The sequence below is a fragment of the Seonamhaeicola sp. ABD4_340 genome (assembly GCF_056312135.1).
Map to the genome: position 1 here is coordinate 2,191,519 of NZ_CM149981.1, position 115,343 is coordinate 2,306,861.

Consider the following 115,343-nt stretch of genomic DNA (forward strand, 5'->3'; position numbering starts at 1 on the left):
CTTCATTTCGTGCAATTAATGTTATGCGTACACCTTCATTAGCAAGCGCTATAGCAGTTGCTTTACCTATACCTTGTGTGCTGCCGCAAACAAGAGCGTGTTTGTTATTTATATTTAAGTTCATTGTGGTTTTATGTTAAGCCTGCAATTTTATCTTCGTTTAAAATATTTTGAGTTTCGTGTTCTACTTTTTCTAAAACAGATTTTAAATTGTCTTGAGGTGAAATAGATTTGTTTGAGAGTAAATTTAAAATAGCTTTGTCTTGCGCGCGCCCTTTTTGCATTGCTTCATTGTAACCAATGGTTTCATTAAATGTTACCAAGCTATATTTTGAAGCATAAGCTTGTGGAAATGTTTTTTCTAAAGCCATTTCTATTTTACGTTTATCTTTAAAAATAGGATTAGCTACGTGGTCTCGCATTTCATAAAAATTATCAATAGCTAAATCTGCTATGGCATCGGTATCTTTTTTTCGCGCTTTTTCATAGGCTTTAAACGTGGCTTCCCAATTGCCTAAATTCTTATCTAAAATACTATCAAAAACAACAACATCTTCAAAACTAGCATTCATGCCTTGCCCGTAAAAAGGTACAATAGCATGTGCAGCATCTCCCATTAATAGGGTGTTGCCTTTGTAATGCCAAGGTGAGCATTTTATGGTGCCAAGGGCTGCGGTTGGGTTGTTATTAAAATCATTTAACAAATTAGGCATATGTTTGAGTGCATCTGGGAATTCTTTTTTAAAAAATTCTAATACTTTTTCATCAGTATTTAAGTTGTTGAAATTATATGTGCCTTCAGCATAACTTAAAAACAGTGTTACTGTAAAACTGCCATCTAAATTAGGCAATGCAATAAGCATAAAACTACCACGAGGCCAAATATGTAATGCGTTTTTATTTAGTTTATATTTGCCATTGGCTTCTGGTAAAATGCTCAATTCTTTATAACCATGAGTTAAATATTCTTGTGAGAAACTAAAAAGAAACTTTTTACCTAAATAGTAGCTTTTTCGTAATGAAGAACCAGCGCCATCTGTACCAATTATAACATCGGCATCTTCAATAAATTCAGCTTTAGTTTTGTAATCTTTAAATAGGGCAGTGGTTTTTTCAAAATTTACCGAAAGACATTTTTTATTGAAATGTATAGTAACGTTTTTATGTTTTTCGGCTTCATTTAATAATAAAGCATTTAAATCTCCGCGTGAAATAGAATTGATGTATTCATGGGTTCTACCACTGTAGTTAGACTGGAAAGTGTTGCCCTTATTATCATGTATCATTCTACCATGCATGGGTATGCAAAGTTGTTTTACTTTTTCTTCTAAGCCTACTAATTTCATGGCTTTGTTACCACGGTTAGAAAAGGCTAAGTTTATGGAACGACCTGCACTGATATCTACTTTGCGTAAATCGGGTCTTTTTTCAAAAACGGTTACATTATAACCTCTTTGAGCAAGACGAAGTGCTAGTAAAGAACCGCAAAGGCCTGCGCCAATTATAAGTATATTTTGTTGCTTTTCTTTCATGTTTTTTACGCTGAATTAACTTAAAATGGCTTTTAGTTTTTCTACTAATTTGTAAACATCTTGAAATGAATTATACAGAGGTACTGGTGCACAGCGTATAACATCAGGTTCTCTCCAATCACTAATTACACCTGCTTGTGTTAGTTTTTTATGTAATGATTTATCAGCATTTTTTACTTGAATTGAAAGTTGACAACCCCGTTCATTTGGGTTTTTAGGGGTTATAATGCGTATAACATCTTCACCTAAATTTTTAAGTAAAAACTCAAAATAAGCGGTTAGTTTTTGTGATTTTTCTAATAGCTTATCAAAACCAACATTTTGAAACATATCTAATGATGCTTTTATAGCTGCCATTGATAAAATTGGCGGATTACTAAGTTGCCAACCCTCGGCACCTGGTAGTTGGTCAAACTCATCGCGCATGGTAAAACGGGTTTGTTTATTATGGCTCCACCAACCTGTAAATCGGTTTAAGTTTTTATTGTGTGCATGCCTTTCATGAACAAAACAACCAGCTAAACTTCCGGGGCCAGAATTTAAGTATTTGTAGGTGCACCAAACGGCAAAATCTGCACCAGAATCGTGCAAGTTTAAAGCAACATTTCCGGCGCCGTGAGCGCAATCAAAACCTACATTACAGCCATATTTGTGACCAAGTTTTGTAATGCGTTTTAAATCAAAGTATTGGCCGGTGTAATAGTTAACGCTACCAATCATTATTAGGGCAATTTCATCACCTTGTTCTGCTAAAATGGCCTCTAAATCTTCGTAACGTAGTAATTCTTCATTTTGTCTGGGTTTCCAAAGTATAAGGCCTTCTTTGTGATTAAAACCATGATGACGTAATTGCGATTCTACAGCATATTTATCAGATGGGAAAGCATCACTTTCAATTAAAATTTTATAACGTTTTTTTGTAGGTTGGTAAAATGATACCATCATTAAATGTAGGTTGGTGGTTAAAGTATTCATTACTACTACTTCAATAGGTTTAGCACCAACTATATTAGCCATACTTTTTGTTAAAAACTCATGGTATGGCAGCCATGGGTTTTTTGCTTCAAAATGGCCTTCAACACCTAATGTGGCCCAATCTTTTAGCTCCTGGTTTATGTATGCTTGCGTGGTTTTAGGTTGCAAACCTAATGAGTTTCCTGTCATGTAAATAAGTGGGTTTCCGTTGGTATCTTCAGGAATATGAAACTTATTTCTATAAGGCGCTAAGGCATCGTTTTTATCTAATTCTAAAGCAAAATTTAATCTTAGTTTGAATGCAGACAATTTGAAGAATTTTATGGGTTTCTAACAAAAATAAGAATTAAATGAGGTTTTTAGAAACAATTATTTTAATCATTTTAATTACTAATTTTAAGTAAAAAGAAATTATAAAAAAGGAAAAGCGCTTCAACCATTGATTGAAGCGCTTTTAATATATATAGACGCAAATGCGGAAAATTATTTATACTTAAATTACGTATTTAGTCTGTGTTTAGATGTTTTCCTTACAAGTAAATGTTATTTTTTTTTTAGTTGTAAGTAATATTTATTTCTGAAAGTTTTACAATAGGTGTTCCATCAATTTTTGTGTGATCTGTAGCTATTTTTATGCCGTTAAAATCTTGAAGGTTTTCAAATGTATTGGTTAGTGACGGTTCAGGCGCATTTCCTTTTCTAAAAACCCATTCTTTAATAATAAAATTTTTGTCATAAAAAATATCATAGGCATCACCAGGTGTGTAGCCACCTTCATTTGAATATGTAATTGTTATTTTATTCATGGCAACCTTACTAATTGGAGCAGTAGTTTCAATAGGTTTTGAAATGGTAGCAGATGTATCCCAAACTAATTGAAACGGTATTAACAACCAAAATTTGTCATTTATAAAAGCGCGGTCTGCTTTTTTAGCAATACTGTCCATAGATTTTCGGTTGTAATTAATGGTATCAGTATTTGTGGTTAGTTTAACATCATCAGTTTTAGGGTTCCAATTCCAAAGACGATTTTTACCAAATTTAAATTGAATTTCTTTTACAGCATCCCATTTTTCAAAACCATGAGCGTGAGCAATTTTTTCAGCAGTAGATAATGTGTTTGTTTCAACAGTTTTGTTTTCCTTTTGTTTGCAGGCAACAAAAAGAGTGATTATGCTTAAAATGAATATACTTTTTTTCATATTTTTAAAGTTTTGGCAAAGATAAGGTTTAGTTATGAGTATAAATCAAGATTATTTTAATACAAACAAAAACACATGGAATGAAAAGGTTAAAGTGCATTCTAAAAGTGATATGTATAATTTGGAAGCTTTTATAAACGGAAAATCTTCATTAATGCCTTATGAATTGAAAGCTTTAGGAAATGTAAAAGGAAAAACACTACTTCATTTACAATGTCATTTTGGGCAAGATACTTTAAGTTGGAGCAGGTTAGGAGCCAAATGTACAGGCATTGATTTAAGTGATGAAGGCATAAAACTTGCTAAAAAATTAAATGATGAATTACAGCTTAACGCAAAATTTGTGTGCTGTAATGTTTTAGAAACTTCGGCATTTGTAAAAGATACTTTTGATGTTGTTTTTACAAGCTATGGTGTTATTGGGTGGTTACCAAATTTAAATCCTTGGGCGCAAATGATTGCCGAAAAATTAAATAAAGGCGGTGTGTTTTATATGGTTGAATTTCATCCCATAGTTTGGATGTTTGATTATTTAAAAGATAAGCCAATTATGAAATACGGTTATATGCAAAATGAGGTTATTTATGAAGAATACCAAGGCACTTATGCTAATGAAAATTCAAAAATGATTAGCAAAGAATATTGTTGGAATCATGGTTTAGGCCAGGTAATTACAGCATTAACCAATGTAGGTTTACATATTAACTATTTAAATGAACATTATGAAAGCCCGTATAACATATTACCAAATTTAAAAGAAACCAACTCTGGTATGTTTGAGGCTGAACACAAACTTTATCCGCTTATTTTTGAACTAAAAGCAACAAAAGTATAGCATTAGTATATGTATTTAATATTTCAAAAAACATTTATGCTACAATAGTGTTTATTAGTATCCTTAATACCTTAAAAAAAATAAGAAATTGCATTAAAATTTAAAGTTAAATGTTACTTGAGTTTAAGAGTGACAATGTTTTTTTATGAAATTGATTGATTTATTAAATAGCGTTTTAAAAATAGCGTTTTACAGTGTAGCAATAGTTTTATTGGCATATTCATGCAAACCAAAAACGTTTGATGAACCCAAAATATCTCTTGATAATTATAAAATTGAAAACGGATTTAAATTACAAGCAGTAGCCACAGAACCATTTATTGAAGCGCCCGTAGCTATGGATTTTGATAATAAAGGCCGTATGTGGGTTGTAGAAATGAAAGGCTACATGCAAAACCTTAACGGCACAGGTGATGAGCTGCCAAACGGAACCATTTCTATTTTAGAAGATTTAGATAATGATGGTGTTACAGACCACGCTAAAGTTTTTTTAGATAGCTTAGTTTTACCAAGAGCTATTGCGCATGTTTATGGCGGACTTTTATATGCTGAACCACCAAACTTATGGTTTGTTGATATTGAAAATGATACCCCTAAAAATAGAGTTTTAGTAGATTCTCTGTATTCTGATGGCGGAAATGTAGAGCACCAACCCAACGGTTTATTATTGCATGTTGATAATTGGATTTACAACGCAAAATCACATTTTAAATACCAACGCAAAAATAACAAATGGATAAAAAAACCAACAGCCTTTAGAGGGCAATGGGGTATTTCAAAAGATAATTTTGGTAGGCTGTATTATAACACAAATTCTGTTCAACTTTTAGGTGATTATGTGTTGCCAAACACATTAACAGAAAATATATATTACAAACCTCAAGCAGGTTTAAACAATACGTTAACACCAACACAAAGAGTTTATCCGCTGCATCCTACTGCTGTAAACCGTGGCTATGTTAAAGGTGTTTTAAATGCAGATAGTTTATTGTTAAACGTAACATCTGCCTGTGGCCCATTAATTTATAGAGGCAATCAATTTTCTAATGAATATCAACAAAATGCCTTTGTATGCGCTCCCGAAGCTAATATTGTTAAGCGCAATATTTTAACTTTTGAAGCAGATAAAGTTATAGCAAAACAAGCTATAGAAGGTGAAGATTTTTTAGCATCTACCGATGAAGGTTTTAGGCCAGTAAATCTCAATAATGGGCCCGATGGCAATTTGTATATTGTAGATATGCACCGTGGTATTATACAAGATAAAGCTTTTATGACGCCTTATTTAAAACAATTACTTGCAAAAAAGCAATTAGATACTATTATTGGAATGGGGCGTATTTTAAAGGTGTCAACAGAAAATACAAGCAATAAACTAGCTGTTAATTTAAATGATTTAAATACTAAAGCATTGGTTGATTTATTAAGCAGTAATAATGGTTGGTTAAGAGACAGAGCGCAACATATTTTAATTTATAAGCACGATAAAACCGCAATACCGTTGTTAAAAACCTTATTAAAAAACAGTAAAAATGAAACAACAAACATTCATATATTGCATACTTTAAATGGTTTAAACGCCTTGAATTTTAATTATTTAAATAGTATTTTGAAAACTAGTGGTGTACAAACCACTTGTCATGCATTGGTTTTACTAAAAGAATTTTATTCTGAAGAATATATGTCAGAGTATATAGAAACACTTCAAAATTTAATATCAAAAAATAATCCTGAAATTGATTTATATGTGTTAAGTTCTTTAAAAAATTGGATGCAACTAAAACCCGAGATATTCTTTCCTTTAGTTAATAGTTTAGCTTCAAAATATAAAAGCAATACAGTATACCACGAAGCTTTAATAAACGGGTTAAGTGGTGCTGAAGTAGAATATTTAGCCTATAAACGTAATAAAGAAACTGCGCCAGTTTTAAACGATATGTTAAATAAAGTGGTTGGAAATAGGGCAAAGAAAAAACAAAATGCTATTTATACCAGAAGAAAAACCTTTACAGATTCTAGAACAGAGGGTTATACCATTTACAAAAACATATGCGCAACTTGTCATGGTATTGATGGTGATGGCATTGAAAGTTTAGCACCGCCATTAATGAATTCAGATTATATAACCGAAGCTTCAGAAAAACGATTGGCTTTGGTGTTACTTCATGGTTTAACAGGACCTGTACATGTAAATGGTAAGCTATATGATTTAAATATTACCATGCCAGGTTTGGCAAATAATCCTGATTTTTCTGATGCAGATATTTTAAATCTCATTAAATATTTAAAAAGTGCCTTTGCGGGTGCATATGAAAAAATAACAATAGATGATTTAAAAAGTTTACGTAAGCTAATACCAAAAGATGGTGTTTACACAGAAAAAGAGTTGGCAGATTTAATCAAAAACTAGTTTGAAGATACTTCTTATTTTGCAACAAAATTTTAATGAGCTTCTTCTTTTAATAATTCTTTCGGAAATTTAGCCTTAAACTTATTCAATCTTGGAATTGAAACGTTTTTGATATAAGGATGGTTAGGGTGTAAGCGTTCATAGTTTTGATGATAATCTTCAGCAATCCAAAATTTTTGAAACGGATACACTTCGGCTGCAATTTTGGTATTTAACTTTTTGGCTAAAGCTTCCTTTTTCTTTAAAATAATTTGTTTTTGTTCCTCATTTTGATAAAAAATAATAGAACGGTATTGCGAACCTTTATCAGGGCCTTGTCCGTTTACTTGCGTTACGTTTTGTGAAGCAAAATATACATCAACTAAGGTTTCAAAGCTTACTATATTTGGGTTGTAAATTATTTCAACAGCTTCGGCGTGTCCTGTACGTCCTGTATTACTTGCTTCATAGGTTGGGTTTTTTGTGTGTCCGCCAGAATACCCAGAAATAGATTCTTCAACGCCCTTTACACTTTCATAAACGACCTCTACGCACCAAAAACAGCCACTTGCAAAATAGGCTTTAGCCAAACCATTTTTTAAAGGTACTTCAATGGGTTTTGCATTAGTGATGTTTTCTTGTTGCTTTTTTGTTTGTGCAGTATTTTGACAACTAAATAGTAGCGATAAAATTAAAAGTGTTATTATATTTTTCATAGAAATTTTATTTATTAAGACGTATAAAAATACAAAACCTTAATATTAATTTTGGTAAAAATAAAAAGCCTCCACTGTAAGTGAAGGCCTTTTTAATTATATTTTTAAAATGGATTATAGTTTAGCAAATAACTTTTCCATTTTTTCTTTTTGCTCTTCGGCTAAAACAGCATCCACTAAAATTCTACCACTGTGTTCATCTGTAATTACTTTTTTTCTTGAAGCAATTTCAACCTGTACTTGTGGTGGAATTGTAAAGAAAGACCCGCCAGAGGCACCTCTTTCAATTGGTACAACAGCTAACCCGTTTTTTACACTGCCTCTAATTCTATCATAAGCAGCTACTAAACGCTCATCAATTTGCTCTTTGTAATTAGCAGATTTTTCAATTAAAGCTTGCTCTTCTTTTTCAGTTTCAGCTAAAATATCATTTAATTCACCTTTTTTGTGTTTTAAATGAGATTCACGTTCTTTTAAACGCTCTTTAGTTTCAGAAATAACTTCTTTTTTCTGCTCAATTTGCGCTTTAAATTCTTTTATGTGTTTTTCAGCTAACTGAATTTCTAATTCTTGAAATTCAACTTCTTTGGTTAAAGAGTTGTATTCTCTGTTATTTCTAACATTTTTTTGTTGCTCTGAGTACTTTTTAATTAAAGCTTTAGATTCTTCAATTAAATTCTTTTTTGAGGTAATATCATTATCTATTACTTCTAAACTAGCAACAAGTTTCTCTAATCTTATGTTTAGGCCAGCTACTTCATCTTCCAAATCACGAACTTCTAACGGAAGTTCACCTCGTACATTTCTAATTTCGTCAATACGAGAATCAATTAATTGTAAATCGTATAAAGCTCTTAAACGCTCTTCTACAGTTACTTCTTTCTTTTTAGCCATACTTTAAAAATACTTAACAGGATTGGTATTGGTGTTTGATAAAACGACTGCAAAATTAGTAATTTTTTTTGTAAGATACGTTACTAAAAGGTTTTTTGTGAACTGTTCGCTTTCATAATGTCCAATATCGGCTAATAAAATGCTATTTTCGGCAGTAAAAAAGTCGTGATACTTTAAATCTGCAGTTACAAAAACATCTGCACCCTGAGCTTTTGCAGCGTTAATTGCAAAACTACCCGAACCACCTAAAACCGCAACTTTTTTTATAGGTTTATTTAAAAATTGTGAATGCCTTATAAAGCCGGTGTTCATGGTTTTTTTTAGGTGCTTAAAAAATGCTTCTTCAGGCATTGGTGTTTTAAACTCTCCAATCATACCCATACCTATATGTTGGTTTTTGTTTTCAATTGTTATAATTTCATAGGCTATTTCTTCATAGCTATGTGCGCTTTTAAGAGCTTTTACAACTTGATTTTCTTGGTGTTTAGCAAAAATTACAGATATTTTAGTTTCGTTTTCAGTATGTGTTTTACCAATTGTACCAATGGTTGGGTTTGCGTTTTCATTGGCTTTGTAAGTGCCATAACCTTCTGTATTAAAACTACAATTGCTGTAATTACCAATACTACCAGCACCAGCACTAAATAAGGCATTTCTTAAAGTGTTGGCTTCATTTTTAGGCACATAAGTAGTTAGTTTTTTTATGGTTTGAGGTTGTGGAATAAGTATTTTTTTATTAATTAAACCAATTTTGTTACATATTGCATCATTAACGCCATGCAAGGCATTATCAAGAGCAGTGTGTATTGCGTAAATGGCTATATTACTTTGTATGGCTTTTAAAACAACACGTTCTACGTATGTTTTACCGGTTATTTTTTTTAGTCCTTTAAAAATAATTGGGTGAAAGCTAACTATTAAGTTGCAATTTTTTGCAATGGCTTCATCAACAACGGTTTCTAAAGTATCTAACGTTACTAAAACTCCTGTTAGTTTTTCATTTTTATTGCCAACTAACAGGCCTACGTTATCAAAATCTTCAGCGTAAGTTAGTGGAGCAAGTGCTTCTAAATGGTTAATTACATCTTGAATAATCATAATATTTGCATGATTTCATTTTTAAACAAATATAAAATATTTACTTTGCCTTTATAAAGCAATTCGCCAAAGTTAACAGCCTTGTTATGTTGCAAAGCACAATTATTTTAATATTGAATACCGTTACATGAAAATAGTGAGATACATTTTATTACCCATTGTGCCTGTTTACTATGTAATTACTTGGCTTAGAAATAAGCTTTATGATTTTGGTGTAAAAACATCAACTGCATATACTAATCCTATTATTTGCGTTGGAAATTTAAGTGTTGGTGGCACTGGTAAAACCCCAATGATAGAGTATTTAATTTCTATTTTGAAAAACCATTATACAGTAGCCACATTGAGCAGAGGTTACAAACGAAAAACAAAAGGTTTTGTTTTGGCAGACTGTACAAGTAATGCCGAAACTATTGGAGATGAACCTTTTCAGTTTTACCATAAATACAAAGACGATGTTTTGGTGGCGGTTGATGCTAACCGAAATAATGGTATTAAAAATTTATTACTTCATAAAAATAAGCCTGAAGTTATTTTGCTAGATGATGCTTTTCAGCATAGAAAAGTTAAAGCGGGTTTTAATATTTTGTTAACCACCTATGCTAATCCGTATTTTAATGACATTGTTTTACCAACGGGTAATTTACGCGAGCCTAAAAGTGGTGCTAAAAGGGCAAATATTATTATTGTAACTAAAAGCCCAGAAAATTTAACAGAAGCAAATAAAAGGCAGTATTTAAATAAAATAAAGCCCAAACCTTACCAAAGCGTATTTTTTAGTAGTATTGACTATGCCAATTCAGTATACACTGCGAAAACTAGTAAATATCTTGACAGTTTTGAGCAGTTTACTTTGGTTACAGGTATAGCAAACGCTACACCTTTAGTGAGTTTTTTAAATAAGAAGGGATTGAAATTTAAGCACTTAAACTTTAAAGATCATTATGATTTTACAAAAAGTGATGTTGAAAATTTAAATAAAGAAACCGTAATTATTACTACAGAAAAAGATTTTATGCGTTTAAAACAATATGAAATTTTAAAAGATAAATTGTTTTATTTACCAATTACAATAACTTTAAATGATGCTAATACGTTTAATAATTTAGTTGAAAATTATATTAAGAAGCAGTAGCCGAGGTGTTTTCTTGTTTAGCAGCTAAAGCATTAAATAGTTTTTTCTCAAACTCTTCTTGCTTAAATGGTTTAGGAATTATATCTGTAAAGCCTGCATCTTCAAATTCTTGCATTTTATCTTCAATAGTAACCGCTGTAAGGGCAAATATGGTAAGTTCTTTATCAAATGTGCGTACTATTTTTGTAGCCTCAATACCGCTAATTCCTGGCATGTGTATATCCATTAAAATTATGTTGTAATTGTTGGCTTTAATCATGTCTACAGCATCTTCGCCATTATCAACAATATCACAATTTAAAGACATTTTGGTAAGTATTTTTTTAGTGATCATTTGGTTTATTTTGTTGTCTTCAACCACTAAAATTTTAACCTTTGTAAGGTCTAATTTTTCTTTTTTCTTTTCAAAGAATGATTGTTTTTCTTCCTCTTCTTCTTTAACTTCAGTGTATTCTAAAGGAATATCAAAGAAAAATGTTGTGCCTTCACCTAACTCACTTTTCACATGAATTTCACCTTTTAAAATATCAATTAAACCTTTAACAATAGATAAGCCTAAGCCTGTACCACCATATTTACGGTTTATTTGAATAGAGCCTTGGTTAAAGCTTTCAAACATATTGTCTTGTTTTTCTTGGCTAATACCAATACCATTATCTTCAACTTCAAACCTAAGAGTGTACATTTTGTCTTTTACTTCCATTTGGTAAACCCTTATCCAAATATCACCATCTTTAGTGAATTTTATTGAGTTACCAATAAGGTTAATAAGTATTTGCGATATTTTAATTTGGTCTGCAATAAAGTTTTCAGGTAAGTTTTTATCAAACTCAAAGTGCACTTGTACGTTATTATCCTCGGCCGAATTGTTAAGTGCTAAAATAATATTGTTTATTTTTTTCTTTAGGTTGAAAGGCTCTGTTTCAAGCTCTACTTTATTGGCTTCAATTTTATTAATTTGAAGAATATCATTAATGAAAGTTAACAGATAATCTCCTGAAAATTTTAACGATTTTAAATGCTGAATTTGCTCTGGCTTTGGGTTTTCTTCTAAAAGCATGTTACTTAAACCAGTTACAGCATAGAGTGGTGTACGTAACTCATGTGTAACTGTTGATAGGAAATTAGCTTTGGTTCTTGATGCTAATTCAGCTCTTTCTTTAGCAATAATAAGTTCTCCATTTTTTTTATGAAGCATATTATTTGTTTTTAACCTTATGTTATTGTTTTTGTATAAAGACAAGGTTAAAAGTGATAAAATAGTAATTAATGCAACACTTAAAATAGATATTAGAGTTCTAACACCATCATCTTCTTCTTCTTCAATTGCTTGCGCCTCTAGTTCTTTAATTCTATCATTTTTTTCATTCAAAAGAAACTGGGCTTCTTGTACTTTTGTTGAGCTTAAGCGTGTTAAATTTCTAATAGAATCTGAAAGTACAAGGTGGTTATTTAAATAGTTTCTACTTAATTTATAATTACCAACAGTATTGTGTAAATTACTTAATGTTAAATATGCATCATTTAAAATTGAAGTGTAATTGTAGTGTTTTGCAATTTGCAAACCTTCGTTTGCTAACTGTAATGCTTTTTGGTTATCGCCTAATTTACTGTAAACAATAGCGTGATTTACAAGACCTTCACTTAAGATTTTAGGTGTATTTGTTTTTTTTGCAATAGCTGTAGACTGCTCAATTAAAGCACGGGCTTTACTGTAATTTTTTAAAGTAATATAGGTTTTGCCTTCTAAGAGTAAAGTTTGGGCAACGCCAATTTCATCATCTTCTTGTTCAAATAAATTTTTAGCAGATTTGAAATAATCTGTAGCTTGGTTATAATCATTTTTACTAATGTAAACTTCGGCAAGTGCTTGGTAGGCTTCAGCTAAATTGGCATCATCTTTATTTTCTCTATGTACTCTTATAGCTTCTGTTAAAGATTTTATGGCATTATCTTGTTCTTCTATAATTAATTGTAGTTTGCCAATTATGGTATAAATAACCCCAATACTTTTTTTGTTCTTGTGTTTTTCAGCAAGATTAAGGGCTTCATCTAAATTTTTTTGTGCCTCGCGATAATTGAACGTTTCTAAATGGTTATTAGCTTGTTCAATATGGTGATTAATGCTATTTTGTGCAAGTTCTGGGTCTTCATCAATACTTATTTGAGACCACCCGAAAACACTTGTTAACATTAATAATACGAGAGTATAATGCTTAAGTTGGGACATTTCATTTCATTATATAATGACAAATATAATTATTTTATCGATAAAGAACACATTTTTTCCGATAAATTGCAAATTAAATCTATAATTCTTTTAGAATAGCCACTTTCATTGTCATACCAACCTATTATTTTTACCATATTACCTATTACTGATGTCATTTGAGCATCAAAAATACAAGAATGGGTATTGCCAATAATATCTATGGAAACTATTGGGTCTTCGGTATATTCTAAAATTTCTTTATAGTTTGTGTTAGCGGCTTCTTTAAAGGCATTATTTATGTCGTTTATAGTAACGGTTCTTTTTACATTAAACGTAATATCTGTTAATGAGCCATTAATAACAGGTACGCGTATGCCACAACCGCCAATAACGCTAGATAGCGTTGGGAAAATTTTTGTTAAAGCTTTGGCTGCACCCGTTGTTGTAGGCACTATTGATTGAGCAGCAGCACGTGAGCGCCTTAAATCACGGTGTGGTTGGTCATGCAAACTTTGGTCTGTTGTGTATGAATGTACTGTAGTTATGTAGGCTTGGTCAATGCCACATAAATTATTTACAATATCAATCATAGGTGCAGCATTGTTTGTGGTGCATGATGCGTTTGATACTATGGTTTCGCTACCATCAATTGATTGATCATTTACGCCTAAAACAATGGTTTTAATATCGTCTTCTAGCGGCGGAACACTTAATATAACTTTTTTTGCACCGTTAGAGATATGATGTTGTAAATCTAATTTTGTTTTAAATTTACCAGTAGATTCAATTACAAAATCTACATTGTACGGTAGCCAATTTATGTTTTTTGGATGTTTTTCAGATAAAAGCGGAATATGCGTGTTATTTACAATTATTCCATTTTCATCATAAGTAATTGTGCCATTAAAAATACCATGAATACTATCGTATTTTAATAAATGACTAAGCGTTTTAGCATCGGCCAAATCATTTATAGCAACAACTTTTATAGTGTTATGGTTTTGAAGAAGTCTAAAAACACGCCTGCCAATTCTACCAAAACCATTAATTGCAACAGTAATCATTCTATTTTAATTAATATGTTTTTGTGCTCTATAAGAAGAACGCACAAGTGCACTACTTTCAACATGGCGAAACCCTAAGCTCAATCCAATTTCTTCGTATTCTTTAAATTGATCTGGGTTTATAAACTGTTTAACAGGTAAATGTTTTTTACTTGGTTGTAGGTATTGGCCAATTGTAACAACATCAACATCATTTTCTTTTAAATCGTGTAGTGTTTCAATAACTTCTTCTCTAGTTTCACCCAAACCAAGCATAATACCAGATTTTGTACGTCTTTGTCCGGCTTTTTTTAGGTATTTAAGCACACCCATACTTCGGTCATATTGCGCTTGTATACGTACTTCGCGTGTTAAACGTCTTACTGTTTCAATATTATGCGAAACTACTTCAGGAGCTACATCAACAATTCTATCAATATGTTGTTCAATACCTTGAAAATCTGGGATTAAAGTTTCCATTGTTGTTTCAGGGTTCATGCGTCTTACAGCTTTAACAGTTTCGGCCCACATAATGCTTCCCATATCTTTTAAATCATCTCTATCAACACTTGTTAAAACTGCGTGTTTAATTTTCATTAATTTAATAGAGCGTGCCACTTTTTCGGGTTCATCCCAATCAACGGTTTCTGGTCTGCCTGTTTTAACACCACAAAAACCGCAAGAGCGTGTACAAATGTTGCCTAAAATCATGAAGGTAGCGGTACCTTCACCCCAACACTCGCCCATATTAGGGCAACTGCCTGATGTGCAAATGGTATTAAGTTTATATTTATCTACAAGGCCTCTTAACTCTGTGTATTTTTTTCCAGTTGGAAGTTTAACACGTAACCATTTTGGTTTAGGTTGTCTTTCGGGTAATATATTAGATAATGTTTCTTTTTGCATAGTAAAAAAATGAAAAAACAAAGATACGAAGTATTCTTTACAAAAAGCTATAATGTGGTGAGATACCAAATGCTAAAACCTATTAAAAATATAATACCACACCAGCTTAAAATACGTAAGCTTTTATTTGGGTGCCATTGTTTTGGTGTGTGCTTGCTAGTTATTAATTTATAATTAATTATGGCATAAAAAGGAGCGGTTATAAATGATAATACGGTGGCTATTTTTATAAGCAAACCCATTTCTGAAGCTAAGAATAAAAAAATGAAAATAGTGCCAATAAAAAGTAGTATAATCCAGAAATTATAGTTTTTTAAGGTTTTGTTTGTGAAAAGAAGTTGACTGGTTTTAGCCATGGTTCTGGGTGATGCATCTAAAGTAGTTAGGGTGGTGCTAAACATGGTTGTAAATGCAGCAATGGCAATTATAATATATGCCCAATTACCTAAAGTATTTGCATACATATTTATTAATTGGTTAGCAAATTTACTAGCAGAATTACTAAAAGTTTCGCCACTATTAAACATAACTAACGCGCCTAAAAGTAAAAAACCAAAGCCTAAAATTAGTGTACATATGTAGCCAATATTAAAATCGAATAATGCCAATTTTACGTTAACCTTACCAACTTCTCGTTGTTTTTCTACAGCCCAAAGAGATTGCCATACAGATACATCTAAGGGGGCAGGCATCCACCCCATAAAAGCAATTAAAAACGTAATTTCAATAGTGTTTTTTGGTAAAACCTGATTGAAAGATATTGGTGCGTTTGTTGTGTTTAAAGCAATACTAACAGCAGCAATAGTACTTATTGTTAGGGTAATTATAATTATTTTCATTAGTCGGTCTAATAATTTGTATTTACCTACAATGAGTAAAAAGAAACAAACTATTAAAACTATAATGGTCCAAGTTTCAATACTACTAACAGTTTTATTTCCAATGCTAAAAGCGCTAAAATTTCCAAACAAATTTGAAGCTAAACCAGCAGTTACAATGGTTACGGCTGTTTGAATGGTAAACATAGTAGCCATATTTAATGTGTAGTAAGTTATTAAAACGCCTTTGCCTAATTGTTTATAACCATCAAGTAAACTTTTGCCAGTTGCAGCTACATAACGAGGGCCAAATTGAAAAAACGGATACTTAAAAATATTTACAAGCGCCAAAGCCCAAAGTAAGCCCAATCCAAAATTTGCACCAGCTCTGGTTGATTGTACCAAATGAGAAACACCTATAGCGGCACCGGCAAATAAAATTCCCGGACCTAAGTTTTTAAGTTTAAAAATCATGGTGTTTTTTTAATAACCTCGGCAAGTAACTTTTTTGCACGTAACAATTTTACTTTTACGTTGTTAATAGGTTCTTTAAGCTCTTCGGAAATTTCTTTGTAACTAAGCTCTTGAAAATAACGCAGGTTAATAACCTTTTGGTAATGCGGTTTTAGTTTTTTTATATCCTTTAGAAGTTTTGATAAGTTTTGTTCTGTAATGAGTTTATCTTCAGCAGAAGGAGATTCATCTAAAATTTGATAAACAGATTTATCATCATTTGAAATAACTTGCGAAATTGATGTTTTTTTCTTTCTAATTAAATCAATATGAATGTTTTTTGAAATGGTAATTAGCCAAGTTTTAAACGTGTAATTTTCATCAAAAGTTTCAATTCTATCAAATGCTCTAGAAAATGTTCTAATAGCAATATCTTCGGCATCATTTTCATTTTGAATGCGTTTTAGCTGAAATCCATAAACATCATCCCAGAAGGTATCAAGTAGAAAATTAAACGCTTTTTGGTCGTTAGCTTTAGCGCGTTTAATAGCTTCGTTTATTTCCAATGGTTAGGTTTTGAAATAATATTGTTTATAAATATAGTTAATTGCATTGTAACTAAAAAAACTTCTAAAACCGGAAGTAAAATGATAAGATCTTTTTCTAGTAATTTTTTTGCTGAAGCGCCATAAACAAAATACATAATTATAAATCTAATTAAAAAGAGCGTTAAAACTATTTGCCAATTATAAGTAATTGCTAATAAAATTGTGGATAAAACCCAAAATAGTAGGGTAGTAGAGTATATTAAAGCAAGTAGTATTTTATGAATTGTTTTATAATGCTTAGCGGTTGATATGTGTCTCCTTTTCTGTTTAAACCAAGTTTTAAAGCTAGTTTTAGGTACAGATTTGGTGAAACTTTCTTTGGTAAAACAAATGGCTGTGTTTTTTTTTGTAGCTACTTGGTTAACAAACAAGTCATCATCACCAGAGCGCACTTTTATGTGGTTTATAAAACCATTGGCTTTAAAAAAAGCAGCTTTGGTATATGCTAAATTACGGCCAACACCCATGTATGGCAAGCCTATTTTTGCAAATGAAAAGTATTGAATAGCTGTTACTAAAGTTTCAAACCTAATGAGCTTATTTAAAAATGATTTTTTTATCCTTTTGTAAGCACCGTAACCCAAAACTATTTGTGTGCTTTCATTAAAATGAGCTGTCATTTCTTGTATCCAGTTGTTTGTAACTGGTTTGCAATCGGCATCAGTAAACAATAAATAATCATGTTTTGATGCTTTTATGCCTAATGTAAGCGCATATTTTTTGTTGCCCCAAAAGGCTTCAACATTTTTTACGTTTACAATTTTTATGTTGTTATGTTGGCTTGCAAAATGCTCAATAACATCTAAAGTATCATCTTTTGAAGCATCATTTATGAGTACTATTTCAAAATCTGGATAATTTTGATGTATTACAGAAGGAAGAAATTGCTTTAAATTTTCAGCTTCGTTTTTTGCACAAATTATTACTGAAACCGGAAAGGTTTTATGCGTATTGTTTTGAGTTTTTAAATATGAAAAGCGGCTAAAAATTAGCGTATAAAAAATAACTTGAATAGAAACTATAGCAATAAATGCATAGTAAATAACATCAAGTATTATCATATAAATTATGAGTGTTGAGGTTCGCTACAGTCTGCGAATTGATCTGGTGTTTTTCCGCAAAAACCACAAGCTTCACCGTCTTTATTTAGCATAGGGTTTTGGCTTGCACAAGTTCCAGCAAATTTGCCATCTTTTTTGGCCCATATTTTTATGGCTATACCTGCTACAGCTAAAGCCAAAATACCAGTTGTAATTAAAAAAAGTTTCATGCTTAAATTTTGTACAAAGATACATATAGAAAACAAACTATTCTAACTTTTTTTTGTTTTGATTTTGTGACTTTATTAAAAAAAAGTGTCAGATAATATGTATAAATATTACTAACCAATAAATAAAATTATCATGGAACAAATTTCAGAATCTTTACAAAGTTTTTTCTCATCTATATCTTCAGGTTTAGGTGATTGGGGTTTAAAATTAATAGGTGCTATAGCAGCATTAATAATAGGGCTTTACGTTATTAGAATAGCAATGAAGGCGCTATCAAAATTGTTTGATGTAAAAAAGATTGATGGAACATTACAACCTTTTTTACTAACCACCATTGGGTTTATTTTAAAATTATTACTAATAATATCTATAGCAGGTATTGTTGGTGTGCCAATTGCATCATTTGCTGCTATTTTAGCTGGTGTTGGTGTTGCCATTGGAGCTGCATTTAATGGCTCATTGGGCCATATAGCTTCTGGTATTATGTTATTAATTTTTAGACCTTTTAGAGTGGGCGATTTAATAAAAACCAATGGTGCGTTTGGTTTTGTTAAAGAAATATCAGTATTTGTTACGGTTATTGAAACATTTCAAAATGAAACTGAAATTATACCAAACTCTTCAATTACAGCTAACAAAATTACTAATTTAACTAAGGTAGGTAATTTACGTGTAGATATGCCTTTTGCTATTAGATACGGGGCCGATATTAATAAAGCTAAACAAATAGTTTTAGATGTACTAAATAATGATGAAAATGTGCTAAAAGATGAAAAATTAAAAGCTAGAGTTGCCGTAAATAACTTAGGCGAAAATAGTGTAGAGCTTTTAGCATTGCCTTATGTTAACTGTGAAAACTATTGGGATGTTTATTGGGATACGCGCCAAAATATAGTTGAAGCTTTAGGTAAAGCTAATTATGAAGCACCATTGCCACAACGCGTTGTTACAATGGTTAACAAATAAATAATAATTATTAAGCATAAAAAAAGGTTGTTTTTTAATAAAACAACCTTTTTTTATTTACTGAAATTTTTAAAACTCTATTGCAAACTAATTTCGGCAACTTTGTTTTCTAACGATGCTATTTTATTACCACCTTTATGTTCAATAGTTATTTTTAGTGCTAAAGCATCTTCGGCGTAAGGTATAGACATTAATTTTCTATCGGCTTCATTTAAAATACCTAGGCTTACCATTTTATCTTGTACTTCGGCCCAAATTTGGTAACATTGCTCTTCTGGTAATTCTGGTAAAGATACCACATCAATCATTGATGTTTTTTCTTTTGGGTTTATGTAAGCAACTGTTTTTAAATCTTTAGCACGATCATTACCATTAATAATGTATTTTGCAGTTTCAGGATTGTTAAGTTTTAACAATTGGCGCATTACATCATCTAAAGCTTTGCGGTTTTTTTCAATATCGCCTCTTAAATCAAAAATTTCTTCATCTACAACAACGGTATCTTGTCGTAATTTTTGTGTCTGATCATAAAAGTAAATAGATGTACCAGCAAAAATAAAGGCAGCTATACTAGCGGCTACACTAAATTTATACCATTTTTTATATTTGCTAGTGCTGTTTAATTTAACAACAGGAGCATCATCTAATTCATCTAAAATATTATTTAAAATATGTTTAGGAGCCTCTACAGCATTGGTTTTAGCAATTATTTCTAAGTTTTGCTGTAAGGTGTTGTAAGCATTCTGTACTTCTGGATATTTTTCAATATAAGTTTCAACCATTTCAGTGTTAGCTGAAGTGGTTTCACCTATTAGATATTTTTCTAAAAGGCCAGAATTTAAGAATGTTGAAATCTTTTCATTCATGACTTTCTTTAGTTAAGGGTTATAAATTTTTTTTAGTTCTCGTAATCCTATTTTTAATCTGGATTTTATAGTACCCAGCGGAATATTTAATTCTTCACTGGCTTCTTGCTGCGTCATACCCTCAAAAAACAGGGCGTTTATTACAATTTGATATTTTTCTTCAAGAGTGCCTAGGTGTTTTTTTAAATCTAAAACATCTTGATTTATGCTATCGGCTGTATATGTATATACGACAGATGTATCAATTTGGACTTCATTACCGCTTTTGTTTTTTTGCGATCTTACTTTATCAATTGCGGTATTGTAAGCAATTCTATATAACCAAGTAAAAAGTTTGGCTTTACTGGCGTCATATTTCTTGGCATAACGCCAAATTTTAACAAAACTTTCCTGAAGCACATCTTGTGCTGTTTCATCATCTGATATTATCTTTTTAATAACACCAAACAGCGCATCGGCATAGTTTTCATAAAGCAAAGAAATAGCTTTTTTATTGCCTGCTTTTAGTAGAGACACTATTTCTTTTTCAATAGGAGATGTCAATGTATATAATGTTTGTTAAAATTAATATTCCAAAGGTAACATTTACTTTTTAAATTATAATATGTTTACTTCGGCTTCAATTGAAATATTAAATAATCGTTTTACTGTTTCTTGTATTGTTTTTGATAACTTTAAAATATCACTACCCTTAGCATTGCCATAATTAACAAGTACTAAGGCTTGCTTATTGTGTACACCATAATTGCCAAAGCGTTTGCCTTTAAAGCCTGCTTGCTCAATTAACCAACCCGCAGGTACTTTTACTTGTGTACTAGAAATTGGGTAACTTGGTATGTTTTCAAAATTGCTTTTTAGTGTGTTAAAATGTGTTGCTGAAATAACGGGGTTTTTAAAAAAACTACCGCTATTACCAATTATTTTAGGGTTTGGTAATTTACTTTCGCGAATAGAAATTACTGCTTTTGAAACATCTTGTATGGTTGGGTTTTTAATACCCATATTTTCAAGTTCTGAAGTTATTGCACCATAATTTATGTGTAAAGTGTGGTGTTTTTTTGTGAGTTTAAAGGTAACATTAGTAATTACATAGTTGCCTTTTTCTTCTTGTTTAAAAACCGAATTGCGGTAACCAAAATTACAAGCCTCTTTACTAAAAGTTTTAGTGGTTTGGTTTTTAATTGAAATAGCTTCGCATGAAACAAAAACATCTTTTAATTCAACACCGTAAGCGCCAATATTTTGTATAGGTGCTGTGCCAACATTACCTGGTATTAATGATAGGTTTTCAATACCGCCATAATTATTGTTTAAGCACCAAAGCACAAACGTATGCCAGTTAGTACCAGCATTTGCTTTTATGGTTACAAAATTGTCGTCTTCAGTAACAACTTCAATACCTTTAATATTTACATGAATTACTAAACCATCAAAATTTTTGGTTAGTAGCATATTACTACCGCCACCAAGTAATAATTTGTTTGGGTAGTTTTCTAGTTTTAAAACATCAATAAGCGCTTTAGTACTTGTAACAGATGTAAAGTATTTTGCATTTACATCTATACCAAATGTGTTGTAATGTTTTAAAGATATGTTTTGTTGTATGTGCACTAGTTGTTGTAAACTTTTAAAGCTTCTTTTATAATATTTACAGCTTTTACTAAACTTCTTCTGTTAAGTACGTAAGCAATTCTTATTTGGTTTTTTCCAAGACCTGCTGATGAGTAAAAACCACTTGCAGGAGCTACCATAACCGTTTCGTTATCTACATCAAAATGTTCTAAAAGCCATTGGGCAAAATGATCTGAATCTTTTACAGGTAATTCTGCAATACAATAAAAAGCACCTTTTGGTGTAGATACTCTTATGCCTTCAATTTTATGCAATTCTTCAATAAGTGTGTTGCGCCTTTTAATATATTTATTTTTTACATCTTCAAAATAACTTTGTGGTGTGCCTAATGCGGCTTCACTTGCTATTTGTGCGTAAGTTGGTGGGCTCAACCTTGCTTGGGCAAATTTTAAAACGGTATGCCTAACGGTTTCATTGCGTGTAACTAAACAACCAACTCTGGCACCACACATACTGTAACGTTTAGATACTGAATCTATCATTATAGTATGTTCATTTAAACCTTCTAATTCTAAAATAGAGTAGTGTGAATTTCCATCATAAGTAAATTCACGATATACTTCATCTGAAATTAAAAATAAATCATGGCGCTTAACAATATCGGCTAATTGCTTAATTTCTTTTTCAGAATATAAACAACCTGTAGGGTTTCCTGGGTTGCAAATCATTATAGCCTTTGTTTTAGGCGTAATTAATTTTTCAAATTCTTCAATAGCAGGAAGCGCAAAATTATCATCAATATTAGAAACAATTGGCACAACTTTTACACTTGCCGAAGTTGCAAAGGCAATGTAGTTTGCATAAAAAGGTTCGCAGATAATGACTTCGTCATCAACATCCATAATACTGCCAAAAATAAAAGCAATGGCTTCACTGGCTCCTGTGGTAACAACAATGTCTTGGTTGGTAACCTTTATATTGTGTTGGCTGTAATAATTGGCTAGTTTATTTCTATAAGTTTCTGAGCCTTCAGAACGTGAATATGATAAAATTTCAACATCGTTTTCTTTTACAGCCTTTAAGGCAACTTCAGGTGTTTTAATATCTGGTTGCCCAATATTTAGGTGATATATATGTTTACCGTTTTTTATAGCTTTTTCAGCAAACGGTACAAGTTTTCTAATTGGTGATTCTGGCATTAACTGCCCTTTTTTAGATATTTTTGGCATCTAATTTTAAATTTAGTGTGCAAATTTGAGAAATTTTTATTAAAAAGAAGAGTGAAAGTACTAGACTATTTAAAAGATTTGTAAATTGATAGTATGATTGTTAGGTACTTTTTAAATAAAAAATGCTTGCTTTTTTTCTGTTTAATTAATGTTTTTGCTGTTGGTTTGTTTGCACAAAGTAAATTTATTATTCAAAATAAAAAGCAATCTGATAAAATACGTTTCAAATTAATACACAATTTAATTGTTGTACCTGTTGAAGTTAACGGTGTAGAATTATCGTTTATTTTAGATACCGGTGTTAGTAAACCTATAATTTTTAATTTTTTAAACGGAGCCGATACTTTAAAAGTTAAAAATACCGAAACACTTTTTTTACGTGGTTTAGGTGATGGAGCTCCGGTTGAGGCCTTAAAATCTTCAAATAATATTTTCAAAATTGGTGAAGCCATTAATATAGACCAGAATTTGTTTGCCATTTTTGGATTAGAAATAAATTTTGCATCAAGATTGGGCATACCAATTCATGGTATTATTGGGTTAGATCTGTTTAAAGATTTTATTGTTGAAATTAATTACAGAGCTAAACACATTAGGTTATTTGAGCCTAATACTTATAACTATAAAACATGCAAAAAATGCGAACGTTTTAATTTAGAATTTTATAATGATAAGCCATACATAAATGCCCATGTAAATATTCAAAATAAAAAAATACCCGTTAAACTTTTAATAGATTCTGGTGGAAGTGATAGTTTATGGTTGTTTGAAGATGATACTATGGGAATACAATCTGGTAACGCATTTTTTAGAGATTTTTTAGGGCATGGGTTAAGTGGTAGTGTTTATGGAAAACGTACTAAGGTTGATACTTTTTATTTAAAAAATTTTAAATTGAAAAATGCTAATGTAGCCTATCCTGATGCTACTTCAATAGCTTTTGCTAAACGCGTAAAAGAAAGAAATGGTAGTATTGCTGGAAATATTTTAAAGCGTTTTAATGTTATTGTAGATTATAAAAACTCATTGCTAACGCTTAAAAAAAATGCCAATTTTAAAGATGAGTTTAGATATAATAAAAGCGGTATAGAGTTGGCACACAGCGGTGTTAGGTTTGTTAAAGAATATGATAATACCTCTTTTAAATACAAAGAAAATAGAGGATTAAGTAAAGCTAGCGATGGCGTTAATGTTGTTTTAAATAAAACTTACCGTATGGCGCTAAAACCAGCTTATGCTATTGTTGAGCTTCGGGAAAATTCACCAGCAAAAAAAGTAGGATTACAAAAAGGCGATGTTATTTTAGCAATAAATGGTAAAACTACGCATCAATTAAAACTACAACAAATAATGCATTTGTTTTATGGCAATACAGGGAAACTCATAAAATTAAAAGTTGAAAGAGGTAATACAGTTTTAAGTTTTAATTTTAGGTTAGAAAAGCCTTATTAATAAAAAAGGCCTAAACCATAAGTTTAAGCCTTTAACTTATAATGTATTGTACAATTAATTTTGAACAATACTTTTATTTGTTTTCTGTAATACGCTAGCCTTATTAGTCTTAGAGTCTACAACTAAACCTTTAATTTTTAAAGCAACAGTTGGTGTATCAGCATTAGAAATTACAGTAATAGTTTTTCTAATAGGGTTTACTCTGTTAGTATCATACTTTACTTTAATTTCTCCTGTTTTACCCGGCATAATAGGGTCTTTTGGTTTAGATGGAATGGTACATCCGCAAGATGATTTAACATCGGTAATAATTAAAGGTGCATCACCTGTATTTGTAAATTCAAATATACGCACACCATCAGATCCTTTTTCTATAGTGCCATAATCAATAGTATCAGTTTTAAACTTAATTTTAGCTACTTTGTCTTGGGCATTAACAGAAAAACTGATTAACCCGATAAATAAAATTGTAATTAATTGTTTCATTACGTTACGTTTTTAATTCTTTGGTAAACATAGTTACTTTCTCCATAACAAGCAAAATTATTAGACGAAATACAACTATATTAACATATTTAACTTCATTGAATGTACGTATTACTTTTCTGGTTTTGGTTATTACAATGTTAAAAATATAAGTTCTTTCAAATAGAACATAATAGTTTTCACAGAAAAAGAAATATAAGTACTTTTGCCAATTATTATTCAAAAACTATTCCAAACATGAGTATTCCATCAAAATACGATGCAAAACAGGTAGAAAATAAGTGGTACAGCTACTGGATGAAACATAATTATTTTCATTCTACACCAGACCAAAGAGAGCCGTACACTATTGTAATTCCACCACCAAACGTCACAGGAGTACTGCACATGGGGCATATGTTGAATAATACTATTCAAGATGTGTTAATTCGTCGTGCCCGTTTACAAGGTAAAAATGCGTGTTGGGTACCAGGTACAGATCACGCATCTATTGCTACAGAAGCCAAAGTTGTTGCCAAATTAAAGGAACAAGGCATAGATAAAAACGATTTAACACGCGATGAATTTTTAAAACACGCTTGGGATTGGACACACGAATATGGTGGTGTAATCCTTGAGCAGCTTAAAAAATTAGGGTGTTCTTGTGATTGGGATCGTACCAAGTTTACTATGGATGACGATATGAGCGAAGCCGTAATAAAAGTGTTTGTTGATTTATATAACAAAGGACTTATCTATCGCGGTTACCGTATGGTAAATTGGGATCCAGAAGCAAAAACAACACTGTCGGATGAAGAAGTTGAATACGTAGACAAGCAAGGAAAATTATACCATATAAAATATCAAATTGAAGGTAGCAACGAGACACTAACCATTGCTACAACGCGTCCTGAAACTATTTTGGGTGATTCGGCAATTTGTATTAATCCTGAAGACGAGCGTCATTTTAACCTAAAAGGAAAAAAAGCCATTGTGCCAATTTGTAATCGTGTAATTCCTATTATAGAAGACGATTATGTAGATGTTGAATTTGGAACAGGTTGTTTAAAAGTAACGCCTGCACATGATGAAAATGATAAGGTTTTAGGCGATAAGCACAACCTTGAAGTAATCGATATATTTAACGAAGATGCTACGTTAAACAGTTATGGTTTACATTACCAGGGAAAAGATCGATTTGAAGTTAGAAAAGAAATTGTAAAAGAGCTTGAAAGTTTAGGTCTAATTGAAAAAATTGAAGACCATAATAACCGTGTTGGAATTTCAGAGCGTACAAAAGCCATTATCGAACCACGATTAAGCGACCAATGGTTCTTAAAAATGGAAGAATTGGTAAAACCAGCAATAGAAGCAGTTTTAGGTGAAAATGCCGATATAAAATTATTTCCAAAAAAGTTTGAAAATACCTATCGTCACTGGATGGAAAACATTCGCGATTGGAATATTTCGCGCCAATTACTTTGGGGACAACAAATTCCCGCGTTCTATTATGGCGACGGAAAAGAAGATTTTGTAGTAGCAGAAAACATCAATGATGCAGTAAAACTTGCTCAAGATAAAACAGGAAATTCTGCACTTAAAGCTGAAGATTTACGTCAAGAAACCGATGCATTAGACACATGGTTCTCATCATGGTTGTGGCCAATGTCGGTGTTTGATGGTATTCGCAATCCAGAAAATGAAGAAATTAAATACTATTACCCAACAAACGACTTAGTAACTGGTCCAGATATTTTATTCTTTTGGGTAGCACGTATGATTATTGCAGGTTACGAGTATAAAGATGAAAAGCCTTTCCAGAATGTATATTTAACAGGATTAGTACGCGATAAGCAACGTCGTAAAATGAGTAAATCTTTAGGGAACTCACCAGACGCCTTAAAACTTATTGAAGAATACAGCGCCGATGGTGTTCGTGTTGGGTTACTATTAAGTAGCGCAGCAGGAAACGATTTATTGTTTGACGAATCGTTATGCCAACAAGGAAAAGGTTTTGGTAACAAAATCTGGAATGCCTACCGTTTGGTTGATGGTTGGGAAGTTTCAGAAAGCATTGAGCAACCAGAAGCAAGTAAGATTGCAATTGAATGGTACGAATCTAAATTTCAAAACGCATTAATAGAGATTGAAGATCACTTTAGTAAATACCGTTTAAGCGATGCGTTAATGGCTATTTATAAGTTAATTTACGACGATTTTTGCGGTTGGTTACTAGAAATGGTAAAACCAGCATACCAACAACCAATAGATGCTAAAACTTATAATGCAATTATCTCAATTTTTGAAGATAACTTAAAAATTGTACATCCGTTTATGCCATTTTTAACTGAAGATTTATGGCATTACATAAAAGATCGCACGCCAGAAGACGCTTTAATTGTAGCGAGTTGGCCTACAACAAAACCAATTAACGAAACCTTGATTTCAGAATTTGATTTTGCTTCGGAAGTGATTTCAGGTATTCGTACCATTAGAAAGGAAAAGAACATTGCGTTTAAAGATGCGATTGGATTTTCGGTAATTAACAACGAAAAATCATCAACTACCTTTGATGCGATTATACAAAAAATGGGTAATCTTGAAACTATTCAGTATGTAGATGAAGCGGTTGAAGGTGCTTTAACCTTTAGAGTAAAATCTAACGAGTATTTTGTGCCAATGGTTGGCGCTATAGACGTTGAAGCTGAAATTAAAAAGTTAACTGAAGAGTTAAATTACACCGAAGGTTTCTTAAAATCGGTACAGAAAAAACTATCTAACGAACGTTTTGTAAATAACGCACCAGAACAAGTTGTAGCTTCAGAAAAGAAAAAAGAAGCAGATGCTTTAGCAAAAATTGAAACACTTAAAGCAAGTTTAGCTAGTTTAAAGTAAAACGTAAATACTTGTTCTTTTTCTTTCATTAAAAAGAACAAGTATTTTGTGTTTTTCACAAAGACGTTAAAACTTGGCGTCATTCAAATCAAAACCTAGTAATTTTTTACTAAGTTCATGTAATGTGTTTTTTGGAGCATGAAAATGATAAACACGTTGCCAATGTGTTGTTGTTTCATTAGGTTTTAAAACTTTTAAAGGCGCATTACTTTCTAGCTCAAAAAAATCAGTGCTATTATTGTAAATGGGTATAGCTTCACCGTTATAAGGAGTGTCTTGAATGCTTACAAGTGAGTTAGAATATAAGCTATCAGCTTCTTTTTTATATTGAATAATAGTTAGCTTGTTTTTTAGTTTTGAATAACAACCATAAACAGTTGGTGCAAATTGTGGTGGTATACCAATTTTACTTCTGTATTGTCCATCTGTTTTAAATAAAATAGTATTGTTTTTTATAGTTAAACGTGTACTATCAATTGTGGCTAAGTAGGTTAAAACATCGTGTTTTGTACCTTGGTTTTTTAGCGGAATAATAACTACAGAATCATCACCAGGATACATGCCTGCACTCCATAAACCAGCTAAACCTGTGTGCTTTTTCCATGTAACAGTATCAATGTTTTTTAGTTTGTGATAAGTTTCAAAAGCTACAAATTTGGTGTTTTTATCAACTTCAATATTTAAATTATTATTAATGTTTTCTTTTGAAAGAATACTTATTTCTCTGTTAATTTCAATCTTAAATTGTGTGCCAATATTATTAGTAAGTTGCATGGTTTTAAATAATTTAACCTTACTATTACTTTTGCTAATAACGCTGTATGGTTCAGCATCTATGGTTGCAGGTACTTTCCAATTATCATCATGTAGTGGTTGTATTTGCTGGAAATAAAAAGAAAACTGAGACCCAAGTGGCGCTATCCAAAGGCGTTCTTCACCACCAATACTTTTATTTGCATCTGTTAGTGCTGTTTCGTTTATCCAGCCGTTACTTAAGCCTTGGGTATTATTATAAGTACTGGTTAAAATTCTGCCTTGGTAAAAAGGTGATATTAAAATTCTAGAATTTCCATTGTTATTGGTTAGTTCAAAAGCTGTTTTATTATCAAAAAGATTTTGGTAATATTGGTAATTTTTTACGGGAATTTTTTTGCTACAGCTAACAATAATAATACTTAATAATAGAAAAAAGTATAGCTGTTTCATAATGGCTTTATTATGTTATTCTCTATATAAAAAATACTTATTTACCAATTCTACGTAAGCTTCTTTGGCTTCGTTTTCTGAAATGCTTTTGGCTTGAAATAAAGCATTGGTTTTAAAGGCATTAATTAAGGCTTCTCTACTTCGTGGTTTACCATAATCGTTAGTGGCTTTTTTGTAATAGGCATATAATTTTAACAGCGTATCTGCCGGAAAAGGGTCTTTATGGGCATTAACTCTGGCTACTGCTTCTTCAAATGCTTTATCTAATTCTTCGTTCGTCATTTATGCTTCTGCTATAACTGTTTCGCCGCCTTTAACTTTTTGGTTTAATTGTACTTTTATGTTGGTGTTTAATGGTAAAAACAAATCTACTCTAGAGCCAAATTTTATAAAACCAGCATCTGCACCTTGCACAGCTTGATCTTCAACTTTTGCATAATTTACAATGCGCTTAGCTAGTGCACCAGCAATTTGCCTGTATAAAACTTTACCGTAGCCAGGGTTTTCAACAACAATAGTGGTACGTTCATTTTCTTCACTGGCTTTAGGGTGCCATGCAACTAAATATTTGCCTGGGTGATATTTACTAAAAAGTACCTTACCGCCAATAGGGTAGCGCGTTACGTGTACGTTTATGGGTGACATAAATACACTTACTTGTAGGCGTTTTTCTTTAAAATATTCTTTTTCAAATACTTCTTCTATAACTACCACTTTTCCATCAACAGGTGATATTACCTGCGCTTCATTTTGAATTGTGTTACGTTTAGGGTTTCTAAAAAATTGTAAAATAAGTATTAAAAACACAAGTAAAGCAACAAGTATTAAGGTGCGCAGCCATGTTATTGAAATAAAACTATCAACTAATAAAAATAACGCAACAACAATAACCAAAGTTATTATTATAATTTTATGACCTTCTTTATGAAACATAGTTTAAAATACTTAGAAATGAATAAATAAATGGTGCTGCAAATATGATACTATCTAACCTATCAAACAAGCCACCGTGACCTGGCATAATAGAGCCACTATCTTTAACACCAGCTTGTCTTTTAAATTTAGACTCTATTAAATCTCCTAAAGTGCCAAAAACACTAACTATAACACTTAAAATTAGCCAATTAGTAAAATTTAATGTTTGTGTAAAGTTAGCAATAAAATAGCTAGCAATACAAGCAAAAAATAAACCGCCTAAAAAACCTTCAACTGTTTTTTTGGGTGAAATTTTTGAAAAAAGTTTTTGTTTTCCAAAGTTTTTACCAACTAAATATGCAAAAGAATCGTTTACCCAAATGAGTATAAAAGCTCCCAAAAGTATGTTGGCATTATAGTTTTTTTGGTAATTAGCTATTAAGTTTAAGAATATAAACGCACTTGTTATATAAAAAGTGGTTAATATAAAACGTTTTGTTGAAAATAACGGAATGGTTTTTTCTGAAAACAAATCTTTAATTAAAAATAACTGAACAAAAATAGTTAAAACGGTAAGTATTTGTGTGGCTTCTTCTAAACCAAAACGTGTATTTAGTATTAGTTTCCAGTAAACAAAAACAAAATACATAATTATAAAAATAAAATAAGGTATAATGTTTTTTAGCTGAATTAACTTTTTAAACTCGGCAAGTGTTACAAGACCAAATGCAAAAAATAGAATTATTAATGCGTGCTTATTTTGCATGCAGCCAATAAGTAAACCAATGTATACAAGGCCTGATAGCCCTCTAGTAAGCATTTCTTTCATTTATAAATCTTCTAAAAGTAGTAGGTATAAATTTTTTGCGCTACTGCCGTAACTTAAAAAGTCTTTTTCTTCGCTAGATTTAAAATGTTTGATGGTTGTAATGTTTGTTGGAATTTTTTGACGGTTTTTTGATTTTATACCTCGTAAGCCTTCGCCTATGTTTTCAACAATTTGGCTTGTTGTAGCAAAAACTACAAAGTTAAAAGGTAGCTCGGGTAGTTTTTTTTCAAATATTTGTTTTGATGATATAAGCAAAGAACCATCATTAGCAATTAGGTTTTCACAAGTGGTTAGAAAAAAATCAGATTCACTAACAAGCCTTGAAGCTTTAATGTTTGTACTTTTAAATTTATCAGTTAATTGTTCGTCTAACAATAAAACCTTTTTTTCTTGCCATTTATTTTCTTCAATAATAAGATCTAAATTTTCATAAACTTCATTTAAATCTTCACAATACAAGAACTTGCCACCATTAGCTTTAAAATTTATTGTAAACCTTTCGTCTATTGGTAGCTTTACTTCTGGCATGTATTTGCCTCTTTCATCAGATTTTAGTTCTTCTGATTGTTTTTCAGATTTAGAACCAAAAAGTTTTCTAAAAAGACTCATTTAGTAGTAGCTATTAACCTAATCTTATTGTTGAATATCAAATATAAAAAAACTTAAAATAACCTTAAGGTTATTTTAAGTTTTTTAGTAAAAGCATAACAAAAATACTAAAATTTAGCTGCTTTTTACGAATTTTCTTTTGTTTCAGAACTGTTTTGGGTATTTTCAGGTGTTTCGGTGTTCTGTTTTTCTTCTTTTACAATAGCCTCTTCTTTTTCAAAAGCACGCTTGCCAAAAATGCGTTCTAGGTTATCTTTAAAAATAACTTCTTTAGTTAAAAGTTCTTCGGCAAGTTCAGTAAGTTTATCTTTATTTTCTTCAAGTAATTTAACAGCGCGTTCATATTGTTTTTCAATAATATCTGATATTTCTTTATCAATTAATTCGGCTGTTTGCTCACTATAAGGCTTAGAAAAGCCGTATTCACTTTGACCGCTAGAATCATAATATGTTAAGTTACCAATTTTATCACTTAAGCCATAAATGGTAACCATGGCACGGGCTTGTTTGGTTACTTTTTCTAAATCACTTAATGCTCCTGTAGATATTTTGTTAAAAATAACTTTTTCGGCAGCTCTACCACCTAGTGCAGCACACATTTCATCTAACATTTGTTCTGGGCGAACAATTAAACGTTCTTCAGGTAAATACCATGCGGCACCTAATGAGCGTCCTCTTGGTACAATAGTTACTTTTATTAATGGAGCCGCGTGTTCGAGCATCCAGCTTACAACGGCATGACCAGCTTCATGGAACGCAACGGCGCGTTTTTCACTAGGTGTAATTATTTTGTTTTTCTTTTCTAAACCGCCAATAATTCTATCTACAGCATCAAGAAAATCTTGTTTATCAACTTCTTTTTTACCATTTCTGGCAGCAATTAAAGCAGCTTCGTTACAAACGTTTGCAATATCGGCACCCGAAAAACCAGGTGTTTGTTTAGATAAAAAGTCAGTATCTAAATCTTTTGATTTTTTTAGCGGGCGCAAATGCACTTCAAAAATTTCTTTACGCTCACGTACATCTGGTAAATCAACAAAAATTTGTCTGTCAAACCTTCCGGCACGCATTAATGCTTTATCTAAAATATCGGCTCTATTGGTTGCAGCAAGTACAATTACATTGGTGTTTGTGCCAAAACCATCCATTTCAGTTAATAACTGGTTTAGGGTGTTTTCGCGTTCATCATTACTTCCAGACATGGCGTTTTTGCCTCTAGCTCGACCAATGGCATCAATTTCATCAATAAATATAATTGAAGGCGATTTTTCTTTGGCTTGTTTAAACAAATCACGTACGCGCGATGCACCTACACCAACAAACATTTCAACAAAATCTGAACCTGAAAGTGAGAAGAAAGGTACTTTAGCTTCACCAGCTACAGCTTTTGCTAATAATGTTTTACCTGTACCTGGAGGGCCAACTAGTAATGCGCCTTTTGGTATTTTACCACCTAAAGTGGTGTATTTTTCAGGGTATTTTAAGAAATCTACAATTTCTTGAACTTCTTCTTTTGCACCTTCTAAACCAGCTACATCTTTAAAGGTTGTTTTAACCTCGGTGTTTTGGTCAAAAAGTTTTGCTCTAGATTTTCCTATATTGAAAATTTGACCGCCAGCGCCACCACCAGCGCCGCCAGACATTCTTCGCATTATAAAAATCCAAACACCAATAAGTAATAAAAATGGTAATAAACCAATTAACAAGTTGCCTATAGTGTCAGTTTCAGTATCAAACTCAATAATAGGTTTGGTGTCTAGTTCTTTAATGGTGTTGTTAAGTTTGTTTTCAAAGTTTTGAAGATCGCCAAACTCAAATTTATAATTAGGTATTCTGGTAACCGATGGAATAAACGGCTGTTGTTTAGAATTTTTGTGTATGTCTTTAGCTTCGGCATCTTTGGTTAAATATACGCGAGCCACTCGGGTATTTTTAACAATGTCTATTTTTTCAACATCGCCATTGGCTAAATATTTAAAAAAATCTGAAGTTGTGGTTTTAGATCCGCCACTGCTTGAGGTGTTTCCAAAAAATTGAAACCCTAAAAATAGGGCTAGTAAAATACCGTAAATCCAATACGGGCTAAACTTTGGCTTTTTATCTTTGTTGTTCTTTTTATCGTTTGCCATGTGTTTTTTAATAACTTGTTTCTATTACTGTTGTTTTTGCGTCTCCCCAAAGGCTCTCAATGTCATAATATTCTCTAACATGTTTTTGGAAAACATGCACAACAACATTAACATAGTCTATTAAAACCCATTCGGCATTGTCTTCACCTTCAACATGCCAGGGTTTGTCTTTAAGTTCTTTGCTTACCTTTTTTTGAACGGCGTTTACTATGGCGTTTACTTGTGTGTTAGAAGTACCTTCACAAATTATAAAGTAATCACAAACAGTGTTTTCAATTTCTCTTAAGTCTAAAATATTTATTTCTTTACCTTTAACATCTTCAATTCCGCTTAAAATTACAGATATTAATTGGTCTGCGCTTATTTTTTCTTTCGCCATTAAATTTATTTAATTTGTACAAAGTTATTATTTTTTAGTTTTTAAAGCTCTAAAAAAATCATAAGATTTGCTAGTATATTTATTACATTTTTATGCATATAATCAAACTTAGTGCCACCAATTCTACAAATAGCTATTTACGTAGCCTAATTGCAGATGAAAATTTAAACGATTTTACGGCTGTTATTACCCAAAAGCAAACTAGCGGACGCGGGCAAATGGGTACAGTTTGGAATGCTAAGGCTGGAAAAAACCTTACGTTTAGTGTGTTTAAAGATGTTAGTGGTTTTTATTTAGAGCATCCTTTTTACATAAGCATGGTAACTGCTTTGGCTTTAATTAAAACCTTAAACTTTTTTGGAATACCCAAAATTAGTGTAAAATGGCCAAACGACATTTTGTCAGAAAACAAAAAAATATGTGGTGTTTTAATAGAAAATGTCATAAAAAATAATAAAATGACGGCTTCAATTTTAGGTATGGGTTTAAATGTAAACCAAACTGAGTTTGAAAATTTGCCCAAAGCATCATCATTAAAAATAATTACCGGACGTGTTTTTAATATTGATGAGGTTGCTATTACAATAATTAATAATTTGAAGTTTTATTTTGAATTTTTGCAGGCAGGCAACATTACAATTATAAAAAATGAATATGTTAATTATTTATTCAGAAAAAATAAACCTTCAACATTTTTAGATGCTGAAGGTTGTATGTTTTCTGGTTTTATTAAAGGTGTTACCAATACCGGCAACTTAAAAGTTTTGGTTGAAGATGGTATTGTAAAAACCTTTGATTTAAAAGAAATTCAATTGTTGTATTAAATTGCCTTTGGTATGCTTGTAGCAAGGGTTTCAATAAATTTGCTTATTGGCCCTTTTATCATCATTGCCATCATGGGGTTAAAGTTACCTGCAAACTGTAATTGTACTTCACTAGCACTATCAGCCGTTTGAACAATATGGCCTGTTAACGAAAAATCTATTTTTCCGCCAGCAGCGCCTAATACAATTTTGTTTGGTGGCACAACTTCTTTCTTTTTAAGTATTATTTCGGGCATGCCTTTAAGTGCAAATAAAAACTTATCGTCTTCTAAAACCTCAAACTTGCTAATGTTTTCGGGCATTAACGATTCAAAGTTTTTAACATCAGATAAAAAGTTGAAAACATCTTCGGGAGATTTTTCTACGTTTATTTTTGGAGATTCTAAATTCATTTATATTTAATTTTAATTACAACTAGTGTATCAAATAGCGTTCCATTCACTTGGGTTACTATTCCATTCAGCTAATGTTTTTAGTTGTTTTTCGGTAATGTAGTTGGTGTCTAGTGCTTGCTCAAGTAAACTTTCGTAATTACTTAAGGTTTGAAGCATTAGGTTTTCGTTTTCAAAGTTTTTGGTAGCCACTTCAAAACCATAGGTAAAAATAGCTATCATGCCTTTAACATTTATACCTGCATTTTTTAATGCGGTAACAGCATTTAAACTGCTTTTGCCTGTGCTTATTAAATCTTCAACTACTACAACATTTTGGCCTTTTTCAATAAAGCCTTCAATTTGGTTTTTACGTCCGTGGCCTTTAGCATCTGGTCTTACATAAATAAAAGGTAAGCCTAAATACTCGGCAACTAGCATACCTATACCAATGGCGCCAGTAGCTACACCAGCAATGGCATCGGGTTTTCCGTATTGTTTTTCAATTTGTTTTGCCATAGTTTCTCTAATGTAATTTCTAATGGCAGGGAACGATAAAATAATACGGTTATCACAATAAATAGGTGATTTCCATCCAGAGGCCCATGTAAAGGGGTCTTTTGGGCTAAGTTTTATAGCGTTTACTTGTAATAAAACTTCAGCAGTTTTTTTGGCAGTATCTTTATTAAAAATCATGAGCCAAAAATACAGATTAATTTCGTTTTTATGTAAGAGTATTATTGTTAAGCCAAATATTTTTTTCAACAATTATTGGTTTGTTACTAAAAATGATATTTTTACCATTAGTTAAACACCAAATATTATTTATGTATAAAATTTTTGTTGGAGATAAGCCTATAATTTTAACCACCGAAGTAGCGCAAGAAACTAATTTTAAAAATTACTTGTTAGATACTGTAAACATTGGTAAAGTAATTAAAGAGCTTACTAAAACAGATTTAAAAGAAGTAAGACTTATTCATGAAAACCATGAAAAATTACTAAGTAAATTTTTAAAAAAATTACCAAACGTAGTTGCTGGCGGCGGAAAAGTATACAACGAAGAAGGAAAGGTTTTATTTATTTACAGAAATGATAAATGGGATTTGCCTAAAGGAAAAGCAGAATCTAATGAATCTATAGAAGAAACATCTATACGTGAAGTAGAAGAAGAAACTGGTGTAACAGGTTTACAAATTACAAAACCGCTACAAACAACCTACCATATTTTTAAGCGTAACGGAAAACATAAAATAAAAGTTACATATTGGTTTGAAATGAAAACTAGTTTTAAAGGTGTTTTGTATCCGCAAGAAAAAGAAGGAATTACAAAGGTAGCTTGGTTAAATAAAACCGAATCTGACCAAGCGTTATTAAATTCTTACGCCAATATTAAAGTTTTAGTTGTTGATTAATTATCAGTGATAAATCAAAAACATTGTAAACCTTTTAAAAAAAATGTTAACTTTAGTGAAATTAATAGCAATATTACGGTTTTTGTATGTAAATGCTTGAAACCGATTTTTCTTAAAAAAAATAATAAATAATGAAAGAGCACAAGCTTTCTTTTGGTACAATTTTAATTTTAAAACCTAACTTAGCCGAAGTTATTATTAATGAAGGTGTTGTGATGAACGAAATAATGGTAGATTTATACCACGATTTTTTACTAAGCCATTTAGAAGCACCGTTTTCATTAATAATAAACAAAAAGAATTCCTATACATATACTTTTAAAGCTCAAAAAATAATAGCTAGCTTACCGCAAATACACTCCATGGCTGTTTTAGTTGGTAATAGTGGCGCTTTAATGTCTACCGAAACATTGATAAAAATTAATGAAGCTAGTGATTGGAATATAAAATTATTTAGAACCAGACCTGAGGCTTTAAAGTGGATTGAAAGCCATTACGAAACTACACTTACTTAAAATGTAATTATTACCCAGTAAAATTTTAATATTATTTACTAAAACGTTTTAGTGTTTGTCATTTAGTAATAAATGATAAATAACTTGTTGCTTGCGCTTTTAAACTTAAATTTGCACAAAATTTAAGGTATGACAGATTTTATAAGAAAGCGTACAAAAAATGCTAAAAACGATATTTTAAGTGGCGCAACAGTAGCATTAGCTCTAGTGCCAGAAGCCGTAGCATTTGCATTTGTAGCAGGTGTAGATCCGTTAGTTGGGTTGTACGCAGCCTTTATGATTGGTTTAATAACATCAATTTTTGGAGGACGTCCGGGTATGATTAGTGGTGCCACAGGAGCTTTAGCAGTTGTAATGGTAAGCTTAGTTGCTGAAGGTAACGCTATGGGGGCAGAAAGTGAAAATCTAGGACTTTACTATTTGTTTGCCACCGTTATTTTAATGGGAATAATTCAAATATTTGCAGGTGTTTTTAAACTTGGTAAGTTTGTTAGACTTATTCCGCACCCGGTAATGATGGGCTTTGTAAATGGTTTGGCTATTGTTATATTTTTAGCACAGTTAAAAATGTTTAAAGATGTTGATGGTAACTTTTTTACTGGTTCACAAATGTATACCATGATAGCTTTAGTTGGTTTAACCATGCTTATTATGTTTGCATTACCCAAATTTAAACCAACAAAAAAATTACCCGAAGCACTTATTGGTATTTTAGTAGTATCTGCCATTGTAATTTTTGGAAATTTAGATGTTGCTACAGTTGGTAGTTTTATTAGAGATGGTGGTGGCGAAGGCTTAAAAGGTGGCTTGCCTCAGTTTCAGTTTGATATTTTTAATAAAATACCTTTTAACATGCAAACATTAACGTTTATTGGTCCTTACGCATTTATTTTGGCGGCTATTGGTTTAATAGAATCTTTAATGACTTTAAATTTAGTTGATGAATTAACTGAAACCCGTGGTAACGCCAATAAAGAATGTATGGCACAAGGTGGAGCAAACATAATTACTGGTTTATTTGGTGGTATGGGTGGTTGCGCTATGATTGGGCAATCTATTATTAATATAAAAGGCGGTGGCCGTGGTAGGCTATCGGGTATTGTAGCAGCAGTATTGTTGTTGGTATTTATATTATTTGCTTCATCATATATTGAGCAAATACCAATTGCAGCTTTAGTTGGTGTAATGTTTATGGTGGTAGTTGGTACTTTTGCGTGGAGTAGTTTTAGAATATTAAGAAAAATACCCGTAAGTGATGCTATTGTATTAATAGCAGTGTCATTAATTACCGTTTGGAAAGATTTAGCGGTAGCAGTTATTGCAGGTGTTATTATTAGTGCATTAGTGTTTTCTTGGGAAAACGCTAAACGTATTAGAGCCCGTAAACGCTTAAAGGAAGATGGTACCAAAGTATATGAAATTTGGGGACCATTATTTTTTGGGTCAATAAAAGCGTTTAATGAAAAATTTGATGCAAAAAATGATCCTGATACTATTGAAATAGATTTTGTTGAATCTAGAGTAACTGATCATTCTGCAATAGAAGCTATTTATAATTTGGTGAATAAATACGAAGCCGAAGGAAAATCAATTAAATTAAGGCATTTGTGTGAAGATAGTAAAGAGCTTCTTTATAAATCTAGTCCTAAATTTAGAGAAGTTATTGTTGAAGCTGTTGATGACCCCAGATATCATTTGGCTGCAAACCCTGAAAAGTTTACAAAATCACTTTCAGAATATAAATTGTAAAAAAAATGCCTTTTGTTTTTTCAAAAGGCATTTTTTTTAGTTTATCTAATAGGTTTCTTTAATTGTTCTTTTACACGGTCAAATGATTTTTTACTGGCGCGCTCCCAACGGTAAATAGTATATTTTTTGCCTTTATTAGCCTCTTGTTTTGCTTTCTTTTCTTGTTGCGTTTTAACCCAATAAAATCGTTTTTTAATAATTAAAGACATTAAATTATCATTATAATTAATGTTTTCTAAAGCATTTAATGCAGCTACAGATACGTTTTGCACTTTATCATTAATAGCATGTAGTAAAACAGGAACAGAAGATTTTAAACCTAAACGGCCAAGGGCAATAGCTGCAAATTTTCTAGTGTTGTAATTACCTTTTTTTAGGCAATATTCTAACCTGTTAATGTAGCCACTATGTTGCCAAATATGGATGGTTTTTTGTGAAGGCTGCATAATATTCAACTTAAAAAAATAATATGTAATGTGGTGTAGCATTTTGTAAGTATTCTTACTATATAAGTACTAAATACATTTAAAATGTTACATGTTTTATGTTATTTAGCTCTAACGCTACTGGGTACAAGTTTGGTGTAATCACCTTTGTTTCTAATGACATCACGCACAATTGAAGATGAAATGTATGATGTATTTGCAGCAGTTAATAAAAATACGGTTTCAATAGTTGCTAAATTTCTGTTGGTATGTGCAATGGCTTTTTCAAACTCAAAATCGGCCGGATTTCTTAGTCCTCTTAAAATAAAATCGGCATTAATTTCTTTGCAAAAATCAACCGTTAAACCTTTGTAGGTGACAACTTTAACTTTTGGCTCATTAGCAAAAGCGTTTTCAATAAAAGCTTTACGTTCATCTAAAGTAAACATGTATTTTTTGTCGGCATTAATACCAATAGCTACAACAAGTTCATCAAAAAGCGTAACGCCTCTTGTAATAATATCATAATGACCTAAAGTTAGCGGATCAAAAGATCCTGGGAATATTGCGCGTTTCATTTTTACTTGTTTTTACAGCTAATAATTTAAGTTTAGTGCCTTTCTATGTTGTAAATAACGTTATCATTATATAAAACAACAATTTCTATTCTAGATAAATTTTCGGTAGTATCGTTGTAATTACTGACTTTATCTATTTTTGAAATACCTGTGCGTTTATCAACTAAATAGTCGTTATAAACTACGCGTATGCTGTCTCTAGATACATTAATAACTTTCATGGTTGAAAAATTGCCAGAATCGGGGTCTTTGTATGAATAAATATCACCTATTACAGGTTCTTTTATAAATACCACTTCGTCTTCTTTGTGTTTAGCATTTGAATATGTAAAGTAACCAATAGCAAGCAGTATAATGGCTAAGCCCGTAAAGTGCCAAAGAGGTGTGCCCTTATGTTTAACAAGTTCAAATTTATGCTTTATTTGTTGCGGTAATTCTTTTAGTTTGAATGTTTTTTTACAGTGATTACATTCTAAAATATTTGTTTTTCCAATAGGAAAAATAGGAATCCAATAAATGTAAAAATATTTACCAAATATGCCATAATTCATGGATGTTTGGTTGTTGCAATTAGGGCAAGTTACGTGGTTTATTTGACCATCTTTTAACCGGGAAGCTTTTGTACCGTAAAAAATCATTTTAATTAGTTGTGGTTAGTACTCAAATATAAGTAAATAAAAAATAAAGATTATGTCAATTATTTTAAGGCTTCTTCAATGGCATTGTCAAATAAATCGGCAAGCGTAATGCCCGCTATGGCGGCTTGTTGCGGTAGTATGCTTTCTTTGGTTAAGCCTGGTACGGTGTTTATTTCTAGTAAATGTGGCTCATTATCTTTAAAAATAAATTCACTTCTAGAAAAACCAGTCATTTTTAAAACATCATATACTTTGGCGGCTAAAATGTTTACTTTGTTTTCTTGGTTTTTGGTAAGTCTTGCTGGTGTTATTTCTTGAGATTTTCCTAAGTATTTTGCTTCATAATCAAAAAAATCATTTTCACTAACAATTTCGGTTATAGGTAAAACTTTAGTTTCACCTTTAAAATTAATGACCCCAACAGATACTTCGGTACCATCTAAAAATTGTTCAATTATAATTTCGTCATCTTCTTTAAAAGCAACATTAATAGCGTTTTGTAAATCTTCTTTTTTATGCACTTTTGAAACGCCAAAACTACTACCAGCTTTATTAGCTTTTACAAAACAGGGTAAGCCTACTTTTTTTATAATAGCATCTTCATTAATAATATCACCTAAATTTAAGTAATATGATTGGGCTGTTTTAATACCATAGGGTTTTAAAATACTCAAACAATCGCGCTTATTAAAGGTAATTGATGCTTGGTACATGCCACAACTTGTATGCGGAATGCCCAAAAGCTCAAAATAGGCTTGCATATAACCGTTTTCGCCAGGGGCACCATGGATGGCATTAAAAACACAATCAAACTTTAATGTTGTGTTATTAACGTTGGTGGTAAAATTATTTTTATCAATGGTAAATTCATTATCATTAGCATCAACATACACCCATTTATCTTTAAAAATGTGAATGCGGTAGGCGTTATATTTTTCTTTGTTTAAAGTGTTGTAAACAACGTTTCCGCTTTTTAATGAGATTTGATATTCACTAGAATATCCGCCCATAATAATGGCAATATTTTTTTTCATTTAAGTAAGTTAAGTGTACGTCTAAAACCAGTGATATTTCGTATTTTAATTTATAAGCTAAAATATCATATAAATTGCAAAAGAAAAAGCAGTTCTGTTTTTATATATTTGCGTATTCAAAATTCTGCCCATGAGTATTATTAAATTTTTAGTAAGCAAAGCTTTTTTTAAGCAAGTATTATTAGCTGTAGTGGCTGTAGTTGTATTGTGCTATATTATGTTAATGTGGTTAAAAGGCTACACAAACCATGGCGATTTTGAAACGGTACCAGATTTAAAAGGAAAATCTATTAGTGTGGCTCAAATGGCACTTAAGGATAATAACTTGGTAATGCAAATACAAGATTCGTCTAATTATAATCCAGATTTTCCAAAGTTTTCAGTAATAGAACAAGATCCTGTTGCTGGTGCTCAAGTAAAAGAAAACAGAAAAATATATATTACTCTAAACCCTTCGGGTTACAGAAAAATTGAAGTGCCAGATTTAAGAGAGCGTACTTTTAGGCAAGCAAAACCAAATTTAGAAGCTTTAGAATTTGTTGTTGGAAAAATTACTTATGAAGACAATATTGGTAAAGATTTAGTTTTGAAAATGTATCATAAAGGCAATTTATTAAAACCTGGAGATAAATTACCAAAAACATCAGTTATAGATTTGGTTTTAGGTAACGGTAATAGGCCAAGTAACTAGTATTTAATGGAAGATTACACACCACAGTTACCCGAAGACGATAGTTTGCACGAACATTATTCATTTACCGTAGGAAAAGGGCAAACCCCTTTGCGTGTAGATAAATATTTAATGAATTTTATTGAAAATGCCACCCGAAATAAAATTCAAGCGGCCGCAAAAAACGGTAATATTTTTGTGAATGGTGTAGCTGTAAAGTCAAATTATAAAGTAAAGCCCGATGATGTTATAAAAGTAATGTTTGAGCACCCAACCTACGAAGGTTTGCTAGTTGGTGAAAACATACCTTTAGATGTTGTTTATGAAGATGAAGAGCTTTTGGTGGTAAACAAGCCGGCAGGCATGGTGGTGCACCCTGGGCACGGTAATTATGCTGGTACATTAATAAATGCGCTTATTTATAGGTTTGATAATTTACCCAATAACTCTAGTGATAGGCCTGGTTTAGTACATAGAATAGATAAAGATACAAGCGGACTTTTGGTGGTTGCTAAAACCGAACACGCAATGAATCATTTATCAAACCAGTTTGCCCAAAAAACAAGCGAGCGTGAATACGTAGCACTTGTTTGGGGTAATGTTGAAGCTGATGAAGGAACAGTAGAAGGCAACATAGGAAGACACCCTAAGAACAGGCTACAAAACACCGTTTTTTTAGGTGATGAAGCCGAAAAAGGTAAACCAGCCGTAACACATTATAAAGTTTTAGAGCGTTTAGGCTATGTAACACTAATATCTTGTAAATTAGAAACAGGGCGTACACATCAAATACGTGTACATATGAAACATATTGGGCATACACTGTTTAATGATGAGCGTTACGGTGGCGAAAAAATACTTAAAGGCACAACATTTACAAAGTACAAACAATTTGTAGATAATTGCTTTAAGGTATTGCCAAGGCAAGCATTACACGCAAAAACATTAGGTTTTCAACATCCAAAAACGGGTGAATTTATGCGTTTTACTTCAGTAGTTCCTAATGATATTCAGCAATGTGTTGAAAAATGGCGTAACTACTCAAAACATCAAGAATTATAGTGGTTTTTACGCTATAAAAGGGTGAACAGATTTAAAAATAGTTTTACGGTATTCGTGTGGTGTTATTTGCATGTATTTTTTAAACTGTCTATGAAAAAAAGCCATGTTTTCATAACCACATTTAAAACTTATATCAATTAGCTTATCGTTAGTTTCTTGTAAAAGTATACAAGTTTTTCTAATTCTAAATTCATTTAAGTAATTTGTAAAACTTCGGTTAAATTGTGTTTTGAAAAATTTACAAAAAGCACCAACTGATAAATGGGTAATGTTAGCTACATCATTAAGTATAATTTTTTTATGATAGTTTTGCTCTAAATAATCTAAAACAACCTTGGTTCTATAATCTGTTTTTTCAGAAAATTGAAAAGCGTCTCCTTCAACAGATAATAGTTTAGTAGCTTCACAATGCGATAAATCTGTTAAAATATCTAGAAAATGTATAAGCTTTTTATCGGCAGGTAACGTTAATAAATCCAGCATTTTTTTGCCAATGGTTTTGGTGAAACTTGCATTTGTAAATTTAATACCAGCACTGGCAATTTTAAGCATTTTTTTTAATGCTTTTAACTCTTTGTTCGTATTTAAAAAACCGTTTAAAATGTAGGGTTCCCATTGTAAACAAATAGATTTTACACCGCCGCTGTAGTCTTTTTCATTTATCCAGCAATGGGGTGTGTTACTGCCAATAAGCACTAAATCTCCTGCAAAAAAATTATCAATACTATTGCCAACATGCCTAATGCCGCTGCCTTTTAAAATATATGTAAGCTCAAAATCTGCATGGTAGTGCCAAGGTGCGGTAAACTTTGTTTCTTCAAATATAAAAGCTAATACCGAACTGTTAACATCATGTGTAATATGTTCTAATTGTGGTTTCATGTGTTTGGCTTTTATAAGTTACTTCAAATTTAATTAAAATAGTACATGTTTTGATGAATTTTACATTTAAAATAATTCTATTTCACTAATACCTTTGAAGTATTAAAATATACGTTATGAAAGTATTGTGTAGTGGTTTAAATGTTGTTGACCTTTTGGTGTCTGTTCCTTCAGAAATTAAAGTGGGTTATAAAAACGAAACAGAAGGCATAAAAATGCAAGGTGGCGCTCCTGCAGGTAATGCAGCATGTGCATTATCTTCCTTGGGTTTTGAAACCTATTTTTTAGGTTATTTAGGAGATGATGCATTAAGCATTGTAGCGCAAAATGAATTGAAAAGGTTTGGGGTAAAAGATGATTTTTTATTTTTTAGAAAAGAAGCATCTCCAGCTGTGGCTATTGTTCAAGTAGACGATAAAGGCGAGCGTACAGTTTTATATTCTATGGAAAATTATATACCATTTTCATTTTTAGATGTAAGCGAAAATCAAATAGCAAAATTTGATTTAATATTAGTTGATGGTTATGATACCGAAATTAATCTACACCTTTTACGCTTAGCCAAACGCTTTGGAATACCTACTGTTTTAGATATGGAATCTGGCAATTTAGAAGTTATGCTACAAATGTTAAAATTAAGTACGCACCCTATTTTGCCTCTTGAATGTGCTCAAAATATTACGGGTAAAAAAACAGCCGAGGCCTGTTTAAAATCATTACAAAACCTCACAACAGGGCAAGTTGTTATAACTGATGGAGCAAATGGTGCTTTTGCAATACAAGATAAATTAGTAATTCATCAGCCGTCATTTAAAGTAAAAGTTGTTGATACAACAGGCTGTGGTGATGCCTTTCATGCGGCTTATGCAGCTGCATTATTACAAGGGTTTTCTTTAGAAAATAGACTTTTATATGCAAGCTTTTATGCATCAGAAGTTGCAAAATATTTTGGCGGACGTACTTATTTGCCTACAGCAGAATTTATGCAACAAAATGCACCAATATTAGTAACAAACTAAACTATTCTAACATGGAATTATTAAACAATATATCAGTTAAAAATGGCATTGTTAGCCATTTATTTGAAAAGGTTATAACACCTGCAAAACCAGCCTACGTATCAAAAATTGCTTTGGTTGGTATTGGTTTAGAAGAGCATTTTAATTGGCAATCTATACTTTCAAACTACAATAAAGCAAAAAACAGTTTAAAGCAGGTATTGCCAGTAGATAAATTTGAGCTTACAGCAGCAAACCAGCCACTGCAAACTAAAGAAGAAATACATGAGTGGTTACAGAGTATGCATGCTCAAAATATTGATGGATTAATAATATACCAAGCATCATTTATTGCGGGAGATTTGGCGGCAACTCTAGCACGTTGGTTAAACCAAAATGTTATACCGGTACTAAGTTGGTCGCATGATGAGGTTACTGGCGGGCGTTTATCAAACAATCGTTTATGTGGCCAAAATTTCTTGTTAAATATTTTTAATTCATGCGGAGTCAAGTATTCGTGGTTGTTTGAATCTCCAAACGATGTTGATTTTGAAGACAATATTCTAAAATTTGCAAAATCTGTATACACCGTGGCCTCAATAAATCAAAAAGCAGTTGGTATGATTGGAGGGTTTAGAGTACCTGGTTTTTATGATTGTGAATTAAATGAATTAGCACTGTTAAATCGTTTTGGAATAAAGGTAGATAGAATTGATTTTCAAACCATTTGGCAACATGGTCAAAAATTTTCAAACGCCATAATTTTTGAAATAAAAGAAGAGTTGCTCCATCATCCGTTATGTAAATTTAATAATGTAACAGATGAGCAAATTGAAAAATCTATTCGTTTATCACTAGCTGTAGCAGATTATGCAAGAATTAATGATTATTTAGGCATTGGTTTAAAAAACTGGCCAGAATTGTTTGATCACTACGGAATTGCTGGCGATGGTGCCGGTGCATTAATTCAAGATTTAGGAATTCCTGTTGCAGATGAATCTGATATGGGAGCCCTCTTAACTATGGTGCTTATTAATCAATTAAGTTTTGGCGAAGGTATTCCAACATTAGTAGATTTATCGTTAGTAAATAAAGAAAAAAATCACATTGGTTTTTGGCATTGTGGTGGCGCACCAACAAAATTAATAAAAGAAGAAACAGGTTATGAAGTTAGAAATCATAGCATTTTAGAGAATTTTGATGAAGCTAGTAGCGTAGGGATGTTGTTAGAGTTTTTACACAAAGAAGGCCCTGTAACCATAGCTAAATATCAATATCCAGATGCTTCAAAGGTGTTGGTTTGGGAAGGTGAAATAAAAACATCTGAAATGGCATTTAGAGGAAGTTATGCCGAAGTAGCACCTCTTAAAAATTCTGCAGGTAATATTTTGAGCACTGTATTAAATAATGGTTTAGATCATCATTGGATTATTGGTAGAGGCTATTTGCAAAAAGATTTAAATGAGCTTAACCATTGGCTAAACATTACAAATATTAATATTGAACAAAGCAAAAATCAGTTATATGGACACAGTAATTAAACAACCGCCAAAAATTGTTTACAATCAGCATTTTAATAGTTTAAAAGACTTATTTATTGATTACCGAAATACACAACGTTGTTTACCAGCGTTTAATGTAAACGATAATTATGATTTGAAAGCGGTAGTAGAATCGGCTAATGAAATGGATACACATGTCATGGTAATGACGTATCCGCCGGTAGCAGAACTTAACACGCCAGAAGTATTTCGTTCGCTAGTTGATGGATTTAAAAAACACGCAAACAATAACGTTTACCTGCATTTAGACCATAGTACATCGGTAGATTTATGTAAACGCGCTATTGATGCCGGATATGATTCTGTAATGATTGATGGTTCTCAAGTATCATTACAAGAAAACATAGCCATGACCAAACAAGTAGTTAATTATGCAAAATCTGCGGGTGTTGTTGTTGAAGCCGAAATAGGAAAAATTATGGGCCGTGGCGTAAAAGTGCAGTGTGATGATGATTTTTTAGCTAGTGTAGACCACGTAAAACAATTATATAAAGAAACAGATGTAGATATCATTGCTGTTGGTATTGGTACAGCACACGGTTTTACACCTACAGAGCCTAAAATTCATTTTAATAGGTTACAGGAAATAGCCAATGCAGTGCCTGTTCCTTTAGTCTTACATGGTGGTACTGGTATACCTGATGCAGATATACAAAAGTCTATAAAAATGGGCATGAGTAAAATAAATATTGGTACCATTGTGCATACAACATATATGAAATATGCCTTAAAAGAAATTTTAAAAGCCGGTGATGCAGCTTATCCGCCATTTATAATGAATGAAGTATTGCCAAAAATAAAAGCTGTAGTAAAAAACAGATTACAAGCTGTAAACTATCAAAAAGCTTAAAGTTTTAATAATTAATTAGTGATTGTTTTTGTTTAACAGAAGAAAGCCTACCTATAATGTTAAAGGTGGGCTTTTTTTATGGTTTTCTTTTTTTAAATAATTATTTTTATACAGTAACTAAACTAAAAAAAATAATGACTGTATACAACAAAATAAAATGGGTTTTAGGCATTTTAATAATCTTTGTTTTAATTGTAATTACCAATTTGGTAGACAGAAATAACTTTGTAAGGGTAAGAGATTCTGTAGAAACAATTTATGAAGATAGACTTGTTGTAAAAGGACTTATTTTTGAAATGCAAGCAGCTATTCATCAAAAAGAAATGGCTGCGGTTTTAATAGACTCTTCGTTTTTTAAAATTAAAAATTCAACATTAAATTCTGCACTTAAAGAGCATATTCAAGCTTATGAAATTACTAAGCTAACACCCAAAGAAAATAATGAGTTTACAAATTTAAAGTCAAATTTCACAAAATTACAAGCAGCTGAAAAAGCGTATGTTAATTCAAATTTTCAAACTAATAATAACGTGTTGGCTTCAATTTCTAAAATAAAAACTAATCTGCAAAGTTTGTCAAAAATCCAGTTACAAGAAGGTAGTAGGCAAATGGCAATAAGCCAAAAAGCTATTGATACTGTTGAACTTTTTACCCAAATGGAAATATATTTATTGGTGTTTTTAGCATTGGTTGTTCAAATTATAATTTTATACAACCCCAAAAAAGAAAATAAATAATTCGCATAAATTTATTTTATAATTACATTACAAATACTTTTAAATACCACCTTAAATACTTAATAAGTAATTGTAATTTTGAGTAATAAATAAAACCTCTATGAAATTAGTTATATCTCCAGCAAAATCGTTAGATTTTGAAACCAAATTGCCAACAAATACACGCACTGATGCTGTTTTTTTAAAAGAAGCAGAACGCTTAAATAAAGAACTTAAAAAAAAATCGGCTAAAAGTTTGTCAAAGCTTATGAGTATTTCTGATGCTTTGGGGCAATTGAATTATGAGAGAAATCAATCATGGCGTTTACCGTTTTCAGAAGAAAATGCAAGACCTGCAATTTATGCTTTTAGTGGCGATGTTTATAAAGGTTTAGATGCATATACTATTCCGCAAGAAAAATTAAATACATTACAAAATACTGTAAGAATTCTTTCGGGTTTATATGGTTTGCTAAAACCAACAGATTTAATACAACCTTACCGTTTAGAAATGGGTACAAAAATGCCTATTGGAACTAAAAAGAATTTGTATGAATTTTGGAAAAATAAAATAACTGAAGCTTTAAATAATGAATTAACAGATGATGAATTGTTCTTAAATTTAGCTAGTAACGAATATTTTAAAGCTGTAGACAATAAGGCATTAAAAGTTCCTGTTGTTACTGCTAATTTTAAAGATTTTAAAAACGGGCAATACAAAGTTATTTCATTTTACGCCAAAGCAGCACGCGGTATGATGGCGCGTTACATAGTAGATACTAATGCAAAAACAATTGATGATTTAAAAGGTTTTAATTACGAAGGTTATGGTTACAGTGAAGAAATGTCTTCAAAAAATGATTTAGTTTTTATAAGATAAACGTTCGCTATCTAAAATATTGAAAACCACCAACTAATTGGTGGTTTTTTTATGCTTGTACAGTTTATGTTAGGAAAAAAGTTTTTTGTTTAGTATTTGTATATAAAACATTAGTTTATATATGATTATAATCATATAAATTTGGGTATTATAATTTTAGTTTTGGTAATCAATGATAAACTCTAAATAATATGAAAGTATTAACTAAACACAAACTATTTCTATTACTAATATTTTTAGTAACGGCAACAGTTGCACAGCCTAATACCATGGTTTCTCACACAGAAAACAGTCAATTAATTAGAAATTTGAGTGGTGTTAAATGGAAAATGAAAATGATGTTGCCAGGTGAAGGTGTTAAAAAAGGATTACATCAAATAGCACCAGAAGATATTGAATCACTTGTTTGGAATCATGCCAAAGTACCCGGAGATGTTTACACAGATTTGTGGAAAGCTGGTATAATTGAAGACCCGTATTTTGGAAGAAACAGTACAAAAGCACAATGGGTACAGCAGTATGAATGGTGGTATTCACACCAATTTCATGTAAGTGAACCTATAGATAATAAAGTGGTTAAAATAATTTTTGAAGGGGTTGATTATGCTTGTGATGTTTGGTTGAACGGGCACTATTTAGGTAGGCACGAAGGCGCTTTTTCAGGTTTTTCATTTGATGTTACAAAGTATTTAAGAGTTTCAAAAAAACGTTTAGAAAGCACAAATATGCTTATGGTTAAGTTAGATCCGCCACCACAAGTAAATGCTTTAGTAGCAGGAAAAAAAACACCTTGGTTTGGTGATTATTGGCGCGATATTGCCCCTTTTGGTATACATAGAAATGTAAAAATGGTATCAACCGGCACAGTGCGTTTTGATGATGTGTATGCAAATACAAAAATTAATAAAAATGGATCAGCTAATGTAGCATTAGAATTAACTGTTGAAAATACAGAGCCTGTATCTAAAACCATGAATTTTATAGCTACAATTCAAGGTAAAAACTTTTCGTCAAAAATTAATACAGTAAAATTTTCGGCTGTAATAAATCCAGGAATTCATAAAATTAAACATACTGTTTTAATTGAAAATCCAAAACTTTGGTGGCCATGGGATATGGGAAAACCAAATTTATACAAAGCTAGAATATCATTAAAAGAAGGAAATGTAAACCATGATTTTAATGAAACTACCTTTGGCATTAGAGAAGTAACCTCTAAATGGAATCCCGGTTTTAAAAAAGGAGTAGATGTTAGTTTTCCGCGTTCAACATACATAAATGGTAAATTCCATTTTATTCGTTCAGCATGTTGGGGTGGGCCACCAGATATTTTTGTTGGAAGAACAAATTTAAACGAATACAAAAAACTTATTCAATTAGCAAAAGATGCCAATATGAATAATATTAGAATTTTTGGTTGGCATCCACCTGAAATTCCAGAGTTTTATGAGTATTGTAATGAAATGGGTATTACCGTTTGGCAAGATATTATTCCATTAGGCACAGGAAATATTCCAAATGATGAAAAATTATTAGGCGAAATTTTTAATGAAGGAGTTCGTGTTATAAAAGAACGCAGAAATCACCCCTCACTAATAATGATGGAAGGTGGTGAAGAAATGTTATTAAGAACCAGAGACGCTCACTTTGGAAGAGCCTTTTTAGAGCGCTTAGGCGATTCATTGCAAGCTTATGCCAACTTGCCTTATGTACCAGATTCACCACTAACTTGCGAAGTTTCAAAAGAAGCAGGTTTTAAACCAAAAGAAGCACACCATGCATTACGCTATTTTTACGGTATGGGTAAATTCTTGCATGAAGATTGGTTACAAACTTTAGAGTATCCAATAATTCCTGAGTTTGCAATAACATCGGTACCTTCGGTTGAGAGTTTAAAAAAGTTTATTCCTGAAGATGAATTATGGACACCCGGTTTAAGTTGGGGGCATCATTGGGCAGATTTGGTGCGTTTGCGAATGCAAAACTGGGATGTTTTTAATGATGAAATGACAGGTTCTTTAGAAGAATTTGTAAACGCAACACAAGATGCCCAAGGTGTTATTTTTCAAAATGGAATAGAATATTTTAGAAGACAAAAACCAAACTTAAGCGGTATTGCACTTTGCCATTTTATTACCTATTGGCCAGATATGAAATGGGGTATTGTTGATAGTTATCAAAAACCAAAACGTTCTTACAATTTTGTTAAAAAAGCATATCAACCATTATTAATTAATTTGGCTTTTACTAAGCGTAGGTGGTCTAAAAACGAAACTTTTAAAGGCGAGTTATGGGTAGTAAATGATTTGTTTGAAGATTATAAAAATTGTAAAGCATCTGTAGTTTTTAAAGATGAAAAAGGAAAAACTATACAAAATGAAACCTTTAATATAGGTACAGTAAAAGCTAATAGTGCTGTGAAGTTTGAAAGTATATCCGCCAGTATTTTAAATAAAGTTGAAAAACAGTTTTTAGTAACTTTAGAGCTAACAAATGCTAAAGGTATTGTGGTTTCAAAAAATGACTATTTTTTCTTAATAGGAAATCAAAACGAAGCAACTAAAAAGTTTAATGCTTGGGGAGTGAAACGTCATAAATTAGAGTCTGAGTATGGGTATCCAAATTACTATCGCTTTTTTGATGATTTTACAAATGATACATACCAAACAAAAACACAAACGCCTAGAGCTAGAGGTTTTGGTGAGTAAGTAACGGCATTATATATGTAATATTAAAACAAAATTTTTAAGAAGGGTATTTGTGTGTATTCAGCCTAAATTAATAATGTTATTATACATAAATACCCTTATTAACTATTAATACAAACTACTCTAATGTTTTTATAGTAAAAGAAGCCGTAAGCCCTACACTAAAGTTTCTAGGAGGTTTATGCACGCCAAAAATAGCTCTAGCATGTTTTCCTTTTTCTTCTAAAACATTTAAAAACAAATCTGAAGCGCCATTAACAACTTCAGGAGCGTCATCCCAATGGTCTGCAGATTGGTAATAAGCATCAATATGGTTTAAACCAATAATGTTTTCAAAACCAATATTTTTATCAACTTGAGCCAATACATTTAATGCGCAAAGTTGCATAGCATTATAACCTTCTTCAGTAGAAATATCATTACCTAAGCGCCCTTGGTATTTAAATACATCATTTAAAATAGGAAACTGAATGGCAATATAGGCTATTTGGTTTCTAATATTTACTGAAACGTAGCTGCCTCCGGGAGTTGATACGTTTGGTAATGTTAAGTTAAGTATTTTAAGTTTTTTAGAAATATTCATGATGTTCTTTTAAAAAATACTTTTAAAATTACAGGCTTTAAAATTTTAATTAGCTCTAATACTCACAACTTTCGGGCTTATTTTTCACATAGTAACTTTTATAGTTTTTAGCTTTTTTATCCATGCAACCACAAAGGTTTAGTAGTTTTAAGTTTTTAAAATCAATAGGACTGCTTTCGGCTTGTAAAGCAATGTAGCCTTCGGTTAAAATATGGCCTTTTTTTGCAATCCAGTTATTTTTTGTTTCAACAATTTGTGCTTTATCCCAATCTTTACCAGCTTGTTTTTCAGTAATAAAACCTCCGTTTATTTGTGGTTTTTCAAAACGTAAAACACTAGAGTTGTTTATAATAAATTCCATGTATTCACCACCCATAACTGTAGCATCAACATGCACCCATTGGTCTCCGTGATATGTTTTTGATGATGATTTAATACAATGATCAAAATTAATGGTATCATTCATAACTACAGCAGTTCCGGGTGTGCAAACATTGCCAGTAGTTCTGTTTGCGTTACCTAAACCACCAAGTAATTGTAACTCAACTGATACTGGAAATGTTTGTCCAATTTCATTACTTGCAGCCGATTGTGAGTGTAACATAACACCACTGTTTCTAACATTCCAGTGCGATCCGCCTTCAATCTGTTCGCCTACAAACCTATAATCAAAACTCAATTTGTAGTATGAAAACGGTGTTTTGTAATACATATGCCCAAATTTGTTATTAAAATTAGTGTAATTATCATAGCGCACACGTATCATACTATCTTGTACTAAAAAGGTGTTTTTGTAATTGTCGTTTAACTGGTGTCCTGCAAATTTAATTTCCCAATTACTTAAATCTTTACCGTTAAAAAGTGATATCCAGTTTTCAGTATCAGTGTTATTGGTGGTTTCGGTATTGGTTTTGCATGAAAAAAATAGAGCAGTAATACAAAAAAGTAAAATAGTATGTTTCATAGAGGTTTAGTTGGTTAAATAAAAAAGCCACCTAAAAATAATTAAATAATTTTAGGTGGCTTGGTGTTTTGTTAAAAGCTATGTTATTTAGTAGCTTTTACAGTAACTTGTAATTCAATATCATCGTTAATAAACTTATCTCCAAGGTTGTCAAAAAATGATTTTGAACCATATTTTACATCCCATTTAGAGCGGTCTATAGTAAAAGTTTCACTAGTTAATGTTAAACCGTTATTAGCAGTATTAACAGTAACAGGAATTGTAATGTTATTAGTTTTTTCTTTTAAAGTTAAATTTCCAGAAAGCATTGTTTTGCCTTCGGCTTCACTCATGCCAGTAATTTCAAAAGTGGCATTTGGGTATTTTTCAACATCAAAAAAATCGGCATTTTTAAGGTGTCCAGTTAATTTTCCATTACCTTCATCTTCAGCAGGAATATCTAAAACAACAATAGAGTTCATATCAATAGTAAAAGTACCACTTGCAATTTTACCATCAGTAATTTCAAAAGAACCATTACTTATTTTAATTGTGCCATCATGTGAGCCTGTTGGTTTGTAGCCCTTCCAAGCAATAGAAGATTCAGCAGTGTTAACTGTATATGTCTCTGCTGCTACTTCTGCAACGGCTGCCTCTTCAGCGGCCTTTGTTTCTGCCTCTTTAGCTTTGTCTTTACAACTAAAAGCCGTTAATGTTAAAATAGCTAATGCGCAAATAGATAAAATGTGTTTTTTCATTTTTAGTGATTTTTGTTAAGTAGTGTAAAGTTAGGTAAATGAAGCGAAACCAAATCATAAAAAAAAATTAAAATATTTTAGTGACATTTTGACATTTTTATAATAATGGCAGTACTTTTGCCAACCAAATGTGTACTTACATAAATAACATGTAACAATGAGCAACAAAGAAAAAAATACAGATATAGAGCAAGACCAAGTGGAGGCTACACAAACTGAGACTGTAGAAAAAGAAGAAAACAAAGAACAACCAAAAGAAGAATTAACGGTTGAAGAAAAACTGCAGCAAGAAGTAAAACAAGAAAAAGACAAGTTTTTACGTCTTTTTGCAGAGTTTGAAAATTATAAAAAGCGCACATCAAAAGAGCGTTTAGATTTATTTAAAACAGCCAATGAAGAAGTTATGGTAGCGCTTTTACCAATTGTTGATGATTTTGAGCGTGCCTTAACACACATTGAAGAAGATAAAGAAGCCGAAGAATTACGTAAAGGTGTTGTGTTAATTTACCAAAAAATGCTATCTACCCTAGAGCAAAAAGGCTTAAAAGCAATTACTGTTGAAAAAGGTGATGTTTTTAATGCAGATGCACATGAAGCTGTAACACAAATACCTGCGCCAACCGATGATTTAAAAGGAAAAATTATTGACGTAATTGAAAAAGGATACAAGTTAGGCGAAAAGGTAATTAGATTCCCAAAAGTAGTTATTGGGCAATAAAATATAAACATGGCAAAAAGAGATTATTACGAAGTATTAGGCATAAGTAAAGGCGCAAGTGCTGCCGAAATTAAAAAAGCTTACCGCAAAAAAGCAATTGAATTTCATCCTGATAAAAATCCAGATGATAAAGATGCTGAAGCTAAGTTTAAAGAAGCAGCCGAAGCATATGAGGTTTTAAGTGATGCCGATAAAAAAGCACGTTATGACCAATTTGGCCACCAAGCGTTTGAAAACGGTAGCGGCTTTGGCGGTGGCGGCATGAATATGGACGACATCTTTAGTCAATTTGGTGATATTTTTGGCGGTGCCTTTGGTGGCGGGTTCTCTGGTTTTGGCGGTGGCGGTGGCCAGCGTAGAGTTAAGGGTAGTAACCTTAGAATTAGAGTAAAACTTACTTTAGAAGAAATTGCCAACGGTGTTGAAAAGAAAATTAAAGTAAAACGTAAAATACAAGCACCTGGTACCACATACAAAACATGTTCAACATGTAACGGTACAGGGCAAGTTACACGTATTGCGAACACTATTTTAGGTAGAATGCAAACAGCATCTCCGTGTAATGTTTGTGGTGGCGCAGGACAAGTTATTGACAAAAAACCAGCTGATGCAGATGCACAAGGGTTAAAAATAGTTGAAGAAACCGTAGCCATTAAAATTCCTGCAGGCGTTGTAGAAGGCATGCAATTAAAAGTTTCTGGTAAAGGAAACGAAGCTCCAGGAAATGGAATTGCCGGCGATATTTTAGTGGTTATTGAAGAAGAAACTCACGATAAATTACAACGCGAAGGCGATAATTTACATTATGACTTATATGTAAGTTTCCCCGATGCGGTTTTAGGTACATCAAAAGAAATAGACACTGTAACAGGTAAAGTACGCATTAAAGTTGAAGCAGGAGTACAGTCTGGTAAAATTTTGCGCTTACGCGGAAAAGGTATACCAAGTATAAATGGTTATGGTAAAGGAGATTTATTGGTACATGTAAATGTTTGGACACCTAAAACGCTTAATAAACAACAAAAAGAGTTTTTTGAAAGCATGCGTGAAGACGAGCATTTTGACCCAAAACCCGAAAAATCTGATAAATCTTTCTTTGAAAAAGTTAAAGATATGTTTTCATAAAAAAGCATTACTTTTTTAAGTGAAAACACATTAATTACTGGCATTTAAACCATTAAATTGTAAGTTATATGCCATAATTGTAAAAAGTATTGAAAAAAGAATTATATTTGAACTATCACTAATTTATATTAGTGGTAATTTTTCTTTTTCATAGCAATTTTTTTCCCATCCTTAATTTTTTTAAGGGTGGGTTTTGTTTTTTTAGCCATTAATTTCTTCTTATTTATAACAGTTATTACCAAAACTGTTATACAAACTTTTTATATTTACAATCTATCACTACAGATAAATAAAATATGAGTAACTTATTAGAAGTTAACCAAGTTTCAAAAAGTTTTGGAGATTATAAAGCACTCAATAACGTATCGCTTAATGTGCCAAAAGGTAGTATTTTTGGTCTGTTAGGGCCCAATGGTGCTGGTAAAACAACGCTAATTCGTATTATAAACCAAATTACCATGCCCGATGCAGGAACAGTGCATTTAGATGGTGTTCCATTAAACCCTTCACATATTAAAGATATTGGTTATTTACCTGAAGAACGTGGTTTATATAAATCTATGAAAGTGGGTGAGCAAGCCTTGTATTTAGCGCAATTAAAAGGTTTGAGTAAAACCGAAGCTAAAAACCGATTAAAATATTGGTTTGATAGACTAGAAATTGGCGATTGGTGGAACAAAAAAATTCAAGAACTATCAAAAGGAATGGCACAAAAAATACAGTTTGTTGTAACCGTATTGCATAATCCTAAATTATTAATTTTTGATGAACCTTTTTCTGGCTTCGACCCCATAAATGCAAATTTAATTAAAGACGAAATTTTAAATTTAAGAGACAACGGAGCCACGGTTATTTTTTCAACACACCGTATGGAATCTGTTGAAGAGTTATGTGATGATATAGCACTTATAAACAAATCTAACAAGCTAATTGAAGGCAAGCTCATTGATATTAAAAGGCAGTATAAAACCAATACCTTTGAGGTAGGTTTAGAAGCCGAAAATAAAGAAAATTTAAAAACTTTATTAGCTGAAAAGTTTAGTATTTCAAACGCAAATTTTAAATCTTTAAACGATGATTTAAAGCTTAATATTAAACTTTCTGAAAATGAAAAAGCCCAAGATTTAATAGCTTTTTTAAATAACCAAGCGTACATTAATCATTTTGTTGAGGTTATACCTAGCGCTAATGATATTTTTATTCAAACGGTACAGAATAATAGTTAAAAAATGAATCATTTACCACTAATAATAAAGCGTGAATATTTAACCAAGGTTAAAAATAAATCATTTATTGTAATGACTATTTTAAGTCCTATAATAATGATTGCGTTAATTGCTGTAATTGCCTATTTAACCAATTTAAATAATGAGAAAGTTAAAACCATTTCAGTGTTAGATGAGTCTGGTTTGGTAAAAGAAATATTTCAAAATACAACCCAAACACATTATGATATTTTAGATAATGTGTCATTAGCAGTTGCAAAAGAAATTGTAAGCACTACATCAAACTACGGCTTGCTTCATATTGAAAAAATAAACAGTTTAAATGAAGTTTCAAAACATATAAAATTTTATTCTGAAGAGTCGCCTTCGCTTTCAGTTATTTCAGATTTAGAACGAAAACTAGAAAAAAAGTTAACCAATTTAAAGTTACAAGAAGCAGGTTTAAATGTGGCGCAAATTGAAGCTTCAAAAGTACGCATTGATATTGGGCAAGAAAATTTCACGGGCCAAGAATCATCAAAAATTGATAGTGTTATTAAGCTTGTTTTTGGTTGCGCTGCAGGTTATTTACTTTTTATGTTTATTATAATTTATGGTAACATGATAATGCGTAGCGTTATTGAAGAAAAAACTAGCAGAATTATAGAGGTTATTATTTCTTCTGTAAAACCAGTACAGTTAATGTTAGGTAAAATTATAGGTACATCATTAGCAGGTATTACGCAGTTTGTAATTTGGGTTGTTTTTGGCGGTGTTTTAATGACAATAGTATCATTAGTTTTAGGTATAAATTTAATGGAAGCTACTCCACAGCAAGAAATTGCAGCAATGGCAGCACAAAGTAGTGATGTTGAGTTTTATTTTGAATCGTTTAAACAAGCCTTAAGCCATATGCCATTAATAAATTTAATTGTAGCATTTGTATTTTTCTTTATAGGTGGCTATCTGTTATACAGTTCTTTATATGCCGCCATTGGTGCAGCAGTTGATAATGAAACAGATACACAACAGTTTATGTTACCTATTTTAATGCCGTTAATTTTGGCGGTATACATTGGTATTTTTACGGTAATTGAAGATCCACACGGAACCGTTTCAACCGTTTTCTCGTATATTCCATTAACATCACCGGTAGTTATGCTTATGCGTATACCTTTTGGTGTACCTATATGGCAACAGTTGTTAGCATTACTAATTTTAATAGGTTCGTTTATGCTCACTGTTTGGTTTGCAGCAAAAATTTATAGGGTTGGTATTTTAATGTACGGTAAAAAACCAAGTTATAAAGAGTTAATTAAATGGCTTAAATATTAAATATGCCTCAAAGTTTAGAACATATTGAAGAGTCTATTGCACAAAGTTCATTATGGACTTCCATTAAGAAATTTTTAAATCTACATATAGATTTCACCGATAAAATAAGTGTTTCTATTCTAGATTTCTTAATAGTAATAACGGCTATTTTTTTAACAACCATTGTTTTGCGTGTGTTGTTAAGGCTTATAACAAGAAATCTTCCGCAAGATGATAAAACTAAATTTAATGTAGTTTACGGTTATTTTAGGTGGCTTATTTACATTGTTATTTTATTAATTACGTTACATTCTGTAGGCGTTAATGTTACAGCGGTATTTGCAGCTTCGGCAGCCTTGTTAATTGGTATTGGTTTGGCTTTGCAAACCTTATTTCAAGATATAATTTCGGGTGTTTTTATATTAATAGACCAAAGCGTTCATGTAGGCGACATTATTGAAATTGATGGAAAAATAGGGCGTGTTGAAGAAATTAAATTACGCACAACAAGGGCTGTTACTATAGATAATAAAGTACTTGTTATTCCAAATCATTTGTACTTAGAAAACAGTTTGTTTAATTGGACACAAAACGGTACAACAACCAGAGAATCTGTAAATGTTGGTGTTGCTTATGGTAGTGATGTACAACTGGTTAAAAAATTATTGTTGCAAGCTGCAAGCACACATCCTGATGTAATTAGCGAACCAGAACCAAGTGTTATTTTTGCCGATTTTGGTGATAGCGCCCTAAATTTTAAACTAGTTTTTACGTTAAACGATAGTTTTAAAGCTACATTTCCAAAAAGTGATATTCGTTTTGAAATTGATAAATTGTTTAGAGAGCACAATATTAGCATACCGTTTCCGCAAAGAGATATTCATATTATTAACAAATAAAATCAATATTATTTTTCAGAACATAAAAAAATTATCAAAGCAATCTGGCATAGTAACTGTGTTTCTGTGTTTGTGTTTTCAATTATGCAACGCCCAATTAACAGATTTGGCACGTTTAGAGTATTCTTTTATACCTAAAAGTAAATCGCCCAATCAATACACAAAAATTAAGGCGTTATTTAATTATCCTATAAAATTAAAACCGCATACCTACTTAGTTTTAGGGGCAGAATACAATAATATTTTTTTAAATATTGAAGCAGATTACCCTTTTGATACTTCGGCATTAAACACTATTCATGTTATAGATTTAAACATAGGATACACTTTTAAATGGAATGATAATTGGCGTTTGGGCATTAAATTTAATCCTAGAATTGCCTCAAATTTAGAACAGTCGTTAACATCCAATGATTTTTTTATAAATGGAGGTGTTTACACGGTTAATGATCGATTAAAAGACCAAACACTTAAACGCCCATATAGGTTAGTGTTGGGTTTAACGTATAATGCCACTACAGGCTTGCCATTTCCGTTACCATTTGTTAGTTATTACAGAGAAATTAATAACCATTGGAGCTTTAATTTGGGTGTACCAAAATCTAATTTAAAATATGCCATAAATACTCAAAATAAAGTGCAAACTTTTGTAGGTTTAGATGGGTATTTGGCACATTTACAAGGTGGTATAAATGTAAATGGTGAAATTGCAAACAACGTGTCTCTCTCTGTAATTGTGGGTGGTTTAGGTTATGAATATTTGTTTACAAAACATTTGGTAGGGTATTTGTATACAGGTTATACATTTAGATTAAATAATGTATTACGAAACAATAATAGAGATGAAATTTTTAAATTAGACGACGTAAATGCGTTTTATTTAAGAACGGGGCTCAAATTTAAAATATAATTATGCCAAAAATATTAATAATTGAAGACGAAGCCGCTATTAGGCGTGTATTAGTTAAAATACTATCTGAAGAAAGCGATACCTATACGGTTGAAGAGGCCGAAGACGGTTTAGTAGGTATTGAAAAAGTGAAAAATGAAGATTATGATTTAATACTTTGTGATATTAAAATGCCTAAAATGGATGGTGTTGAAGTATTAGAAGCCGTTAAAAAAATAAAACCAGAAATTCCTATGGTTATGATTTCTGGTCATGGAGATTTAGATACTGCTGTAAATACCATGCGTTTAGGAGCTTTTGATTATATTTCGAAACCGCCTGATTTAAACAGGTTATTAAATACTGTACGCAATGCTTTAGATAGAAAAGAACTTGTTGTTGAAAATAAAATTCTAAAGAAAAAAGTTAGCAAAAAATACGAAATGGTTGGTGAAAGTGCTGCAATTTCTCAAATTAAAGAAATTATAGAAAAAGTAGCACCAACTGATGCGCGCGTTTTAATTACAGGCCCCAACGGAACAGGTAAAGAAATTGTGGCACATTGGTTACACGAAAAAAGTGATAGAGCCAAAGCAAACATGATAGAAGTAAATTGCGCAGCAATACCAAGTGAACTTATTGAAAGTGAGTTGTTTGGTCATGTTAAAGGTGCTTTTACTAGTGCAAATAAAGACAGAGCTGGTAAGTTTGAAGCAGCAAATGGAGGTACTATTTTTTTAGATGAAATAGGTGATATGAGCCTATCGGCTCAAGCAAAAGTACTTAGAGCATTACAAGAAAATAAAATACAGCGCGTTGGTAGTGATAAAGATATTAAGGTGAATGTGCGTGTTATTGCAGCTACCAATAAAGATTTAAAAAAGGAAATTGCCAATGGTAAATTTCGTGAAGATTTATACCACAGGTTAGCCGTTATTTTAATTAAAGTGCCTGCTTTAAATGATAGACGTGATGATATTCCGTTGTTAATAAACCACTTTACAGATAAAATTTCAGGCGAGCAAGGTACTGCTAAAAAAACATTTTCAGATAAAGCTATTAAATTACTACAAGATTATGACTGGACGGGTAATATACGTGAATTACGTAACGTTATTGAGCGTTTAATAATTCTTGGTGGCAGTCAAGTAAGCGAAGAAGATGTAAAGCTTTTTGCTGCTAAATAAATAATTATTTAAACATCATCCTATAATTTTTATAGGATGATGTTTTTTTAAATATCGTTTAATTCGGCCAAATAATTCTGTGTTACTTTTTTAGTGTTTTCAATAAAATAGGCCTTAATATCTTCGGTGTTTTTTTGTAGCAGTTCTGCGTTATTCACACTATTAATACTAAGTGAAGTATTACTGCCAAAAGCTTTTAAAAGGTTGTTGTAAGTTTCAATGTTAACAGTAAGTGCCTTATGGTATTTGTTAATAAGCGCTTCTTTTTCTAATGTGGCAGCTTTTGCTTTTTGAGCCTCTAATTGCTTAGTTATTTCGGCTTCTTTTTGTTTTAAAGCCAAACGTTGTTGCTCTAAACGTTGTTGTTCAGCTTGTAAATCATCAATAGCACCTGTAGCATTACTGTTTGTAGTAACTGCGGTAGTTTCTTCAACATAATTATTAGCTGTAAATTGGTTTAAAGCCGTAATGCTATTTTGTGCAATTTCCTTGGCTCTTTTTACAAAAAAGCGGCCATCTTCAAAAGTTTCTTGGTTTTCAACCTTTTTAAGCAAATCTGCAGCATCAATAGCTAAATTATAAGCACTTTCACAACCACAGTTTTTTAGGTTTGTTTGGGCTTTTATAAAAGATTTTAATGATCTATCGGCATAATATTTTAAATGGTCTATGTTGTTAGACTCATAAGAATCTTTCACATTTGAATACGCATAAATTAAATTAGAGTCGGCTTCGGCACAGTAATCTTGCGCTATCAGTATATTAAAAGCAAAAAAGCTTAATAGAAAAAAGGTAGTTTTTTTCATCTTCAATTTGGGGTTAATTAGTAATTGTAGGTGTTTCAAAAATATCAAAAACATATTTAATGCGCTTGCATTTCATCGAAATTATGGTTTTACTATATTTATAAAGAATTTAAACGTTAATTTATGGAAGCATACAAGGTAACTTCAAACGTTACATTAAATAATAGACCAACTAAAGTAGTAATTGATGATGCAGAAAAAGAACTTAGAAAGGTTAGAAAAAAATTAGGTAAATTACAAGATACACTTTATGCGCACGGTAAATATGCTGTTTTAGTGTGTTTGCAAGGTATGGATACCGCCGGAAAAGATAGCTTAATACGCGAAGTTTTTAAAGATTTTAATGCTCGTGGTGTAGTGGTACACAGTTTTAAAACGCCCACTAGTTTAGAGCTTAAACATGATTATTTGTGGCGCCATTACATTGCCTTACCTGCTAGAGGTAAATTTGGGGTTTTTAACCGTACGCATTATGAAAATGTGTTGGTTACAAAAGTGCACCCAGAATATATTTTAGGTGAAAATATACCGCATATTAATAGTGTTGATGATATTGATGAAAATTTTTGGGATACCCGCTTTCAACAGATAAATGATTTTGAAAAACACATAGCGCAAAATGGTACTATTATTTTTAAATTCTTTTTACACCTATCAAAAAGTGAACAAAAACACCGGTTGTTAAGGCGTTTAAATAAACCCGAAAAAAATTGGAAGTTCTCACCCGGAGATTTGGAAGAACGTAAACTATGGGATCACTACCAAGAGTGTTATGAAACCGCAATTAACAAAACATCTAAACCACATGCGCCATGGTACACAATTCCTGCCGATGATAAACCAACAGCAAGACTAATAGTAGCGCAAACGTTATTAGATACCTTAAAAACTTATACCGATATTAAAGAACCCGAAATTGGTGATGATGTTAAAAACAATATTGAATATTACAAACAACAATTACAAAATGAATAAACATATATTACTGTTTTTAATAGCGCTTTTTTTTATTGGTACAACGAGTTTTTCGCAAAGCGAAAAACAAAAATTACCGTTTTATGAAATAGATGATTATCCTGAAACTTACAATGCTAATTTATTAGTAGCACGAATGATTGATGGTTTAGGTTTTAGGTATTATTGGGCTACACAAGGTTTAACAACAGCCGATTTGCTTTATAAACCAAGTGAAAGTGGCAGAACTACGCAGGAAACAATTGTTCATTTATACGGACTTTCAAAATTTATAAGAAATAGTGTTTTAGAAGATAATAAAGATGAAACTGAAATTACTTCAGATTTTGAAGCATTACGAAAACAAACACTGCACAATTTAAAAATAGTATCTCATGTGTTTAAAAATGCTAAAGAGCCGTTTAAGTTTGAAGAAATTTCAGTGCCTTTTTGGAATATTATTAATGGCCCAATTGCCGATGCTTTGTGGCATTGCGGACAAGTAGTTATGTTGCGTAGAGCTTCTGGAAATCCGTTTAATTCTAAAGTAAGCGTTTTTAGCGGTAAAGTTAGAGAGTAATTATAAATAACTTAACCACCATTTTTGTTTGTTATTAGCTTTGTAAATCATATATTTTTTACTTGGAAAATAAAGAAGAGCAATTACGGCAACCCAAACCAAGTAAACCACAAATAATGAGTAGCCATAGTTAGCTAATTTAGCATTCATAAAAACATCTTTAGTTAAAATCATGTCCTGCCAATTTCCGCCAAAAATAATGATGCCAAAAATAGCCAACACGTGAATTAATAAAACGTGTAAGAAGTAATAAAATAGTGGTACACGGCCAAATACTAACAGAAAATTAGTTGTCTTGTTTTTTATGTTTTCAATAGCATATAAAAATAAAATAGCTGGCCCCATTGTAATAAGTAAATAGGCTAATGATGGCGGATATTTAGTGACTTTAAAAAACGACATTATTGTTTTGGCTGTAGTGTTTTGCGTGGTCCATGGTGTTAAATCACCATAAACGTTTAATCCGCGTAATATGAAGAATGCTATAATTGCCGAAAATCCAATTATTACTAAATATTTTTTTCTAAGTTTTGGGTTAAAATTCGTTTTATATAACGTACCAAAACAATAGCCTAAACTTATTAAACCAAACCACGGAATTATAGGATATGCAAAGGCGTAAAACCTGTTTCCAATTAATAAAAATTGCTGTTGGTGCAAAATGTACCAAACAATAGACTTAAAACTACTGCCTTCTGTAGTAATGCCATCTAAGGCATTATGCCCAATAACCAAAATAGCACCTATGACTAATATGTATTTAATAGGTAAATACACTGTTACAGATAATAAAATCATGCATAAACCAATAGCCCAAATTACTTGTAGAATTATAAAACCATAAGTAACATCAAACTTCCAAAGAAAATTATTTACAAAAACAGCTAGAAAAATAAGCCAAAAACCACGTGTAATTAAAAATTTAAATAATTGATTTTTGGTTTTCTTTTGTCCGTACAAAAAAGCCGAAGTTCCAGCTAAAAAAATAAAAATGGGTGCGCAATAATGGGTTATAAACCTGGTGAAAAACAGAAAGGGCGTTGTGGTTTCTAAATTTGTGGGGTCGGAAAAAAAAGAGCCATAATGAAAATAATCTCTAACATGGTCTAAGGCCATAATTACCATTACTAAGCCTCTTAAAATATCTATAGATTCAATTCTATATGTCTTTAGTTTTTCCATATAATTAATTTATCTATTGAAATATAGTGTTTTATAAATAAAAAATGCCCAACAAACGTTGAGCAATTTTTAACTAAGATTTAAACATGATTTATTTAACCAATTCTTTTTTATTATTTGGCGCAAAATCTACTTCAATTTGATTTCGCGTAATATCTTCAAACGTTTCTCTTTTTCTAATTAAATGTGCTTTGTTATTGTACCATAAAACTTCGGCTGGTCTTAACCTTGAGTTGTAGTTGCTTGCCATAGAAAAACAATAAGCACCTGCATTTTTAAAACAAAGTATATCACTTTCATTAATTTCATTGATACGGCGGTTGCTACCAAAGGTATCGGTTTCACAAATGTAACCAACAACAGTGTAAAAACGTTCTTTTCCGTTAGGGTTAGAAATATTTACAATATCATGGTGAGACCCGTAAAACATTGGGCGAATTAAGTGGTTTAAACCAGAATCTATTTGAGCAAAAACTGTTGAGGTTGTTTGCTTAACTGCGTTAACTTTTACTAAAAAGCTTCCGGCTTCACTAACTAAAAATTTACCAGGTTCAAAAGCTAAGGTTAAATCTTTACCATATTCTTTACAGAAATCATTAAACCTTGCGCCTAATTTTTTACCTAATTCTTCAATATTAGTTTCAATATCACCTGCTTTATAGGGTACTTTAAAGCCTGAGCCAAAATCAATAAAATCTAAATTTTTAAATTGTTTGGCAGTTTCAAATAAAATTTCGCTAGCGTATAAAAATACTTCAATATCTAAAATATCACTACCGGTATGCATATGAATACCGTTAATAGTCATTTTAGTATTTTCAACTATGCGTAAAATATGTGGTATTTGGTGAATAGAAATTCCGAATTTAGAATCTATATGCCCTACAGAAATGTTGCTATTTCCGCCAGCCATAACATGCGGGTTTATACGAATACAAACCGGTGTTTTAGGGTATTTAGTACCAAATTGTTCTAATATTGAAAGGTTATCAATATTAATTTTTACACCAAGTTTTGCAGCAGCTTCAATTTCATCTAAAGAAACACCATTTGGTGTGTAAATAATTTGATCTGGGCTAAAACCGGCAGCCAAACCTAATTTTACTTCTTGTATAGAAACGGTATCAATGCCAGAACCTAAGCTGTTTAAAAGTTTTAAAATAGAAATGTTTGATAGTGCTTTTACCGCATAACTAATTTTTAAACTTTTAACACTTTTAAATGCGTTTGTAAGCCTTTTGTACTGATTTTCAATTTTTTCAGCATCATAAACATACACTGGGCTACCAAAATCTTGCGCTATTTTAAGCAATTGATTTTCCGTCATAATTCTAAATTTTTGCCAAAGATATTTTATTCAACCGAAAAAAAAATAAATAACTAAAAAATTAGTAAAATTAAACATTGTGTTAATTATTTAACATGTTAAAAATAAAATACGTTTTAGTAATCAAATATTAGGGTAAGTTATAGCTATTATTTACATTTGCTTTTCTTAAAAACATTGAGCAAATTATGAATCTACACGAATATCAAGGCAAAGAGATTTTAAGCAGTTTTGGCGTACGTATCCAACGTGGTATAGTTGCCCAAAATGCTCAGGAAGCAGTAACTGCAGCTAAACAATTAACCGATGAAACCGGAACCAGTTGGCACGTAATAAAAGCACAAGTGCATGCTGGCGGGCGTGGTAAAGGTGGCGGTGTAAAACTTGCTAAAAATTTAGAAGAAGTTGAAGCATTAGCTGGCCAAATAATAGGCATGAACCTAATTACACCACAAACATCTGCCGAAGGAAAAAAAGTACACCAAGTATTAGTTGCTGAAGATGTTTATTATCCAGGAGAAAGCGAAACAGAAGAGTATTACATGTCTGTTTTATTAAATAGAGGAACCGGTAGAAACATGATTATGTATTCTACAGAAGGAGGAATGGATATTGAAACAGTTGCCGAAGAAACACCACATTTAATTTTTACTGAAGAAGTTGATCCTGCTGTTGGTTTATTGCCATTTCAAGCAAGACGTATAGCCTTTAATTTAGGTTTAAGCGGTACTGCTTTTAAAGAAATGACCAAATTTGTTATGGCTCTTTATACAGCTTATGTAAAATCTGATTCTTCTTTATTTGAAATAAATCCAGTATTAAAAACTAGCGACGATAAAATTCTAGCGGTTGATGCCAAAGTAACTATTGATGATAACGCACTATATCGCCATAAAGACTATGAAGCTTTAAGAGATTTACGTGAAGAAAACCCAATAGAAGTTGAAGCTAAAGAAGTTGGTTTAAACTATGTAGATTTAGATGGTAACGTAGGTTGTATGGTTAACGGTGCTGGTTTAGCAATGGGAACTATGGATTTAATTAAACAAGCTGGCGGAGAACCTGCTAACTTTTTAGATGTTGGTGGAACTGCCGATGCTGCACGTGTTGAAGCGGCGTTTAAAATAATATTAAAAGACCCTGCAGTAAAAGCTATTTTAATAAACATTTTTGGAGGTATTGTACGTTGTGATCGTGTGGCACAAGGTGTTATTGATGCTTACAAAAATATGGGTAACATTGAAGTACCAATTATTGTACGTTTACAAGGAACAAATGCAGATATAGCCAAAGAATTAATTGATAACTCAGGTTTAGCGGTTTTAAGTGCTACAGAGTTTCAAGAAGCTGCAGATAAAGTACAAGAAGTTTTAGCATAAGCAACAAACTTTTTAAAAAATATGACAAAAAGAGCAATTGTATAAGTTGCTCTTTTTTTATGTATGCATTTCATCGATTTTTAATTTTAAGCGTCTCTAAATTGACGTTTTACGGGAATACCGTAGAGTCCTTTTTTTTAAATACACAATATTTTCTGTTTTAAGGTATTGTTAATTGTTGTAATGTGTTGGTATTCAATTGTTTGTTGCATGTAAAAAGTATTGTGGTTACTAAAGCTTGTTTATGTTTAAGTACTTATTTTGTAGATGAGTAGTTTAGGTGTTTAGTTGAAACTTATAAAATACACGATTAACAGTATGTTGTTTTTCGATAAGCTACAACATAAATTGGATAACAACTTTATTCTTATTCTTAAATTTATATTGTAATTAATTAATCCCTACAGAAAATGATAAATAGAGTTGAAAAATTAAGTCTGCTCTCCGAAATGATTGCTTTTGCAAAGTATGACAAGGATATACAAGAATTAGAATATAATTTTTTACTAGGTGTAGCTAAGCAATTAGATATTTCAAGAGAAGATTTTGAGTATTTAATAGAACACCCAATAAACTATACGCATTTAAAATCACATAGTGAGCGCATTGTACAGTTTCACAGATTAGTGTTACTAATGAATATAGAACAGGAGGAAGGTGAAGAAACCAGAAAAGGTGTAATAAAACTATATAATTTTGGTTTACGCATGGGTTTAAGCCATGAGTCTATATCAAAAGTGTTATACTTAATGGAAAGTTTTCCTAATAAAATTGTACCACCAGATGTATTAATAGATATTTTTAAAACACAGTATAATTAAAAAATCTGCTAAGTATTTTAATTATATTTTAAAACTAAAGATTGGTTTTTAAAAAAGCTAAAAGGTTACACTTTTAGCTTTTCTAGTTTTTCTTGGTAAGCTTTTATTTCATCGCGTAGTTTAGCAGCCACAATAAAATCTAAAGCTTTGGCGGCCGCTTCCATTTGTTTTCGCTTTTCTTTTATTTTTTTCTCTAATTGAGGTTTACTTAAATATTCACTTTCTGGTTCTGCTGCTTTAAGAGCATCCATTTCATATTTATAAGTGCTAACAGAGTTTTTAGCCAACACATTATCTAAACTTTTATTTAAAGCTCTTGGTTTTACGTTGTTTTTAGTATTGTATGCAATTTGTTTTTCGCGCCTGTAGTTTGTTTCATCAATGGTTTTTTGCATACTATTTGTAATTTTATCTGCATACATAATAGCTTTACCGTTAATGTTTCTAGCAGCTCTACCAACAGTTTGGGTTAAAGATCTTGTTGAACGTAAAAAACCTTCTTTATCAGCATCTAAAATGGCTACTAAAGAAACTTCAGGTAAATCTAAACCTTCACGCAAAAGGTTTACACCAACTAAAACATCAAATAGGCCTTTGCGTAAATCTTGCATAATTTCTACACGTTCTAAGGTATCAACATCACTGTGTATGTAACGGCATCTAATTTGAATGCGTTCTAAATATTTAGTTAATTCTTCGGCCATGCGTTTGGTGAGTGTTGTTACCAGTGTACGCTCATCTTTTTCAACACGTTGCTGAATTTCTTCAATTAAGTCATCAATTTGGTTTAGGCTAGGCCTAACTTCAATTATGGGGTCTAATAAGCCGGTTGGTCTTATAACTTGTTCTACATAAATACCTTCGGTTTTTTGCAACTCATAATCAGCGGGTGTTGCAGATACGTAGATAACTTGATTTTGAAGCGCTTCAAACTCTTCAAATTTTAACGGACGATTATCCATTGCAGCTGGTAGCCTAAAACCATATTCAACTAAATTTTCTTTTCGGCTTCTATCGCCACCATACATGGCATGCACTTGCGAGATGGTTACATGGCTTTCATCAACAACCATTAAATAATCATCAGGAAAATAGTCTAATAAGCAGAAAGGACGGGTTCCGGGAGCACGACCATCAAGATAGCGTGAGTAGTTTTCTATACCAGAACAATACCCAAGTTCACGAATCATTTCTAAATCAAACTCTGTACGTTCTTTTAGGCGTTTTGCTTCTAAATGTTTGCCAATTTCTTTAAAATAATCGTGTTGTTTTACTAAATCATCCTGAATATCTTTTATGGCATTTTGAAGTACTTCAGGTGATGTTACAAACATATTTGCCGGATAAATATTTAAACGGTCATATTTTTCTAAAACTTGATTTGTTTGTATGTCAAAGGCTTCAATTTCTTCAATTTCATCACCAAAAAAGTGTATTCTAAACGCATTATCTGCGTAACTAGGAAAAATATCTACAGTATCACCTTTTATTCTGAAATTTCCGTGGTTAAAATCGCTTTCGGTTCTAGAGTATAAACTTTGTACTAAGCGGTGCAATAGTTTGGTTCTAGAAATTTCTTGATCACGTTCTATTGAAATTACATTTTTTTGAAATTCTATGGGGTTACCAATACCGTATAAACATGACACTGATGCTACCACTAAAACATCACGCCTGCCCGAAAGTAGTGATGATGTGGTGCTTAATCGCATTTTTTCAATTTCTTCGTTTATAGAAAGATCTTTTTCAATGTATACACCCGAAACCGGTATGTAAGCTTCCGGTTGGTAATAATCATAATAAGAAACAAAATACTCAACGGCATTGTTTGGGAAAAACTGTTTAAACTCAGAGTATAACTGTGCTGCCAAAGTTTTGTTATGAGCCAAAACTAGGGTGGGGCGCTGCACTTCTTGTATAACATTGGCAACGGTAAATGTTTTACCAGAACCAGTTACACCTAAAAGCGTTTGGTATTTGTCTTTATTTAATATGCCATCCTTTAATTGTTTAATGGCAGATGGTTGATCTCCTGTTGGAGCAAATTCAGATTCAATTTTAAATTGCATAATACAAAATTACGCAAAATAACTGTGCTTATCGTTTTAAAGTAAAATGACCTGAAAAAACTCTGCCATCTTCTAAAAATACTTTAAACCAATAATCATCGGTTGGTAAGATATTGCCTCTAGAGGTGCCATCCCAACCTTCTTCAAGTGTTGAGATTTGTTTTAAAAGCTTGCCGTATCTATCAAAAATTAAAATAGTACTATTGTTTTGAAAGGTGTCATTAACGCCAATAATTTTCCACTCGTCATTAAAACCATCATTATTTGGTGTGAAAAATTTCATGTAACCAAGTACCGAAATATCTAAAGTTATATATCCGCAACCATTTTTATCATTCACATAAATGGTATAAAAACCAGGTTTTACATTATTAAATTCTGGTTGATCTTGGTAAACTAAAATTGATGAACCTGTTTCAACTAAAGCAAATTCATAATTACCTTGGCCTAAATTTGAGGTATTTATTGTAACGCTATTATTATTTTCTGTAAAGTCTATAATTGAAACATCACTTTTAGTAATGGTTGCTAATTCTGAGGCATTTACAAAAATATCTCTAGTTCTGCTACAGCCTGTACCATCGGTTTTTGTTAGCGTAACATGGTAAGTTCCCGGAGTTGAAACCTCAATGGTTGGTGTGGTTTGTGGCAATAATTGGTTGTTTATTGTGCCGTCTAAACTGGTCCAACGCCATTCGTAAGTGAAGGTTTCAGTTATGTTGGCTTCAATAGGATCTAAAATAACAGTAAATGCAGGGTTTGAAGTACAAACAATAAGCGGAGAGTCTACTAAAAAGTCTGGTAATGGGTTTACAGTAAGTTGTATAGTTGTAGCGCTAAAGCAGCTAGTGTTTACAGGGTTTACAACTCTAGCAGCAATAGTTTGGCTACCCGAAATTAATGGATTTGGTAATGTTGGACTATTGGTTATAAAAACACCGTTTTCATCTTCATAATCAAAAAATATGTTCATGTTGGTTTGAGTGCCTAAAATAACACTGGCAAAACCCGATGTGTCAAAAGCATAAAGCCCGTCATAATCAAAATCGCCTGCAGAACCATCACAAACGGTAATTGGTGCAATAGGGTCTGCAATTACGGGTTGTACATCAACAATAAAATCTATTGTAGTTTCATCAAAACAAGCGCCATCAGGATCTTGTGTTGCGTTGTTTGTTACACGAACTGTTATGGTTTGTGTTTCGGTTAAAAAGAAAGGTTGAATTGGGCTTGTTACTGTTGAGCCATCACTGTACTGTAACGGATTTCCAGAGGCGTCAAAATAAGATATGGTTACACTGGCAGGGTCTTGTCCGTTTAGTATTTCTGCTTCAAGATTTGAGGTGTCAAATGGATGATTTATAACAGTATCTGTGGTATCAAAATCGCATGCTCTATTAAAAACAACAGGGTTTGCCACGGGTAATGTTTCAACAATTAAAAGGTTTGTAAGTTCTTCTAAACCTAAGCAATTATTGCCTAAATTACTTTTAACACGCACCCAAATGGTTTGCATGTTGGGTGAAATTGTGTTTTGGTGGTTAGAAATATCTGCAATTTCATTAATTTCTAATTCTGCATCTTGTTGTGATTCATAAAAATGAACAGTTACGTTAAATGTTGAGAATATGGTGTTTGAGATATAGTCTCTAATTTGTGAAAAATCAAATGTTGCAATACCGTCTCTATCATCAACGCCATCATCACATTGATAAATTGAATTAGGGTTGTAGGTGCTTAAAGCTACACTAGACGGACTTACATTTAATGTTAGCGGTACTGCCCTGAAACAACCATTGGGGTTTTCAACTCTAATCCAAACGGTTTCAGGTGTAAATCCTGGTGCATCTTGGTAGCTTTCAGGTGTAGTAATAGGGTTTGTTGCGTTTTGCGCATCGGTTTGATTTGTGAAGTATGAAAATGTTAAATTTTCGACTACATGATTTGGGTTTATTTCATTTTTAATGCTTTCTAAAGTTAAATTGAAAAACGCTTGACCATCATTTGAAGCATCATCACATTGTGTGTAAGGGTTTGGTGTGTTTGCGTTTGGTAACTCATAAACTTCAACATTAAAAGTAGTATCAGTAAAGCATGCTATATTGGCATTATTGGTAACCCTAATGAAAATGGTTTGGCTATTGGGCGTCATGTTGTTATAACTGTTAGGATTTGTAATTTCAACAAAATGTCCGGCATCTATAAAATAGGTTACAGTAAAATCTGTTGCACTTTGACCATTTAAAATTTCGGTTTCTCTTTGTGTTAAATCGAAGGTTTTTAAGCCATCAGCATCTGTGCCAACAGAAGTATCATCACATTCTTGAAGTGGTGAAACATTAAGTGATGGAAACGCACTTTCATATACTTCTAAATTAAAACTGCTTGTAGCAAAACAATTTACATTGCTATTGTTTTCAACACGAGCATAAATAGTAGTGTTTCCGCTTTCAAACGGACTTGAAATGGCGTTTGTATTAGTATCTGCATCTGCTTGCGTTTCATGATATGTAATTGTAAAGTTTGGGTTTGTGTTAATACTGTTGTTTTGCAACGTTAAATCAAAAGGCATAGTACCGTTATTATCATCATCGCACAATTGCATATTGGCGGCTGTATTGGCCACAGGAAGTTGGCTTACAGTTATAGTTATATTGGTTGTGTAAATACCACAACTATTACCAGTTCTGTTTAAAAACGCTCTAAAAATATAGTTATTTATAGTTAAGGGCGCATTGGTAATATTTAAATTGAATGTACTTACGCCAGAAAATGTAGCGTTGTTAACTAAGGCATTCCAAGTGGTACCATTATCGGTTGAGAACTCCCATTGAATAGTTTCGGCATCAGCAGAAACTAATGGAATTGTGAAGTTTGAATTTTCACAAATTACAGCAGCCGATAAGTGATTGTCAATAGTAATAGGAGCAAAGTCTAAATAATCAGCATTTGGTAATGTATAACCATCTGATGCGCTTGTAACCAATCCGTTAGTGTTAACAGTTACGGCAACGTCTCCTAAAAAATCGTCGTTATTAGCATCAGAAAAGCCAGCTTCAATAACATCGCTACAACCATCACCATCACTATCGTCATCAATGTATGAAAATATGGTATCTGCATCAAAATCATCTAAAGTATAACCAATGGTATTGCTATCGGGTGAAGTTTCGGCAGCATCTGCCCAACCATTAATGCCGTATGTTGGACCATCTTCAACACCATCTAAATTAGTATCAGATAGCGTGCCTAATTGGCCTGTTTCAATTAAATCTGAAATACCATCGTTATCACTATCTAAATCGTAAAAATCCATAACACCATCATTATCGGTGTCAATAGGAGCCGGGAAAAAGTCAAAAACATCATCAAGACCGTCATTATTAGCATCGTTTCCAGATAGTGTTACAATAGAGCCAGAGCGTTCAATAATGTCAGGAATTCCGTCATTATCACTATCTAAATCTAAAGCATCAATAACACCATCATTATCGTTATCATTTTTAAAACAAGTAAGCGAAATATTTGCAGCAAACGTAGAAGCTGTATTTATATTTTGAAGTTGATGTTTGAAAGTAAAACCGTTAACACTATTGGCAAAAAATTGAAAAGGTGTATTGCCATTTGGTGAAGGGTTTATTCTGAAATGAATTTCAGAGCCCGAAAGTTGTGTAACCCCCGTTTCAAAAAGGCCATCAAAATTTGAATCTATTAAAAGACGATTGTCAGGATCTACAATGGTTATATTTTTATTGGCTGGTGCTATGCTTACAATAAATATTTCACCATCGGTTGGTGTGTTTGTTATTGAAGATTCTGTGAGTTTAACATTAACAGGTTCAGTGAAATTTAGGGTGTAATTACCTTCGGCATTGGCAGCATTACCAACAGTGCTTGTAAAATTACCAGCGTTATCACCTATAAGCATGTTGGTATTGCCTGAGCTGCTTGTGCTTGTATAAGTGCCATTGGCAATACTATTGTTTGTTGTATTGTCTTGAAATACTAAAATAGGATTGTTGGTGTTTTGAATGTTTAGTGTTACATTACCTCTAGACTCTACGCAGTTTTCAATACCATCGTTATCATTATCAATATCTAAATTGTCAATAATGCCATCATTATCAACATCATCAGGACAAATACTTACAGGTACTTCAACCGACTCTAAAATATCACCTGTACATGTTATTTCACCAATAAGTTTGTATTTTCCGGGTACTGTTGGTGTAATTGTTGGCACGTTAGATGATACTATTTGAAAGCCAGAACCATCATCAAACCACCATTCAAAACTATCAAAACTTTGTGTGTTTGCAGCTTCTAAAGTAATGTTTGGTATACAATTACCAAGGGTTGCAAATTGGGCATCAAAATTAATTTCTGGGTTTGTTGGAAAACCAGAATAAAAACTGCCCGAAGTGGCAGCGCCATTTACATTAAAGTAGGCAACGTACAGTTCATCATCTCCTTGTACAGATACATTACCTGTTAACCCTGTTACTTTATAGGTAACATAATCTGGCTTACCGGTAACTGCACTTGGACCAATTGTTGAAAAATTTGATAGCGGTAAATTATTTACTGTAACTGTTGCGCCCGCTTTTGTTACTATTGATACACCACCACTAAAATTGATGTTTCCAATATCATCAATATTAGCAATATTGTTAATGTTACCTCTTGTTTCACAGCTTAACGGCGGCACAAAAAACATGCCTTGGTTAGCTTCATTAGAAGCGCCAATACCTTGATACATAAAGGTATCGTTTGAAGTTTCTACGTATAAATTATCATTTGCGGTAAAGTTATTACCTTCAATTACATAATATTCGCCAGCATTAATTGTGGCAATTGGTGCATTACCATTTATGCTTATGGATGTGTTGTTGGTATGCGCTACAACCAAAACATTTTCATAAGCGTTTAAACCATCACCTTTTACAAATATGTACTCATTTCCAATTTTTGATAAACCAGCAATTTGGTCAATACCATAATCACGTCCGCCTCCGGCATCAAAACTTCCGTTTGTAGATCCGCAATTAACCACAATAGGTTTATCGGCAGTTACAAGGCAACCAATTAAACCGTCCATTAGGTTGTTTGCAGTAGGGCCATTTTCAAAAACATTAATAGCTAAAACATAACTTTCACCTTCATTTAAATTAATGTTTACAGGTAAAGTGCCCGTGTAGTTTTTTATAATAATTCCTGCCGGAAGATCATCAAAAGTAACGTTTGTGTCATCTTCAGTAGCCATAACAGAAGCAAAACTTAGGTAGTTATCTTGCGGGTTGGCGCTTGTGTATGTTCCTATTCTAAAAGTAGTGTCGGGTGCAGAGAGTCCTTTACTAACTAATGCACCTGCTTGCGCGCCACCACCAGCGCTCATTCTAATAGAGACATAAATTGGTGCTTCAGCTTCAATGATATAGCCTTTATTATTAAATACCGTACTTGTGGTGTTTGAAGCCACGAACAGTTGTGTTAAACCATTGCCAATGTTAACTGTTTGCGGATTAGCGTTTGATACGGTTCCTGAAATATGACTTGTAGTTGGTTGCCCTACAGGAATTATGGTGTATGGTACTAAAGAGTTTGTTGGTGTTGAAATGTAAATGAACTGCCCTTCAGGGTTTGCATTTCCAAATGCAGCACTTGTTAGTGGCGGAATATAATGCGTTTTACTTAATTGCGAATATGTATGTGAAGTACAAAACAGCACTAGTAAAATTAGCAAGTTTCTTAACAAAATAGAGCTTTGTTGCATTATAAATATGGTGGTTTAGTTGTTGATTGTTAACTAGTTTTATAAAAAAACTAACGTCTAAAATAAACGATTTAATTTATTTTAGACGTTACAATGTTGTAAAGGTTTAAAACTTTTAGATAAAAAGTAATAAAAGTAGAATGATTTGAATGTTTTGTTAGCGTTTTAATGCAAAATGTCCTTTTACATTGAAAGCTTCACCTTCGTGTAAAACATCGGCCGAAAACCAATAATCATCGGCTGGCATGTTATTTCCGTTAAAAGTTCCATCCCAACCCACCGATGTATGCGGTAGTGTTTTTATGAGTTTTCCGTGGCGGTTGTATATATATACAATGGTTCCAGGTATTTCTTCAATACCAACAATATGCCATGTGTCATTAAAACTATCATTATTTGGTGTGAAATACTTAGGTACATCAATAACCACTACAGTTCTTGTAGCATCTGTACAACCGTTTAAATCTCTAATAGTAACAAGATGCGGACCGTAAGTAACGTTTTCAAAAATATTAGATGTTTGTGGTTCGGCATCATCTAAAATATAAACATAGTCTCCAATGCCACTAACATTAACAGTTATACTATTAGGGTCTGCAAAATTAACTGTTGTGGTGAAGTTAATATCTGCTTCTTGTGATTCTATTACAGAAAAAGGGTGCGTGTATTCACAATCATTTCCAATAATATTTGGGGTTGTTACGGTAACCCAATAATTGCCAATTTGTGACGGGTTGGTTAATATTATTTGAGGTGTTGTTGCACCAGTAGACCATTGATAAGTGTCTGAATCATTACCAGTGTAGGCATCAATTACAAGTGGTAGGTTATCTAAGCACAATGGAACAATATCATCAATAGGAATTATAGGTAACGGATTAACGCGTGTTGAAAAGTTGGTAACATCAAAACAACCTGTTGCATTATCTTCAACTCTGGCGTAAATAATTTCGCCGTTAAAAGCAGCATGCAAAATGTTTAAAGGGTTTTCGTTGTTTTGGGCATCAGTATTTGATGAGAAATAAGTAACCGTGTAATCATTACCGTTTTGAGAGCCTAAAATAGTGTTTGCTGTAGTTGAGAGATTAAATTCAAAAAAGCCATCAAAATCGTCATCACAGGCTACTAAATCTGGTGTTGTATTTGCAACTGGGTTAGGGTTTACTTGTAAATTAAATGATGTTACAATTACGCATCCTGTGTTTACATTTGAAACTCTTACATATATAGTTTGAAAACTAGATGCGTAATTGTAATTTGTGTTTAAGGGATTTGTGTTTGCTGTAGCATCAGGTTCACTCTCGTGATATGAAATGTTTACCAGGTTTACATCATTAACAATTAATGGGTTAACTTGTAATAAATCATAAAAATTTGAGCCGTTATCACAAATTTCAATGGTGCCAACGTTGTTTGTGTTTGGTGGTAAGTTAACTACTAAATCTTGCGAAATAACGCTATAACAGCCTGTTAAACTATTAACTACTTTAATGTATACGGTTTGTGAAGCAGAATTAAAGTTTGTTGGGTTTGTAATGGCGTTGGTGTTATCAAACCCGTCATTAGGGTTAATTTCATCAAAATTTTCAAAATAATAAACCTCTAAATCATCGGTAATTCTATCGCGCATTTCATAATCTGCTTCCTCTAAATTAAAGGCTGTAATACCGTCATAATCTGCATCACATTCCACTAAAGGACCTGAAACTTCAGAAATATCTGGTGCTGCAATTATATTCATGCCTAAGGGCTCAACAACATGACATAAAGAATCTTCGCTTTCAATTCTTATATAAATTGTTTGCGGATTTTGAGTGTTTGTATAGTTGTTGCCTAACGGATTTATATTTGTATCGGCATCATTAAATGTTGTGTGAAATGATATGTTTAAATTATCAGGTGAACCCGATGCAATTTCGGTACGTTTTGTGTCTAAATCGAAAATATGAATACCATCATTTGAAATATCATCACACACTAAAAAATCTACAATTGGGTTATAAATGGGTTCCGGTGATACTTGAATGGTCATTGATGAGGTTGCAAAACAAGTACCAGCATCGGCAGTTAAATTTTCAACTCTAATATAAATAGTTTGTGGGCTAGAGGTATTTTGGTAAACGTTATTTTTATCAATAGCATTGGCTAGATTGCCGTTTAAAGCATCGTTTTCATTTTCAAAGTAATACACTTCTTTACCTGTTTGCCCATTGAGTACATTTACATCCATGTCAGATAAAATAAAATCTGCAACGGTGGTGCCTGTTTCTTCACAAATTTGAAAATCTAAATCACTAGGTATTACAGGTAATGTGTTAACATAAACATCAATATTTGTTATGTTGAAACAACCTGATACGGCGTACTCTAAACGTGTGTAAATAGTTTGTGTTTCAGCATTAAAATTAGTGGGGTTTGTAATGGCATTTGTGTTATTTAAAGCATCATTTTCAGTGGTGAAAAAATGAATGTCAATACCACTGGTGTTTGATATCATTTCGGGTATTTTATCTTCTAAATTAATGGTGAAAAAACCATCTTGATCATTATCGCAAATAACAAAAGGTGAAGGCGGTGTTGTGTCTGGAGCAACTACTACTTCAATATCAAAAGGATTTACCGTTGAACAGCCAGAATTATCATTTTCAATTCTAGCGTATAGAGTTTCAACCGCATTGGTGTTAGTATAAAAATCTGGTAACGCATTTGTGTTGTTTTCAGCATCTGTATTTGAGCTAAAATAGGTAACCGTAAAATTGATGTTATTATTGGTTATCATGTTATCTAGCGAATGCAAATCTATGCTAACAATACCATCACCATCAGTATCACAATAGGGGATTGGGTCTACCGATTCAAACAATAAAATAGGATTTACTAATAAGGTTATTTCGGCATTATCAACGCAACCAGAGTTTGTGTCTTCTAACCTAATGTAAAGCGTTGTAGGGCTTATTGCAGGATAAGGAGATCCTTTATCAATGGCATTCGTGTTATTGTTTAAATTGTCTTCGGTTTCAAAAAACGTAACGTTTATTGGGTTTGGTAAATCGTTGTTTATAAATGTTTCAACAATATTAAGGTTGAAATTTAGTGTATCATTTTGGTCGTCATTAACATCACAAAGGGCAAAATCGCCTGTGTCTGTACCTGTTAGTAGTAAATTTGTATGCGCTTCAATAAGTGTTATAGAGGCGCAACCGGTATTATTATCTTCAACCCTAACATAAATATTACTATAACCGGGTTCGCCTGCAGGATTGGTGTAATCATAATTAGTTGGGTCTGCAATAGGGTTTGTATCTGTTTCAGCATCTGTAAAACTTTCATGATAAGAAACAGTAACATTGGTTAAACCACCTAAAATATCGTTAATAGCCTGTGTTAAATCAAAATTTGCACTACCATCACGTTCAGGGTCACAAGCATCAAGAAACTGAGTATCTCTATTAATTATAGGGCTTGTAGTCATGTTAACTGTTAAGGTTGTAGTGTTAAAACAACCGGTGTTAACATTTACAATTCTAACATATACAGTATCTGTGGGTGTGTTGGTATTTACATAAGACCCCGGAATGGGGTTGCTACCTGTTGATGCATCTAAAGCATTGTAATGGTATGAAACCATGAAATTGCTATTGCCACCAGATATTTCAGTGTCTTTAACTGTTAAATCAATTACGGTATAACCATCGGGTGTGTCATCACTATCACAAACTTCTAAAGGTGTTGGTGGTGTAGCGTTTGGAGCTTCGTTTACAATTAAATTGAAGGTTGTGTATGCAAAACAATCAGTATCAGTATCATCAATTCTAACATAAATGGCCTGCGGATTTGATGAATTTGAAATTGGGGCATTAATAGCACCAACGTTACTTCGGGCATCGGTTTCAGAAAAGTGATATGAAAATGTGTAATTTGTAAAAGGAATGTTTGCAATTAATTCAGCGTTTTTTGTTGATAAATCAAAAGTTTCAGTGCCATCACCACTGCTATCATCACATAACTGATAATCTGTAATAGCATCAATAGGTTCTTCGCTGTTTAAAACTATGTTTATATCATCTTCTTCAATACAATTATTGGCATTTAATAGCACGCTAACTTCAACTCTGTAGTTTCCATCTTGTATGGCGTTAAGTGTTGGGTTTGTTTCGCCAGCTATTTCGGTATTGTTTAAAAACCATCGGTATGTTGCCGATGCGTTATCAATATCGGCATCTAAAATTACAGAACTTGCACAGGTTTCAATATCTTCACCTAAATCTAAAATTTCAAAACTATTACCTTCAATAAACACAGCCGAATCAAAGGTGCCGTCACGCTGGTCTGCAATAATTAATTTTACGTGATATTGTACGTAAGGCACAATAGTTTCGGCAGCTGTAAGCACTGTTGTTCTTCCGTTATAGTTGGTGTCTCCGGCGTTGTAAACATCAAAATATTGTTCGTTTTCTGGCGGACAAACACCAAATATTTCATTGTGAACTGTGGTAGAATTTACAGGTTGATTAGTGCCAGGAACTACCGCTATATTTCGGTACGGATTGCTTGTGCCTGCTTCTCTAATTAAGAATACAAAATTGTCTGAAATCTGGCAGGGATTTATATCAAAATATTCTTCAGAAGCATATAAATAATTAAACTGAAATTGGCTTGATGTTGATGTAAAATCAAACTCAATAGAAGTTGCATTTAGTGTATTGTTTATACCCAAAGCGGTTTCAATATCTGGGTCTGTGCCCCAAGTGGTTGAACCCTCGCTAAGGGTTGGTGTACGCGGGCTGTTACCACCAGAATTTGCGCTACCTGTAGAAAGCATTATACCGTTTTCAAAAGGAAAATTTGAAGCACCACGTTCAAAATACGCATAACTAGGAAACCCAGATGCACTACCGTTTACAGATGATGATATGTTGGTAATTTCAACACAACCATCAACAAAATTATCTTCTATTAATTCTTGAACTCCAACAGAGCTATTTACTGATATTTGCTGTGAAAAAACCAAACTGCAACCGCAGATAAAGGTTAAAAAGAATATATATGGAAATTTCATAGCTGTAGGTTTTTTTCAATCAATTTTTTTGGGCTACATATAACTAATTTTGAGGAAGTTATATAGTGGCGAAAATTATATCTTTTTCAGATGAAATGCAAAGAAAACACGATTAAATGCATTAATTTTTGTTAATAGGTTGTTAAACTAATTTTTTAGAGTAAAATGATTTTTAAAAATTCTACCATCTTGTAACGTTATAGAAAACCAATAATCATCGGCAGGTAATTTATTGCCATTAAAATAGCCATCCCAACCATTACTTAATGGGTTTAATTCTTTTACAAGCTTGCCATACCTATCAAAAATTTGAATTTTAGTATTAGGTTGAAACATATCATTTACGCCATAAATTTGCCATGTATCGTTTTTTCCATCGTTATTAGGTGTGAAAAATTTTGGAAAACCTATAACGCTTACTTTTTGTGGTGGTGTTGCGCCACAGTTATTTTTGGTGTCAATTACAGAAACAGTATAAATACCAGGTTTAATATTTTCAAAAATATTACTGCTTTGGTAGGGTGCGTAAACTACGTTGTTTTCATCTAACAACCTATATTCATAATCACCTTCACCAGAAACAATAACGGTTATGGTATTGTTTGCAGCAGCATCTTTTACATTTATAGCATCAATAGTGGCTATGTTAGAAGGCAGCACTGTTACAATTCTAGTTTTTGAACACATATTGTTGTTAGTTACAGTAACTTCATATTCTCCTGGTTGGTTAATATCTATGTTATAACTGTTTTCTCCAGTAGACCATTGGTATGTGTAATTACTTTTATTACCAACCAAAATACCTGCGTTAATGCTAATTGTTTTTGGGTATGTGTTTAGGCAGTAATGCGTTGTAAATTCAGTTTCAATATTAGGTAAAGTATTAACAACTAGTTGTACTTGGCTAATGCCATAGCAGTTATTGCTGTTTTCTGTTCGGGCATAAATTGTTTGGTTATAGGCAATGGTATTTGTGAAATTATTGCTAAGTGCATTTATTTCTAAAAGAGCATCATTATACGTTGTGTAAAAAGTAATGTTTAACCCCGTTGGAAGCCCGTTAATAATGGCATTTTCAGCATTTTTTAGGTTGAAGTTGTAAAAACCATCTTCTAAACCATCATCATCACAAACTGTAAGCTTAGTGTTGTTTGCATCAGTAATGCTAACGCTTATGGTTAGTTCAGAAAGGCTAAAACACTGTGTTTTTTCATCAATAACTTCAACAAAAATGGTTTGCGGATTTGATGTGTTTTTAAAATTGGCGCCATCAACTTCGTTAGTTCTGGCAGCATCAGTAAAAAACTTTGTAGTTACTAAAGAGTTTCCGCCAGTAATATTTGGTATTGCTTGGTTTAAATTAAAGTGCGTTATACCGTCTTTAACTCCGTCTTCATCACATTGTAATAAATTATGATTGAAAGCGGAAGGATTTGCATTTATTAAAACAAAGGCATCGCCTTCAATAGCACAATCGCCATTATTGGGGTCAATGTACACTTTATAATAGCCAGATTCTGAAACTTCTAAATCAAAATCCGTTTCAGGCAAAGGTGTGTTGTTAAACGTCCAGGTATAAGTAGCTCCGGGAATTTCAGTTGCCGTTAAAGTATAAGTATCACCATCACAAAGATTGAGGTTTGTAGCGCTTTCGCCGTTTTTAATTATGTCAATTTGTTTGTTAAAAAAAGAAGCGATAAAAGGCGGTAAACCTTGCGAAGATTTATTTGCACCTAAGTTTACAGCATTGTGTTGATATACACTACCCGTGCCAGCAATATTAGGATTATTTATAACACCTAAATAGGCTAATCCTTTAGAGTAAGTGGCGCTTAAAGCACGGTAAATTTTTCCGTTAGGACCTAACTGTAAGCCGCCACGGTATAAATTTCTATCATCTAAAATTACTTGTGATGCTTGAATATCTGGTGCTGTTAAATTGAATTGTGCTAATACAGAAGTATGATTTTCAGGTTCTTCATTTCTGGCTTGGTTATTTAAATCGAAAAAATTATTGTAGGCGTGCACATATAAAAGTTCACTATTTGGTGAGAATTCAACGCCATATGGAAATGGACTTTCACTACTATTTATAGATAAATATTTAAGATTAGAGGCTTTACCAGTAAATGCATCAAAATCAAAAATTTGTAAACCGTCAACGGTATTGGCAGCAGCCATTTTTGTACCATCGGGAGATAATTTTAAATATCCGCGCCTGTCTTGAATGGCCATTGAAAAGGTAGATTTAACAGATGTTGTATTAACACCAGCGGCACTTACTTCAAAGGCATGAAATGTATTGTAGAAATTAGGTGAGCCATCTTCTGAAGCTAATGTAATTACCCATATAGATTTTGTTATGCAGTCTTTTAAAACTGCTGTTAGCTTTTCGGAACAATGCTCTAATAAATTGATGTTTTTTTGCGTAACAGCACCTAAACCACCATTTAGTGAAATATCTACAGTTGAGTAATTAAAGCCATTATCAGGGTCTGTTCCAATAGTTGTATCTACCGTGAAAATATAATAAATATTGGGGTCGTTAGGTTTAGGTACAATAATAGCAGATTGCGTGCTAGAATTATCACCAAACAACCCAAAGCCATTTTGCATAGCTACGTGGTTTTTATTCCAAACCGTAGTGCCATCGGTATAAAAAAGTAAATTTCCAGAGTCGTCTGATATTGATGAGCAACCCTCATTAGTAAATAACATACCGTTATTTACTGCTGTTAAATTATTGTTTGCTAAGTTAAATTGAACACCGGCACCGTAACCAAAGTACCAATTAGCAGCTTGCCTTTGAGCAAACACACTCATTGTGCAAAACAAGCAAAAAAGGATTAAATAATTATTTTTCATTAGAGATAGCAAGTGCTACCAAATATATTATAAATCGCGCTTTTTTAATAATCTATACGATAAAAAGATAAATAAGGCTGTCCAAGCTAAAACTATAAGTATTTCGTAAGAATGTGCTCCATAATCATAAGCTAAATTAGCTTTATCAGGAAATTTTGTCATGGCAATTCTTTGGAAAGGTTGGTCTATGAGTTTGTACATAGATTTTAACGGGAAAAAGTTTTGAATTTTCTCTGCTATATTGGTGTCTGATTGCCATGCTAAAAGCCCGAAAATAATCCATTCAACAATAAATAAAATAAACAAAAAAGCAAGTGCAAAAGCAGAGCGTTTAACCAACATGCCCAAGAATAAACACAAGCTAAAAAAGCCAACAAGTTTTACAAAATAGGCTATTATAAATTCGGTTTCTTTTATAATAATAGCAAACTCATTGTAGCTAGAATAATAAAGCCCAATACAAAGCGATATTAAAAAAATTAATAGGGTTGAAACTAATGAAAAGAATACAATAGTATAAAATTTTGAAAGTATAAATTCCTTTTTGCTTAACCCGTCAATTAAGTTTTGTTTTATGGTTTTGTTACTGTATTCATTACCAATCATGCTTACTACAACAATGGCAAAAAAGAATTTGAATTGCGATGAAAAAAACGTGGTTAAATGCCAAATAATTGGAAAGTTAAAAATACCTAATTCACCTAATTCTAAAGTAAAAAAACCAAAAACATTTATTTTGAAAGACGATAAAAGGATTACAAAAAATGGTAAAATAAACGATACAAAAATGAGTATTTTACTGGTTTTATTTAGCAGAAGCTTTTGTAGCTCTAAATGTAATAATCTAAACATGTTATTGGTTTTGTTTGTTGTGGTTGTCAGTTAGTTTTAAAAATTGTTCTTCTAAACTTTCTTTGCGTTGTACTAAATGGGTAAGAATTATACCTTTTTCAAAAAGTAGTTTGTTAAAAGTGTCAGATTTCATGGGTTCTGTTAAAAAAGCAGTTACCAAATCATCTTCAACTTTAATATTACCAAAAGCGTTATGGTTTTCTAATAAGCTAATTAATTCATTTTGGTTGTTGCATTTAAGTTCAAAAAAGCCATGGCTAGAAATCATTTCATCAACACTGCCGGCATATAGTTTTACGCCATTTCTTAAAACAACCACATGCGAGCATACTTTTTCAACTTCATCTAATAAATGTGAAGCCAACAAAATAGTGGTGCCTTGTGCAGCAATTTGTTTAATAATTTCTCTAATTTGATGAATGCCTTGAGGATCTAATCCGTTGGTAGGTTCATCTAAAATTAAAATTTCAGGGTCGTTTAAAAGGGCAGAAGCAATTGCTAAACGTTGTTTCATGCCTAAAGAAAACGCCTTAAATTTGCTGTTTTTGCGGTTTAATAGGCCAACAATTTCAAGTTTTTCGTCAATTTTACTATAATCTACACCTTTAATTTTGCATACAAGTTTTAAGTTTTCATAACCAGACATGTAAGGGTAAAAGTTAGGGCGTTCAATAATAGCGCCTACCTTTTTTAAGGCATCATGGGTTGAGGTGTTACCATCAAACCAATAAAAATTGCCCGATGTTTTATTTACCACATTTAAAACAATGCCTAAAGTGGTAGATTTTCCACTTCCGTTAGGTCCTAAAATACCGTAAACATTACCTTTTTTAATGGTGAAAGAAAGGTTTTTTACCGCAGTTAATTGTCCAAATTTTTTGGTGAGATTGTTAATTGTAAGAATAGATTCCAAAATAGTAAAACTTTTTTTGCTAGTAACTTAGCAATGGTTAGTTATATGGGTAAGACGAGCCTGTTTATATTTTGTTACACACCTGCAAAAAAACATTTAAAAATGAGTAACTTTACAGGTATGGAGGATTTAAAAATATCAAAAAAGAAACCGTCTTATCCAATTAGCGAAAAACTTAGTAATTATTTGGCTGAGTATAATAGGAACAGCGAAATACCAATTTTTTATGATGATTTATTGCGTTTTCAAGGTTCTATTGTAGTGTATGATAAAGATGACAATGATACGCTTTGGGTGCGCGTGTATTATAATGATTATGAAAGAGAAGAAATTGAAATGTCTTTAAAAAAGGTGTATGCCATTTTACATTCTGATGGTAATGAAGAGGCGCATCCATTTTTAAAAGTTGATGCCATAGATTTTTGCACCTTTGGAAACTCAAAGCCCTTCAGAATAAAAATTAGAAATATTTTAAATGATAATTTTACTTATTTCTATGTGAAAAAAGCCGATGCCTCGCGTGTTTACGGTTTAGAGTTAGAGCATATGCTTTCACCTTCAAACTTAAATTTTTTGGTGTATAAAAATACGTTAATAGAAGAGCATATTTCTGGCATACCAGGTGATGTTTTTATAAAAACCATGCTGCCAAATTGTAGCAAATCTGAAAAAGCGCAAATAGCTAAAGAATTTGTAAAGTTTAATGAGCGCTGTATGATTAGGCTTTTGGGAGATATGCGCTCATATAATTACGTAATTACACCAACCCATGATTTTGACCATGTTGTTTATAAAATTAGAGCTATAGATTTTGATCAGCAATCATACGAAGGCAAATTTAATATTTACAGGCCGCAGTTTTTTAAAGAAAATTTTGAAATGGTTCAAATGGTTTCTGGCACTTTAAAAAAATTATCAATAAACCAGTACAAAACCGAAGAGCGTTCAATATTAGTAAAGCGTATGAAAAGTTTTAATGATAGAATTGCTCATTTAATTTCGTGCATGACAGAAGATTCTATTTCTAAAGTTGAAAATATAGATATGCTTAAAAAGGATATTTATAATTACTCTAGAGATAAAAAGTTTTTAAAATGTAAGTCTATGGGGCAAATTTTAAAATGCGGATTAGAATTTTTAACAACAAACTATGAGAATGTAAACCCTTTGAAAATAAGGGTTTAGTTCCAGTTTTCGTTAAAGTCTAAATCGTCATAATCGTCCACGTCAAAATCATCTTCAAATTCATTAAAATCATCATCACTATCTGCTTCAAAAACGCGGTCTGGGGCAGTATCTGGTATTTGCCCATGTACAAACATAAGGTTTGGGTAATCTGTGCCTTCAACAACATCAACAATTTCAGCAAGTTCAACGTAAAATGTCCACATGCTTAAAAAATCATACACATAAATAAGTTTTGGTTGGGCTTCGTGTACCACATCATTAATAGTGGTTTCATTCATTAAACGGGCGCCACCGTTATCACTTAAATCGAATAATGATATTTCTTCACCTTGGTCCCATTGGTCATTGCTTAAGTAAAATGAAGCCATTTCACTACCGTCAAAACCAAACGATTGCGTAATTATATTGTGCAAATCTTCAAGAGAATCTGTTTCTCTAATTTCTAAATCACGAAAAATATCTTCTTCTGTATCGTTATCAAGTATTACTCTAAACCTGTAAATCATTATGAAAAATTATAGTGCAAAGTTACGCTTTTTTGTATTATTTGCTAAACCTATGCAAAGTAAAAGTAATAGCGCTTAACAAGAAAAACGCACCAACTTGGTGTGCTACACCTAACCACACGGGTACTTGTAATATAATGGTTAAAACGCCTAGTAAAAATTGAAAAAACACAATAGCCAAAAGGCTATTTATAGCGCGGTTTTGTGGTAATGTTAATATTAATTTTCTAGACTTTAGGTAAATTGCTATTATTAAAACAACTACTACATAAGCTAAGCAACGGTGTATAAATTGCACACCACTTTTACCTTCAATAAAGTTTTTATATAACGGATTTTGTTCAATGTAAACCGTTGGATGCATTAATTTACCTTCGCTCATCATGGGCCAATGGTTGTGAATAAAACCAGCATCTAAACCAGCTACAAAAGCGCCATAAATTATTTGAATTATAAGAATTATAAAACTAAAACGGATAAAGTTTCTAAAAGCAATATTGATGTCTTTTTTATTAGGATACATTAAATCTAAAGCTACCCAAAAGGTGTAAGCAAATGTTAAAAAAGCAGTTGTTAAATGAGCTGCAAGCCTGTAATGACTCACATCTGGGTTGTCAACCAAACCGCTTTTAACCATATACCAACCCAAAAAACCTTGAAATGCTCCCATGCAAAGTAGTATAATGCATTTTTTTATGGTTGGTTTTGTAAGCTGTTTTCTAATTAAAAAATATACAAACGGAATAAAAAATACTAAGCCAATAAAGCGGCCAATAACGCGATGTAACCACTCCCAGAAGTAAATATCTTTAAAATCTTGAAGGTTAAAGTGGTTGTTTAATTTTTGAAATTCAGGGTATTGTTTGTAAAGGTTAAAGGCTTCTTGCCATTCGGTTTCATTCATTGGAGGAATAGTACCCGAAATTAGTTTGTAATTTGAAATAGATAAACCCGAGTGTGTTAGCCTTGTAATACCGCCCACAACTACCATTACAAATATTAAAAAACAGCCTGTTAATAGCCAATAAATTACCCTTTTGTTGTCTTTTGATTTTGTCACAGTTTTTAAAATTTAGTTTTCTAACTTCTAACTTCTAACTTCTAACTTCTAACCCTAATTTTTTTCCTTTTTCAAGCATTAATTTATGTGCTGCATTGTATTCATTAGGAATATCGCCTTCTAAAATAGCTTCTTTAATAAATTCTTTTATAACACCAATTTCTTTTGAAGGTTTTAAGTTGAAGGTTTTCATAATTTCTTCACCTGAAATAGGTGGTTGAAAATTTCTAACATGGTCACGAGCTTCAACTTCAACAATTTTATCTCTAACTATTTTGAAGTTATTATGGTATTTTTTAAATTTTTTAGGGTTTTTGGTGGTGATATCTGCTTCGCAAAGTGTCATTAAATCTTCAACATAATTGCCAGCATCGAAAACCAAACGCCTAACAGCAGAATCTGTTACAATATCTTGGGCTAATACAATAGGGCGTGAGCTCATGTACACCATTTTTTGAACAAATTTCATTTTATCATTCAAAGGCATTTTTAAGCGTTTAAACAGTTTGTATACCATTTTTGAGCCTTCAAACTCATGCCCATGAAACGTCCAACCAATTTTTTTATGAAACTTTTTTGTGGGTGCTTTACCAATATCATGCAAAAGTGCTGCCCAACGTAGCCATACATTTTCAGTGTGTTTAGAAATATTATCAACCACTTCTAAGGTGTGATAAAAGTTATCTTTATGGCGCTGACCTTCAACCTCCTCAACACCTTTTAAGGCAGTAAGTTCTGGTAAAATATAATTTAAAAGTCCTGTTTTTTCTAACAGTAAAAAGCCAATGGATGGTTTTGGGCTTTCAAGTATTTTATTAAGCTCTACAACAATACGTTCTTTGGTTATTATTTTTATTCTTGATGCGTTACGTGTAATGGCCTGTAAACTTTCATGCTCTATGGTGAAATTTAATTGTGTAGCAAACCTTATAGCACGCATCATGCGTAACGGATCATCGCTGTATGTAATATCTGGGTTTAAAGGCGTTTTTATTAATTTTTGAGATAAATGAGATACGCCTTCAAACGGGTCTAACATATCACCAAAATGTGTTTGATTTAAGTTTAAAGCTAAGGCGTTTATGGTAAAATCTCTTCGGTTTTGGTCATCTTTAAGTGTGCCGTTTTCAACAACAGGATTTCGGCTATCTTCAGTGTATGATTCTTTTCTGGCCCCAACAAATTCAACTTCAATATCATCATGCCTAAGCATTGCGGTGCCATAGGTTTTAAAAATTTGTACCTTAGGTTTATTGGGTAACATTTTAGCTACTTGTTTAGCTAGGTTTATACCACTGCCAATAGCAACAATATCAATATCTTTAGCGTTACCGCGTTGTAATAAATAATCGCGTACAAAGCCACCAATAACGTAAGCTTCAACGTTAAGTGTGCTAGCTGCTTGCGAAATTGTTTTAAATAACGGGTGTTTTAATGCTTCTTTATGGTTCATTTTTATGCCACAAATTCACGTTTGTTTTTTGTGAAACAATACGTTTGTAATTCAATAAAACTTCATGGTTTTGAGAAATAATATTTAAACATTAAAACGCCCAAAAAAAAAGTGTTTTTTAAGTGTTGTAAGTTTGAAATTATTCTCTAATTATTTTAACAACACCATTGTTGCTTAGTTTAATTATTGATGAAGGTTTATTGCAAATTTTTTCTTTTTGCAAATTTACGACATAATCTACGCCATTTAAAATATCAGGGCTTATTTCTTTAAATGATTTTGGTGTTGGTTGCCCACTAATATTTGCAGATGTGGATACTATGGCTCCGTTGAGTTTTCTAGATAACCAATAGCAAAAATCGTCATCAGGAATTCTTATAGCAATACTACCATCTTCAGCTATTAAATTTTGAGCTAAGTTTTGGGCATCATCATAAATAATAGTGGTTGGTTTGTTGGTAATATCAATAATATTTTGGGCGGCAAAAGGTATTTTTTTTACGTGTTTACTAAGCATTCTGTCATCAGCCACCAAACATATTAGTGCTTTGCTATCTTCACGTTGTTTTAAGTTGTATATTTTTTTTACGGCATTAGGGTTTGTAGCGTCGCAACCTATGCCCCAAACAGTATCTGTTGGGTATAAAATAATACCACCTTCTTTTAAAACTTTTAATGCGTTGTTAATTTCGGTTTGCATATAATTTAATCAATAAAATTAATTTCTTGTTTGTGCTTTAAAGATTTAGTTAGTGGAGCACCTGTTAAAAGTGTTAGCCATAATTTCCAATATTTTGGTTTAATTATAGATGTGAAAAAGTATCTTATTATGAAGTAGCTATTTAGTATTTTTTTTGATACCCAACCATAATGTTTTTGGGTGTGGTAAAGTAATGCTATTTTTTGTTCAATTTTTATAGCAATGTTTCTGTTTATACTGGCACTTTTGTAGTGTATATATTCGGTTTTAGGTACTAAATAATTATATTTTTTTAATTTTTTTAAAAGTCTTAAACTAATGTCAGATTCTTCATAATATAAAAATAAATTATTATCAAACCCGCCAACAGTATTAAAATCTTGTGCGTTTATAAACATAAAAGAACCTTGTACATAGTTTACCTTAACTGGGTTTTTGTATGTTTTTTTTCTGTTTAAATATGTTTTGGGGAATAAAAATTCTAGCGTTGCACGTTTTAAAATTTCGCGTTGTAATGATGAAAAATGATCAATTGTGGCTCTAAATTTTTTGTGTTCATCAAGCATTTGAGGAGAACATATTGCCGCGTCGGGTGTAGATTCCATAAACTTTTTAAGTACGCCTAAGCAATTTGGTGTAACCTGTAAAGTATCATTGTTTATAAATGCATAGTATTTACAGTTTTTAGCATGTTGAACACCAAGCATATTTCCGCCTCCAAAGCCAGTGTTAAATTTACTTCTAACAAGCGTTATAATAGATGAGTTTAATGCGTTTAGTTGTGCTTTTAAAGCGTTGTAATCTTCTATTTTTGAATTATTATCAATTACTACAACTTCAAAGGTTAGTTGTGTATCATTATGTGATTCTAAAATAGATTTAACGGCATTATAGGTGAATTGAGATGTGTTGTAATTTATAATTATGCAACTAACATCTATTTTAGTATTGGTTTCCATCTATTTGCAATGTTTTTAAGCGAATATTGTTTTGATATTTCAATATTATGAAGTGACATACTGTTGCTAAACCCGGTATTAATTACATTGTTTAAAGTGCTTACAATGTTGCCTTCATTAAAAATATAACCTACTTTATTTGTAATTATTTCTTTTGGGCCTGAGTGGTTACTGGCAATGGGAATTAGCCCAAGTGACATGCCTTCAATAATTATAATGCCAAAAAGTTCTTCCCAAGTTTTTGTTTTTTTAGAATTTAAAATTACATATTCATGTGTTTTAAAAACGTTTATAAGGCTGGGTTTATCATAAATTGGTTCTAGGTAATTTATGTTATCATATTTGTTGGCAAAATTAATAACATTGTTTTTTAGTTTTCCGTCTCCAACAATAGTAATGCTAGCACTTTGGTTTTGTTTAAAATAATCTAGAATTTCAATAATACCTTTTTGGGGCAATAACCTGCCAACATAAATAAAACTATTGGCTTTTTTTTGTGTTATTGGGTTGTTATAAAAAGCATTGTTGTTAGAATGGTATACAACACTTATTTTATTTTCAGCAATGTTATAATTGGTTAAAAGTTCTTGTTTACTTTTATTAGTTACGGCAAAAATGTGTGTTGTTTTATTTTCTAAAAACTGTTGCCAGCAATTAAAGGTTTTTTTTGTGTTTTTTTTGTGTTTTGGATGAAACGTTTTATCCCAACATGTCCATGACGTATGATAGTACACATCATGTTTTTTTAAAAATTTTAAAATATAAATTAATTTATAATCGAAAGGCGCAATACCTAAAACTATTTTTTTACGTTTTGTAAATACTAATGAAATAAAAAAAGCAATATTTTTTAATTGCTTAGTAAATAAACTAAAATTACCTTTAGTAACACTTTTAAAAAGCTTGCTGAAAATTGAAAACTCTCTGTGTTTTAAAGTAATATTATGTTGTTTTAATAAAAAATCTAAAGCTACATAATGCCCTTTTGCACCATTTTTATGAAGAATATATACTACTTTTTCAGACATTATAATAACTACACCTAATTAGGCACAAATATATACAACTTAAATTTATAATTTTACACCAAAGTATTAAACCACAAACATTAGTTATTTTGCAAAAACAAATAAATGCAGACTTTGAGGTAATTGAAGATTTTTTAGATGACATTATTTTAAACTTTAGTACTAAAGGTGAAAATTTTGGAAATCAAGACAGAAACTCTTTAAAACTCTTTAAAGTTGAAGGTGAGCTTTTAAATGTAAAATCGTTTAAAGTACCTAACGCTATAAACCAAGTAGCTTATAAATTTTTTAGAAAAAGTAAAGCACAGCGTTCATTTGAATACGCAAATAGGCTTAAAAATTTACAGATTGGTACGCCACAACCCATTGCATTTTATGAGTTTACAACACCATTTTTGTTTAAAAAAAGTTATTACATAAGTAAACAGCAATCTTGCAACTTAACTTATAGAGAATTAACAACCAATTTAAATTATCCAAACCATGAAGCAATTTTACGTGCATTTACAAGGTTTACTTTTAATTTACACGAAAAAAATATTCATTTTTTAGACCACTCACCAGGTAACACGCTTATAGAAATTAACAACGGTAACTATAAATTTTATTTGGTTGATTTAAACCGAATGGAATTTAAAAAACTAGATTTTGATACACGGGTAAAAAACTTTTCAAAATTAACCATACACAAACACATGATTGAAATTATGAGTGATGAATATGCAAAATGTATTGGTGAAGATTATGAAAAAGTGTTTAATGTTATGTGGCAAACAACCCAAGCATTTCAAGATAAATATCACCGAAAAAAAAGATTGAAAAAGAAGTTGAAGTTTTGGAAAAAAAGTTAGCTATTGTTTTTAATAAGCTGTCTAAGTTTGGCGTATTTTAAAAAGCGAGTGTTAGCGGTTTCAACAGAAATAAAAAAGCCATTAAAACCATCTAAAAAACCAAGTTTTAAAATATAAGATTGAAAAAATGCCCAAGTTGGGTTTATAATAATTTTATATAAAGGAGCTTTTTTTCCTAGTTTATAATAAGCCTCGGCAGAAATGGTGGTGAACACTTCAACCTTACTGTTTAACTCAGCGTAAGTGTTGTAGTTCCAGTGTAAAATATCACCTTTTAAAAAACCTGTTTTGTTTTTTTTATCGGTTAATGTAATTCTATCATGCGGGTTTATGCCAGCCCATTTAGCCTTTCTTCTATCAAAAACACGTAATTTTTTATCAGGATACCACGTAGTGTGTTTAATCCATTGTCCGCAAAAACAATTAAATCTGTTACTGTAATAACCATCAAAAACCCAATTAGATTTCACCTTTAAAATAGATGTTTGTAGTTTTTCAGAAAGCGCTTCATCGCCATCAAGAGATACTATGTAGTTATGTTTTGCCTGGGCAATAGCAAAGTTTTTTTGTTCTATGTAGCCTAAAAATTTCTGTTCAATAAACCTAACCTTATATTTTTGGCAAATAGCTTTTGTTTTATCTGTTGAAAAAGAATCAACTACAACAATTTCATCAACAACAGGTAATAAAGATTTTAGGCATTTTTCAATATTACGTTCTTCGTTAAAAGTTATTATTACTCCAGAAAGCTTTATCATTTCTCAAAAAAATTAAAAGTATAAAAGTACATATTTTACAACCATTGAAAAAAATAACTATGTAGTTAAAACTAATTTTTATGAATTTGAATGCACACTATTTACGTATATTTGCATCTATTAATTTTTTAGAAGAAAACACTTAAAATGTCATTGCCTAAAATTACTGTTATTATTGCTACATACAATAAAACTGATTGGTTAAAAAAAGTTTTATTTGGTTATAGCACACAAACTTACAAAGATTTTGATATTATCATAGCTGATGATGGTTCAACAAATGAAACCAAAACACTTATTGATACATTTAAGCAAAATTACCCAGTAGAAATTACGCACGCGTGGCATGAAGATAAAGGGTACAGACGCCAAAAAATATTAAACGAGGCCATTGTAATGGCTAAAAACGAGTATATTTTATTTACCGATGGCGATTGTATACCACGAGAAGATTTTGTTGAAACACACGCTAAATATGCTCAAAAAGGTTATTTTTTATCTGGTGGATATTGTAAACTTCCTATGGATATTAGCGAAGCTATTACAGAAAATGACATAAAAACTAAGCGTTGTTTTGAAGTGTCATGGTTAAAAACTCAAGGCACACTTAATTGGAAAAATAAACTTAAACTATCTGCTAAAAATGGGTATGCCAACCTAATGGATAGTATTACACCTACAGGTGCTACATTTAATAACTGCAACTCTTCTGCATGGAAAACCGATTTAATTGCCATAAATGGGTATGATGAGCGTATGCAATACGGTGGGCCAGACAGAGAATTGGGCGAGCGTTTGGTAAATAATGGTGTTAAAACCAAACAAATTAGATACAAAGCCATTTGTTTGCACTTAGACCACGCCCGTGGTTACAAAACACAAGAATCTTTAGACAGAAACTTAGCTATTAGAGCTAAAGTGAAAAAAGAAAATATAAAATGGACACCTTACGGAATAAAAAAAGAAACTGTTAATTAGTTTTTAAAAAGGTGTTTAATGAATTTTCAAAAAGTGAAGGTTCAAACTTAAGGTATAATGCTTTGGCATTATTTTTAAGTAGTTTAGGGTGTTCAATGTCATTGTAAACTTCAGGTTTGTAGTCTTTTAAATGAACAGAAACGTGTTTTTTTCCATCGTCAAACATGTTCCAAGCTTCTTTTTTAATCCATGGTGAAAACACAGTAAACGTAGCAATATTTAAAGCTTTTGCCATATTTATAGCACCACCTTCGTTACCAATTAATGCGTTGCAATGGGCTGTTATAGCTAAAAATTGGCGTAGGCTTTTTCCAAATACATTAAAATAAATTTGTTTTTTGGTTTTGGTGTTACACAAATTAAAAACAGCTTTGGCATCATTTATTTGTTTAGGTATGTAATTAAAAAGTAATTGCGCGTTAGGTTGTTGTTTTACAATGTGGTTTATAACCTGTGCCATATAATCAAAAGGATAGGTTTTATTACTACCGCTACCTAAAACACCAATCATGTAAAGTGGTTTTTGCAAATCAATATTACTGTTTATTAAAAATTGTTTTGCTTGTTCTTTTTCGGTGTTAGTTAAATAAATTTTTGGTTTTATAGGCTGTGAAATATTAATGTTTAATGCCGATAATAATTGTAGTCTGTTTTCAATGGCTAAACCTGCATTTGTTTTTGTGGTTTTAGCATCTTTAAAAGTGTGCGTATAAATAGCAGATGTGTACTTTTTATATTTTGAAATTTTTGTTTTTGCTTTTGAAAGTAATACAATTAAATTACTTGATAGTTTTGAATATACATCAATAACAACATCATATTTTTCATGTTGTAATTGTTTAGCAAATGAGTATAGTTTTAGCTTACTTTTTTCGTGTTCTGGTGTGAAAAATTTAAAAGCATCAATAAACGGATTATTTTCAACTACCGGATAGGTGTGCGAGTTTATTACATAATGCAGTTCTGCATTTGGATATTGTTGTTTAATAGCTTCAAATAATATACTTGTAGCTAAAACATCACCTATCATTTTTTGTTGAATAATTAAAACCTTCATAGCGCTTTTAAATTACAAATAAAAAATTCCAAACTCCATCTAGTTTCAGGAATTTGGAATTTTAACACATATTGTTTTTCAAATTAAACAGCTACTTCGTTATCACGTAAGGCATCGTTTAATGATGTTTTCTTATCGGTGCTTTCTTTACGTTTTCCAATAATTAAAGCACATGGTACTTGGTATTCTCCAGCGGCAAACTTTTTGGTATAACTACCAGGAATTACTACCGATCTTGCAGGTACTTTACCTTTCATTTCAACAGGTTCGTTACCGGTAACATCAATAATTTTTGTACTCATAGTTAAAACAACACCGGCACCTAAAACAGCTTCTTTTTCAACGTGTACACCTTCAACAACAATACAACGTGAGCCAACAAAAACGTTATCTTCAATAATAACTGGTGCAGCTTGTAAAGGCTCTAAAACACCACCAATACCAACACCACCAGACAGGTGTACGTTTTTGCCAATTTGCGCACAACTACCAACGGTAGCCCAAGTATCAACCATGGTGCCTTCATCTACATATGCGCCAATATTTACATAACTTGGCATTAAAATAGTGCCAGCAGAAATGTAAGCACCGTGTCTTGCAACAGCATGCGGAACCACGCGTATACCTTTTTCTGCATAACCATTTTTTAAAGGTATTTTATCATGAAATTCTAACGGGCCAGCTTCAATAGTTTCCATTTTTTGAATTGGGAAATAAAGTACCACACCTTTTTTTACCCATTCATTTACTTGCCAACCACCTTCAATAGGTTCTGCTACACGTAATTTACCTTTGTCAAGTAAATCAATTACAGTTCTAATGGCTGTAGTTGTTCTTTCTTCTTTTAATAAATCTCTATTGTCCCAAGCAGCTTCAATTATTTGTTGTAATTCAGTCATCAGTATTTAAATTTTTGGCTAAAGTACACGATTATTTTTTCAATTAAAAACTACTAAAACACAAATAAAACATTTATTAAGTAAGGCATCGTTTTGTGTGATTAAATATAAATATCGGTCGGTTTTTTTAATAATAAATCAAGCTTTAAAAGAAAAAATAGCTTAAAATACATAAACTGATAAGCTTTAAAATCACCCTAAAAAAGCATGTTTTTAAACCGATATAATGCGCGCTTTAAGGCTTTAAAAAAGTAAAATATGCTTTTAAATGTTTAAAAGGTCGGTTTAACTACATGTTTAGGTTTTTTTAATCGTTAAAAAACTGCGTTTTATCAGTTAATCGGCTGTTCTGTGCACATTTTCTAATAAACGAATTTTCAGGTTTCTACAACTAATTTTTTGCTTGCAAAGCTTACCCTCAACCTATATTTGAATCAACAAAAACAACAAAACAATGAACAACAAGTTTTACATATTTTTAGTTTTAGTTTTAGGATTCACTTTTGCAAATGCACAAAGCGTTGACAAAACTACAGTTGAAACTGAGAAAACTGTTGTAGTTTCAAATGAAACTAAAGAGGTTTTAAATAATACTACTAACACTGAAAATGTTTTAATAATTAGTGAAGAAGAATTAAAAGAAACCATAGCGGCTACTGCCAGTGATATAAGAACTTATTTCAACAGAGAAAGAAATGTTGACAACATTAAATTATTATTCCCTAAATTGAATAAGCAAATACAAGCTTAATCTCTCAATCTCTCAATCTCTCAATCCCTCAAACTCTCAAACCCTCAAAAGTTTATATATAATAAGTAGGTTAACTATAAAAGGCTGCCGTTAAGGCGGTCTTTTTATTTTAAATAGGCTACTTTTGTTTAAAACAAATACATGGCTAGAATTTTAGCAATAGATTACGGAACAAAAAGAACAGGCATTGCTGTAACCGATGAACTTCAAATTATAGCATCGGGCTTAACAACCGTAAATACCAAAGAGTTAATACCTTTTTTAAAAAAATATATAAGTACAGAAACTGTTGAGCTTTTTTTAATAGGAGAACCAAAACAAATGGATAATACCGCTTCAGAAAGTGAAGTACATATTCAAAAGTTTATAGAAGCTTTATCAAAAGAAATTCCGCAAATTCAAATTAAAAGAGTTGATGAGCGTTTTACATCAAAAATGGCATTTCAAACCATGATTGATAGCGGTTTGAAAAAAAAGCAACGCCAAAACAAAGCACTAGTTGATGAAATTAGTGCCACGCTTATACTACAAAGTTATTTGTATACTAAATAAAATAGTATTTGTACTTTTGCAAAATTATTAGCAATATTAAATTATGATTTTACCAATAGTTGCCTACGGCGACCCCGTTTTAAAAAAGAAAGCTAAAGATATTACCAAAGAGTATCCTAAACTAGATACACTTTTAGAAAATATGTTTGAAACCATGTACGGCGCCTATGGTGTTGGTTTAGCAGCTCCACAAATTGGGTTGCCAATTCGTTTGTTTTTGGTTGATACAGCACCTTTTGCAGAAGATGAAGATTTAACTGCCGAAGAACAAAACCAATTAAAAGATTTTAAAAAAGTATTTATAAATGCTAAAATTTTAGAAGAAGAAGGTGATGAGTGGGCGTTTACTGAAGGCTGTCTAAGTATACCTGATGTTAGAGAAGATGTGTTTAGAAAACCGCAAATTACCATTGAGTATTTTGATGAAAATTTTGAAAAACACACACAGCAGTTTGATGGTTTAATAGCACGCGTAATTCAGCATGAGTATGACCATATTGAAGGTGTATTATTCACAGATAAACTATCTAGCCTAAAAAAGCGTTTAATAAAAGGAAAACTAAATAACATTTCTAAAGGAAAAATAAATATAGATTATAGAATGCGTTTTCCAGACCAAAAAAAGAAACGATAATATTTGCAATACAGCTATAAACGCATGATATTTGCGCCTTTCAAAAAAATAATATGAGTTTAGAAAAAGTACTTTCAATTTCAGGAAAACCAGGTTTGTATAAGCTAGTAACACAAACTCGCGGTGGTTTTGTAGCAGAATCCTTAATTGATAAAAAACGTTTGTCAATTGGGCTTCAAAACAATGTAAGTGTTTTAAGTGAAATAGCTATTTATACCTTAGCCGAAGAAGTACCTTTAGTAGAGGTTTTTAAAAAAATTAGAGATAAAGAAAACGGCAATCAAACTTCAGTAAAACCAAAAGATAGTAAAGATAAACTTGAAGAATACTTCTTTGATGTTTTACCAGATTATGATGAAGATAGAGTGTATGCCAGTGATATTAAAAAAGTAATACAGTGGTACAACTTACTGCAACAACACGATATGCTTGGGTTGTTAGATGAAGATGCTACAACACAAGATGAAGAAGAATAAATATAAGCCTCCTTTTTAAAGGAGGTTTTTTTATGCCCAATTGTAAGTTTAGTATTTATAATCTCGACATATATAATACTAACAAAAACAATTTATCTTAAAATGAAATCGCTTTGGTTTTTTGACGATGTAAACCTTTTTAAAGTATTATGTCCGCATAAATTTAAAGCCTTTAAGGCTCATCATGATTTTGATTGTTATAAAAAACAAGACTATATATATTTTGAAGAAGACTCTGCCAACAAAGTCTATTTAATAGAAAAAGGCAAGGTGAAAATAGGCTATTATAATGAAGATGGTAATGAAGTTGTAAAAGCCATTTTAACCCGTGGAGAGCTTTTTGGTGAAACTGCCATTTTGGGTGAAGACAAAAGAGCAGAATTTGCACAATCTGTTGATAATACAACCAGTATTTGTCCGGTTGGTGTAGAGACCATGCACGGTTTAATGCGAGATAACCAAACCTTCAGTTTAAAAATTTACAAACTCATTGGCTTCAAATTAAAACGTTTAGAAAGACGTTTACAAATTCTACTATTTAAAGACGCCAAAACAAGGTTAATAGAATTTTTAGATGAATTGTGTACAGATTATGGTTACGATTGTGAAAAAACAGGCGACAAAGTAATACACCACCCATACACTCAAAGAGACATAGCCTCCTTAATAGGTACTTCAAGGCCCACATTAAACATACTCTTAAATGAACTTAAAGAGGAAAATATTATAGAATTTGGCCGAAAAGAAATAAGAATTCATAAAAAACAGCTTAGTGTTAGGTAGCTAACATTTTAAAAACACGTTACAATATACTTTTGAATTATTAAATAATTTTAAAACATATTGTGATGATAAAAAAAGTATTTCTTGCAGTTTTAGCGCTAAGCATTTTAACGGTTTCATGTAGTGATGATGATAACCCAGTAACAACCTCAAGACTAACACTAGATCTTGACGGATTAGAAGCATTAGGTCCAGATTACGTTTACGAAGGCTGGATAATTGTAGATGGTAACCCTGTATCAACAGGTACATTTTCTTCAGTAAGTTTTCCGCAATCATTTACAGTAAATAGAACGCAGTTAGATGCCGCCACAACATTTGTGTTAAGTATTGAGCCAGCAGTAGATCCAGATCCTGCGCCAGCAGCAACAAAAATTTTAGCAGGCGATTTTTCAGGAAGCTCTGCCAATGTAAACTCAAATGGTATTGTAGCTAATTTTGCTTCGGCTACCGGAAAATATATTTTAGCAACACCAACAGATACTGATGATACAAACGAAGAAAGCGGCGTTTGGTTTTTAGATAACACAAGCGGTTCTGCTGTTGCTGGTTTAACTTTGCCAACATTAACCGATGGTTGGAAATACGAAGGATGGGTAGTTATTAACGGTACACCAATTTCAACCGGAACATTTTTAACCGCAAATGCAGCCGATGACAATGCAGCCACATCACCATACAAAGGTAATGATAACAACGGACCATCATATCCTGGTGAAGATTATTTACAAAATGCACCTGCAGGTTTAACATTTCCAACAGATTTAAAAGAAAAAACTATTGTAATTTCTGTTGAACCTAGCCCAGATAATAGCCCTGCACCTTTTACATTAAAACCATTAGCACATGTAGTACCAGCAAATGCCATGAACCACACAACTATTGCAATGGGTGATGGCCCTGTAAAAAGTTTGTCTGGTACAGTAAGCAGATAGGTAAATTTGTCTATGAGAAAGATGAATTGTTTTTTTTAGATTTGAAGCATGGTTTATTAAAACCATGCTTCTTTTTTTATAGCATAAAAAAATTATAGCCTATGGCATTTAAAAAACCAAAATATAAAGACTTGATATTTTTAGTAATTGTGGCACTTTTTTTTATACCACAAACTAGAAAACCTATTCAAGTATTTATAAATAAAGGGTTAGCGCTAATTAGTCCTTCAATAATACATTCTGAAAAACAAAAATCTATACCATCATACAACTGGAAGTTAAAAGACAAAAATGATGCTATTTTTAATTTTGAAACCACAAAAGGTAAAGTAGTTTTGGTTAATTTTTGGGCCACTTGGTGTCCGCCATGTATTGCAGAAATGCCCAGTATGCAAAAACTTTACAATGATTATAAAGATAAAGTGACTTTTGTTTTTGTTTCAGATGAATCTTTTAATAGCGTAAACCCGTTTTTAGAAAAAAATAATTATACTTTTAAGGTTTATCAGCCAATTACAAATTATAACAATCTTTTTAAGGTAAGTAGTATACCTAAAACCTTTTTAATAGATCAAAACGGCAACATAATAATTGAAAAAACGGGTGCTGCAAACTGGAATAGTAATTCAGTTAGAAATACCATTAATAATTTATTAGCAACAAAAAACAAAATATAGTGGATATAGTAGTTTTAGATGGGTATACGTTAAACCCTGGCGATTTAAGTTGGAATGCCATTTCTAAATATGGCAACTTAAAAGTTTATGACAGAACACCGTACAATACACAAAAAATAATAGACGCTATTGGCAATGCAAAAATAGTTTATACCAATAAAACGCCATTACCTAAAGCCGTTTTAGAAAATGTACCATGGGTTAAATTTATAGGTGTTTTAGCAACGGGTTACAATGTGGTTGATGTTGAGTTTGCAAAAAATCAAGGTATTATTGTTACTAATGTACCTGCTTATAGTACACAATCTGTAACGCAATTTACCATGGCTTTAATGTTAGAAATGTGTCATCACGTTGGCAATCATAGTAATGCTGTTTTTAATGGAGATTGGGTAAAGTCTGAAGATTTTTGCTTTTGGAATTCGCCATTAATTGAGTTAAGCGGAAAAACATTAGGTATTATAGGTTTTGGGCAAATAGGGCAAGCAGTTGCTAAAGTAGCACAAGCTTTCGGACTCCATATTTTAGTAAACTCTAGAACTGTTAAACCAGAGTTTGAAAGTGATACTTTACAGTTTACAGATTTAGATACCCTTTTTCAAAAATCTGATATTATAAGCTTACATTGTCCGCTTTTTGAAAGTACAAAAGGCATCATAAATTCAAATAATATTGAAAAAATGAAAGATGGTGTAAAAATTATTAATACAGCAAGAGGCGGTTTAATTGTTGAAAAAGATTTAGTAAAAGCTTTAAATTTAGGCAAAGTTTCTAGTGCAGCTTTAGATGTTGTTTCTGCTGAACCTATGGCAAAGGATAACCCGCTATTAAAAGCTAAAAACTGTATTATAACACCACATATTGCATGGGCGCCAAAAGAAGCACGTGCGCGTTTAATGCAAACAACAGTAAATAATTTAGAAGCCTTTTTAAACGGAAATCCTGTAAATGTAGTTAATTAGTATTAGGTTGTTTAGGTTTAAAATACGTCATTAAAACCAACGGAATTAGTATTATTGAAAACGCATAAACACTATCTTCAACTGGTATAGTAAAAAGCCTGAAGTTTAAATTTTGAGCATTATTGTACCAAACAACTTCGTTTTTAATAAAGCTTCCAGTTAAAATGCCATTCACAATAAAAAAAGGAATAAGCATTACTAAGAATGTTAAATAAAATTTACTAAGTAGGTGGGTATGTTTTTTTACTGCAAAAATTATTAAAATTAATGCTACCGTAAAATTTATTAGTGTATACCATTTGTTGTAGTTGTAAATAATAATTATGACGAAAATGAGCGCCAAAAAATAACTTATAAGTTTTGTTGTGCCAGTTTTTAGCTGCATTTTAGGAAAATAAAATAATAAAGCATAATGTGTAAAAACACAAGCATACGGAATGCAAATAAAAAATAACCACTCTTCAATTGGTAAATTAAAAAGTGTAATGCCTAAAAAATAAGTGCTGTTAAAACCCCAGAATCCTTTTGCTGTAAAAGCAATATCCCATGGAATAAAAATAAGCATTGATAAAAACAAGCTTATAAAAAGTGGTTTCCAAAGTTTATAAAATTTTAGTTTTGGATGAAAGCTAAATAAAAATGGAATACTTAAAGAGCCTAAATTTAAGAGTAGGTATAAGTAATTCATTTATAATTTTTAAAGTATTTAAATGGTACTAACAGCATGCCAAAACATTCACCATGTTCTTTACCAAGGTGTTTATGGTGCATTTTATGGGCTCTTCTTACGCCTTTTGCATACCAATTGTTAGCATTTCTAAATAGTTTAAAGCGTTGGTGTATAAAAATATCATGCACAATAAAATAGGCTAAGCCATAAGCAAAAATACCAACGCCAATAGGCAAGCCAATCCATAAAATATTATACTTCCAAAGTAAAAAGAAACCTATGCTAACTACTGCGTAAAAAATAAAAAAGAAATCGTTTCGTTCAAACCAGCTATTGTGGTCTTTTTTGTGGTGGTCTCTATGTAAACTCCATAAAAAACCATGCATAATATATTTATGGGTAAACCACGCCATAAACTCCATAAAGCAAAAGGTGCTTAAAAAAACTAATATCCACAGAAATGTTTGCATACTTAAAAATTACAATAAATTTAATTGATATTTTACATAACTACGCATTAAAAGTTCAATTTTTTTAGGGTTAGAAACTCTAATTCTGGTGTTTTTAATTTGTAATGCAGGTGTTTTTTGTAGTTTTTTGAGCAGCTGACTGTAATATCTGTATGCAGTAAAAACACCAAATTTGGCTTCAATAGGTAATTGTTTTATGCCGCTTAAGCCTTTGGCAAAATCTGCTTCAATATCATTAATAATATCTTGTTTAGAAGCTTCACTTAAATTAGCTAAATCTGTATTAGGAAAATAACTTCGGTTTAATTCATCAAAATCAGCTTTTAAATCTCTCAAAAAATTTACTTTTTGAAACGCAGAACCTAAAGCCATGGCACTGTCTTTTAAATCTTGATATTTTTTTTCATCGCCTTTAACAAAAACCTTTAAACACATTAGCCCAACCACATCGGCAGATCCATAAATATAATCTTTATATTCTTGGGTTGTAAGGTAGTTTGTTTTGTGCAAATCTAAACGCATACTTTTCATAAAAGCATCAACCAATTTTTTATCAATACTGTATTTATGGTAGGTGTATTGAAAAGCATTTAAAATAGGGTTTAAACTAATTTTTTGACTTAACGCTTTTTCTAAATCTTCGGCAAAGTCATCAAAAAGTTCTTGTTTGTTATAATCATGAAAAGAATCTACAATTTCATCAGCTAGTCTAACAAAACCATAAATATTATAAATATCATTTCTTATAGAATTGGCTAGCATTTTTGTAGCCATAGAAAATGATGTGCTGTATGTTTTAGTAACCGATTTACTGCAGTTGTAAGATACAGTGTCAAATAATTGTTTCATGATAATGGATGGTGTTTAGTTATTAATTCTGATACCTGTTTACCTGAAATTAATGATGGCGGTACGCCTGGTCCGGGTACTGTTAGTTGTCCTGTAAAGTAAAGGTTGCTAACTTTTTTACTTTTTAATTTAGGCCTTAAAAAGGCAGTTTGCAATAAGGTATTTGCCATACCATAGGCGTTGCCTTTGTAAGAGTTATAATCGTTAATAAAATCATTTACACAAAATGATTTTTTAAAAATGATATCATCTGAAACTTTTTGAGATGTTAGCTTCTCAAATCTAGTGATTATTTTTGAGAAATAAGTATCTCTTAAAACTCTATTATCTTCAATTCCAGGTGCTAAAGGAATTAAGAAGATACCAGCTTCTTTATTTTTAGGAGCGGTACTATCATCTGTTTTACTAGGGAAACTAGCGTAAAACAAAGGGTTTTCGGGCCATTTTGGGTTATCATAAATGGCGTTAGCATGTGTGTCAAAATCTACATCAAAAAATAAAGTATGATGCTCTACATTTTTTAATTTTTTGTTGAAACCTACATAAAATAGTAAAGATGATGGTGCAAATGTTTTTTTGCTCCAATACGTTTCAGAATATTGTCTGTATGGCTTATCTAAAAGAGTTTCGGTGTGATGGTAATCGGCACCACTCAGTACAATATCGGCAGTGTATTCTATTCCGTTAGACACAATTCCAGTAGTTTTTTTATTACTTACGATAATTTTGTCTACCGGGTTTTCAGTTTTTATAGTAACACCAAGCTCTTTAGCCAATTGCTCCATAGCTAAAATTACTTGATACATGCCTTTTTTAGGGTGAAATGTACCAAGGCCAAAATCGGCATAATTCATAAAGTTATAAAACGAAGGTGTGTTGCTGGGTTTGGCACCTAAAAATAATACTGGAAACTCTAAAATTTGTACCAGTTTATCATTTTTAAAAGCTTTTCTAACATCACTTTTTACACTACTAAAAAACTGATTTAATCTTTTAATAGTTGTTAATGAAACTAGTTCTAACGGAGACACACCAGGATTGTATACCAAGTCTTTTATAGCAATATTGTAATTGTCTTTTGCTTTGTTTATAAATTTTTTAAGCTGAATAGAGCTGCCTTTTTCAACGGTTTCAAAGGTGGCGCAAATTTTTTCTAAAGTATCTTCAATAGTAACATAATCGTTATCACCAAAGTAAACACTGTATGCAGGATTGAGTTTGTCTAATTGATAATAATCGGATGGTTTTTTGTTAAAATCTGCAAAGAAGCGCTCAAAAACATCGGGCATCCAATACCATGTTGGTCCAATATCAAAAGTGAAACCATCTTTTTTGTATTGTCTTGCCCTTCCGCCAATAGTTTTGTTTTTTTCAAAAATTGTAACGTTATAACCCGCTTTAGCTAAGTAACAACTTGCCGCTAAAGAGGAAAAACCTGAGCCTAAAATTAAAACTGTTTTTTTCATATCTGTTTAACAAATATAAAAAAAAGTTTAACAAAAATGTGTTTCGTAATTATAAATTAATAATTAAATCTTCAATGTTTTTAAAAAGGAAGGTGTTTTCGGGTAATTCTAAGTTGGTAAGGTTATTAAATTTAGGGCCAAGTAAAAACAACTGGTTGGTAGTGTTTTTTAGCAGTAAGTTATTAAAATCTTCAATGTAACCAGGTATTTTTTCAATTTCTGGGTTTACAGTAAAGTAAGTGATAAAAGTAATATCATTAAAAAATTCTAATACACTTTTTAAACTTTCAGCAGGTACACTTTCACCTAAAAAAATAGTGTGATAGCCTTTACTTCGTAATTGATAATTTATAAAAAGGAGGCCAATGTCATGTATTTCATTATCTGGTAAAAATAAAATATAGGTTTTAGAATCTGGTTTGGGTTCTAAACTCTGTAGCCTTTCAATGTTAAGTAGTATTTTTTGTTTTATATGAACAGATAAAAAATGTTCATGTGCGGGCGTTATGGTATTTGTTTGCCATAGCAAACCAATTTCAGTTAGTAAAGGTCTAAAAACAGTGTAAAATATATCACTGAAGGTTTTGTTTTCAATAAGGTTATTGTATGTATTGTAAAATAATACTTGGTCAAAGTTAATCATGGCTATTTTGAAGGCATTTATAGCATGATCTTCAACTTTAGCACGCGATGCTATTTCTCTAACTTTTACCGGAATTTCATCATCTGTTAATTTGGCAATTTTAGAAACTTTGTAACCATTATTGTTTAAAAATGAAATATTTAAAAGCTTTTGTAAGCTAGTAATGCTATATGTTCTAATGTTTGTATCTGTTCTATTAGGCGCAAGTAAGTTGTAGCGCTTTTCCCAAATTCTAATGGTGTGCGCCTTTATACCCGTTAAGTTTTCCAGGTCCTTAATGCTAAAATTTACTTGTATATTGTTCATTAATAAATAATAAATGTTAAACAAAAATAATGATTTGTTTCAAGATTTCATAAAAAAAAGGCATAAAACCATATTTAAGGGTTTTAAAACCATTTGTAATTTTAATAAATAAGAATGGCTTTAAATAAATACCTTTCTTTGCAATACGTTAGGTATACCGTATTTTTGACATAATTATTCATCATTTTGCACCAATTAAACTATGCATATAAAGAGGTCTTTTTTTAAAGTTATAAGCAGAAAAATATTTTTCTATCTGGTTATTATTTTCCTGTCATTATCTTGTAATAATAAAAAGCAAGAATATGTAGAAGCTAAAAAAGATAGTGTGTTTATTCCGGCAGACTTAATACCAGACGCTCATTTTTTAGGCGATAAAGCTTGTGCTGAATGCCATAAAGACGAAGTAAAAGAATGGAAAGGGTCTCACCATGATAAAGCAATGCAAATGGCTACAGAAACTACTATTTTAGGAGACTTTAATAATGCTACTTTTAAAAGTCAAGGTGTTGTTTCAAAATTCTTTAAAAAAGATGGTGATTATTATGTTAATACCGAAGGGCCAGATGGCAATAATCACGATTATAAAATAGAATACACCTTTGGGTTAACACCATTACAACAGTATATTGTGAAGTTCCCAAATGGGCATTACCAATGCTTAAGAACTGCCTGGGATACTGAAAAGAAAAAATGGTTTGATTTATATCCAGATTTTAAGGTAGTACATTCAGAGTGGTTACATTGGTCTAGAGGTGGTTTAAACTGGAATAATATGTGTGCCGATTGCCACTCTACAAATGTTAGAAAAAATTACACACAACAAAACCATAGTTATGATACTAAGTTTGCTATTATAAATGTAAATTGTGAAGCATGCCACGGCCCAGGAAAAGCTCATGTTGAGGAGGCCAAAAAGCAAGGTGATAAATACGTAGCTACCGATGGTATGTGGATGACAAGCAAAACACAACCCAAAGAATTGGTTGATCAATGCGCCAGATGCCATATGCGAAGAGAGCAATACTCTTCAAACTTTAATTTTGAAGGTACTATGCTAGATCATTACTTTCCGCAAATTTTAACCAATAATTTGTATTATCCAGATGGTCAAATACAAGACGAAGTATATGTGTACGGTTCTTTTGTTCAAAGTAAAATGTATCATAACGATGTTACCTGCACAAATTGTCACAATCCACATTCATTAAAACTTAAATTTGAAGGTAATAATTTGTGTTTGCAATGCCATGAAAAACCAAAGTATGATACGCCATCGCATCACTTTCACAAAGTAAATACAGATGGGGCTCAATGTATTAATTGCCATATGGATGGTAAAATTTACATGGGTAATGATTACCGTAGAGATCATAGTTTTAGAATTCCAAGGCCAGATCAAAGTTTAAAATACGGTACACCAAATGCTTGTACAAGGTGTCATACAGACAAAACCGATGCTTGGGCTTGGGAGCAATACAAAAAGCAATACGGTGAACCAGATGAAAATCACTTTTCAGATTTGTTAGCACCCGGCTTAACTGGTGAAGAAAACGGTTATCATAGTTTAGTAACACTTGCAAAAGATACTATTTACCCAGAGTTGGCAAGAGCATCAGCAGTTAGTGCTATGACAAATTATTACACAGAAGATGTTATAGATAATATGTTAGGGTTTCTAAATGATGATTCTCCAATTGTTAGAGGCGCTACCATTGATGCTTTAAGTGAAATTACTAATAAAGATTATGTTAAATATTTTATTCCGCTACTAAAAGATCCAAAACGCACCGTTCGCGTTAAAGCCTTTTTTGCTTTGGCGTATTTAGATGAAATGGAAATTCCCGAAGCATATAAAGACGCTTACAAAAAGGTAAAGAAAGAGTTTGAAGTACATTTAAATGTTACTGCAGATTTTGCTGGCGGACGCGCCAAACGTGGTGGTTATTATCTTAAAAAAGGAGATGTGCCAAATGCCATAAAGTCAATGGAAAGTGCTTTAGAAATTGATGGTTTAAACAATATAATAAGAAGTAATTTAGCAAATTTATACTACCGTAATGGGCAAGTAAAAGAAGCTGAAGAAGCCTTTAAAACCATTATAAAGCAAGAACCAGAATTTGCACAAACATACTATTCTTACGCGTTGTTATTGGGCGAACAAAACAGAACCCAAGAGGCTGTGAAACAAATGGAATTAGCCATAAAGTATATGCCAGAAAACATAAGGTTTTATTACAATTTAAGTTTACTTTATGATAAGTTAAATAACTTTAAAAAAGCCGAAGCTACAGCAGTTAGTGGTTTACAAAAGGCGCCTCAAAATGCCGATTTACTTTATGTTTTAGCCTATTTATACCAAAAAAGCAATCAAATACCAAAAGCACGAAACATTGCACAAAGGTTGGTGCAGTTATATCCTAACAATCAGCAGTATAGGGCAATGTTAAATCAGTTGCAATAAAAAAAATAGTAAAATACGGCTAATTAGCGTTTTTGTTAATTGTACTTGTAATAAAATACTTATTTTTTTGTTTAGGCAGTAGCTTTATTTAATAAAAAACAATTGTGAAAACCGAGTAAAATTAATGGTTTTCAGTGTTTTAAATATTTAATATTAAATTTTTAAAAATACTTTTTTTATTTAAAATTTTGTTTTTCATTTGCACCCTAAAGTTTGTATAAATAAACTTTTAGCTGAACAAATTGAAACCTGTTTTTATGTTCGGGCTTTTGAAAATTAGGAAGTCAATCTCAAAAGCTGCTTATGGTGTAAGTAACCGAAATTTAAAGCTAACTTCCGTAGTTAAAGTTATTACTTCACAGTATAGTTTGTGCTTTACACCAAAAGCGCAGTATCAAATTATGGTTTGATTAAAAGTTATTATGTCCACATTTTAAAAGGGTCACAGCTCTTTTGTACTTACATTTTAAAATAACTTTTTTACATTAAAATAATGAATACTAAATACGTTGATTTAATCAACCAAACTTTTGATTTTCCTCAGCCAGAATTTGCTTTGGAAAAAGACAAACTATTTTTTCATGATATAGACTTGAATAAGTTAGTAGAAGCCTATGGTACACCATTAAAGTTTACCTACCTTCCGCAAATATCAAACAACATAAACAGAGCCAAAACATGGTTTGATTCTGCCATAAAAAAATACAATTATAAAGGCGAATACAAATACTGTTATTGCACTAAAAGCTCGCATTTTAAGCATGTTTTAGATGAAGCTTTAAAAAATGATATTCATATTGAAACATCATCAGCTTTTGATATTGATATTGTTGAAAGCCTGAAAGCAAGCGGTAAAATAAAAGACGATACATTTATAATTAGCAACGGTTTTAAAAGAGCTCAATACATAACCAACATTGCTAGATTAATAAACAATGGTCATAAAAACTGCATACCAATTATTGATAATTACGAAGAAATTGATTTACTAAGTAATGAAATTAACAGTACCTATAATATTGGAATTAGAATAGCTTCTGAAGAAGAACCAAAATTTGAGTTTTACACCTCAAGGCTGGGTATTGGTTACAAAAGCATTGTGCCGTTTTACAACAAGCAAATAAAAAACAACCCTAAAGTAAAGTTGAAAATGCTGCATTTTTTTATAAATACAGGCATTAGAGACACAGCTTATTATTGGAACGAGCTTTTAAAATGTTTAAAAGTTTACATAAGCCTAAAAAAGGTTTGCCCTAGTTTAGATAGCCTAAATATTGGTGGCGGTTTCCCTATTAAAAACTCGTTAGCTTTTGAGTTTGATTATGAGTACATGATTGATGAAATTATAAATCAAATAAATGTAACATGTGAAGAAGAAGGTGTTGATGTGCCAAATATATTCACAGAATTTGGAAGCTTTACAGTAGGCGAAAGTGGTGGCGCCATTTACGAGGTGCTTTACCAAAAACAACAAAACGATAGAGAAAAATGGAATATGATTAACTCATCGTTTATAACAACATTACCCGATACTTGGGCTATAAATAAAAGATTTATAATGCTGCCAATAAACAGGTGGAACAGCTCTTACGAACGTGTTTTACTAGGCGGATTAACCTGTGATAGTGATGATTATTATAACAGCGAGCAGCACATAAATGCCATTTATTTACCAAAGTATGATAAAGAAAAACCGTTGTATGTAGGCTTTTTTAATACCGGTGCATACCAAGAAACAATAGGTGGTTACGGCGGTTTACAACACTGTTTAGTACCAGCACCAAAACATATTTTAATAGATAGAGATGCGCAAGGTAACATAGTAACAAAACTATACAAAGGCCAACAACAAAGTGAAGATTTGCTTAATATTTTAGGGTACAATAAAACACCTGAAACAAGCGAAACTGAAGCACAAGAAAATACAAAATTTAGTACAATTAGTTAGTAGGTAAAAAATGAAAACCAAAACTTACGCAGGCATTCCAGAAGAGTATGCAAAATTAGAACGTGCAAAAATAGTTCTAATCCCAGTTCCTTATGACGGAACTAGCACATGGCAAAAAGGCGCAGATAAAGGGCCAGATGCTTTTTTAAACGCTTCAGAAAACATGGAGCTTTATGACATTGAAACAGATACCGAGGTTTACAAAGAAGGTATTTATTTAGCAGATGCTGTTACAGAAAATGCATCGCCAGAAAGTATGGTTGAAGCTGTGCACCAAGTAACTAAAAGCTATATTAAAAAAAATAAATTTGTAACCATTTTTGGAGGTGAACACTCAATATCTATAGGTACAATTAGAGCATTTAATGAAGTTTACCAAAACTTAACGGTGTTACATATTGATGCGCATGCCGATTTAAGAAAAACTTACGAAGGTACAGCTTGTAACCACGCTTGTGCGGTATATGAAGCTAGCCAAAATACCAACTTAATTCAAGTAGGTATTCGTTCAATGGATGTTAAAGAAAAATCGGTAATGGATTTAGATAAAACATACTTTGCACACGAAATGGCAATTGATGATACTTGGATGGATTCAGCTATTGAACAAATGACAGATAACGTATTTATCACTTTTGATCTTGATGCCTTTGATCCTTCAATATTACCAAGTACAGGTACGCCAGAACCAGGTGGTTTATTATGGTATGAAACCCTAGATTTTTTAAAACAAGTGTTTGAAGAAAAAAATGTAGTAGGGTTTGATATAGTTGAACTTTGCCCTAATGAAGCAGAAAAATCGTCAGACTTTTTAGCGGCAAAATTATATTACAAAATGTTAAGCTATAAATTTCAAAATGAAGATGTTGAAGATGGCTATAACGATGATTTTAACAACAATAACAATAAAGTAAATAACTTTTCAAAATTTAACCAAGACGATGAGTACTAAAGGCGCTATTTCAAATTTCATAGAAAAATACTATCTGCACTTTAATGCAGCATCAGTAGTTGATGCCGCTAAAGCTTACGAAGATCAATTAAATAATGGTGCTAAAATGCTAGTGTCTCTTGCTGGCGCTATGAGTACTGCAGAGTTAGGTAAAATTTTTGCTGAAATGATTAGGCAAGATAAAGTGCATATTATTTCATGTACAGGGGCAAACCTTGAAGAAGATATCATGAATTTAGTTGCACATTCCCACTACAAACGCGTACCTAATTACAGAGATTTAACACCACAACAAGAGTGGGATTTGTTAGAAAAAGGCCTAAACAGAGTTACAGATACATGTATTCCTGAAGAAGAAGCTTTTAGAAGATTGCAAAAACACATACACGCTATTTGGAAAGAAGCTGATGATAAAGGCGAACGCTATTTGCCACATGAGTTTATGTATAAAATGTTATTATCTGGTGTTTTAGAAGAATATTACGAAATAGATTTAAAAGACTCATGGATGTATGCTGCAGCACAGAAAAATTTACCAATAGTTTGCCCAGGTTGGGAAGACAGTACAATGGGTAACATTTTTGCAAGCTACTTGTTAAAAGGAGAGCTTAAAGCAAGCACCATGAAATCAGGTATTGAGTACATGACATTTTTAGCAGATTGGTACACTAATAATTCTGAAAAAGGTATCGGGTTCTTTCAAATAGGAGGCGGTATTGCAGGCGATTTCCCAATATGTGTAGTACCAATGCTATATCAAGATATGGAAAGAACAGATACACCTTTTTGGAGTTATTTCTGTCAAATTTCAGATTCAACAACCAGCTACGGTTCATATTCTGGGGCAGTACCAAACGAAAAAATTACATGGGGTAAACTTGATATTGATACACCTAAATTTATTATTGAAAGTGATGCTACCATTGTAGCACCATTAATTTTTGCCTATTTATTGGGTATGTAATTATGAAAAATATGATTCGTAAAATTGTAGATTATCAAAAGTTAAACGAAGATATTTTAAACCTTCTTTTAGAAAAATATCCTGATGGGTATGGTGATAATGATGTAATCACGTTTAAAAACGCTAAAGGAGAAGTAGTAGAGGCTATTGAAGTTAAAACCGAAGATACCGTGTATCTTGTTAAAGTTGGGCTTAAACTTATAAAAGCTATGGAAGATTTTGCTGATGATTATGATCAAAACAATGATGATGATAGCAGTGATTCTGAAATGGCAGATATGGAGTTTTTAGAGGATGAAGACTAATAATTTATTTCATTTTAAGGTAAAAAAAAAGACGGTCAAAAAAATTGACAAGTCTAGACTTATAGCCTTCAATAATGACAATATTTTAGTTTTAGAAAAAATTGAAGGCAAAAGTAAATACTCTTTAGCAGGTGGTGTAAAAAAGAAAAAAGAGACTGATATTCAGTCTCTTATTCGAGAAACTTATGAGGAAATTGGAGTACAGCTTTTAAAAAAGAATTTGAGTTATTTTGTCTCAAAAAAGCAGGTTACCAAACAAAAACAAGAAATATATAAGCACTATTTTGTAGCTAATTTAAATATAGAAAACATTCAAGTATTTGAAATTCATAAATTTAAAGGCGCTAAATGGGTGCCATGGTATGAAGCCTTAGAATTTTTAGACAAGCAAGACAAACAAGTTGTAGCTTTATATTTTGGGCAACAAACTAAAAAAGTAGATTAAAGCATCACTAACATCAATACAAGTTTTCTGCAGCACTTTATTCAGAGAAGTTGAAACTTCAAAACACAATATAAAAAGCTTTAAAAGCAATGATGAGGTATTTACCTCGTAAAAACAATGGAAACAACAGCAAGTGCAATTCATATTGCCGAAATTATAGACATTCAGTCATTAAAAGGGGTTTTTAATTTAACACCTTTATACGCAGATAACGATGAGATTTTTTTTCAACTAAGTGAGCACAAATATTTATACGCCTTTAAGTACGGTATTATTTGTGTTTATAATTTTACTGAAGAAGAAACTACAGCGTTAAAACAAAAAATACACGCAACATTAAAAGGCGATGTTACAAAAACAACAATGGCAGAAACTATTGAAGTTGTTACAAATGCCAATACTTTTAAAATAGAGTTTGAAACCATTACAATACCAGATAGTGACTCTGAAAAACTACGTTTAATAATGTTAAACCTATCACAATCTGTAGCTTTAGATTTTTATTATAACATAGCCGAAAAATTATTAGAAGACACCAGAAGGCATACTAGTTTTCTTGAAGAACAAGGAAAACTTAATATTAATGGTAAAAAGTTAAAACGATACATTGGTAAAGTATTAAACATTAAAAACAAAATTTCTGAAAACTTATACATTTTTGAATCGCACGAATTAGCAACTGATGATGAAGATTTGAATAAGTTTAATTTAGAGCTTAAAAAGAAATTTGATTTAGTAGATAGGCACCAAATTATTCACCAACAAGTAGATATTGTAAAAGAAAATTTAGATCTGTTTAAAGACATTATGTTTCATAGTGAAAGCAGCAGATTAGAGTGGATTATCATAATTTTAATTGTAATTGAAGTAATAGACTTAATTATTTTAAAAATAATGAACATTTAAAAAGCCTTTTTATAACTTTAGTAACATAAAATTTTAATTATGGAATGGCTAACCTCTTCTGAAGCTCTATT

The 115,343-nt window shown here is 31.8% G+C and carries 106 protein-coding genes and 1 pseudogene (2 of these 107 only partly in view); 48 read left to right on the forward strand and 59 right to left on the reverse strand.

Translation table 11 applies throughout. The features are described 5' to 3' along the window. The 4 genes and pseudogenes from ACYX4H_RS09420 to ACYX4H_RS09435 all read right to left on the reverse strand — a co-directional run. Positions 1 to 124: pseudogene (locus ACYX4H_RS09420) on the reverse strand (SDR family oxidoreductase); it reaches 659 nt to the left of the window's first position. A gap of 7 nt (positions 125 to 131) precedes the next feature. After that, the gene (locus ACYX4H_RS09425) at positions 132 to 1,532 is read right to left on the reverse strand and encodes an FAD-dependent oxidoreductase (RefSeq protein ID WP_476236012.1); all 1,401 of its coding nucleotides are present in this window, start codon (positions 1,530 to 1,532) and stop codon (positions 132 to 134) included. Between the two features lie 15 nt (positions 1,533 to 1,547). Continuing rightward, positions 1,548 to 2,816 (reverse strand): kynureninase, encoded by a 1,269-nt coding sequence (kynU, locus tag ACYX4H_RS09430; protein ID WP_476236013.1) that lies wholly within the window; start codon positions 2,814 to 2,816, stop codon positions 1,548 to 1,550. Between the two features lie 245 nt (positions 2,817 to 3,061). Continuing rightward, positions 3,062 to 3,709, reverse strand: a complete 648-nt coding sequence (locus ACYX4H_RS09435) for a hypothetical protein (protein WP_476236014.1) — start codon at positions 3,707 to 3,709, stop codon at positions 3,062 to 3,064. Between the two features lie 34 nt (positions 3,710 to 3,743). Here ACYX4H_RS09435 and ACYX4H_RS09440 point away from each other — a divergent pair, with 34 nt between their 5' ends. Together ACYX4H_RS09440 and ACYX4H_RS09445 are read left to right on the forward strand one after the other, a co-directional pair. Then, the gene (locus tag ACYX4H_RS09440; protein WP_476236015.1) at positions 3,744 to 4,544 is read left to right on the forward strand and encodes a class I SAM-dependent methyltransferase; all 801 of its coding nucleotides are present in this window, start codon (positions 3,744 to 3,746) and stop codon (positions 4,542 to 4,544) included. A gap of 145 nt (positions 4,545 to 4,689) precedes the next feature. Further along, on the forward strand, positions 4,690 to 6,954 hold the full coding sequence (locus ACYX4H_RS09445) for a DUF7133 domain-containing protein (RefSeq protein WP_476236016.1): 2,265 nt from the start codon (positions 4,690 to 4,692) through the stop codon (positions 6,952 to 6,954). Between the two features lie 32 nt (positions 6,955 to 6,986). On the opposite strand, the gene msrA is transcribed toward ACYX4H_RS09445, so the two are convergent. The 3 genes from msrA to ACYX4H_RS09460 form a co-directional block, all read right to left on the reverse strand. Continuing rightward, positions 6,987 to 7,649 (reverse strand): peptide-methionine (S)-S-oxide reductase MsrA, encoded by a 663-nt coding sequence (msrA, locus tag ACYX4H_RS09450; protein WP_476236017.1) that lies wholly within the window; start codon positions 7,647 to 7,649, stop codon positions 6,987 to 6,989. Positions 7,650 to 7,763: 114 nt separating this feature from the next. After that, on the reverse strand, positions 7,764 to 8,543 hold the full coding sequence (locus tag ACYX4H_RS09455; protein ID WP_475294287.1) for a zinc ribbon domain-containing protein: 780 nt from the start codon (positions 8,541 to 8,543) through the stop codon (positions 7,764 to 7,766). A 3-nt stretch (positions 8,544 to 8,546) separates the two neighbouring features. Next, a complete protein-coding gene (locus ACYX4H_RS09460; RefSeq protein WP_476236018.1) occupies positions 8,547 to 9,641 on the reverse strand; it encodes a Nif3-like dinuclear metal center hexameric protein in 1,095 nt (364 codons plus the stop codon). A 127-nt stretch (positions 9,642 to 9,768) separates the two neighbouring features. Between ACYX4H_RS09460 and lpxK the strand changes: the two genes are divergently transcribed. After that, a complete protein-coding gene (gene lpxK / locus ACYX4H_RS09465; protein ID WP_476236019.1) occupies positions 9,769 to 10,776 on the forward strand; it encodes a tetraacyldisaccharide 4'-kinase in 1,008 nt (335 codons plus the stop codon). On the opposite strand, the gene ACYX4H_RS09470 is transcribed toward lpxK, so the two are convergent. From ACYX4H_RS09470 to ACYX4H_RS09500, 7 genes are all read right to left on the reverse strand, one after another. Beyond that, a complete protein-coding gene (locus tag ACYX4H_RS09470) occupies positions 10,763 to 12,970 on the reverse strand; it encodes an ATP-binding protein (protein WP_475294284.1) in 2,208 nt (735 codons plus the stop codon). The two genes, lpxK and ACYX4H_RS09470, sit on opposite strands and share 14 nt — an antisense overlap. A gap of 65 nt (positions 12,971 to 13,035) precedes the next feature. Continuing rightward, a complete protein-coding gene (gap, locus tag ACYX4H_RS09475; protein WP_476236020.1) occupies positions 13,036 to 14,052 on the reverse strand; it encodes a type I glyceraldehyde-3-phosphate dehydrogenase in 1,017 nt (338 codons plus the stop codon). A gap of 6 nt (positions 14,053 to 14,058) precedes the next feature. Next, a complete protein-coding gene (gene lipA, locus ACYX4H_RS09480; protein WP_475294282.1) occupies positions 14,059 to 14,937 on the reverse strand; it encodes a lipoyl synthase in 879 nt (292 codons plus the stop codon). 47 nt (positions 14,938 to 14,984) lie between these two features. Next, on the reverse strand, positions 14,985 to 16,229 hold the full coding sequence (locus ACYX4H_RS09485) for an NRAMP family divalent metal transporter (protein WP_476236021.1): 1,245 nt from the start codon (positions 16,227 to 16,229) through the stop codon (positions 14,985 to 14,987). Further along, positions 16,226 to 16,774 carry an RNA polymerase sigma factor gene (locus ACYX4H_RS09490; protein WP_475294280.1) on the reverse strand — a complete coding sequence of 183 codons (549 nt, stop codon included), beginning with the start codon at positions 16,772 to 16,774 and terminating at the stop codon, positions 16,226 to 16,228. Before ACYX4H_RS09490 ends, ACYX4H_RS09485 begins: the two co-directional genes overlap by 4 nt. Continuing rightward, positions 16,765 to 17,877 (reverse strand): glycosyltransferase, encoded by a 1,113-nt coding sequence (locus ACYX4H_RS09495; protein WP_476236022.1) that lies wholly within the window; start codon positions 17,875 to 17,877, stop codon positions 16,765 to 16,767. Before ACYX4H_RS09495 ends, ACYX4H_RS09490 begins: the two co-directional genes overlap by 10 nt. A 5-nt stretch (positions 17,878 to 17,882) precedes the next feature. Further along, positions 17,883 to 18,086 (reverse strand): membrane or secreted protein, encoded by a 204-nt coding sequence (locus ACYX4H_RS09500; RefSeq protein WP_475294278.1) that lies wholly within the window; start codon positions 18,084 to 18,086, stop codon positions 17,883 to 17,885. Between the two features lie 133 nt (positions 18,087 to 18,219). Here ACYX4H_RS09500 and ACYX4H_RS09505 point away from each other — a divergent pair, with 133 nt between their 5' ends. Further along, positions 18,220 to 19,053 (forward strand): mechanosensitive ion channel family protein, encoded by an 834-nt coding sequence (locus tag ACYX4H_RS09505; protein WP_475294277.1) that lies wholly within the window; start codon positions 18,220 to 18,222, stop codon positions 19,051 to 19,053. A 77-nt stretch (positions 19,054 to 19,130) separates the two neighbouring features. Here ACYX4H_RS09505 and ACYX4H_RS09510 read toward each other — a convergent pair whose 3' ends face one another. Genes ACYX4H_RS09510 through ACYX4H_RS09525 form a run of 4 tightly spaced genes read right to left on the reverse strand, consistent with a single transcriptional unit; the run spans position 19,131 to position 22,720 of the window. Continuing rightward, a complete protein-coding gene (locus ACYX4H_RS09510; protein WP_476236023.1) occupies positions 19,131 to 19,919 on the reverse strand; it encodes an anti-sigma factor domain-containing protein in 789 nt (262 codons plus the stop codon). A gap of 12 nt (positions 19,920 to 19,931) precedes the next feature. Beyond that, positions 19,932 to 20,462, reverse strand: a complete 531-nt coding sequence (locus ACYX4H_RS09515) for an RNA polymerase sigma factor (protein ID WP_476236024.1) — start codon at positions 20,460 to 20,462, stop codon at positions 19,932 to 19,934. Between the two features lie 54 nt (positions 20,463 to 20,516). Then, positions 20,517 to 21,530, reverse strand: coding sequence for a UDP-N-acetylmuramate dehydrogenase (gene murB / locus ACYX4H_RS09520; RefSeq protein ID WP_476236025.1), 1,014 nt, complete (start codon positions 21,528 to 21,530; stop codon positions 20,517 to 20,519). After that, positions 21,530 to 22,720: a pyridoxal phosphate-dependent aminotransferase gene (locus tag ACYX4H_RS09525; RefSeq protein WP_476236026.1), complete on the reverse strand. Its 1,191-nt coding sequence runs from the start codon at positions 22,718 to 22,720 to the stop codon at positions 21,530 to 21,532. Before ACYX4H_RS09525 ends, murB begins: the two co-directional genes overlap by 1 nt. Before the next feature lie 126 nt (positions 22,721 to 22,846). Here ACYX4H_RS09525 and ACYX4H_RS09530 point away from each other — a divergent pair, with 126 nt between their 5' ends. Continuing rightward, positions 22,847 to 24,172, forward strand: coding sequence for a retropepsin-like aspartic protease (locus ACYX4H_RS09530; protein ID WP_476236027.1), 1,326 nt, complete (start codon positions 22,847 to 22,849; stop codon positions 24,170 to 24,172). Between the two features lie 54 nt (positions 24,173 to 24,226). Here ACYX4H_RS09530 and ACYX4H_RS09535 read toward each other — a convergent pair whose 3' ends face one another. After that, positions 24,227 to 24,658, reverse strand: a complete 432-nt coding sequence (locus tag ACYX4H_RS09535; protein WP_475294271.1) for a DUF1573 domain-containing protein — start codon at positions 24,656 to 24,658, stop codon at positions 24,227 to 24,229. Between the two features lie 237 nt (positions 24,659 to 24,895). Here ACYX4H_RS09535 and ACYX4H_RS09540 point away from each other — a divergent pair, with 237 nt between their 5' ends. Further along, positions 24,896 to 27,532, forward strand: a complete 2,637-nt coding sequence (locus tag ACYX4H_RS09540) for a valine--tRNA ligase (protein ID WP_476236028.1) — start codon at positions 24,896 to 24,898, stop codon at positions 27,530 to 27,532. 66 nt (positions 27,533 to 27,598) lie between these two features. On the opposite strand, the gene ACYX4H_RS09545 is transcribed toward ACYX4H_RS09540, so the two are convergent. From ACYX4H_RS09545 to rsfS, 7 genes are all read right to left on the reverse strand, one after another. After that, a complete protein-coding gene (locus tag ACYX4H_RS09545) occupies positions 27,599 to 28,738 on the reverse strand; it encodes a DUF6786 family protein (RefSeq protein ID WP_476236029.1) in 1,140 nt (379 codons plus the stop codon). Positions 28,739 to 28,753: 15 nt separating this feature from the next. Further along, a complete protein-coding gene (locus ACYX4H_RS09550) occupies positions 28,754 to 29,020 on the reverse strand; it encodes an acyl-CoA-binding protein (protein WP_476236030.1) in 267 nt (88 codons plus the stop codon). Beyond that, the gene (locus ACYX4H_RS09555; RefSeq protein ID WP_476236031.1) at positions 29,021 to 29,671 is read right to left on the reverse strand and encodes a phosphatidylserine decarboxylase family protein; all 651 of its coding nucleotides are present in this window, start codon (positions 29,669 to 29,671) and stop codon (positions 29,021 to 29,023) included. After that, the gene (locus ACYX4H_RS09560; protein WP_476236032.1) at positions 29,661 to 30,482 is read right to left on the reverse strand and encodes a phosphatidate cytidylyltransferase; all 822 of its coding nucleotides are present in this window, start codon (positions 30,480 to 30,482) and stop codon (positions 29,661 to 29,663) included. Before ACYX4H_RS09560 ends, ACYX4H_RS09555 begins: the two co-directional genes overlap by 11 nt. Then, entirely contained in the window at positions 30,483 to 31,091 is a 609-nt protein-coding gene (locus tag ACYX4H_RS09565; RefSeq protein ID WP_476236033.1) for an LUD domain-containing protein, read from the reverse strand. It abuts the gene before it with no gap. Positions 31,092 to 31,216: 125 nt separating this feature from the next. Then, a complete protein-coding gene (gene ftsH / locus ACYX4H_RS09570) occupies positions 31,217 to 33,220 on the reverse strand; it encodes an ATP-dependent zinc metalloprotease FtsH (protein ID WP_476236034.1) in 2,004 nt (667 codons plus the stop codon). Positions 33,221 to 33,227: 7 nt separating this feature from the next. Next, positions 33,228 to 33,599 (reverse strand): ribosome silencing factor, encoded by a 372-nt coding sequence (gene rsfS / locus ACYX4H_RS09575; protein WP_475294263.1) that lies wholly within the window; start codon positions 33,597 to 33,599, stop codon positions 33,228 to 33,230. A gap of 92 nt (positions 33,600 to 33,691) precedes the next feature. On the opposite strand from rsfS, the gene ACYX4H_RS09580 reads away from it, so the two are divergent. Continuing rightward, positions 33,692 to 34,423: a biotin--[acetyl-CoA-carboxylase] ligase gene (locus tag ACYX4H_RS09580; protein ID WP_476236035.1), complete on the forward strand. Its 732-nt coding sequence runs from the start codon at positions 33,692 to 33,694 to the stop codon at positions 34,421 to 34,423. Here the strand turns inward: ACYX4H_RS09580 and ACYX4H_RS09585 are convergent. Together ACYX4H_RS09585 and pyrE are read right to left on the reverse strand one after the other, a co-directional pair. Beyond that, positions 34,420 to 34,815, reverse strand: coding sequence for an SRPBCC family protein (locus ACYX4H_RS09585; protein WP_476236036.1), 396 nt, complete (start codon positions 34,813 to 34,815; stop codon positions 34,420 to 34,422). The genes ACYX4H_RS09580 and ACYX4H_RS09585 overlap by 4 nt on opposite strands. A gap of 30 nt (positions 34,816 to 34,845) precedes the next feature. Beyond that, positions 34,846 to 35,490 carry an orotate phosphoribosyltransferase gene (gene pyrE / locus ACYX4H_RS09590; RefSeq protein ID WP_476236037.1) on the reverse strand — a complete coding sequence of 215 codons (645 nt, stop codon included), beginning with the start codon at positions 35,488 to 35,490 and terminating at the stop codon, positions 34,846 to 34,848. A gap of 131 nt (positions 35,491 to 35,621) precedes the next feature. Between pyrE and ACYX4H_RS09595 the strand changes: the two genes are divergently transcribed. The 3 genes from ACYX4H_RS09595 (at position 35,622) to ACYX4H_RS09605 (ending at position 38,473) form a co-directional block, all read left to right on the forward strand. After that, positions 35,622 to 36,209 carry an NUDIX hydrolase gene (locus ACYX4H_RS09595; protein ID WP_476236038.1) on the forward strand — a complete coding sequence of 196 codons (588 nt, stop codon included), beginning with the start codon at positions 35,622 to 35,624 and terminating at the stop codon, positions 36,207 to 36,209. A gap of 131 nt (positions 36,210 to 36,340) precedes the next feature. Further along, a complete protein-coding gene (locus ACYX4H_RS09600) occupies positions 36,341 to 36,724 on the forward strand; it encodes a hypothetical protein (protein WP_476236039.1) in 384 nt (127 codons plus the stop codon). Positions 36,725 to 36,853: 129 nt separating this feature from the next. After that, the gene (locus ACYX4H_RS09605; protein WP_476236040.1) at positions 36,854 to 38,473 is read left to right on the forward strand and encodes a SulP family inorganic anion transporter; all 1,620 of its coding nucleotides are present in this window, start codon (positions 36,854 to 36,856) and stop codon (positions 38,471 to 38,473) included. Between the two features lie 41 nt (positions 38,474 to 38,514). Here ACYX4H_RS09605 and ACYX4H_RS09610 read toward each other — a convergent pair whose 3' ends face one another. The 4 genes from ACYX4H_RS09610 to ACYX4H_RS09625 all read right to left on the reverse strand — a co-directional run bounded on the left by ACYX4H_RS09610 (position 38,515) and on the right by ACYX4H_RS09625 (position 41,148). Further along, positions 38,515 to 38,919, reverse strand: coding sequence for a HEAT repeat domain-containing protein (locus tag ACYX4H_RS09610; RefSeq protein ID WP_476236041.1), 405 nt, complete (start codon positions 38,917 to 38,919; stop codon positions 38,515 to 38,517). A gap of 101 nt (positions 38,920 to 39,020) precedes the next feature. Then, positions 39,021 to 39,476 carry a pantetheine-phosphate adenylyltransferase gene (gene coaD, locus ACYX4H_RS09615; RefSeq protein WP_475294256.1) on the reverse strand — a complete coding sequence of 152 codons (456 nt, stop codon included), beginning with the start codon at positions 39,474 to 39,476 and terminating at the stop codon, positions 39,021 to 39,023. Positions 39,477 to 39,508: 32 nt separating this feature from the next. Then, positions 39,509 to 40,114, reverse strand: a complete 606-nt coding sequence (locus ACYX4H_RS09620; RefSeq protein WP_476236042.1) for a zinc-ribbon domain-containing protein — start codon at positions 40,112 to 40,114, stop codon at positions 39,509 to 39,511. A gap of 59 nt (positions 40,115 to 40,173) precedes the next feature. Then, positions 40,174 to 41,148: a D-alanine--D-alanine ligase gene (locus tag ACYX4H_RS09625; protein WP_476236043.1), complete on the reverse strand. Its 975-nt coding sequence runs from the start codon at positions 41,146 to 41,148 to the stop codon at positions 40,174 to 40,176. Between the two features lie 130 nt (positions 41,149 to 41,278). Between ACYX4H_RS09625 and ACYX4H_RS09630 the strand changes: the two genes are divergently transcribed. Further along, positions 41,279 to 41,839, forward strand: coding sequence for a PASTA domain-containing protein (locus tag ACYX4H_RS09630; protein ID WP_476236044.1), 561 nt, complete (start codon positions 41,279 to 41,281; stop codon positions 41,837 to 41,839). Between the two features lie 6 nt (positions 41,840 to 41,845). Next, positions 41,846 to 42,880, forward strand: a complete 1,035-nt coding sequence (locus tag ACYX4H_RS09635) for an RluA family pseudouridine synthase (RefSeq protein ID WP_475294252.1) — start codon at positions 41,846 to 41,848, stop codon at positions 42,878 to 42,880. A 6-nt stretch (positions 42,881 to 42,886) separates the two neighbouring features. On the opposite strand, the gene ACYX4H_RS09640 is transcribed toward ACYX4H_RS09635, so the two are convergent. Further along, positions 42,887 to 43,762, reverse strand: coding sequence for an AraC family transcriptional regulator (locus tag ACYX4H_RS09640; RefSeq protein ID WP_476236045.1), 876 nt, complete (start codon positions 43,760 to 43,762; stop codon positions 42,887 to 42,889). A 116-nt stretch (positions 43,763 to 43,878) separates the two neighbouring features. On the opposite strand from ACYX4H_RS09640, the gene ACYX4H_RS09645 reads away from it, so the two are divergent. The 6 genes from ACYX4H_RS09645 (at position 43,879) to ACYX4H_RS09670 (ending at position 51,476) form a co-directional block, all read left to right on the forward strand. After that, positions 43,879 to 44,781: a carbohydrate kinase family protein gene (locus ACYX4H_RS09645; RefSeq protein ID WP_476236046.1), complete on the forward strand. Its 903-nt coding sequence runs from the start codon at positions 43,879 to 43,881 to the stop codon at positions 44,779 to 44,781. An 11-nt stretch (positions 44,782 to 44,792) separates the two neighbouring features. After that, complete coding sequence (locus tag ACYX4H_RS09650) at positions 44,793 to 46,301, forward strand: L-fucose/L-arabinose isomerase family protein (RefSeq protein WP_476236047.1); 1,509 nt, start codon at positions 44,793 to 44,795, stop codon at positions 46,299 to 46,301. Next, entirely contained in the window at positions 46,285 to 47,172 is an 888-nt protein-coding gene (locus ACYX4H_RS09655) for a class II fructose-bisphosphate aldolase (protein ID WP_476236048.1), read from the forward strand. Before ACYX4H_RS09650 ends, ACYX4H_RS09655 begins: the two co-directional genes overlap by 17 nt. Before the next feature lie 134 nt (positions 47,173 to 47,306). Beyond that, positions 47,307 to 47,909, forward strand: a complete 603-nt coding sequence (locus ACYX4H_RS09660; RefSeq protein ID WP_476236049.1) for an MCP four helix bundle domain-containing protein — start codon at positions 47,307 to 47,309, stop codon at positions 47,907 to 47,909. 100 nt (positions 47,910 to 48,009) lie between these two features. Then, a complete protein-coding gene (yaaA, locus tag ACYX4H_RS09665) occupies positions 48,010 to 48,768 on the forward strand; it encodes a peroxide stress protein YaaA (protein WP_476236050.1) in 759 nt (252 codons plus the stop codon). Positions 48,769 to 48,959: 191 nt separating this feature from the next. Beyond that, positions 48,960 to 51,476, forward strand: a complete 2,517-nt coding sequence (locus tag ACYX4H_RS09670; RefSeq protein ID WP_476236051.1) for a glycoside hydrolase family 2 protein — start codon at positions 48,960 to 48,962, stop codon at positions 51,474 to 51,476. A 118-nt stretch (positions 51,477 to 51,594) separates the two neighbouring features. Here the strand turns inward: ACYX4H_RS09670 and ACYX4H_RS09675 are convergent, their stop codons facing one another. From ACYX4H_RS09675 to ACYX4H_RS09685, 3 genes are all read right to left on the reverse strand, one after another. Next, a complete protein-coding gene (locus tag ACYX4H_RS09675) occupies positions 51,595 to 52,059 on the reverse strand; it encodes a RidA family protein (RefSeq protein ID WP_476236052.1) in 465 nt (154 codons plus the stop codon). A 55-nt stretch (positions 52,060 to 52,114) separates the two neighbouring features. Continuing rightward, entirely contained in the window at positions 52,115 to 53,023 is a 909-nt protein-coding gene (locus ACYX4H_RS09680; protein WP_476236053.1) for a 3-keto-disaccharide hydrolase, read from the reverse strand. Positions 53,024 to 53,106: 83 nt separating this feature from the next. Next, on the reverse strand, positions 53,107 to 53,760 hold the full coding sequence (locus ACYX4H_RS09685) for a YceI family protein (RefSeq protein ID WP_475294242.1): 654 nt from the start codon (positions 53,758 to 53,760) through the stop codon (positions 53,107 to 53,109). Positions 53,761 to 53,917: 157 nt separating this feature from the next. On the opposite strand from ACYX4H_RS09685, the gene ACYX4H_RS09690 reads away from it, so the two are divergent. From ACYX4H_RS09690 to ACYX4H_RS09720, 7 genes are all read left to right on the forward strand, one after another. After that, complete coding sequence (locus ACYX4H_RS09690) at positions 53,918 to 54,478, forward strand: nucleotide exchange factor GrpE (protein WP_475294241.1); 561 nt, start codon at positions 53,918 to 53,920, stop codon at positions 54,476 to 54,478. 9 nt (positions 54,479 to 54,487) lie between these two features. Continuing rightward, positions 54,488 to 55,603: a molecular chaperone DnaJ gene (gene dnaJ, locus ACYX4H_RS09695; RefSeq protein ID WP_476236054.1), complete on the forward strand. Its 1,116-nt coding sequence runs from the start codon at positions 54,488 to 54,490 to the stop codon at positions 55,601 to 55,603. A gap of 296 nt (positions 55,604 to 55,899) precedes the next feature. Continuing rightward, complete coding sequence (locus ACYX4H_RS09700; protein ID WP_476236055.1) at positions 55,900 to 56,829, forward strand: ABC transporter ATP-binding protein; 930 nt, start codon at positions 55,900 to 55,902, stop codon at positions 56,827 to 56,829. 3 nt (positions 56,830 to 56,832) lie between these two features. Then, on the forward strand, positions 56,833 to 58,143 hold the full coding sequence (locus tag ACYX4H_RS09705) for an ABC transporter permease (RefSeq protein ID WP_476236056.1): 1,311 nt from the start codon (positions 56,833 to 56,835) through the stop codon (positions 58,141 to 58,143). A 2-nt stretch (positions 58,144 to 58,145) separates the two neighbouring features. Next, positions 58,146 to 59,021, forward strand: a complete 876-nt coding sequence (locus ACYX4H_RS09710; RefSeq protein WP_476236057.1) for a mechanosensitive ion channel family protein — start codon at positions 58,146 to 58,148, stop codon at positions 59,019 to 59,021. Between the two features lie 70 nt (positions 59,022 to 59,091). Beyond that, positions 59,092 to 59,931, forward strand: coding sequence for a DUF6268 family outer membrane beta-barrel protein (locus ACYX4H_RS09715; protein WP_476236058.1), 840 nt, complete (start codon positions 59,092 to 59,094; stop codon positions 59,929 to 59,931). 2 nt (positions 59,932 to 59,933) lie between these two features. Further along, positions 59,934 to 61,097, forward strand: coding sequence for a sigma-54-dependent transcriptional regulator (locus ACYX4H_RS09720; protein ID WP_476236059.1), 1,164 nt, complete (start codon positions 59,934 to 59,936; stop codon positions 61,095 to 61,097). A 47-nt stretch (positions 61,098 to 61,144) separates the two neighbouring features. On the opposite strand, the gene ACYX4H_RS09725 is transcribed toward ACYX4H_RS09720, so the two are convergent. Beyond that, positions 61,145 to 61,903 (reverse strand): hypothetical protein, encoded by a 759-nt coding sequence (locus ACYX4H_RS09725; protein ID WP_476236060.1) that lies wholly within the window; start codon positions 61,901 to 61,903, stop codon positions 61,145 to 61,147. Positions 61,904 to 62,026: 123 nt separating this feature from the next. Here ACYX4H_RS09725 and ACYX4H_RS09730 point away from each other — a divergent pair, with 123 nt between their 5' ends. Both ACYX4H_RS09730 and ACYX4H_RS09735 read left to right on the forward strand, forming a co-directional pair. Next, positions 62,027 to 62,878, forward strand: a complete 852-nt coding sequence (locus ACYX4H_RS09730; RefSeq protein WP_476236061.1) for a PPK2 family polyphosphate kinase — start codon at positions 62,027 to 62,029, stop codon at positions 62,876 to 62,878. After that, complete coding sequence (locus ACYX4H_RS09735; RefSeq protein ID WP_476236062.1) at positions 62,871 to 63,437, forward strand: hypothetical protein; 567 nt, start codon at positions 62,871 to 62,873, stop codon at positions 63,435 to 63,437. Before ACYX4H_RS09730 ends, ACYX4H_RS09735 begins: the two co-directional genes overlap by 8 nt. Here ACYX4H_RS09735 and ACYX4H_RS09740 read toward each other — a convergent pair whose 3' ends face one another. Both ACYX4H_RS09740 and lysA read right to left on the reverse strand, forming a co-directional pair. After that, positions 63,438 to 64,619, reverse strand: coding sequence for an acetyltransferase domain-containing protein (locus ACYX4H_RS09740; protein ID WP_476236063.1), 1,182 nt, complete (start codon positions 64,617 to 64,619; stop codon positions 63,438 to 63,440). A 91-nt stretch (positions 64,620 to 64,710) separates the two neighbouring features. After that, a complete protein-coding gene (lysA, locus tag ACYX4H_RS09745) occupies positions 64,711 to 65,946 on the reverse strand; it encodes a diaminopimelate decarboxylase (RefSeq protein WP_476236064.1) in 1,236 nt (411 codons plus the stop codon). Between the two features lie 188 nt (positions 65,947 to 66,134). On the opposite strand from lysA, the gene sucC reads away from it, so the two are divergent. Both sucC and ACYX4H_RS09755 read left to right on the forward strand, forming a co-directional pair. Next, positions 66,135 to 67,325, forward strand: coding sequence for an ADP-forming succinate--CoA ligase subunit beta (gene sucC, locus ACYX4H_RS09750; RefSeq protein WP_475294229.1), 1,191 nt, complete (start codon positions 66,135 to 66,137; stop codon positions 67,323 to 67,325). 410 nt (positions 67,326 to 67,735) lie between these two features. Further along, entirely contained in the window at positions 67,736 to 68,146 is a 411-nt protein-coding gene (locus tag ACYX4H_RS09755; protein WP_475294228.1) for a TerB family tellurite resistance protein, read from the forward strand. Positions 68,147 to 68,211: 65 nt separating this feature from the next. Here ACYX4H_RS09755 and uvrB read toward each other — a convergent pair whose 3' ends face one another. From uvrB to ACYX4H_RS09785, 6 genes are all read right to left on the reverse strand, one after another. Then, positions 68,212 to 70,215, reverse strand: coding sequence for an excinuclease ABC subunit UvrB (gene uvrB / locus ACYX4H_RS09760; RefSeq protein WP_476236065.1), 2,004 nt, complete (start codon positions 70,213 to 70,215; stop codon positions 68,212 to 68,214). Positions 70,216 to 70,243: 28 nt separating this feature from the next. Further along, the gene (locus ACYX4H_RS09765) at positions 70,244 to 75,988 is read right to left on the reverse strand and encodes a T9SS type B sorting domain-containing protein (protein WP_476236066.1); all 5,745 of its coding nucleotides are present in this window, start codon (positions 75,986 to 75,988) and stop codon (positions 70,244 to 70,246) included. Positions 75,989 to 76,145: 157 nt separating this feature from the next. Next, entirely contained in the window at positions 76,146 to 81,047 is a 4,902-nt protein-coding gene (locus ACYX4H_RS09770; RefSeq protein ID WP_476236067.1) for a choice-of-anchor L domain-containing protein, read from the reverse strand. Positions 81,048 to 81,194: 147 nt separating this feature from the next. Then, a complete protein-coding gene (locus ACYX4H_RS09775; protein WP_476236068.1) occupies positions 81,195 to 83,870 on the reverse strand; it encodes a T9SS type B sorting domain-containing protein in 2,676 nt (891 codons plus the stop codon). 69 nt (positions 83,871 to 83,939) lie between these two features. After that, on the reverse strand, positions 83,940 to 84,764 hold the full coding sequence (locus ACYX4H_RS09780) for an ABC transporter permease (RefSeq protein WP_475294223.1): 825 nt from the start codon (positions 84,762 to 84,764) through the stop codon (positions 83,940 to 83,942). 1 nt (position 84,765) lies between these two features. Beyond that, positions 84,766 to 85,677, reverse strand: a complete 912-nt coding sequence (locus ACYX4H_RS09785) for an ABC transporter ATP-binding protein (protein WP_476236069.1) — start codon at positions 85,675 to 85,677, stop codon at positions 84,766 to 84,768. A gap of 102 nt (positions 85,678 to 85,779) precedes the next feature. Between ACYX4H_RS09785 and ACYX4H_RS09790 the strand changes: the two genes are divergently transcribed. Next, complete coding sequence (locus ACYX4H_RS09790; protein WP_475294221.1) at positions 85,780 to 86,862, forward strand: hypothetical protein; 1,083 nt, start codon at positions 85,780 to 85,782, stop codon at positions 86,860 to 86,862. On the opposite strand, the gene ACYX4H_RS09795 is transcribed toward ACYX4H_RS09790, so the two are convergent. The 6 genes from ACYX4H_RS09795 to ACYX4H_RS09820 form a co-directional block, all read right to left on the reverse strand. Beyond that, positions 86,859 to 87,371, reverse strand: coding sequence for an IS1096 element passenger TnpR family protein (locus ACYX4H_RS09795; protein ID WP_476236070.1), 513 nt, complete (start codon positions 87,369 to 87,371; stop codon positions 86,859 to 86,861). The two genes, ACYX4H_RS09790 and ACYX4H_RS09795, sit on opposite strands and share 4 nt — an antisense overlap. Positions 87,372 to 87,408: 37 nt before the next feature. After that, the gene (locus ACYX4H_RS09800) at positions 87,409 to 88,431 is read right to left on the reverse strand and encodes a COX15/CtaA family protein (protein WP_476236071.1); all 1,023 of its coding nucleotides are present in this window, start codon (positions 88,429 to 88,431) and stop codon (positions 87,409 to 87,411) included. A 34-nt stretch (positions 88,432 to 88,465) separates the two neighbouring features. Continuing rightward, entirely contained in the window at positions 88,466 to 89,884 is a 1,419-nt protein-coding gene (locus ACYX4H_RS09805; protein ID WP_475294218.1) for a CCA tRNA nucleotidyltransferase, read from the reverse strand. Positions 89,885 to 90,023: 139 nt separating this feature from the next. After that, complete coding sequence (locus tag ACYX4H_RS09810) at positions 90,024 to 90,584, reverse strand: L-threonylcarbamoyladenylate synthase (RefSeq protein WP_476236072.1); 561 nt, start codon at positions 90,582 to 90,584, stop codon at positions 90,024 to 90,026. A 5-nt stretch (positions 90,585 to 90,589) separates the two neighbouring features. Then, positions 90,590 to 91,543, reverse strand: coding sequence for a glycosyltransferase (locus ACYX4H_RS09815; RefSeq protein WP_476236073.1), 954 nt, complete (start codon positions 91,541 to 91,543; stop codon positions 90,590 to 90,592). After that, on the reverse strand, positions 91,522 to 92,571 hold the full coding sequence (locus tag ACYX4H_RS09820; protein ID WP_476236074.1) for a glycosyltransferase: 1,050 nt from the start codon (positions 92,569 to 92,571) through the stop codon (positions 91,522 to 91,524). Before ACYX4H_RS09820 ends, ACYX4H_RS09815 begins: the two co-directional genes overlap by 22 nt. 89 nt (positions 92,572 to 92,660) lie before the next feature. Between ACYX4H_RS09820 and ACYX4H_RS09825 the strand changes: the two genes are divergently transcribed. Beyond that, the gene (locus tag ACYX4H_RS09825) at positions 92,661 to 93,422 is read left to right on the forward strand and encodes a lipopolysaccharide kinase InaA family protein (protein ID WP_476236075.1); all 762 of its coding nucleotides are present in this window, start codon (positions 92,661 to 92,663) and stop codon (positions 93,420 to 93,422) included. Here ACYX4H_RS09825 and ACYX4H_RS09830 read toward each other — a convergent pair. Next, positions 93,419 to 94,180, reverse strand: coding sequence for a glycosyltransferase family 2 protein (locus ACYX4H_RS09830; RefSeq protein ID WP_476236076.1), 762 nt, complete (start codon positions 94,178 to 94,180; stop codon positions 93,419 to 93,421). The genes ACYX4H_RS09825 and ACYX4H_RS09830 overlap by 4 nt on opposite strands. Before the next feature lie 147 nt (positions 94,181 to 94,327). Here ACYX4H_RS09830 and ACYX4H_RS09835 point away from each other — a divergent pair, with 147 nt between their 5' ends. Continuing rightward, entirely contained in the window at positions 94,328 to 95,158 is an 831-nt protein-coding gene (locus tag ACYX4H_RS09835; protein WP_476236077.1) for a glycosyltransferase family 2 protein, read from the forward strand. Here the strand turns inward: ACYX4H_RS09835 and ACYX4H_RS09840 are convergent. Further along, positions 95,151 to 96,215: a glycosyltransferase family 9 protein gene (locus tag ACYX4H_RS09840; RefSeq protein ID WP_476236078.1), complete on the reverse strand. Its 1,065-nt coding sequence runs from the start codon at positions 96,213 to 96,215 to the stop codon at positions 95,151 to 95,153. The genes ACYX4H_RS09835 and ACYX4H_RS09840 overlap by 8 nt on opposite strands. An 83-nt stretch (positions 96,216 to 96,298) precedes the next feature. Then, complete coding sequence (locus tag ACYX4H_RS09845; RefSeq protein ID WP_476236079.1) at positions 96,299 to 97,114, reverse strand: 2,3,4,5-tetrahydropyridine-2,6-dicarboxylate N-succinyltransferase; 816 nt, start codon at positions 97,112 to 97,114, stop codon at positions 96,299 to 96,301. A 454-nt stretch (positions 97,115 to 97,568) separates the two neighbouring features. On the opposite strand from ACYX4H_RS09845, the gene ACYX4H_RS09850 reads away from it, so the two are divergent. The 8 genes from ACYX4H_RS09850 (at position 97,569) to ACYX4H_RS09885 (ending at position 102,884) form a co-directional block, all read left to right on the forward strand. Further along, complete coding sequence (locus ACYX4H_RS09850; protein WP_476236080.1) at positions 97,569 to 97,865, forward strand: hypothetical protein; 297 nt, start codon at positions 97,569 to 97,571, stop codon at positions 97,863 to 97,865. Between the two features lie 141 nt (positions 97,866 to 98,006). Continuing rightward, positions 98,007 to 98,417 carry a Holliday junction resolvase RuvX gene (gene ruvX, locus ACYX4H_RS09855; RefSeq protein WP_475294209.1) on the forward strand — a complete coding sequence of 137 codons (411 nt, stop codon included), beginning with the start codon at positions 98,007 to 98,009 and terminating at the stop codon, positions 98,415 to 98,417. Between the two features lie 43 nt (positions 98,418 to 98,460). Further along, positions 98,461 to 99,051 carry a peptide deformylase gene (def, locus tag ACYX4H_RS09860; RefSeq protein WP_475294208.1) on the forward strand — a complete coding sequence of 197 codons (591 nt, stop codon included), beginning with the start codon at positions 98,461 to 98,463 and terminating at the stop codon, positions 99,049 to 99,051. A 53-nt stretch (positions 99,052 to 99,104) separates the two neighbouring features. Then, complete coding sequence (locus ACYX4H_RS09865; protein WP_476236081.1) at positions 99,105 to 99,527, forward strand: DUF5606 family protein; 423 nt, start codon at positions 99,105 to 99,107, stop codon at positions 99,525 to 99,527. Positions 99,528 to 99,629: 102 nt separating this feature from the next. Continuing rightward, a complete protein-coding gene (locus ACYX4H_RS09870; protein WP_476236082.1) occupies positions 99,630 to 100,310 on the forward strand; it encodes a Crp/Fnr family transcriptional regulator in 681 nt (226 codons plus the stop codon). Positions 100,311 to 100,375: 65 nt separating this feature from the next. Then, complete coding sequence (locus ACYX4H_RS09875; protein ID WP_476236083.1) at positions 100,376 to 101,245, forward strand: anti-sigma factor; 870 nt, start codon at positions 100,376 to 100,378, stop codon at positions 101,243 to 101,245. Positions 101,246 to 101,346: 101 nt separating this feature from the next. Further along, positions 101,347 to 101,922: a TlpA family protein disulfide reductase gene (locus ACYX4H_RS09880; protein ID WP_476236084.1), complete on the forward strand. Its 576-nt coding sequence runs from the start codon at positions 101,347 to 101,349 to the stop codon at positions 101,920 to 101,922. After that, on the forward strand, positions 101,922 to 102,884 hold the full coding sequence (locus tag ACYX4H_RS09885) for a D-2-hydroxyacid dehydrogenase (RefSeq protein ID WP_476236085.1): 963 nt from the start codon (positions 101,922 to 101,924) through the stop codon (positions 102,882 to 102,884). The genes ACYX4H_RS09880 and ACYX4H_RS09885 overlap by 1 nt, the downstream gene beginning before the upstream one ends. Here the strand turns inward: ACYX4H_RS09885 and ACYX4H_RS09890 are convergent. From ACYX4H_RS09890 to ACYX4H_RS09910, 5 genes are read right to left on the reverse strand one after another with little or no spacing between them, the layout of a single operon-like run. After that, positions 102,877 to 103,572 (reverse strand): lycopene cyclase domain-containing protein, encoded by a 696-nt coding sequence (locus ACYX4H_RS09890; protein ID WP_476236086.1) that lies wholly within the window; start codon positions 103,570 to 103,572, stop codon positions 102,877 to 102,879. The genes ACYX4H_RS09885 and ACYX4H_RS09890 overlap by 8 nt on opposite strands. Then, the gene (locus ACYX4H_RS09895) at positions 103,569 to 104,024 is read right to left on the reverse strand and encodes a sterol desaturase family protein (protein WP_475294201.1); all 456 of its coding nucleotides are present in this window, start codon (positions 104,022 to 104,024) and stop codon (positions 103,569 to 103,571) included. Before ACYX4H_RS09895 ends, ACYX4H_RS09890 begins: the two co-directional genes overlap by 4 nt. 9 nt (positions 104,025 to 104,033) lie before the next feature. Then, the gene (locus ACYX4H_RS09900; protein ID WP_475294200.1) at positions 104,034 to 104,873 is read right to left on the reverse strand and encodes a phytoene/squalene synthase family protein; all 840 of its coding nucleotides are present in this window, start codon (positions 104,871 to 104,873) and stop codon (positions 104,034 to 104,036) included. After that, positions 104,870 to 106,339, reverse strand: a complete 1,470-nt coding sequence (locus ACYX4H_RS09905; RefSeq protein ID WP_476236087.1) for a phytoene desaturase family protein — start codon at positions 106,337 to 106,339, stop codon at positions 104,870 to 104,872. The genes ACYX4H_RS09900 and ACYX4H_RS09905 overlap by 4 nt, the downstream gene beginning before the upstream one ends. A gap of 49 nt (positions 106,340 to 106,388) precedes the next feature. Further along, positions 106,389 to 107,288 carry a MerR family transcriptional regulator gene (locus tag ACYX4H_RS09910; protein ID WP_476236088.1) on the reverse strand — a complete coding sequence of 300 codons (900 nt, stop codon included), beginning with the start codon at positions 107,286 to 107,288 and terminating at the stop codon, positions 106,389 to 106,391. A 202-nt stretch (positions 107,289 to 107,490) separates the two neighbouring features. Between ACYX4H_RS09910 and ACYX4H_RS09915 the strand changes: the two genes are divergently transcribed. From ACYX4H_RS09915 to ACYX4H_RS09950, 8 genes are all read left to right on the forward strand, one after another. Next, positions 107,491 to 109,752, forward strand: coding sequence for a tetratricopeptide repeat protein (locus ACYX4H_RS09915; protein WP_476236090.1), 2,262 nt, complete (start codon positions 107,491 to 107,493; stop codon positions 109,750 to 109,752). A 493-nt stretch (positions 109,753 to 110,245) separates the two neighbouring features. Next, positions 110,246 to 111,700 (forward strand): arginine decarboxylase, encoded by a 1,455-nt coding sequence (locus tag ACYX4H_RS09920; RefSeq protein ID WP_476236091.1) that lies wholly within the window; start codon positions 110,246 to 110,248, stop codon positions 111,698 to 111,700. Between the two features lie 10 nt (positions 111,701 to 111,710). Then, entirely contained in the window at positions 111,711 to 112,652 is a 942-nt protein-coding gene (gene speB, locus ACYX4H_RS09925) for an agmatinase (RefSeq protein WP_476236092.1), read from the forward strand. Then, on the forward strand, positions 112,642 to 113,616 hold the full coding sequence (locus ACYX4H_RS09930) for a deoxyhypusine synthase family protein (protein ID WP_476236094.1): 975 nt from the start codon (positions 112,642 to 112,644) through the stop codon (positions 113,614 to 113,616). The genes speB and ACYX4H_RS09930 overlap by 11 nt, the downstream gene beginning before the upstream one ends. 11 nt (positions 113,617 to 113,627) lie before the next feature. Then, positions 113,628 to 113,921 (forward strand): hypothetical protein, encoded by a 294-nt coding sequence (locus ACYX4H_RS09935; RefSeq protein ID WP_476236095.1) that lies wholly within the window; start codon positions 113,628 to 113,630, stop codon positions 113,919 to 113,921. Next, on the forward strand, positions 113,911 to 114,366 hold the full coding sequence (locus ACYX4H_RS09940; protein ID WP_476236096.1) for an NUDIX hydrolase: 456 nt from the start codon (positions 113,911 to 113,913) through the stop codon (positions 114,364 to 114,366). The genes ACYX4H_RS09935 and ACYX4H_RS09940 overlap by 11 nt, the downstream gene beginning before the upstream one ends. A 117-nt stretch (positions 114,367 to 114,483) precedes the next feature. Continuing rightward, positions 114,484 to 115,272: an RMD1 family protein gene (locus ACYX4H_RS09945; protein ID WP_476236097.1), complete on the forward strand. Its 789-nt coding sequence runs from the start codon at positions 114,484 to 114,486 to the stop codon at positions 115,270 to 115,272. A 39-nt stretch (positions 115,273 to 115,311) separates the two neighbouring features. After that, on the forward strand, positions 115,312 to 115,343 hold the 5' end (the start) of the coding sequence (locus tag ACYX4H_RS09950; protein ID WP_476236098.1) for a TerC family protein. Its footprint extends 715 nt past the window's final position; only the first 32 of its 747 coding nucleotides appear in the window; the start codon lies at positions 115,312 to 115,314; the stop codon falls past the right edge of the window.

Bases quoted from the DNA above. Each gene is read 5' to 3' on its own strand.
- ACYX4H_RS09425 (WP_476236012.1), bottom strand. From the start codon at position 1,532: ATGAAAGAAAAGCAACAAAATATACTTATAATTGGCGCAGGCCTTTGC.
- ACYX4H_RS09435 (WP_476236014.1), bottom strand. From the start codon at position 3,709: ATGAAAAAAAGTATATTCATTTTAAGCATAATCACTCTTTTTGTTGCC.
- ACYX4H_RS09440 (WP_476236015.1), top strand. From the start codon at position 3,744: ATGAGTATAAATCAAGATTATTTTAATACAAACAAAAACACATGGAAT.
- ACYX4H_RS09445 (WP_476236016.1), top strand. From the start codon at position 4,690: ATGAAATTGATTGATTTATTAAATAGCGTTTTAAAAATAGCGTTTTAC.
- msrA (WP_476236017.1), bottom strand. From the start codon at position 7,649: ATGAAAAATATAATAACACTTTTAATTTTATCGCTACTATTTAGTTGT.
- ACYX4H_RS09455 (WP_475294287.1), bottom strand. From the start codon at position 8,543: ATGGCTAAAAAGAAAGAAGTAACTGTAGAAGAGCGTTTAAGAGCTTTA.
- ACYX4H_RS09460 (WP_476236018.1), bottom strand. From the start codon at position 9,641: ATGATTATTCAAGATGTAATTAACCATTTAGAAGCACTTGCTCCACTA.
- lpxK (WP_476236019.1), top strand. From the start codon at position 9,769: ATGAAAATAGTGAGATACATTTTATTACCCATTGTGCCTGTTTACTAT.
- ACYX4H_RS09470 (WP_475294284.1), bottom strand. From the start codon at position 12,970: ATGTTAACAAGTGTTTTCGGGTGGTCTCAAATAAGTATTGATGAAGAC.
- gap (WP_476236020.1), bottom strand. From the start codon at position 14,052: ATGATTACTGTTGCAATTAATGGTTTTGGTAGAATTGGCAGGCGTGTT.
- lipA (WP_475294282.1), bottom strand. From the start codon at position 14,937: ATGCAAAAAGAAACATTATCTAATATATTACCCGAAAGACAACCTAAA.
- ACYX4H_RS09485 (WP_476236021.1), bottom strand. From the start codon at position 16,229: ATGATTTTTAAACTTAAAAACTTAGGTCCGGGAATTTTATTTGCCGGT.
- ACYX4H_RS09495 (WP_476236022.1), bottom strand. From the start codon at position 17,877: ATGATAATACTTGATGTTATTTACTATGCATTTATTGCTATAGTTTCT.
- ACYX4H_RS09500 (WP_475294278.1), bottom strand. From the start codon at position 18,086: ATGAAACTTTTTTTAATTACAACTGGTATTTTGGCTTTAGCTGTAGCA.
- ACYX4H_RS09505 (WP_475294277.1), top strand. From the start codon at position 18,220: ATGGAACAAATTTCAGAATCTTTACAAAGTTTTTTCTCATCTATATCT.
- ACYX4H_RS09510 (WP_476236023.1), bottom strand. From the start codon at position 19,919: ATGAATGAAAAGATTTCAACATTCTTAAATTCTGGCCTTTTAGAAAAA.
- ACYX4H_RS09525 (WP_476236026.1), bottom strand. From the start codon at position 22,720: ATGCCAAAAATATCTAAAAAAGGGCAGTTAATGCCAGAATCACCAATT.
- ACYX4H_RS09535 (WP_475294271.1), bottom strand. From the start codon at position 24,658: ATGAAACAATTAATTACAATTTTATTTATCGGGTTAATCAGTTTTTCT.
- ACYX4H_RS09540 (WP_476236028.1), top strand. From the start codon at position 24,896: ATGAGTATTCCATCAAAATACGATGCAAAACAGGTAGAAAATAAGTGG.
- ACYX4H_RS09545 (WP_476236029.1), bottom strand. From the start codon at position 28,738: ATGAAACAGCTATACTTTTTTCTATTATTAAGTATTATTATTGTTAGC.
- ACYX4H_RS09550 (WP_476236030.1), bottom strand. From the start codon at position 29,020: ATGACGAACGAAGAATTAGATAAAGCATTTGAAGAAGCAGTAGCCAGA.
- ACYX4H_RS09555 (WP_476236031.1), bottom strand. From the start codon at position 29,671: ATGTTTCATAAAGAAGGTCATAAAATTATAATAATAACTTTGGTTATT.
- ACYX4H_RS09560 (WP_476236032.1), bottom strand. From the start codon at position 30,482: ATGAAAGAAATGCTTACTAGAGGGCTATCAGGCCTTGTATACATTGGT.
- ACYX4H_RS09565 (WP_476236033.1), bottom strand. From the start codon at position 31,091: ATGAGTCTTTTTAGAAAACTTTTTGGTTCTAAATCTGAAAAACAATCA.
- ftsH (WP_476236034.1), bottom strand. From the start codon at position 33,220: ATGGCAAACGATAAAAAGAACAACAAAGATAAAAAGCCAAAGTTTAGC.
- rsfS (WP_475294263.1), bottom strand. From the start codon at position 33,599: ATGGCGAAAGAAAAAATAAGCGCAGACCAATTAATATCTGTAATTTTA.
- ACYX4H_RS09580 (WP_476236035.1), top strand. From the start codon at position 33,692: ATGCATATAATCAAACTTAGTGCCACCAATTCTACAAATAGCTATTTA.
- ACYX4H_RS09585 (WP_476236036.1), bottom strand. From the start codon at position 34,815: ATGAATTTAGAATCTCCAAAAATAAACGTAGAAAAATCTCCCGAAGAT.
- pyrE (WP_476236037.1), bottom strand. From the start codon at position 35,490: ATGATTTTTAATAAAGATACTGCCAAAAAAACTGCTGAAGTTTTATTA.
- ACYX4H_RS09595 (WP_476236038.1), top strand. From the start codon at position 35,622: ATGTATAAAATTTTTGTTGGAGATAAGCCTATAATTTTAACCACCGAA.
- ACYX4H_RS09600 (WP_476236039.1), top strand. From the start codon at position 36,341: ATGAAAGAGCACAAGCTTTCTTTTGGTACAATTTTAATTTTAAAACCT.
- ACYX4H_RS09605 (WP_476236040.1), top strand. From the start codon at position 36,854: ATGACAGATTTTATAAGAAAGCGTACAAAAAATGCTAAAAACGATATT.
- ACYX4H_RS09610 (WP_476236041.1), bottom strand. From the start codon at position 38,919: ATGCAGCCTTCACAAAAAACCATCCATATTTGGCAACATAGTGGCTAC.
- coaD (WP_475294256.1), bottom strand. From the start codon at position 39,476: ATGAAACGCGCAATATTCCCAGGATCTTTTGATCCGCTAACTTTAGGT.
- ACYX4H_RS09620 (WP_476236042.1), bottom strand. From the start codon at position 40,114: ATGATTTTTTACGGTACAAAAGCTTCCCGGTTAAAAGATGGTCAAATA.
- ACYX4H_RS09625 (WP_476236043.1), bottom strand. From the start codon at position 41,148: ATGAAAAAAAATATTGCCATTATTATGGGCGGATATTCTAGTGAATAT.
- ACYX4H_RS09630 (WP_476236044.1), top strand. From the start codon at position 41,279: ATGAGTATTATTAAATTTTTAGTAAGCAAAGCTTTTTTTAAGCAAGTA.
- ACYX4H_RS09635 (WP_475294252.1), top strand. From the start codon at position 41,846: ATGGAAGATTACACACCACAGTTACCCGAAGACGATAGTTTGCACGAA.
- ACYX4H_RS09640 (WP_476236045.1), bottom strand. From the start codon at position 43,762: ATGAAACCACAATTAGAACATATTACACATGATGTTAACAGTTCGGTA.
- ACYX4H_RS09645 (WP_476236046.1), top strand. From the start codon at position 43,879: ATGAAAGTATTGTGTAGTGGTTTAAATGTTGTTGACCTTTTGGTGTCT.
- ACYX4H_RS09650 (WP_476236047.1), top strand. From the start codon at position 44,793: ATGGAATTATTAAACAATATATCAGTTAAAAATGGCATTGTTAGCCAT.
- ACYX4H_RS09655 (WP_476236048.1), top strand. From the start codon at position 46,285: ATGGACACAGTAATTAAACAACCGCCAAAAATTGTTTACAATCAGCAT.
- ACYX4H_RS09660 (WP_476236049.1), top strand. From the start codon at position 47,307: ATGACTGTATACAACAAAATAAAATGGGTTTTAGGCATTTTAATAATC.
- yaaA (WP_476236050.1), top strand. From the start codon at position 48,010: ATGAAATTAGTTATATCTCCAGCAAAATCGTTAGATTTTGAAACCAAA.
- ACYX4H_RS09670 (WP_476236051.1), top strand. From the start codon at position 48,960: ATGAAAGTATTAACTAAACACAAACTATTTCTATTACTAATATTTTTA.
- ACYX4H_RS09675 (WP_476236052.1), bottom strand. From the start codon at position 52,059: ATGAATATTTCTAAAAAACTTAAAATACTTAACTTAACATTACCAAAC.
- ACYX4H_RS09680 (WP_476236053.1), bottom strand. From the start codon at position 53,023: ATGAAACATACTATTTTACTTTTTTGTATTACTGCTCTATTTTTTTCA.
- ACYX4H_RS09685 (WP_475294242.1), bottom strand. From the start codon at position 53,760: ATGAAAAAACACATTTTATCTATTTGCGCATTAGCTATTTTAACATTA.
- ACYX4H_RS09690 (WP_475294241.1), top strand. From the start codon at position 53,918: ATGAGCAACAAAGAAAAAAATACAGATATAGAGCAAGACCAAGTGGAG.
- dnaJ (WP_476236054.1), top strand. From the start codon at position 54,488: ATGGCAAAAAGAGATTATTACGAAGTATTAGGCATAAGTAAAGGCGCA.
- ACYX4H_RS09700 (WP_476236055.1), top strand. From the start codon at position 55,900: ATGAGTAACTTATTAGAAGTTAACCAAGTTTCAAAAAGTTTTGGAGAT.
- ACYX4H_RS09705 (WP_476236056.1), top strand. From the start codon at position 56,833: ATGAATCATTTACCACTAATAATAAAGCGTGAATATTTAACCAAGGTT.
- ACYX4H_RS09710 (WP_476236057.1), top strand. From the start codon at position 58,146: ATGCCTCAAAGTTTAGAACATATTGAAGAGTCTATTGCACAAAGTTCA.
- ACYX4H_RS09720 (WP_476236059.1), top strand. From the start codon at position 59,934: ATGCCAAAAATATTAATAATTGAAGACGAAGCCGCTATTAGGCGTGTA.
- ACYX4H_RS09725 (WP_476236060.1), bottom strand. From the start codon at position 61,903: ATGAAAAAAACTACCTTTTTTCTATTAAGCTTTTTTGCTTTTAATATA.
- ACYX4H_RS09730 (WP_476236061.1), top strand. From the start codon at position 62,027: ATGGAAGCATACAAGGTAACTTCAAACGTTACATTAAATAATAGACCA.
- ACYX4H_RS09735 (WP_476236062.1), top strand. From the start codon at position 62,871: ATGAATAAACATATATTACTGTTTTTAATAGCGCTTTTTTTTATTGGT.
- ACYX4H_RS09740 (WP_476236063.1), bottom strand. From the start codon at position 64,619: ATGGAAAAACTAAAGACATATAGAATTGAATCTATAGATATTTTAAGA.
- lysA (WP_476236064.1), bottom strand. From the start codon at position 65,946: ATGACGGAAAATCAATTGCTTAAAATAGCGCAAGATTTTGGTAGCCCA.
- sucC (WP_475294229.1), top strand. From the start codon at position 66,135: ATGAATCTACACGAATATCAAGGCAAAGAGATTTTAAGCAGTTTTGGC.
- ACYX4H_RS09755 (WP_475294228.1), top strand. From the start codon at position 67,736: ATGATAAATAGAGTTGAAAAATTAAGTCTGCTCTCCGAAATGATTGCT.
- uvrB (WP_476236065.1), bottom strand. From the start codon at position 70,215: ATGCAATTTAAAATTGAATCTGAATTTGCTCCAACAGGAGATCAACCA.
- ACYX4H_RS09765 (WP_476236066.1), bottom strand. From the start codon at position 75,988: ATGCAACAAAGCTCTATTTTGTTAAGAAACTTGCTAATTTTACTAGTG.
- ACYX4H_RS09770 (WP_476236067.1), bottom strand. From the start codon at position 81,047: ATGAAATTTCCATATATATTCTTTTTAACCTTTATCTGCGGTTGCAGT.
- ACYX4H_RS09775 (WP_476236068.1), bottom strand. From the start codon at position 83,870: ATGAGTGTGTTTGCTCAAAGGCAAGCTGCTAATTGGTACTTTGGTTAC.
- ACYX4H_RS09780 (WP_475294223.1), bottom strand. From the start codon at position 84,764: ATGTTTAGATTATTACATTTAGAGCTACAAAAGCTTCTGCTAAATAAA.
- ACYX4H_RS09790 (WP_475294221.1), top strand. From the start codon at position 85,780: ATGAGTAACTTTACAGGTATGGAGGATTTAAAAATATCAAAAAAGAAA.
- ACYX4H_RS09795 (WP_476236070.1), bottom strand. From the start codon at position 87,371: ATGATTTACAGGTTTAGAGTAATACTTGATAACGATACAGAAGAAGAT.
- ACYX4H_RS09805 (WP_475294218.1), bottom strand. From the start codon at position 89,884: ATGAACCATAAAGAAGCATTAAAACACCCGTTATTTAAAACAATTTCG.
- ACYX4H_RS09810 (WP_476236072.1), bottom strand. From the start codon at position 90,584: ATGCAAACCGAAATTAACAACGCATTAAAAGTTTTAAAAGAAGGTGGT.
- ACYX4H_RS09815 (WP_476236073.1), bottom strand. From the start codon at position 91,543: ATGGAAACCAATACTAAAATAGATGTTAGTTGCATAATTATAAATTAC.
- ACYX4H_RS09820 (WP_476236074.1), bottom strand. From the start codon at position 92,571: ATGTCTGAAAAAGTAGTATATATTCTTCATAAAAATGGTGCAAAAGGG.
- ACYX4H_RS09830 (WP_476236076.1), bottom strand. From the start codon at position 94,180: ATGATAAAGCTTTCTGGAGTAATAATAACTTTTAACGAAGAACGTAAT.
- ACYX4H_RS09835 (WP_476236077.1), top strand. From the start codon at position 94,328: ATGTCATTGCCTAAAATTACTGTTATTATTGCTACATACAATAAAACT.
- ACYX4H_RS09840 (WP_476236078.1), bottom strand. From the start codon at position 96,215: ATGAAGGTTTTAATTATTCAACAAAAAATGATAGGTGATGTTTTAGCT.
- ACYX4H_RS09845 (WP_476236079.1), bottom strand. From the start codon at position 97,114: ATGACTGAATTACAACAAATAATTGAAGCTGCTTGGGACAATAGAGAT.
- ACYX4H_RS09850 (WP_476236080.1), top strand. From the start codon at position 97,569: ATGAACAACAAGTTTTACATATTTTTAGTTTTAGTTTTAGGATTCACT.
- ruvX (WP_475294209.1), top strand. From the start codon at position 98,007: ATGGCTAGAATTTTAGCAATAGATTACGGAACAAAAAGAACAGGCATT.
- def (WP_475294208.1), top strand. From the start codon at position 98,461: ATGATTTTACCAATAGTTGCCTACGGCGACCCCGTTTTAAAAAAGAAA.
- ACYX4H_RS09865 (WP_476236081.1), top strand. From the start codon at position 99,105: ATGAGTTTAGAAAAAGTACTTTCAATTTCAGGAAAACCAGGTTTGTAT.
- ACYX4H_RS09870 (WP_476236082.1), top strand. From the start codon at position 99,630: ATGAAATCGCTTTGGTTTTTTGACGATGTAAACCTTTTTAAAGTATTA.
- ACYX4H_RS09875 (WP_476236083.1), top strand. From the start codon at position 100,376: ATGATAAAAAAAGTATTTCTTGCAGTTTTAGCGCTAAGCATTTTAACG.
- ACYX4H_RS09880 (WP_476236084.1), top strand. From the start codon at position 101,347: ATGGCATTTAAAAAACCAAAATATAAAGACTTGATATTTTTAGTAATT.
- ACYX4H_RS09890 (WP_476236086.1), bottom strand. From the start codon at position 103,572: ATGAATTACTTATACCTACTCTTAAATTTAGGCTCTTTAAGTATTCCA.
- ACYX4H_RS09895 (WP_475294201.1), bottom strand. From the start codon at position 104,024: ATGCAAACATTTCTGTGGATATTAGTTTTTTTAAGCACCTTTTGCTTT.
- ACYX4H_RS09900 (WP_475294200.1), bottom strand. From the start codon at position 104,873: ATGAAACAATTATTTGACACTGTATCTTACAACTGCAGTAAATCGGTT.
- ACYX4H_RS09905 (WP_476236087.1), bottom strand. From the start codon at position 106,339: ATGAAAAAAACAGTTTTAATTTTAGGCTCAGGTTTTTCCTCTTTAGCG.
- ACYX4H_RS09910 (WP_476236088.1), bottom strand. From the start codon at position 107,288: ATGAACAATATACAAGTAAATTTTAGCATTAAGGACCTGGAAAACTTA.
- ACYX4H_RS09915 (WP_476236090.1), top strand. From the start codon at position 107,491: ATGCATATAAAGAGGTCTTTTTTTAAAGTTATAAGCAGAAAAATATTT.
- ACYX4H_RS09920 (WP_476236091.1), top strand. From the start codon at position 110,246: ATGAATACTAAATACGTTGATTTAATCAACCAAACTTTTGATTTTCCT.
- speB (WP_476236092.1), top strand. From the start codon at position 111,711: ATGAAAACCAAAACTTACGCAGGCATTCCAGAAGAGTATGCAAAATTA.
- ACYX4H_RS09930 (WP_476236094.1), top strand. From the start codon at position 112,642: ATGAGTACTAAAGGCGCTATTTCAAATTTCATAGAAAAATACTATCTG.
- ACYX4H_RS09935 (WP_476236095.1), top strand. From the start codon at position 113,628: ATGATTCGTAAAATTGTAGATTATCAAAAGTTAAACGAAGATATTTTA.
- ACYX4H_RS09940 (WP_476236096.1), top strand. From the start codon at position 113,911: ATGAAGACTAATAATTTATTTCATTTTAAGGTAAAAAAAAAGACGGTC.
- ACYX4H_RS09945 (WP_476236097.1), top strand. From the start codon at position 114,484: ATGGAAACAACAGCAAGTGCAATTCATATTGCCGAAATTATAGACATT.